This window comes from Alteromonas sp. ABH4_457, assembly GCF_056160625.1.
Map to the genome: position 1 here is coordinate 1 of NZ_JBSWXN010000005.1, position 115,343 is coordinate 115,343.

Genomic DNA, 115,343 nt, shown 5'->3' on the forward strand with positions numbered 1-115,343 from the left:
TACCTTCAGCCAGTTCTGCAGGGACATCGGCACTGAAGGTACCGTCAGGTTGCACGGTAGCGGTGACGGTTTGTGCATCGCCGTTGGCATCTGTCACGGTTAACGTCACAGATTCACCGGCTGGCAGATCGGTGGTGCCTGAAATAGTTGGTGTGGTGTCGTTACCGGTACCTTGTGCATCCAGCGTGACTGTTGGAGCAGTGGTATCCACCGTACCAGACGTTGAAGCCGTGCCGGTATTGCCGGCCGCATCCGTGGCTGCTGCATCAACGGTGAAGTTACCTTCTGCTATTTCTGCAGGCACATCGGCACTGAATGTACCGTCAGGTTGCACAGTAGCGGTGACGGTTTGCGCATCGCCGCTGGCATCAGTGACTGTTAACGTCACTGATTCACCGGCTGGCAGATCCGTGGTACCAGAAATAGTCGGGGTAGTGTCGTTACCGGTACCTTGAGCATCAAGAGTGACCGTTGGTGCAGTGGTGTCGATATTACCGCTGGTTGAAGCCGTACCGGTGTTACCGGCTGCATCGGTGGCTGCTGCATCAACGGTGAAGTTACCTTCTGCCATTTCTGCAGGCACATCGGCGCTGAAGGTACCGTCTGGCTGCACGGTTGCGGTAACAGTTTGTGCATCGCCGTTGGCATCTGTCACGGTTAATGTCACAGATTCGCCTGCCGGCAGGTCGGTAGTACCAGAAATGGTCGGCGTGGTGTCGTTACCGGTACCTTGTGCATCAAGTGTGACTGTCGGTGCGGTGGTATCCACTGTACCAGACGTTGAAGCAGTGCCGGTGTTACCGGCTGCATCCGTGGCGGCTGCATCAATGGTGAAGTTGCCTTCTGCCATTTCTGCAGGGACATCGGCGCTGAACGTACCGTCTGGTTGTACGGTTGCGGTAACAGTCTGCGCATCACCATTCGCATCGGTCACCGTCAAGGTGACGGATTCACCGGCTGGCAGGTCCGTGGTGCCTGAGATAGTCGGTGTGGTGTCGTTGCCTGTGCCTTGTGCATCCAGTGTGACTGTCGGCGCAGTGGTGTCCAGGTTGCCTGAAGTGGTTGCAGATGCTGTGTTTCCTGCTGCATCTGTTGCAGTGGCTTGAACTGTATAGCTGCTTTCAGCCAGCTCTGCGGGTACGTCCGCACTAAAAGTACCATCTGGTTGAACGGTGGCTGTAAAAGTTTGTACATCTCCGTTACTGTCAGTGACGTTAATGTTCACAGTCGCGCCGGCTGGCAGATCCGTGGTACCTGAGATGGTAGGCGTGGTGTCGTTGCCTATGCCCTGAGCATCTAACGTGACTGTTGGGGCAGTGGTATCAACTTCACCGCCAGTTGCTGTTGCAGTCGTGGAATTACCAGCTGCATCAGTGGCCGTCGCTTCAACCGTGTAGCTACCTTCTGCCAGTTCTGCTGGCACATCGGCACTGAACGTACCGTCAGGTTGTACGGTAGCCGTTACAGTTTGTGCATCGCCGTTAGCATCTGTCACGGTTAACGTTACAGATTCACCGGCTGGCAGATCCGTGGTACCAGAAATAGTTGGCGTGGTGTCATTGCCTGAACCTGGCGCATCCAGTGTGACTGTTGGTGCAGTCGTATCAACTTCACCGCCAGTCGCTGTTGCTGTCGTGGAATTACCAGCTGCATCGGTGGCTGTCGCTTCAACGGTAAAGCTACCTTCTGCCATTTCCGCAGGCACATCGGCACTAAACGTACCGTCTGGCTGTACGGTAGCCGTTACAGTTTGCGCATCACCATTCGCATCTGTCACGGTCAACGTCACAGATTCTCCCGCTGGCAAATCGGTGGTACCGGAAATAGTAGGTGTGGTGTCGTTGCCTGAACCTTGCGCATCCAGCGTGACCGTTGGGGCAGTCGTGTCAACTTCACCACCAGTCGCGGTAACCGTAGTTGTGTTACCTGCTTCGTCAGTAGCGGTGGCCTCAACAGTGAATCCGCCTTCTGCCAGCTCAGCAGGGACTTCTGCACTGAAAGTGCCGTCAGGTTCAACGGTAGCTGTAATTGTTTGTTCATTGCCGTCTGAACCAGTGACAGTCAGCGTGACGGTCTCCCCGGCTGGTAAGTCCGTTGTACCGGAAATGACAGGCGTAGTATCGGAATCTACATCAGGTGGATTGATAGTCAGTTCAGGCGCTGTTGTATCTGGCTCAACAGGATCGACGGGGTCTGATGGTTCTACTGGCTCAGAGGGATCGACATCTGTCGAGCCTTCTGAGGGAGGCGGGGTAGTGGTGCCACCTTCAGGGGAAGTTGTAGTGTCGCCACCCTCAGGAGTAGTGGTTGTTTCTCCGGTTTCACCCGGAGTAGTTGTCTCGCCGGTTTCACCCGGAGTAGTTGTCTCGCCGGCTTCACCCGGAGTTGTGGTTTCGCCGGTTTCACCCGGAGTTGTGGTTTCGCCGGTTTCGCCCGGAGTAGTTGTCTCGCCGGTTTCACCCGGAGTAGTTGTCTCGCCGGCTTCACCCGGAGTAGTAGTCTCGCCGGTTTCGCCCGGAGTAGTCGTTTCGCCGGTTTCGCCCGGAGTGGTTGTTTCGCCGGTTTCGTCCGGAGTGGTTGTCTCGCCGGTTTCGCCCGGTGTCGTTGTCTCGCCGGTTTCGCCCGGAGTGGTTGTTTCGCCGGTTTCGCGCGGAGTGGTTGTCTCGCCGGTTTCGGCCGGTGCGTCAGGTGTTGTCTCTTCTGCCGGTGCTGGCTCTGCCGCAGTTACAGAGAAGGTGTCGTTAGCCTGAGTCTGGTTGCCGGCTGCATCCGTTGCGGTTACACCTACTGTGTAATCACCCTCAGCGAAGTTGTCCGGTAAAGTCAGATTAAAACTGCCGTCCGCGAGGACATCGGCAGTAAATGTTTGAGTGCTGCCATCTGCGCCGGTCACGGTAATTTCAACGACACTGCCCTGAGCCAAATCAGTCGTACCGCTCAGTACAGGCGCTTCTCCTTCAGCAGCATTTACCTCAAAAGTAAGCTCTGGTGGAGTGAAATCTGTTTCACCGGTGGCGTTCACTGACGTCGTATTACCCGCTTCATCGCTGGCGGTAACCACTACATCAAAAGCGCCTTCCGCAAGAGGGGCTACCGGCGTTGCAGAGAAGCTGCCATCTTCAAGAACGATAGCAGTGATAGTTTGCTCGTTTCCGTCCGAATCAGTAATCGTGATGGATATTTCGCTGCCTGCAGGCAAATCTGAAGTGCCGCTGACTTCGGGAAACTCATCATTGGTAACCTCGATGGGATTTACATCGATAGTGGGAGGCGTGGTATCAACCACGAATGTTTCTGATACCGTAACTGTGCCGTTCTGAGGATCCGGCGCTTCAACTACAACATCGAAAGTACCGTCTTCCAGCGTATCCGGTAAGGTAGCATTGAAACTGCCATCATCTGCAACGATAACGTCAATAACTGTTTCAGCGCCAGTCTCATCAATAACTGTAATTGTAATCGGAGTACCGGGTTCCAGGTTAGAATCACCGGCTACTACAGGCGGAAAATCACCGGAAATGGTGATGTTGTCCAGTGTAGTGGGTTCGTCCTGAGTCGCTGTACTGGCAGGATCCTGCTCGATATTCTGTGGTTCTGCAGTCGCCGGCTCATAATCAAATGCCAGCGGATCCACATCTTCAGCAATACGGCTTAGTTGCACAAATGACGCACCGCCGCCACCTGCACCACCGCCGCCACCGGCCGCAGTTTCTTCTAACGCATCAAGAATGTCTCCATCGCCACTCAGCAGGGCATCAATATCCGGGATATCTTGTGAACCATTCGCATCGAATCCTGTATCACCGCCGTTAACCATGGCAAGCATGTCATCAAGAGAATCATCGTAGACCACGAATTCATCATCGAAAGCTGATGCTTCAAAAGATTCTACATCTGCTACCAGTTGTGATGCACCCGGCGCAAGATCAATGGCTCCCTGTTCCTGAGTGATGATCTGGCCACCATTATCTGAAACGATTTGCGCATCTGACGGAATCGTGTCGCCGGCTGAAACCGGGAATTCATCCCCGTTGGGAAGGCGGATAAAAACGTCACCGGACACATTAGTTACATTCAACATAATTCAATACCTTTTGCATTTGATGCACTAAAAACTAGTCGCCGCAAAAAGTTTGACCCTGTACCAGAGAACAGTCTGAATCTAAATGACTGTTTTTATAGCAATTAAAAATTAAATTTTTTTTCCGTAATAAAAATTCATTTCTGCCGGTTTGCGGGCTTCAAAGTTCGTGACTACTTTTACAACTACAGGGAATTAATAGTGAAAACGGAAATTTGTCGGTAAACGGAAATGGGGTATTCATGCTGATTCGAATTTTGGCCGTGGGTTTGGCAGCAGGTTTTTCGCTGTGCGGTACGCCTGTGAGCGCCGCACCAGTGAGCCTGTCAGAAGTCGTTAAACAAGCCATTGACACAAATCCTGATGTGCAGGCAGCGTGGCGGGAATTTCTGGAAGCAGAACAAAATGTGAAGATTGCCAGATCGGGCTATCTACCGAAAGTGGATGTTACTGCCAGCTCAAGTCTGGTGCGCCGGAACTATGGTCTCGACCAGAGTTACGTATCCAATGAAGCCCGTATTTCTGTTACCCAAATGCTTTACGACGGCTTCTTTACCTCTTCGGAGGTAAAGCGTCTCGAGTCGGCGAAGAAGGTCAGATTTCTTGAACTGTTAAATCAGGTAGAACAGATTTCATTAGAGGTTGCCACTGCCTACTCGGATGTGTTGCTTTACCGCGAGTTGTTACTGGTGGCAGAAGACAATCTCAAAACCCACGTCGACGTTTATAAACAAATCGAAAAAAGTGCTGCTGCCGGTGTGGCCAGGCGGGCTGATCTGGAACAAATCAGCGGACGTTTGTACCTGGCTGAATCTAACGTGATGACCGAACAGTCGAATTTGCATGATGTCTCTTCCCGCTTCCTGCGATTAACCGGGTTTCGGCCGCCGGCGGAACTTGAACCGGTAGACAATCTCATAAACGCTGAGATCCCGTTATCGATGGAAGAGAGTTTACTTGAAGCCTACAAGCGCAACCCCGGTTTTCTGGCATCATGGTACAACGTAAATTCAACCAATTACGGCATCGATTCAGCCAGGAGTCGTTATCATCCCACATTAAATCTGGTGGGGAGTTACGGTTCTCAGTCCAGAGATGATGCGGGCCTTGATAATACCCAGACCGAAGGGCAAATCGGACTCCAGTTCTCATACAATCTTTACAACGGTGGTGCAGACCGGGCGTCGATCCGAGCTGCGCTGGCGGTAACCGATCAGGCTAAAGATCTGCGGGATAAATCCTGCCGGGATGTTCGTCAGACAGTGCAGATAGCTTACAACGACATTCGCAACCTCGACAGACAGATCCCGGCACTGAATGAACACCGGCTATCTTCCAGCAGGGTGCGTACCGCTTACCTGGATCAATTCAAAATAGGTGACAGGACTTTATTAGATTTACTGGACTCAGAAAACGAAGCCTATGAATCCGGCCGCGCATACACCGAAGCTGTATTCACTCAATACAAAGCCATTTTACGTTTGATGGCCGGTGGTGGTGAACTGGCTGAATACCTTACGGTGACCCGGGATGAGTTTGATTTAACTGAAGCTATTCGTCTGTCGGAAGCCGTATACGATCCTATGTACGTTTGTCCGGCTGAAACCATCGATGTGATGTCTCAGGAAACCAATATTCTGATCCGTGATACAGACGGTGATGGCATTACCGACTTGTGGGATGAATGTCCTGATACACCTTTTGATACCGCAGTGGATGACTTTGGTTGCGCAACTCAGCAGCAAAATTCCGGTGACATCATTGGTGTGATACGTCAATCAGAAGTGGTGATTCCTTTCGGCGCTGACTCTGCTGAACTGGACCCTAAATACCTCGTTAAACTTGAGCCTATGCTGGATACGCTTGGTAAAGACCCCGCAGCCGGCGTCGTTGTGTACGGCCACGCCTCTCTGGAAGGGGAGTCTCACTACAATATGATGCTTTCTGTACGGCGTGCCAATGCCGTTGCTGAATGGCTGAAGGTTCAGTCCGGCAGTAATGAGCAACGCATCTCTGCCATCGGTTTGGGCGAAGATAAGCCCCTCATCAATGACATTTCACCTGAAGCGAACCTGGCTAACCGGCGTGCGGAAGCCGTTGTCGTGGTACTTAATTCATCTTCAGATTCGCCGGAGTACATCTATTAATGGCGCAACCTAAGTTGTCTGCCCCCGCAATCGAGAAGCTGGCAGAATCCTCTGAAATCCATGGCGGCTGCCTGATGGCCTGCCTGAAAGCAATTTGTGATTTCCACGGCATTACCCTCGTGCCCGATGCGGTTATGGCAGGATTGCCAATGGACAACGGGGAATTATCACCATCGGTGATGCCCCGTGCTGCAAGCCGGGTGGGTCTGAATTGCAAGGTAGTCAAACGTGAGCTGGCTGAAATAAATCCCGCGTTATTGCCGGCAATTCTGGTGTTGTCAGAACAGCGGTCCTGCGTGTTAGTTTCCTGTCAGATTGAATCCGGTCAGGCTGAAGTGGTATTCCCGGAAGCACCTGAAACCGTTGAAGTCATCGATATAGAGGATATTGAGAAGGACTACACTCAGTTCGTCATGTTTTTACGTCCGGACAGGCGTATCGGCAAACCTGCATCGGTATCCAATTCTCAAAAAGGTGTGCACTGGCTCTGGCATACCGTAGCTTCAGCGATTTCGCTGTATAAAGATGTATTGCTTGCCTCAATATTCATCGGGCTGCTGTCCCTTGCCATGCCACTGTTTGTGATGAATGTGTATGACAGGGTGGTGCCGAACGCGGCGACGGAAACGTTGTGGGTACTGGCTATCGGTGCTGTTATGGTGCTGTTTGCCGAGTTTTCATTACGTATGCTGCGGCATTTCTTTGTTGAACTGGCAGCCAGTCGTATTGATATCACTTTGACGGCGAATTTGATGCAAAAAGTGCTCGGCTTTTCGTTTAAGGAAAAGCCGGCTTCCACCGGTGCCTTTGTCAACAACCTGCAATCTTTTGATGCGATCCGCGGATTTACGAACTCACTGACCCTTGTGGCGCTGGTCGATCTGCCCTTCGCCGTGTTCTTTATTGTCATTATTGCGCTCATCAACGGCTTTTTATCACTGCCAATTCTGGTGGGCGGACTTTTACTGATTTGTTTCGGGCTTTACGCCCAGCGCAATATGGCCAGGCTTGCCAGCAGCGCAAGTGAAGCCGGCTCAGCCAGAAACGGGCTGGTGACTGAATCAGTCAACATGTTCGATGACGTTAAGTTTTTTAATGCCGGTCATCATGTGCAGCATGAGTGGGAACAGCATTCCATTTATCTGGCAAAACTCAATGCCAAATTACGTATCGCAGGTACATCGGTCAGCAGTGCTGCTCTCTGGATCCAGCAGACCGTGGGCGTATCTATGATTGTCGTCGGTGTATTTCTGATCGTGGACGGCGAACTTACACAAGGTGGACTTATCGCGGCGTATTTGTTGTCTTCCCGCGCAATGGGACCACTGTCACAGGCTGCCAGCCTGCTGTCACAATATCATCATGCTAAGACCGCTTACGAAACCTTGTCTGATTTAATGGCCAAAGAAGATGAGTCAAAAGCCGAACAAAAGTGGACGCAGCATACCCGCATTCATGGCCGGTTACACTTCGATAAAGTGTCCTTTGCTTATCCGGAGCAGCCATCCCATGTGATTAGCAGAATGTCCCTGACCATTGAAGCCGGTGAGCGGGTAGCAATTCTTGGCAATAACGGTTCCGGTAAAACTACGTTGCACAAATTGTTGCTGCACGCCTATTCACCAACAAGCGGCCTTATCACTCTGGATAATATTGATTTACAGCAATACGAACCGAGTACGCTGCGTAATCAGATTGGTTATGTACCTCAGGATATCAATCTGTTTACCGGCAGTCTGCGGGACAACATTACGGTATTTAAGGAAGACTACGACGAAGATTTTATCTGGGAGATACTCAATGCCTGCGGTTTAACTGACTTTGTTAACCATCATCCTGACGGTCTGAATCTCAGTGTGGGAGAAGGTGGAAAATTACTGTCCGGTGGCAAACGTCAGTCTGTTGCTCTGGCACGGGCACTCATCCGTCGTCCCTCCCTGTTCCTGATGGATGAACCGACTTCGGCCATGGATGCCACTGCTGAACAACGTATAAAGGAGCTGCTGGACAGAGAAACGAAAGGGAAAACCTTAATTCTGAATACCCACCGGCACTCTCTTCTCTCACTGGTCGACCGTATTATTGTTATCGATCAGGGGCACATCATTGTTGACGGTCCCCGTCAGGAAGTCATTAAACGTCTCGCTGCTGCGGTTAAAGGCTAAGGATTTATTATGCTTATGTCATGGGCCCGCGATTGGCTGGCACCACCTCCGGAAAATGACTGGGTTTTGGAAGCCGAGTGGGCGCGTATTCAGCAGCGGCCACTGCGGGCCAAAGCGCTGCTTTATGTGGTTGTACTCACAATCACGGCATTAATTGTGTGGGCATGTTTTGCTCCCATCGCAGAAGTGGCAAGGGGAGAGGGTAAAGTCGTGCCATCCAGCCAGCTACAGATTTTGCAGTCCTATGACGGCGGTATTGTTCAGGACATTCAGGTAAGGGAAGGGCAGAAAGTCAACGCCGGTGACATTATCCTGAAAGTGGATCCTACCCGCTACTTATCTTCGCTGCAGGAAAACAATTCTAAGAGAAACGCTGTGGCTGCGAAAGTTCACAGGCTGACGGCACAGACACGGGCGCAGCCATTGAGCTTCCCGGAAGACCTTAAACAGGCCGCGCCTGAAATTGTTGCCAATGAAACGGCGTTATATTTTTCCAGTGTGAAAGAACTGGAAGAAACCTTGTCGAGGTTTGAAAGCCGGATTGCCCAGCGCCGGCAGGATTTGCAATCTTACCGCGCCGAATTACAGCAATATCAGGACACTCTATCTATCGCGCAGCGGGAGCTTACGGTCACACGTCCGCTGATGGCTTCGGGCGCTGTTTCTGAAATCGATATTCTGCGGCTGGAAAAGCAGGTTATTGAAAATCAGGGGGCCATTCAGCGCACACGGGCTGCAATAACCCGCAGTCAGGCAACCATAGATGAAGAGCAGAACAATCTTAAAGAAGCCAGCCTGAAAATGCAGAACCGCTGGAATGAAGAACTCAATGAAGCGGTTGCGACCATGCAATCTTTGCAGGAGTCTCAAACCGGTCTGGAAGATGTGGTGAAACAATCTGAAATCCGGTCGCCGGTCGCCGGTACCGTTCAGCGACTGCTGGTAAATACTGTGGGTGGTGTGGTGACGCCCGGCAGTGCCGTTGTGGAAATTATTCCTGCCGATGACCGGTTAATCGTTGAGGCAAAAATCCCACCCAAAGATATCGCGTTTCTGAAATTAGGACAGCCCGCCATTTTAAAATTCAGTGCTTATGATTTTGCTATTTACGGCGGTATGGAAGCCAGCGTTGAGCACATCAGTGCTGATACCGTGACTGACGATCAGGACCGGACTTACTACCTCGTCAGGCTTTCCACCGAAGACAAAAACGCCCTCAATATGGATATTCTGCCGGGCATGATGGTGCAGGTAGATATCATCACCGGTAATCGTACCGTCATGCAGTACCTGCTAAACCCGCTTATCAGGGCCTCTTCATCAGCATTAGGAGAACGTTAGGAATGAAATTTTTCGTGTTAGGAGAGTCGCTTAAGGAGTATGCACCGCTATCTGATGCAATAGCGTGGCACGAAGTTTCATTTTCCCTTGCTGCTGACGGGGGGATCTGCTGGGTCGATACCCGTGAAACTGACTGGTTACGCTTTGTGCGGGAAAGCAGTGTGCTGGGCGTGCATCCTGTGGTGATCAGCCATGCACCTGATATCAAGGAAATGCAACGAAGTCTGGTGGTTGGCGGACGGGGCTACTGCAACGGAACCGAATTGATACGCCATTGCAATGAAATTGCCAGTGCTGTCATGGCGGGCGGCATGTGGATCCCCGGCGGACTCGTCACGGCGATGGTTCACCGCCTCAGTGAACATCCGGATTATGAGTTTAAAGAAGCGCAGACCGAAGTGCTCACCGAACGGGAAAAGGAAGTTTTGCGGCTTTTACTGGACGGTGATTCTAATCAGGATATGGCGGATAAGCTAAATATTACTGTCAGAACGGTAAAAGAGCATATGTCGTCTATTCTTAAGAAATACAGAGTGAAAGACAGGGTGGCCTTGCTGCTTAAAATTGGCCAATTCAGACGAACTGCCCTTTAACGGCGCTGAGAATCCGGAGAGGTAGGGGTGAATTTAATATTTCAAAAAAAAGTACTCACTTTTTTGAGTGTGCTTTTCAGCATTCTTTGCACCTTTGGCGGTTACAAGGTGTACGTGAAACTGACAGAGCAGGAGCGCGCGGCATCTTTCGATGGACCGGTTAAAGAGTTTAATGACCATTTTAATGAGAATCTGGAGGACATGGAGTACACCCTGCACTCTGTAAATCAGTTATTTGACTCCTCCTCAAATGTAGATGCAATGGAATTTAATACTTTCAGCGGTCTGATTCTGGAATACAACCTGTCCATTGCAGGTATCGGCGTTTTCAATTTTGACTCCCGTGAAATGGGAGCTAAAACCACCTTGCCGGAGCCTCAGTACTGGCTGGCATCTGATTCATATCCCCAATTTACCAAACGGGAAGTGACGATGGCGATGAAGCGTAACGTTGAGTTACGGGAAGCGACAAAGCTGGACAATTTTGCCTCCGATCTTTTCAGTGTTAACGACAGCCAGCAGCAATACGTATTACTTGTTCGGGCAATGCCTGAACACAAGTTACTTTTGGCTATGGTGGTTGATCTACACCGCGCTGCCAAGCTTTCTGTAAGTAACCGGATTGTCAGTAATTTCATTGTTTACCGTGAGGGAGAAAACAGAAAAGAACTGGCTTTTTCTGATGTGAAATATTCTGCGACACTGGCAAAGCCTTTTAACGGCGAAATCTTCCTGTTTAACCGTGTCTGGTCCATGGTGATTTATCCGCCGGCAAATTTATTCAACCAATATTATGTAGCTATCCCTGTCATAGCCTTCCTGTTCAGTTTGATGGTGCTGTATCTGGTTTATTTCGCGTTCAAATTACACAAGCTCAGCGATGACCGGCAACTGGCCCTGCAGGATTTGAAGTTCGCCCAGAGCAAGATGGTTGAGGCCGAGAAAATAGGTGCAATGGGGGGGCTGGTTGCCGGCATCGCCCATGAAGTGAATACGCCCCTGGGGATCAGTATTACCAGTTGTTCCCACGTGAACGATTTGATGCGGGATCTGAAGGAAGATTTCGATCGCGGTGAACTGGATCAGGAAAAGTTTGAAGATTTTCTCTCCTCAGGCAAGGAAATGCTGGGTATGGCGCTGGAAAATATGGGCCGGGCATCTAAGCTGATTGCATCATTTAAGAAAATTGACGTCATTAATGCAGACGATTCCACCAAAACAGAGCTGGTTGACGTGGCCGAAATCGTTGAAAACTTTGTTGAGCATTATCAGCAGAATGCCATGTCAACGAAGATTAAGTTTGATGTGGAAATTGGCAAGCGGACACAAATCCAAACCTACCCTACTGTTATTACTCAGGTGCTCGCCAGCCTCGCATCGAACTCAGAGGTTCATGCGTTTGCGAAGAAGGATGAAGACTGTGTTATTTCAATCCGGGTATCTTCCTTCGGTAACTCTGTGTTGCTGAAGTTTGCAGATAACGGTAGCGGCGTGAAAAAGAAAGATCTCGCACAAATTTTTGACCCCTTTTATACCACCAACCGTGGTGCCGGTAATGCCGGCCTCGGCTTAAGCGTGGTGTACAACCTGGTGAAAAGTAAGCTGAAAGGTGAACTGAACCATGGTGCAGTACCCGGAGGTGGTCTGTGGATATCACTACGAATTAAAGACTTAGAAGAGAAGGAGTAAACTATGGGGAATCCATTATTTGCCAAGCAGAAAGCTGCACCAGCTGAGTCTGTGGATGACGCGGCAGAGCAGAAAGATACCTCACCGTTGAAAGTGTTGATTATCGATGACGAAACCGAAGTTCACCGGGTAACCGACCTGACGTTAAAGCGCTTCCGCTTTGACGGCAAGAAAATTCAGTTTTTGCATGCGTATTCCGGAAAAGAAGCGAAAGAGATTTTCGATAAAGAGACCGACATCGCGCTGGCCCTCGTGGACGTAGTAATGGAAACGGATCATGCCGGCCTGGATGTGGTGCATTATGTGCGTAAAGAGCTGAACAACACAGCCTGCCGGTTGGTATTACGTACCGGTCAGCCCGGTCAGGCGCCTGAACATGAAGTCATTGAGCGCTATGATATTAATGACTATAAAGAAAAAACGGAATTAACCAGCCAGAAGCTGAAAACTCTGATGTACACAGGGCTGCGCTCATACCGCGATATCTCCACCATTGAAAGCCACCGGAAAGGTTTGCGTCAGGTCATAGAAAGTACGACTAAAATGTTGCAGACCCATGCGCTGAACGAGTTCGCCTCAGCGGTGCTGAAGGAAATTATGAACCTGCTGCAACTTGACTCCAGTGCTATTTATTGTTCTACCTTCCCGCAAAGCGCAGAAGCCACCAAAGGCCGCACGGTATTGGCAGCTACCGGAAGTTTGGCTGACATCAAGGAAAGCCACCAACCTGAAGTGCCTGACGAAGTGGAAAACTGCTTTAAACAGGTTTTGGCTTCTAAACAGTCTCAGCATTTCCCTTCTGGCTATGTGTTCTATAACTGTACCGACCTGGGTTATGAAAACCTGTTGTTTATCGACACCAAAGGTACGCTTTCTGATGCACAGAAAGAGTTTCTGGAAATTTACTGCATAAACGTCTCGCTGGTTTACGAAAACCTGATGATTACAGAAGAAATTTCAGAGACACAAAAAGACATTATCCACATGTTGGGGAACGCTGTTGAATTACGCACCAAGGAAGTTGGCGCGCATGTTAAACGTGTGGCAGAAATCAGCTACAAACTCGCGATTATGGCAGGTTTAAGCGATGATGAAGCTGAAAATATCCGCCGTTTTGCACCGGTTCACAATCTGGGCAAAGTCGCCATACCTGATACTATTTTACACAAACCCGGAGAGCTGACCCCTGAGGAGTGGGACATCATGAAGTCTCACCCCAAAGTCGGTGCGGATATGCTGAGCCTTTCTAACAAACCCATGATTAAGAATGCGGCGAAGATTTGCTATGCACATCACGAGCAGTGGAACGGTGGCGGTTACCCTGAGGGTCTGAAGGGCGAAGACATCCCTCTGGCAGCGAGGATCACGGCGCTGGCAGATGCCTTTGATTCCATGGGCTCAAAACGCAGCTATAAAGAGGCGTGGCCGAAAGAAAACATTATTTCAGAAATAGAAGCGCAAAAAGGTGAACAGTTTGATCCGCAACTGGCGGAAATCTTACTGGCCAATTTTGATGACTTCTGGGCTCTGCGTACCCGCTATCCGGATTAAGAGGAGAGTATCGTGTCCAAATCTGTAACCGAATCGATGGCGGCGTTACTCAGCCCTGATTTGCTGCGGGCACTCCCGGTACAGTCTCAGTTTCCGCTGCTGGATCAGGCCGTTTACATTGGTGCTGATTGTTATCATGTATCAAGCTGGCATGTGAGTGACGAGGCCAGTATTGCCGTGGACTGCATGGGGTGTATTCCCGGCCGTCAACTGGAAAACAGCATGTTAAGTTCCTTGCTGGCCGGTAAGGGGGGAAACCGCTGGGCAGAACGCAGTGTCGTTGATGACAGTTTCTCTGACTGGATGGCACAGGCAGGCATGGCGGATAAAGTTTGCTCTGTGTATGTGATTGCCGATGAAGACCATGTGGGGGGATTCATTGTTCTGGTAACGCAAACGCCGGTAGATGAAAACGATGCAGGCCTGACTAAATTGCTGGACGAATTCACACCGCTACTCATAGAAAGTGAGTATCTGAAGGAAAAGAAGGAAGCGGCCATCGAAATGGAGAAACTGTGCAACTTAGGTGGCATGGTTGCAACGGTGGCTCACGAGGTAAACAACCCTCTCGGGGTGGCGATTACATCTTTATCGCACCTTAAAGAAAGTGTTGACGATCTTGATAAAAGTTTTAAAGACGGAACACTAACAGAAGAGTACTTCTCAGACTTTATAGACGACAGTAACGAAGTGAGCGATTTGCTCTCGTTCAACTTAGGGCGTGCTGCCAAACTCATCCGTGACTTTAAAACCAATGCGGTAAACCAAAGCGCTGATGTGCTGATGGCGTTCCCGCTGAAGGGCACCATCGAAAGTGTGCTGAGCAGCGTAAAACCGCAGTTGAAAGCGAAGCAAATTGAAATTGTGCTGGATTGTCAGGTGCCCGACTCCTTTTTTATGAAGGGTTTTCCGGGAGCCCTGTCTCAGGTGCTGACAAACTTACTGTTCAATGCATCTATTCACGCATTCGATAAATCCATTACGTCCCCTAAAATTCAAATCAGGGCAGAATCAGCGGATGGCAAGGCAACGATCACCTTCAATGATAACGGTAAAGGGATCCCTGAAGAGTTTCGTGAAGTGATGTTTGAGCCCTATTTTACCACCCGCCGTGAAGAAGGTGGCAGCGGTTTGGGGTTACATATCGTGAAGAACCTGACAGAAAACAAGATGCAGGGACAGCTGACACTAAAAAGTGAAGTGGGTAAGGGGACTGAGTTTGTTATGGTCCTTCCCGTTGAGATAGACGCTGAATAGAGTAGTTGTTAATGACCCTGAATAAGCAGCTGTGGATTGCCATTCTCACCATTATTGCCATTAACAGTGTGGTGAGCTTTCTGGTGCTATTTTTCTCTACGCAGAAAAACACCGAGGAACAGCTGTATCTGAAGAACATTGATGATGCGAATTCACTGGCACTGGTGCTGACGCAGGCGGAGAAATCACCAGCCGGCATTCGCCTCATGTTGTCTGCAAAATTCGATTCAGGGCATTATTCGCTTATCCGGCTTGAAGGCACGGACGGGAATGTTATCGACGAAATCTACTTTGAGGGGGAAGCGTCAAACGCGCCGGACTGGTTTCAGTCCATGGCGGAACTGACCGTGCCGCCCGGCATTTCCCAGGTGAGTGACGGTTGGGATCAGTTTGGCACCCTTTATGTGGAAAGTCAGACTGCCTTTGCCATGGATACATTGTGGTCGAAGTTTAAAAGTTTTGTGATGAGTATCGTGATCCTCACTGTAGGGATCGGGATAATCGGCTCCCTCATTTTACGTGTCATCCTGAAACCGTTGGGGACTATTGTCGACCAGGCCAACAGTTTTTCAGAGAGGAAGTTTATAAAAATTGCGCTTCCCTGGACCGCCGACTTTGCCCGGGTGGTAAATGCCATGAACTCGCTGGCCGACCGCTTTAAAGCAAACCTCATAGAGAACAACCGCCGGCTTGAACTTGCCAGAGAACGGGAACAGCATGATCCGGTGACGAATATTCCTAATATCAATGCCTTCTTTACACTGCTGGAGTCTCAACTGAGATTTCGTGATAAAGATGGTCAGAACGTGTTGCTCATGCACAGTCTGATGAAAGACAAAGGCGATATTCAGGCGTTTGCGCCGGAGATTTTTAATCAGTTCGTAAAAGAGTTTGCTGACAGACTGGACGGCTTCTACCGTGAACACAGTGAGCTTTACACCGACTTCCGCATGGCCCGAATCAATGAAACAGATATTTGTGTATTGCTGACAGAGTGCCGTGATCTGGAAGGGATTCAGGAAGTGTTTATGGAAGACAATCCGCTGGAGCACAGTCCGGATTTTGCCGATTTGAATATTCACTGCGTCACCGCCGGCGTCTACATCCGGGCTGATGAAGCGAGTTACGAACTGCTCGACCGGGTTGACGGATTACTGGAAGAAGTGCAGGAAAGTGAAATTGTTTTCGGTTTTAATCTGCAGCCGTTGCCGGAAACGCACTATCGCTGTGACAGCAAAGAGAAATGGCAGAAGGATTTCGACATCGCCAGTCAGTCTGCCGAACTGATGACAGTGAGTGTTCATACCCACAGCGGTAAAACCATGCATTATCAGGCTTTCGTGCTGTATAAAGACGGCGATGAAATGCGAGGATTCGGACGTTTTACTGAAGCGGCCCGCCGCTTTGATACGGTTGATAAAATCGACCTTCTTGCTCTGAATAAAGCGCTGGCATGGCTGAAAGATAATCCCGAAAAATGCTGCGCGGTGCTTCTTTATCAGGAAACAATCCTGGATACGTTTAACAGATCACAACTGGAAGATTTATTAAAATCGAATCAGGATGTGATCACCCGGTTATCGCTGGAGTTGCGGGAGCATACAGCTGCAAGCCATCCTAAATCCTTCCGTCAGTTTTGTGAGCTGGCTGATTATTTCAAAGTGGATACCGGGCTCAAAAGAGTGGGAGAAAGCTTTTCGAAGGTGGCCGATGTGCATGAATTTGGCCTTAAATACCTGAAGATTGACAGTACTTACGTGTATGACGTGGTGAACAACCGCTCAAATCAGGTTTACCTGAATGGTCTTGCCGATCTTGCCCACTCCCTGGGAATGGCGGTGATTGCCGATGGCGTAGTATCTGAAAAAGACGAGGAAGTTCTGCTGTCTATCGGTTTCGACGGTGTGGCGCGGCTAAACATTGACGATCAGGTTGCAGTAAAGTGACAAACTCGCCGTACGTGGTACAGTACATGCTCAGTCTTTATCAGGGTAAGTAGTTGTGCTCCTGTTGAAACAGCCACTCTTTCAGGGTAACCCCATATCATTCAGTCAGCGCCGGCTGTGCATTATGGTGATTGCCTGTTTCCTGCTGACAAACGCATTTGTTACCCGCGCATTTGTCGATATTAATTTTGGCAAATTCTGGCAGGCCGTCGCCAGACATGGCGGTAAAGTTAATGCAGGCCGCCAGGCGGGTCTGGAAGGCATGTTCAATGAAGCGCAGAATCTGCCGGAGTCTAAACAGCTTCTTCTGGTTAATGCTTACTTTCGCGATAATGTAACCTACAAAACCGATGATATCGTCTGGAAGCAAAGCGATTACTGGGCATCACCTGCAGAGTTTCTGGCTAAAGAACTGGGCGATTGTGAAGATTACGCTATAGCTAAATACATCTTCCTGCTCAAATTGGGGGTCGCCGAAGAAAAGCTGCGTCTTATCTACGTAAAAGCTAAAGTGGGCGGGCGCCGCAGCACTGTGACTCAGGCGCACATGGTTCTGGGTTATTATGAAACTCCCACCAGTCAGCCTATGATCCTCGACAGTTTAATTTCAGAAGTGTTGCCAGCACGGCAGCGAACAGATCTCATTCCTGTGTTCAGTTTTAACAGTATGGGGATCTGGTCTCCGGGCCAGAAGCAATCATCCGGTTCTCCTTCGGCCAGATTATCACGGTGGCGTAATGTGCTGGACAAAATCAGCTCTGAAGGCATCACAGTAACATCCTGATCCCGCTTAAGCCTGCACGAATCATCGCCGGTGCCGCGGCGGATTGTTGACTCGCCGCGCCGGTGTGGTCAACATAAGGCATGATGTGTCTCTGACTTTATATTGTTGTTCTTATGAAAATCCTCCATTCCTCAGACTGGCATCTCGGTCAGAGCTTTTTTACCCAAAACCGCAAAGACGAACATCAGCAGTTTCTCGACTGGCTGTTGCAGGTTGTAGAAGCGCAACAAGTTGATGCCATCATCGTTGCCGGCGATGTGTTTGATACCGGCACGCCACCCAGTTATGCCAGAGAAATGTATAACCGTTTTGTGGTGGCTTTGCAGGCTCACCGCTGTACCCTGATTGTGCTGGGCGGAAACCATGACTCTGTGTCAGTGCTGAATGAAACACGGGGGCTGCTGTCTTGTCTGAATACCCATGTTATTGCCTCGGTGCTGGAAAACCCGGCAGATCAGGTAGTAGAACTTAAAGATAAAAACGGCGAAACCGGCGCATTTGTTTGTGCGATCCCGTTCATCCGCCCCAGAGACGTGCTGGTCAGTGCTGCGGGTCAGTCCACAGATGAGAAGAAACAGCACCTGGGTGATGCAATCAAAGCTCACTACCGGAGTGTGTACGATGTCGCGGCTGAGCGCCGTGAAATTTCAGGAAAAGCCGTTCCTGTTGTTGCTACAGGTCATCTTACTGCGCTTGGCGTATCAGCCTCGTCCAGTGTGCGGGATATCTACATCGGTACGCTGGAAGGCTTCGCCGCCGACGGCTTTCCGCCGGCAGATTATATTGCGCTGGGCCACATTCACCGGCCACAGAAAGTGGCTAAATCAGAGCATATCCGCTACAGCGGTTCTCCTGTTGCTCTCAGTTTTGATGAGCTGGGTACACAAAAGCAGGTGGTGCTGGTGAGTTTTGAGGGCAGCACAACCCCTGCTATCGAAGCCCTTCCCGTACCGGTTTTCCAGCCTATGGCAGTTATCCGTGGCGATCTGGATACCATTGAGCAGTCACTGAAAGCGTTCACTGATACGGCAGCAACCACCTGGCTGTGTATCGAAGTCACCTCGCAGGGGCATTTGTCTGATTTGCATCAGCGCATTCAGGCAATGACAGAAGATAAGCCGGTAGAGGTACTGCAACTCAGGCGGGTTCATGAAAGGGCTGCAGCGTCGTTGACGGCAGAATATGAACAGGATTTGTCAGAACTGTCGCCGGAAGAGGTCTTTGAGCGGCGCTTGCTGTTAATGGATGAGGCCACAGAGGAAGAGGTGAAAGCAGAGTTGCGTACACAGTTCCGTGAAGTGGTATCGGGCCTTGATGCAGGGGAAGCAGCACAATGAAAATATTGACCCTGCGGCTTAAAAACCTCAATGCGCTTAAAGGTGAGTGGAAGCTGGATTTCACCGGCGCACCGTTTACGGATAACGGACTCTTTGCCATCACCGGTGCTACCGGAGCAGGCAAAACTACCTTGCTGGATGCAATCTGTCTGGCGCTTTATCATCAGACGCCCAGGCTCGGCCAGCTGTCTGCGTCATCCAATGAAATCATGACCCGTGGCACAGGTGACTGTCTGGCTGAAGTTGAGTTCTCTGTTAAGGGCACGGCCTACCGTGCTTTCTGGAGTATGCGGCGGGCACGGGGTCATGCCGGCGGAAACCTGCAACCGGCGGAAGTGGAACTGGCCGAAGTAGAAAGCGGCAAGGTACTGGCTACACAAATACGCCCGAAAGCCGACGAGATAGAGCGGATCACCGGTTTAAACTTTGCCCGTTTTACTAAATCCATGATGTTGTCGCAGGGGGACTTTGCAGCCTTCCTGAATGCGCAGGAAAACGAAAGAGCGGAGCTGCTTGAAGAGCTGACCGGCACCGAAATCTACGGTGAGATTTCCCGCCACGTGCATGAAAAATATAAAGAGGCTGAACAGGAACTGGCATTGCTGCGGGGAAACCGCAATAACATTTCTGTGCTGAGTGATGAGGAAAGAGCGTCGCTGATTTCGGCACTGGCGCAGGCTGACAATACGCTGAAAGAAGCCCGCGAAGCGTGTGAACACTGGCAGAGCGGACTGAACTGGCAGGCCGGTTTTGCGCAGCGCTTGTCACAAAAGCAGCAGGCAGAAGCTGCGCTGACTAAGGCTAAAGATGATCTCACTGCATTTGCGCCGGAGGCAGAAAAACTGCGGCAGGGTGAACTGGCAGAGCAAATTAAACCTGAATATGAGCAACTGAGTGCGGCAGAATCTGAAGTGCAGACATTGCAGCAGCGCAATGAACTGCTGAAAGAGCAGCAACAGCAAAGTGCACAGCACGCAGAAAGCAGCCTTAAAGAGAAAGATCAGTGCACCGCAGCCCTGGAAATCGCGGAGCAGGAAGGAAGTGCCCGCATTGCACTTATTCATAACCGCGTGATCCCGCTGGATAACAATATTGCCAGGCTGACTCAGGAAAAGCGTGAACTTGAATCTGCGCTGGAGCAGCAAAAAGCAATCACCGGTAAACTTGCCGCTGATATAGCAGGGTATGAGCAGGCGGTGGTAAGCATGCATGAGCAACTGACTGCGCATAAAAACTACCTGAACGAGCATCAGGCCGACAGTGTTTTGCTGACGAAGCTGTCAGGCTGGCGCGGACAAATTAATCAGCTTGGCGTGCTCACCGCCAGCGTGGCGACCTCAGAAGAAGAAGCCATAAAGGCCCGTGAGCAGGTTGACAGGCAGACACATCAGGTTGCACAGGCGGAAAAAGCCCGCAATGAGGTTATCAATTTTTATAACGACAAGCAGTCTGCTGTGGTAAAACAACAGCAGACAGTAGATTCGCTGGCCGCTGAGCTAAACGGGCAGCAGATCGAAAAGGAGTTACTGGCCATAGAACAGGGCTGGGCACCGCTTAACCGGGCGATGTCGTTACAACAGCAATACCTGAAGTTATGCGGGAAACAGTCTGAGCACAAAGCTGAACAGGCGAGGCTGCAAAGTGACTACGATGAAGCGGTAAAGCTACGTGGCTTCATGCGCGAAGAATTTGTTGCTCTCAGGCAGTCTTTAAAGGATGTCACGTTATTGCTGAAACAAGAGGAGCAACTGGCAGAGTACCGGATGCAACTGACTGACGGCGAGGCTTGTCCGCTATGCGGCTCATTGTCTCATCCTGCCTCCGGGGAGGTCGCACTGGATGTGTCTGCTACTTTAACCCGCAAACACGAACTGGAAGCACAACTCAAAGAGGCGGAAAGTCGCGGCATTGCGCAAAACGAGCTTTGTGAGAGATTAAGGATCGGACTGGAACAAACCACGCAGGCGCTGGAAAAAGCTGTGCAAGATTCAGATGACATTGCCTTACAGTGGGAAAGCATATCGCAGGAAGCTGGTATTTCTGTTTCTCTGAATGATGAAACCGGACTGACTCAATATGAGCAGCAGCAAAAAAATCGAGGGGCAGCGCTGCGGGAACAGCGAAGCAGAGCAAATCTTGAGAAGGAAAAGCTTGCAGCACTCACGACAGAACTGAACGAGCTGCAACGGCAGGTAAGTCATGGTGAAAATCAGGTAGCACTCGCAGCTGAACGGTTGGCCCAATATCAGAAGCAGGCTGGTGACACACAAAGTGCACTTAAAAGCGCACAACAACAATGTGTTGCGCTGCACAATGCCATAGCGAAAGAAACCGCTGACGCCGGACATCCGTTACCGCCATCGGATTTTTCAGCCTGGCTGGGCGGGCTTGAAGAGAAAGCGCAGCAATGGGCTGATACTAAAGAGCAGGTGACTGCACTTGAGCAGCAGGCATCACAGCAGGCGGTGTATCGTGAAAATGCACAGCAAAACTGGCAGGCAGCAAAAGCGCAGGCCGGTAAGCTGAGTACTGCATTTAACGCTTTATGTGAAACCCTTACTCAGCATCAAACCGAACGCCATGCTCTGGCCGGTACAACCCCGTCGCAAACAGTCATCACGGAAGCGGAACAGCGCATCGCGCAGGCCAAGCAGTTTGCACAGCAGGCACAGGAGCGGGCAACGGCCGCAAAGGAGCATCACACCGGCGTTACATCTTCATTAAACGCTGCTGTTGAAGCGCTGGGATCCGCGCAGCAAAAGACGGAAGAGTTATCTGAACGCTGGCAGATGCAGCGTAACCGGGCCGGTTTTGACAGCGATATGGCTTTTCAAAATGCGTTACTCACACCCGGACTACGTGATCAGCTCAGCCGGGAGAAGCAAACCCTGGAAGCCGCAACTCAACGTCATTCGGCGTTATTTGAAAGCGCCAGTATGCAGTACAACAGCTGGCTCAATGATGAACAGGCCGCATTGTGGCAACAAGCTGACGGCGATGAGTTGCAGAGTAAATATCAGCAGGCGAATGAAGAACGGGATCGCATTCTCACCCGGCGGGGAGAACTGGCTGCCAGATGTCAGGCTGATGATGAGCAGCGTGAGAAATTGTACAGTTTGTCAGAAGGTATAGCGGAAAAAGAACAGGCGTTTGAGATCACATCGGCCCTGCACGGTCTCATCGGTTCCGCCACCGGTGATAAATTCCGAAAATTTGCGCAAGGCCTGACATTGGACAATCTCATTGTGCTGGCGAACCGTCAGTTACAACGTCTGCATGGCCGCTACAGGTTGCAGCGAAAGCAGGCGGACGGTATGGCTATTCTGGTAGTGGATACCTGGCAGGGCGATATCGCCAGAGACACCCGGACTTTATCCGGTGGCGAGAGCTTTCTGGTCAGTTTGTCGCTGGCACTGGCGCTGTCTGATCTTGTCAGTCATAAAACCAGCATTGATTCGCTGTTTCTGGACGAAGGATTTGGTACGCTGGATGCTCAAACACTTGATATTGCACTGGATGCGCTGGATAACTTAAACGCCTCCGGCAAAATGATTGGCGTGATCAGCCATATCGAAGCGATGAAAGAACGGATCCCGGTACAGATCAGGGTGAATAAGCGAAGTGGCCTCGGGATCAGTGAGCTGGATAAAAGTTTCCGCTTTTCCCCTGAAGCCCCTCTTGCCGGATAGTAAAATCCGGTCTGAGACTGTGCTATTCCGGATGCTGTATCAGCCCCAGCGAAGCCAGTGCCAGTTCATGAGCGCCGGCTGATGCGCCGCAAAGCGGGGCGGTATCCGGCATTGCACTGGCAATTACCCTGGTCGGCATCAGTGTTTTTTGTGGAATCGTGTCTTTCAGTGTTTTCATAAAGGCGTCGTGACGGGAAAGCGGACCACCAATCACTATGAGATCCGGATTCACCAGAATTCCCGCGTTAGAAATCACGTGGATAATTTTATCCATAGCCGGATGATCGTACAAAGAACGGTTTTCCAGTAAGGCTTTACCCAGCTGGTTCTCTACCACGTAATCCTGAAGGTTCTTCGAACCATCCACTTTAAAATAGCCCACTTCGCCGGCAATACCCGAACTTCCGCGGATAAGATGTCCGTTGATATAAATACCGGCACCGATCCCCCGGCCAAAATAAAAGAACATGAAGTTCTTCTCGCCGATAGCGTTACCCTGCGAACGTTCCGCCATGGTTGCCCAATTCACATCGTTATCAATAGTAATGGGGCAATGGAACATACTGGCAAACAGAGAGGGAAAATTAATGTCGTGGGCGAGGGGGAAAGGGGCACCGTGCAGAGGTAATACCTGGCCCGTTTCAGAATTCACCGGGTCGGCAATCGATATGCCTATGGCGAGGACTGCGCTTTTCGTTCGTGCAACCATGTCTTCAGCCATGGTGGTCAGTTTCTGGAAGAAGGCTTCGCTGCTGTCAATTCGGGTAGACGGTACGTGTGCTGCTTCTACATCGTAATCGGGTATGGCGTGGCCGTTAAGCGCGGCTAATTTGAACTGCTCTTCTGCAACAATATTTTCAGCCAGGTCGGTGAGGCGCATCTGAATGTGCTGACTGTCCAGAGCAACAGACAAGGTAACACCCCGGTTGGCATTAATTTCATAAAGTATACCTGCACGGCCCTGTTTATTCTGGGTTTTCTTTTTCGTTTCATTGACCAGAGACTGGCCCTGCAAACGTCCTGCAGCCTCTGAAATAGTGGGGCGGGAAATGCCGGTAAGCTGAGAGATGGCTGCTCTGCTCATGGGGCCATTTTCGCGAAGACAGCGAAAAAACTGTCTGTCTGTGTCCAGTGCCAGGCCTTGCTGTTGGAGACGCTGACTCGATTGCTTGTGTACGGGCATAGTATTTTTGTTATGGAACAGCTCGCGCTGTTTTATCCTGTTGTTGAATAATTGTTAACGGTAAAAGGACTTTAAAAGCCGTTTTTGTGACACACATTGTTAAAACCAGATCGCTGTTAAAGAGTCTTCTGCACTAAAAAAGTTCAGGGTTTACCGCTGTTTGTTTTTTGTTCTTTTTGCGATAATTCAGGCTTTACGGAACTTTCTGGTTTCTTTACATTTGTGTGACAGCAAAGTCAGTTTTATTATTGTTTTTTGCTTTGCACCATTCCCTTTTCAGGGGCCTCTATCATCTTCCGGTTATATTCTCTATAACTAATGCTTATATTTTTCCTTTATTTTTCATAGCAAATTTTCAGCCTTTTCAAACAGTGACTTATCATAAAAATTTAATATGACCAATCCTTGCACTCCGGAGAGTTGTCACCTTTACTTAACCTGTATTTGTAAATAAAAAGTGCCTGACAGGCCATTTATTCTAATCAGATACAGATAGTAAAATCTGCATTTACCCGCTCATTTAAGACTAAAGAATACTTCAATTTCAAGAAAAAGGTTAATTTTGTTAGGCAACCTAACAAAATACTTGCAATTGCTTCACAAGGCGGGCTATAACTACACCGTTACAATTCGTTAACGTTAAATGGCGGCTTGTAACGCGTTACATTGTGAGAATGGGATCACAACGTAGCGGTTTGCACAGCGAGTGCGTGATGGGGTTGAGTGAACTGATTGACCAGTGTTTTATGCGCGGTAGTCATCCTCCTCATAAGGGACACGCACTTTAATTCACGTGTGAAAACTCAACTGGAAACCAAACTATGTTTAATAAAACAAAGCTATCTTGCGCAGTGTCAGGGGCACTCTGCGTAATGGTCGCATCACCTGTATTTGCTCAGGACGCACCAGAACAAGTAGAACAGATTGAAGTACGCGGTGTTCGCGGAAGTTTGTCTCAATCTATGAACGTAAAACGTCAGTCTACCGGTGTTGTTGACGCCATCTCTGCTGAAGACATGGGTAAATTCCCTGACACCAACCTGGCAGAATCTCTGCAGCGTATCACTGGTGTTTCTATCAACCGTGTAAACGGTGAAGGTTCAGAAGTTACCGTTCGTGGTTTCGGTGGTAACTTCAACCTGATCACATTAAACGGCCGTCAGATGCCTGCTGCGAACGTAGCATCTATCACCGGTAACCCGCTTGACCAGGGTGCTTCCGGTACAACCCGTTCTTTTGACTTCTCTAACCTGGCATCTGAAGGTGTAAGTGGCATTGAAGTTTATAAGACTGGCCGTGCAGCCGTACCATCAGGTGGTATCGGTGCAACAATTAACATCAATACGTTAAAGCCACTGTCTCAAGGTGAAAACCGTGCCTCTATCGGCGCGAAAGCCATGAAAGACTACAGCGGTGACGGTGTGACACCAGAATTAAGTGGTGTTGCGAACTGGTCAAACGATGACAACACATTTGGTGTAGCTGTGTTCGGTTCTTACCAGGAGCGCGACTCCGGTAGCCGCCACATGAGTGTTGAGAACTACCAGCTGTACAACTGGGATTCAACGTCTCCTGGCACTTTCGGTCTGGTAGACGGCGCTAACGTGACTAACGCACCTGCGGAAGGTCAGTTGGTTGCCATGCCTTCTAACTTAGGTTTAGGTGTTAACGAAGATAACCGCGAACGTATGAACGGTATGGTTACCTTACAGTTCGCACCTTCAGAAACTCTGACACTGACCGCTGACGCAACTTACGCCAGCAACGAAATTAACTCTACCTCTGTTGTTGACGGTGTCTGGTTTGCCCGTCAGTTCACGGATATGGAATTCGATGGTAACCCGGTTGTTGCCACGCCAATCCGTTTCACTGAAGATATCGACGGTGGTAAAGACTTCTTCTTCCAGAACCTGGTGATGGCCGCTAAAGATGAACTGACATCTTTCGGTTTCAACGCTGACTGGTGGGCAAACGATTCACTGAACCTGCGTTTCGACGCTAACATGGCGAATGCAAAATCTGGCGGTAACGGTCCTTACGGTAAAAACGTAATCCGTTTCAACGTAGCAGGTGCAACTGCCGGCTGGCAAACCATGGACTTCGGTCTGGATATGCCTCAGGCAAGCATTGTTGTTGACGATTCTGTTAAAGGTAACAACAACGGTATTTTCGACCTGGCCGATGTTGGTCCTCAGGTTACCCGTGCCATTTCTTCTGATCAGGAATCTGACGTTAAACAGTTCCGTTTCGACGGTACCTGGGACGAAGGTTCTGACGTAAAAGTTGACTTCGGTATCGGCTACATGGCGACAGAAATGAATCAGCTTCGTTATGAAACTGAAGCGCAGCTTGGTGGCTGGGGTGTTGCTGATGTAGGTAATATTCCTGAAGGTCTGCTGGAAGTGACTTGTACAGCTTGTGCATTTGAAGATCACAACATGAGCGGTGTTGCCGGTGCGGATTCAATTGCCCAACCTGCAGGTTCAACCACTATCCCTCTGGGTAGCGTATCATTCCGCGGTAACGCAGTAGACCTGCTGAACGCTGTTGCGCCGGCGTATGGCTTCACCCCGGGTGATCTGCCTTCTGTTGGTGCTCAGAACAACACCGTTAAAGAAGATATCCTGTCTCTGTACGCGATGGCGACAATGGACGGCGAAATCGGTGGTTTCGAAGCTAACTTAGTGGTTGGTGCCCGTTATGAGAAGACAGACGTTGAGTCTATCTCTCTGCAATCTGTACCAGAGCAGATCATCTGGTTGTCAGATAACGACTTCACTATCAGCTACGGCGATCAGACTGAAGCGCTGTCTCAGGACCACTCATATGAAGCGTTCCTGCCAAACATCGACTTCTCGGTTAACCTGACTGACGATTTGAAAGCCCGTGCGTCTTACAGCATGACGCTGGCTCGCCCTGCGTATAACCAGATGTACACAGCTACCAGCATTGGTGCGCCTGGTCGTCCTACTTACTTAGGCGGTGTGGCATCAGGTAGCCGCGGTAACGCTGCGCTGGATCCACTGGAGTCCAACAACTTCGACCTGTCACTTGAATACTACTACGGTGATTCAAGCATGGTGTCAGTAGGTTACTACCGTAAAGACGTAGACAACTTCGTTGGTACACAACAGGTTTCTCAAACTCTGTTCGGTCTGCTTGATGCGACTTCAGGTGCTGCCGGTACTGTTTCAGGTGAAGCTATTGCAGAGCTTGAAGCACGTGGTATCGAAGTAACAGAACGTAACTTCTTCACCATGTCTGCACTGCTTGCAAACCCTGACGTGTTCCCTGGTGGCGCTGATGAGTTCGAAGAAGGTCAGGCATTTGCTGATGACGTATTCGCTAACAACAATGTTGAGCCAATGGCAGGCGACCCTGAAATGGCCTTCGAAGTTACTCAGCCTGTAAACAACCAGAGCGCACGTATCTCCGGTTACGAGTTTGCATGGCAGCACTTCTTCGGTGACAGCGGTTTCGGTTACCAGGCTAACTTCACCATCGTTGACGGTGATATCGGTTACGATGTAGGTGCTGATCCGGCAATTGACCAGTTCGCACTGGAAGGTTTAAGTGACTCAGCTAACTTAGTACTGATTTACGAAAAAGACGGCCTGTCTACCCGTGTTGCTTACAACTGGCGTGACTCCTTCCTGGCGGAAGTAAACCGTGGCGTATCTTCTGTTCGTAACCCATTGTTCATCGATGAGTACAAGCAGGTAGACGTTAACGTAAGTTACGACTTCAGCGAAGACCTGACAGTAAGCATGGACGTAATCAACCTGTTCGAAGAAGGTTCACGTCAATACGGCCGTAGCTACAACAACACGTTCTTCATCCAGGAACTGGACAGACGTATTGTACTGAGTGCCCGCTACAGCTTCTGATAGCTGTCAGCATCCGGTCACAATCCTCCCGGATTGTGACCTTTGATTCTCAGGCCGGTGTGCCCTCGCATGCCGGCCTTAATCCTTACAAACATGACATTGCGCCTGACGGGGTAGCGCGATAACATCCTGCGTATACCTTTCGCTCAACCCGCAGTAACGGGGACCAATCTATGTCTAAACCAGCTGTTCTGAATAACGTCGATCATAAAGATCTGAAAGTTAATACCCGTCCGGGAGCTTTTTCCGGCCATCAGGTAAACCGTACCCGCGTATTCGCGTCTGAAATCAGTGAGCTGCACAAAGAGTTTCCGCTGGTATTTTATAAAGATGCCGACAGTGGCGAGTTGCAGATCCACAGTATTCTGGGGCTAAGCAAGGACGAAAACCTGTTCCTGAGTGAAGACGGATGGACAACCCGTTATATTCCTGCCGTGCTGGGGCGCGGACCATTCAGTATTGCCTATCGTGAATCTGATGATGCCGCACCGGAACCGTTTATTTGTATTGATATGGACGATCCCCGAGTTGGCGAAGAAGGTGAAGCGGTCTTCCTGCCAATGGGTGGCGAATCCGGTTATCTGAATTATGTAAAAAAGGCATTGCAGACTATTGAAGCCGGTGCCCAATACAACAAAACTCTGTTTACCCTGGTGGAAGAGATGGAGCTTCTGGAGCCGGTGAACATTGAGATTAAGCTCAGCAATATAGAGCAGGTGAATTTCTCTAACTACTATTCTGTCAATCAGGAAAAGCTTTCTCAGCTCGACGGTGACAGTCTGGCAAAGTTAAGTCAGTACGGTATGCTTGGCCCGCTTTACTTTATTTTATCTTCACTGGGTAATTTTCAGCGTTTAATTGATCTGAAGAACGCAAAATCTGCGCTGATTTAGGTACAGTGCTGGTCCGGATTGTCAGTGCCGGCTGGTACTGACATTTAAGCCGCTTTTTATTAACGGACGAAAACAATGGTTACACCTTCCCGACAAACCGTAACAGTGTGGGAAGGCATCACACCAGATGCCATCCCGTTTGATGATCTCTTCGCTCTTAACCAGCCGGTTATTCTTAAGGGGCTGGTAAACGACTGGCCAATGGTTAAAGCAGGGCGGACATCCCCCCTTGATACCATGCAGATGCTGGAAGATAACTACAGCAATAAACCCATGCTGGTGTATCGCGCACCATCAGAAATTCAGTCCCGCTTCGGATACAACGATACCTGTACCGGATTTAATTTCTCTGCAGAACGGTCAACGATCCCCGATGTGTTCAACACAATCCGTAGTGAGCTCAGTGAACAGGAACATGAATACCTGTACGTTAACTCTCTGGTGCTGAAAGAAGGATTCCCTGCACTGGCAGACAGTCATTCCCTGGCGTTTACCCATCCTGAATTTGAGCAAAATCCGGTGGTCGCCAAAATCTGGCTGGGAACAGAATCTGTAGCTGCTGCACATTTTGATCAACCTAAAAATCTGGCCTGCTGCGTTGTGGGTAAACGACGGTTCATGCTATTTCCGCCGGAGCAGGTGGAGAACCTTTATCCCGGGCCGCTGCATCCTACGCCGGGTGGTCAGGTTGTTACGCTGGCGAATCTCGCTGACCCTGACTTCGATAAGTTCCCCCGCCTTAAAGAGGCGATGGACAATGCATGGATTGCTGACCTGGAACCCGGTGACGGCCTTTACTACCCCAGTATGTGGTGGCATGAAGTGACGGCATACGACCGCTTTAACGTAATGGTTAATTTCTGGTGGATGACCACAGAGCGTCACAAAGGCAACCCCATGGATGTGCTGTTACATGGCATGATGAGTTTGCGGGAAAAACCTGAACAGGAAAAACAAGCCTGGAAGGCGTTGTTTGATTATTACGTGTTTGGTGATGCGCAGCGAGTTCGTGAACATCTTCCGCCGGAGTGCCGCGGTGCGCTGGGGGAAATGGACGACATTAACGCCAGGCGTTTGCGTTCCATGTTAATCAGTAACCTGAACCGGTAAGGAGCAGGCGTGAGCGAAAATAAAAAAACAAAAGTTGTCATTGCCGGTGGTGGCACAGCCGGCTGGCTGAGTGCATTCAGTCTGGCTACCAGGCTGGGAAATTTACTCGACATTACGCTGGTTGAATCCGACCAGATCGGCACCGTGGGTGTGGGGGAAGCCACTATTCCTACCATGCGCAGTTTCCATCAGTTGATGGGTATAAACGAACAGGAATTTATGTCTGCCACCCAGGCCACATTTAAACTGGGCATTCAGTTTGAAAATTGGGGGTGTAAAGATGAAAACTATCTGCATTCCTTTGGCGAAATTGGTCAGCGTGCCTGGATGGCAGAGTTTCACGCCTTCTGGATGGCGGCAAAAGAAAGTGGCTACAGTGCCGGACTGGACGACTTCTGTCTTGAGCTGAAAGCCGCCAGAGAAGGTAAGTTTGCCCTTGCGGCGGGTAAGAAACCACTGAATTATGCCTTTCATCTGGATGCAACGGCCTATGCCGCCTGGCTGCGTAAAAAGAGTGAAGCCGCCGGTGTGAAACGCATTGAAGGCAAAATTGCTGCAGTGGATCTTCACAGTGACAGTGGCAACATTACGGCATTAAAGCTGGAGACGGGCCAGGTCATAGCCGGTGATGTGTTTATTGACTGCACTGGCTTTCGCGGACTGCTTATTGGTGAACACCTGGGTGTTGAGTACGAAGACTGGAGTCATTATCTCGCAGCCGACAGCGCTATTGCTGTGCAGACTGAGTCCGTTGAACCACCTTTACCTTACACCCGTGCTATTGCCCACGAGGCCGGCTGGCAGTGGCGTATACCGCTGCAGTCGCGCACCGGTAATGGCATTGTCTATTCCAGTCGTTTTCTCAGCGATGAAGAGGCTGAAAAGACATTGCTGGCAAACCTTGACGGCAAGCCCCTGACTCAACCGCGGAAACTGAAGTTTAAAACCGGAAGACGGGTAAAGGCATGGCATAAGAATTGTGTCGCCATCGGTTTGTCCGGCGGCTTTCTGGAGCCTCTTGAATCAACCAGTATTCACCTGGTCACCACGGCACTTATCCGTCTTATGAAGTTATTTCCGTTTTCGGATAATTTTGGAATATTAGCCGAAAGGTTTAACCAGGAAACGGCGGTTGAACTTGAAACTATCCGGGACTTTATTATCCTTCATTATCATCAGACTACACGTGATGACAGTCCGTTCTGGAACCACTACAGGACAATGGATGTGCCCGGTTCGCTGAAACACAGACTGTCGATTTTTCGTGAAAATGGTTATGTGTGGCCTGACGATGTATCGCTGTTCAGAGTGGACTCATGGGTACAGGTTATGATGGGGCAGGGACTGATGCCCGGAAGCTATCATCAGGCCGGTAAATTGCTTCCTCCTGAAGGACTGAAACAACAGTTAACAGCATTAAAGAATCAAATTGATAACCAGTTGGCGCAATTGCCGCCACACGCACAATTCATAGAGAAATATTGCCCGGCAGGGAAGGTGGGTTAATTTTCAGGAGACTGGAAAATGACGAACCGTGTTGTAATTGTAGGTGGTGGTGCCGCCGGATGGCTGACAGCAGGCATCCTGGCCGCGAAAAATGGCGAAAAATCCGGATGTACCCATCCGGTTCGCATTGAACTGGTTGAATCTCCCAACGTTAAAAACCTCATGGTAGGCGAGGGCACCTGGCCTACCATGCGGGATACTCTCCGCCAGATTGGCATATCTGAAAAAGACTTCATGCAGTTCTGCAATGCCGGGTTTAAACAGGCTTCTAAGTTTGTGGGCTGGCAATATGGCAACGGAGAGCATTACTATCATCCGTTCACTACACCGGCTGGCTATGGCGCGGTGAATCTGTCGCAATATTTTCTTAAAAATCGTCCCGGTTCTGATTTTGAAACACTGGTCTGTGCCCAGGGGGCTGTGTGTGAGCAGTCACTTGCACCGAAGACGCTGGCAACGCCGGAATTTGCTTTTGCTCTGAATTACGGTTATCACCTCAACGCCGGTAAATTTACCGAAATGCTGCGTTTGCACTGCACGCAGAAATTAGGTGTGGTGCATACCACCGGACATGTAGAACAGGTTAATGGTGCGCCGGACGGTGATATTGCTTCAGTGACATTGTCGGATGGCCGTGTCATTGAAGGTGATTTGTTCATCGATTGCAGTGGTTTTAAAGCATTATTGCTGAACGGGTTTTATAACGTTCCTATGGTGTGCAGGCGTGAACAGTTGTTCAATGATGCTGCGCTGGCACTTCAGGTGCCTTATCGGGATGAAAATGCGCCGGTAGCTTCTGCAACCGTAGCAACGGCACAAAAGCACGGTTGGATTTGGGATATTGCCTTGTCCGGCCGCCGGGGTATTGGCCATGTGTTCTCCCGCCAGTACTGCTCGGCAGATCAGGCTCAGGATGCACTGATGCAGTATGTGAAAAATGACCCGCATCTGGATGCATCAAAAGCAGAGCCCCGGTTAATCACTTTTGAGCCTGGTCACCGTTCGGTGTTCTGGCACCGCAACTGTGTAGCCATTGGCGTGTCAGCCGGGTTCGTGGAGCCTCTTGAAGCAACAGCGCTGGTGCTGGTGGAAAAATCTGTTGAATGGATAAGCCACCAGTTTCCCCGTTGCCGCAATGCCATGACGGTACTGGCTAAACGTTATAACGAAATTACCCACAGCCGGTGGGAAGAGATCATCGACTTTATCAAGCTGCATTATGTGTTGTCGTCCCGGGATGACAGTGAATACTGGCGTGCTCACCGCGATGCAGCCTCAGTGCCGCAAAGCCTTAAAGATTCCCTGGCACTGTGGCAAACCCAGCCGCCCTGGCTTTACGAGAGCGATCGCCGTCTGGAGCTGTTTTCCTCAGCCAGTAAACAATACGTGCTGATGGGCATGCAATCTACATTCGGTGAGGCATGTACAGGCCTGTCGCAACATGAAATGCGGGTGGCCGATAAGGCTTTAAATGATGTGCGACGCTCGACAGAGCAATTGCTGAATGGCTTACCTACCAACCGCGAGTTTTTGTCACGGCTGGCAGGCGCAGTTAAAAAGGACTGCAGGGCTACCGCTTAGCCCCCGCAATTTTTTCAGCCAGAGCCTCAGAAACAGGCATCGGCTTAAACGCACTGACGTTTCCGCCGCCGGTGTTACCGGCGAACAGACATGGCGATGTTTTTTGTAAAATTACCCATGTGATGACTTCCTGTTCATTTCTTAATGACAGCTGCTTTGCATATTATTGCCGGAAAACCACTTGTCCTTCGCTGCCTGCCAGCTGTTACGTAACATCAGTGCGCTGAGCACTACCGCACACAATGCGTAAAAGGCATTTACTGTCTCGCCGTGATGGTGGGCTCCCTCACCGTTGGGAATAAAGGACTGCCAGTTAAATGCCTCCACCGCTGCATTCAGCAAATAACCCAAACCGATGCTGGCTGTGAGTATGCAGAACAAATAGATGATAAGAGAGCGGCGGCCGAGTTCGCGGCCAATCATTCCCATGGTAGAAATATTGGTTGCCGGACCCGCGAGCAGGAACACCAGGATTGCACCGGGTGACAGGCCGGCAGACAGAAAGCCAACGGCAAGCGGTGTTGATGCCGTTGCACAGATATACATAGGGATCCCAATCAGCGCCATGACCAGCATAGCCAGAAAACCATCGCCCCATTGGGTCAGAAAAGATACCGGTACCCAGGTCTGAATGGCTGCAGCCAGCGTAAGGCCAATGAGTAACCACATGGTAATATCTTCCAGTAGTTTACCTGTAGCGAACTGCCAGATTTGAACGACTTTATTCTCTTTTTCTGATTCGGCCTGAGTTGAACTGCAACAGGAAGACGCTTCTGCAGGTGCCGGTGTAGTGACTTTCGTGTCACAGCAACTACTTTGCGCAGCAGGCTTTCCGGTATTTAGCGCAGCAGGCTTTTCACTGCTGCAACAGGATTTAACCGGCGCAACCACTTCAGTTTTTGAAGCACAGCAAGACGATACCGGTTCCTGCACCGGTGCTTTACTGCTGCAGCAACTGTCCTGCTCAACCTTTTCTAAAGAAGCCGGTGAAGACGATATGGCTTGGTCGTCCCTCACAAACCACTTCACCACTAAACCGGTATAAATGGCGCTGAAGATGGCAGCAACAGGACGAACCACAGCGAATACGGGGCCGAGCAGGGCGTAAGAAACCGATATTGAATCTACCCCTGTTTCCGGTGTGGAAACGAGAAAGGATGCTGTGGCCGGCTTCGAAGCTCCGCTTCTTCTTAATCCCAGTGCGGCGGGAATGACTCCGCATGAGCACAGTGGTAATGGTGCACCAATGAAGGCAGATTTTATCACCGCCCCCACACTGTTCTTACCCATATGTTTCTGCAACAAGCTCACGGGGACGAGCTCGTGCATTATGCCGGCAACCAGTAAGCCCATGAGTAACCACGGCGCTGATTCCATAAACAGACCAAAGAAATTGGTGAGCAATAGCGTTATATCGTTCATAGCGGTTTTTCTGAGTCCAGTAGTTGTAGAATCGTGCAATGCTGAGCACTTTCAGGGCCGCCATCGCACAAATTATTCATTTGAAGCAGCGACTGACGGATACGCTCCAGTTCATTAATTTTAGCTGTTACTTGCTGTAGCTTTTGTTCGGTGACTTTCTTCACTTCACCGCACGTGTGGGTATCAGGATGCAGTTTCAGCTCCATGAGTTCGCTGATTTCATTCAGCGTAAAACCCACCGTTTTAGTGCGTTGGATAAATAAGAGCTTTTCCACATCATCTTCAGAATACAGGCGATAACCTGCATCAGAGCGTTCGGAAGGCGTAAGCAAACCCTTGCTCTCATAAAAGCGGATGGTGTCGTTACTCAGGTCAGTCAGGCGGGCCAGTTCGCCTATTTTCAGCAAGTCTGATTTTTTCATAGTGCTTACTATAAACCCTGGAGTTAACTCCAGAGTCAAATGTTTTTCAAAAATATATAGAAGCAGGATTAGCGTTGCCGGGGATTTATAGATATCAGCGATGATATAAAGGGCGCTGAGTTGTTGCACCTTAACGCCCTGAATGAACCTTAGATTTATTTGAACAAGCTTGAATTCAGCTAATTCTGGAATACTGCTTCTTTAATTTATCCGGCAGGTAGGCCATTGTCGTGTTGTAGCCGGTTTCGAATAACGCTTCTTTGTCAGCGCCATTGGCATCAAAGTCCACGGCGGAGACCTCGCCGGTATCAATCAAAATAGTGCGCTGCCAGAATTCAGCGTGTACGTACTCCCTTGCCAGTGCCGACATAAAAGTACGGATTAACAGCATGACATAAGTGGGCAGGGCGAAACGGGCTTTCTTCTTGCCGAGGTTCTCTTTTTTCTGACGGCTTTGCAGGCGGAAACAGACCGAAGGTGTGCCGTCCTGCTGCCAGTCACGAAACAGTGCGTCCTCAGACAGTACCGCGCCGTCCACCAGTAATTTATCTTCGAATTGTTTGAAGGCAAAAATGAGGGGGATCGACATGGAAGCCCTTACTGCAGCGGAGACTTTCACATCCGGCGTTTCTGTTGCATTAAACAGCGCCGGACCACCGCCGTTCACATCTGTGGCCAGAATATGTAAAGGATAGTTGATGGTTGAAAAGGTAACCCCGTCGAGCTGCTCATCCAGCCATTGCTCGAAAATATCTCCCGATGCCAGACCGCCTTCACGTAACAGTCGCCACAAAGAAAAATCAGCAAACTGACGAAAGTCAGTATTCAATGCCAGATGTTTCATTTCGGTTACTGTGAAGCCCCGTGCGTACATTGCCGCAATGATAGAGCCGCCGGATACGCCCACAATAGTGTTGTGTTTTACGTTAAGGTCGTCGAGTGCCTGTAATATACCTATGTGAGCAGGCAGCCGTGTACCGCCGCCGGATAAAATGGGAACGATTTGCTTGGGGAATATTCTGGATACAGACATACACCATCACCTTTTTCACCTTATACAAAGCATAGTTCAAGGTTGAAAAAGGCGACAGTGTCCGCTGTGTGATAAGCGCTTTTCAGTTATTAAATTTAATACTAAACAGCAGCGCTGTGAGCGAGGAACTCTTCGTAGGTACCTTCGAAATGATTGATTTTCTGATCTTTAATTTCGATAACCTGGGTGGCCAGTGAAGAGACAAATTCACGGTCGTGGCTGACAAAAATTACAGTGCCGTCGTAGTTTGCCAGAGCATTATTCAGTGCCTCAATAGATTCCATATCAAGGTGGTTAGTAGGCTCGTCCATTACCAGTACATTGATATCCTGCAGCATTAACTTGCCAAACAACAGACGGTTTTTCTCACCACCGGAGCAAACACTCACTTTCTTATTGAAATCATCAGAGGTAAACAGCAAACGACCCAGCATGGCTTTAACCTGCAGATCATCATGCTTTGGTCCGCGCCACTGGCTCATCCATTCAAATAAAGTCAGATCGTTGGCAAAGTCACGGTTGCTGTCCTGAGGAACGTAGCCTACTTCGGCGTTTTCAGCCCACTTTACCACGCCCTCATTGGCGTCCAGTTCGTTGATCAGACATTTCAGCAGGGTGGTTTTGCCGGCACCGTTTTCACCAATAATGGCCAGGCGGGCTCCCGCCTCTAAAAGCAAATTACCGTTACTGAAAAGAGGCAATTCCGGGAAGCCGTGCCCCAGATCTTCAAGAGTAATCGCCAGACGATGCAGCTTCTTGTGCTGTTTAAAAATGATGTACGGCTTACGGCGGCTGGACGCTTTAATCTCGTTCAGCTCAATTTTCTCAAGGCGCTTTGCCCGTGAAGTTGCCTGCTTGGCTTTTGAGGCGTTAGCTGAGAAGCGGGCTACGAAACTTTGCAGCTCTTCAATTTCTGCCTTTTTCTTATCATTTTCATGATGGAGCTGTTCCAGCGCAGCGGCAGCGGCTTCTGAGAAATCGTCATAGTTACCGGGATAAATACGCAATTCACCGTAATCGATATCGGCCATGTGAGTGCATACGGAATTTAAGAAGTGACGATCGTGAGAAATAATGATCATCGTAGACTTGCGCTTGTTGAGCTCTTCAGCCAGCCAGTTGATGGTGTAGATATCGAGGTTGTTAGTCGGTTCGTCCAGCAGCAGAATATCCGGATCGGCAAATAACGCCTGTGCCAGCAACACACGGACTTTTTTACCCGGCGCTACCTCTTTCATCAGACCAAAGTGATAGTCTTCCTCAATGCCTGCAGCAATTAAGATATCTCCTGCACGGGCTTCGGCGGTATAACCGTCCATTTCAGCAAAACGGGTTTCCAGATCGGCTACACGCATACCGTCTTCTTCACTCATGTCTGCTTTGCTGTAAATCTCGTCACGTTCCTGCTTCACTTCCCACAGTTCGTTATCTCCCATGATCACAGCATCAACCACCGACATTTCTTCGAAGGCGAATTGATCCTGATTCAGGATCCCTAGCTTAGTGCCCGGGGCGAGTGATACATTTCCGGCGGAAGGGGTAAGCTTGCCGCTTAAAATTTTCATGAAGGTTGACTTACCACAGCCATTCGCGCCAATCAGGCCGTAGCGATTGCCGTTACCGAACTTAGCGGAGATATTTTCGAACAAAGGCGCAGAGCCAAACTGCATGGTGATATTGGCGGTGGTGATCACAACAAATTCCCGGAAAACAAAAAAGAGGTACACGTGAGTGCATTCAAGGCCGCGCAATATAAAGAATCCTGCCGGCTGTGTCGAGGTTAAACTGGCTAAAAGTCGCGCAATAGCGCACCGGTGAGTCAATCTGTCACGAAGGTGACTGAAATGTTAAAAAAATGAGAGTGGCATTGACCTTTATTTGACCGTGTCGTAATGTAATGAAAGCGCTTTCATAATCGGCGGGAATGGAATTCAATCGCGCTCAACTGAACAGTGCTTTCTTTTTGAGAAGATTTGTAAGCGCTTACAAAATTAATTCGACCACACAGACGGGACGAAAACTAAAAACAAATTTCCGGCACCGCCTGCTTGCCGGAAGTTGAAAACAGGGCTGAACACAATGACTAAAACATTTTTACAATTGTCGCGGCTGGCGGCCGCGATATCGGTCACAACCCTTGTGGGATGTGGCGGTGGCGCCACCACAAATACGGACGTGAATATTGTTGAGCCAACGGTACCGGTAACAGACTGGGAGTTGGTATGGAGTGATGATTTTGACGGGTCTTCTATTGACGGAAATAACTGGACTCATGAAGTCAATTGCGCCGGTGGTGGCAACAACGAATCCCAGTGCTACACCGACAGTCCTGAAAATGCATTTGTCTCTGACGGCACGCTAAAAATTGTCGCGTTACCCGCCGGAGAAGGGGCGGAGAAACCTTACACATCAGCCCGACTCGTTACACAGTACAAAGCAGATTTCAAATATGGTCGTTTTGAAATGCGCGCTAAGTTGCCCTCTGGTCAGGGAAGCTGGCCGGCATTCTGGATGATGCCTACCGATTCTGTTTATGGTGGCTGGCCGCGAAGTGGTGAAATCGACATCATGGAAGCGGTGAACCTGAAAGCCATGGACGCAGACGGCAACCCGGAAGCCAATATTCACGGTACCCTGCATTACGGCAGTGAGTGGCCGAACAACAAACACACCGGAAAGGCATACAAGTTACCGGATGGTTCCAACCCGGCTGACGATTTCCACACCTATGCAGTGGAATGGCAGGAAGGGGAAATTCGCTGGTATATGGATGATTACCTGTACGCCACTCAGCGAAAATCAACGGTGCGTTACAACAGCAAAGACGAAGCAACAGGCCTGGCGCATCGTGGCTGGTACACTGAATATTTCGATCAGACCAGTGGCGAATTGCAGAACTACTATACCAATGCACCCTTCGATCAGGAATTCTTCATGATCCTGAATCTGGCGGTGGGCGGCGACTGGCCATCTAACGTGAATGAGCTGGGCATCGACGCAGAAGCTTTCGCGGAAGGTCAGACTTACGAAATCGATTATGTGCATGTATATCAATGTTCAGCCAATCCGGATACCGGTAAAGGCTGTGAAACCGTGCGCCCCGGCTACGACTCTACAGATGATGCTCTGGTAGAAGGTGAAGCGCCCATTCCTTCACCACCTTCCAGCGGTGTGGCACAGAACCTGACCATCTTTGGTGGTACCGATAATCCGAACTGGCCAGCATGGGACTGCTGTGGTGGCTCAACGCCTGCCATCGTCGACGATGCCGAAAAAGGTGACGTTTACGAATTCTCTATTGGCGCAACACCAACTGTAATGGGGTTCGTCAGTCGCAGTACCTTTATTACCGATCCAAACGGTCAGGCAACCCCTTTTGACGGTGCGCCTATGGTGGAAACCGGCAGTGTAAAGTTTGATTTGAAAGTCACGTCGCTGCCTTCTGATGCCAGTGCTGCCTGGTTGTTCAAAATTGAAAGTTCAGAAGGATCAACCGCTGTAGAGTTTCCACTGGCAACCGGCTACACGGGCCCGAATGAATCTGCCGGCGATATGCCGGAAGAGGGCGTGTGGGAAACTTATAAATTTCCGCTTTCCATGCTCGATGAAGCTGGTCTGGATGTGAGCGCCATTGACGTCATTATGGTGTTCCCTGCCTGGGGCGCGGGTGACGGAGCAACTTACCGCCTGACCAACGTGGAAATTTCTGCAGAATCCAGCTACCCGGAACTGGTGATTTTTGAAGATGCTACAAACCCCAACTGGCCTATGTGGGACTGCTGCGGCGGCTCAACCCCCACAGAAGAAATGGATGACGATGCCCACGGCCTGACCGCTGAATTCCGTATCGGTGCCGAACCTACTGTAATGGGCTTTATTACCCGTCCCGCTGACGGTGGCGGTGACACCCCGTTCGACGCCACTGCACTGGCAGACGGCGGCCTGCTGCAGTTCGATATGCGTGTTGTGAGCTTGCCAAACGATGCCTCTGCAGCCTGGTTATTTAAGGTGGAATCTAACGGTGCTTCTACAGCCATTGAATTACCCATCACAGAAAGTGTGGAAGGGGAAGCACCGGTTGAAGGCGAGTGGCAAACCTATACCTTCCCCATAGCTGACCTGCAGGCCGGTGGCCTGGATATCAGCGCCATTGACGTGATCATGGTGTTCCCGGCCTGGGGGGCCGGTGAAGGTGCGGCATATCGTATCGACAACATGAAACTGTACCACCCGGATGCCGGTGCGGCTGCAGGTTTAACCCTGTTCGCTGATACCGCAGCGGATATGTGGAGCGTATGGGATTGCTGTGGCGGTTCTACTCCGACAATCGAAGCCGATGAAGATGCCCACGGTGACGTAGCCGAATTCCGTATCGGCGGTACGCCGACGGTAATGGGCTTCCTGGCAGACGAGGAAGTGTCTTTCGATGCCTCAGCGCTTCTTACTACAGGCGCGGTTCGCTTTGAAATGAAAGTGACTTCTATGCCTGCTGACAGCACAGCCCCCTGGCTGTTTAAGATTGAATCTACCGGTGCTGCTACTGCCGTTGAGTTGCCGCTGTCAGAAAGCCTTGAAGGCGTCGATCCGGTAGCCGGCGAATGGCAAACCTATACCTTCCCGCTGCAAACGCTGTCTGATCTTGGTCTGGATGTTTCAGACATCAACGTGGTGATGGTGTTCCCGGCATGGGGACAGGGTGACGGCGCGGTTTACCGCATCGATAATGCAGAAATTGCAGCGCAATAACAAAGCCTCCGGCGACGCTATACCGGCTCGCCGGAACAATTGATTATGATGAGTAGGTCAACTATGAAAAACAATACATTTAAAAAGACCCGGGTCGCCACATCAATGGCTTTGTTACTGGGTACAACAAGCATGTTCAGCGCGCAGGCACAGGAAGCTGAAGCCGCTGCTGACGAAAGCATGGAAGTCATTCAGGTTAAGGGGATCCGCGGCTCACTGATGCGCTCTCAGGACCTGAAGCGCAATTCAAGCGGTGTCGTAGATGCCATTTCTGCTGAAGAACTGGGTAAATTCCCGGATACTAACCTGGCGGAAGCGTTACAGCGTATCACCGGCGTAACTATCAGCCGGGCAAACGGTGAAGGTAGTCAGATCACTGTGCGTGGTTTTGGCCCTGAATTTAACCTTATCACCCTGAATGGCCGTCAGATGCCGGGCACCGGTTTTACCCGTTCTTATGACTTGCAGAACCTGTCTTCGGAAGGGGTAAAAACCCTGGAGCTGCAGAAAACTGCACGGGCGGAAAATCCCAGTGGTGGCTTGGGTGCTACGGTGAATATTCTGACCATGCGACCTATGGATAACCCCGGTCAGCAGTTCTCCGTATCGGCTAAAGGCATTATGGACACCTCTAACGAGGAAGGCAGTGATATTACTCCTGAAGTGGCCGGCGTGTTTACAAACACCTTTGCTGACGATATGTTCGGTATTGGCATTTCGGTTTCACACCAGGAACGGGATTTCCGTCAGCAATCAGCCAGCATCCAGGGTTGGGTGCTTGTGCCTGACGAGGATTTACCCGAACTGGACCCGTCCATGGTAGTGGATAACCGTTCTGTCATTACCGATGCGGCATTCTTTCCGAAAGATCTGAATTTTGGCTTTGCTGATGTTCAACGTGAACGTACCAACGCACAAGTCACGTTCCAGTTCCGTCCTACCGATAATTTCACCGCAACGGTGGATTACACCGCATCTGATGCCATCACCGGCACTAACAGCTTTGGGTGGGGGATCTGGAATAATTTCGGGCCTAACATAAATGCTTATGAACTGGATGAAAATGGCACCGCATTGTATGCCGATATTGCCGGTGACGACGGTTCTGCTACAGCCAGCCGTAACACCACCGAGGTGAATGCCCGCTCTCTGGGTGTAAATCTGGAGTGGCAAATCACCGGTGACTGGGAAGTGTCAGTGGATTATCACGACTCCTACAATCAGATTGATAACGGTAAGGACAAAGGGTTGGGCGGCAGTGGCCAGGTCATTCTTGGTTCCGATCAGTTGATTTCCAAGGTGTATGACTATCGGGAAGGTGATATTCCGGGTTATTACATCAACTGGAATAACGGCACCAACGAGCTGATGCCCAGTGAAATAGATTCTAACTTCAGTCAATTTACCCGTAATCAGGGCCGTTCGGATATTGAACAGCTTCAAATCGACAGTACCTGGTACAACTCGGTTTTTGACAGCATTCCGCTGGTGAAAGTCGACTTTGGTTATGCCCGTACCGAACAGTCGTTGGGTGCAACGGACGCCTGGGGTGGTTTGCGTGGCGGACCCGGCTTCAGCCCGTCCTATACCGAAATTTTCCCGGACAGCATGTTTGCCCGCCATGATACCGGTGATTTCCTCGATGCATTCAGTGGCGGCGGTGATGCGCTGAATCCGAATTACTTTTACACCTACAGCTTTGACGAAGCGATCACCCGGCAGCTGGCTTACCTTACGGCAGACGTGACCGGTGACAGCAATGTTTACTCCATCGATCCTTTCTTTAATGCGCCAACGGTGAATTTTGTTGAAGAGATCACCGATTCTGTTTACGTACAAACCGAGTGGGATTTTGATATTGGTGATTTCTATGTGCAGGTGAATGCCGGTGTGCGCTATGAAGAAACTGAAGTGCCCAGTTCCGCGCAGGTGCGTGTGCCCACGCAGGTAAACTGGGTCGCACCCTCTGAGTGGATCACTGAATATCAGTCGGAACTTATCCTGCAGGATTTCACCGGTGAATATGACATTCTGCTGCCCATGTTCGACATTAAAGTGGACGTGACAGAAGACGTGGTAGCCCGTTTCTCCTGGGGTAAATCGATAACCCGTGCGCCTATTGGCTTGCTGCAAGGTGGCCGTGCATTTAGCGGCAGCCCCAAAATTGGTGCCCGCACCGCGTCTGAAGGTAACACCAGCCTGAAACCTTACGAGTCGCAAAACCTCGATTTGTCAGTGGAATGGTATTACAGCGAAGACAGCTATGCCTCCGTCGGCTTATTCCGCAAGAAGGTGAGTGAGTATATCGAAACCACCGGGGGCGATCAGACCTTCGAAGGACTGCGTGATATTTACCAGGGACCGCGGTGGAACGAAGCCGTTGCGGCTCTTGAAGCTGATGGTGTGCAGGCCACAGACAGTGCCATCTTCCAGTATTTCCAGGATAACGGCTACGCTAACGCAGAAGGTGTTGTTGAGCCAAATGCTGATGATCCACTCATCACGTGGCGTGTGACCAAGCCGCGAAATTTGCCGGATTCCCGCACAGTGGATGGTATTGAACTGGCCGTTCAGCATACTTTCGGTGACACCGGTTTCGGTGTGGGCGTGAACGGTACGCTGGTCGACGGTGATGTGAAGTATGACCCCTATATTCTCGAAAGCGGTCAGAACCCGCTGGTGGGTATCGGTGATTCTGCCAACTTCCAGATGTTCTACGAAAAAGAAGCGTTGTCGGTAAAAGTGACTTATGCATGGCGTGCAGGCTATCTGCAGGGCATGGGGCAGGCACAGGGTTCATCTGATGTACCGCCAACACAGGCAGACTCTTTCGGTCAGTGGGACTTCAGCATCAACTACGATTTCAACGAACATTTCACCGTGTTTGTTGAAGGCGTGAATGTAAATAACGAGACTGAACGTGGCTACGGCCGCTTTGAAGATCAATTCCTTTACGCCCGTCAATATGGTCCGCGTTATACCCTCGGTGCCCGGTATACGTTCTGATAAAAATAACAGGACCACATGAGTTCAGGCCGCATTGCATTTTGCTTTGCGGCCTTTTTTATATGCAAGGCCTTATCAGAATACTGTTCCGTTAGTGTCCATTTCGGTGAGATAAACCCTTACATCAAACTCTAACTGGTGGTAGTCAGGCTGCATATGGCGGCAAAGCTGATAGAACGCCTTATTATGATCTTTTTCTTTAAGGTGAGCCAGTTCGTGCACCACTATCATGTTCAAAAAAGGTTCCGGCGTATTTTTGAATAAATCGCTGACCCGCAGTTCGTTCTTACTTTTCAGCTTCCCGCCCTGATTTCTCGATACATAGGAGTGCAACCCCAGCGCGTGATTCACGATATGAATTCTACCGTCGTAAACGACTTTGCTTAATGGCTGGGTTTTCTTCATGTAACGGTTTTTGATGTCCATGGCGTACTCACGCAAATCACGGTCATTGTTGAAGTTGTGCACGGACGGGTAACGGGAGCGGAGCCAGTCCCCCAACTGATTTTTGTCGATGAGGTGGCGGATCTGATCCTGAAGATGTTGAGGGTAATGAGATAAATAGGTCAGTGGCCGGGACATGATGAATGCATAAAATAATAGTGTTGCAGCCAGTATACAGCATGATTAACCGCTCACCATGCATCCGGCTTTGAGTTTGCGGGTCAGCGGCTGAATATTAAACCTTTGACAGGATTTCACTATGGATAGATGGAGCAGGAGTAAATGGGTGGTAGACTGTGCGCCGGGCATTACGGGAAGCGAAGCATGAATTGGTTTAGTAAGGGGAAGGCGGCATTGGTGCTGGCTGTTTTAATCGCCGGTGTGGCAATCTGGCAATGGTCTGCAGCAGAAGCGCCACTATTTGATAACCCTGATACGGTTGTGGCGACAGAACCCTTACCTGCACAATTCTTTGAGCATGAGGTCAGCCCGGTTTTGACGAAGCGTTGTGTGGTATGTCACGCTTGTTATGACGCTCCCTGCCAGCTGAAAATGACAGCGCCGGAAGGTATTGCCCGCGGAGCGAATAAAGAGAAGGTTTACGAAGGTACCCGCTTAACTGCCGCCCAGCCGAACCGGTTATTTATCGATGCGCATTCTGAAGACGCCTGGCGCAAGCGTGGTTTCTTTTCTGTTTTACCTGATGAAGACAGCGACGTTGTGCAGGAAACGCAAACCTCTGTGCTGGCGCAGATGCTGTTATTAAAGCGGGCCAATCCGCAACCTGATACCACCCACCTGGGAGACGGTTTCGATATCAGCTTAAACAGAGAGCAGCAATGTCCGACACTTGATGAAATGGGGCGTTATATTGCAGATCAGCCTCTTGGGGGCATGCCTTATGCCTTACCGAACCTGAATGCTGAAGAAGAACTGACACTGCTAAGATGGCTGCAGCACAATGCACCTTTACCTGAATCTCCTTCGTTAGACGAAAAGACTGTTGCTAAAGTATCGGAGCTGGAAACGTGGCTGAATGCAGATAACAACAAAGCGAAATTATCTGCGCGTTATATTTATGAGCATCTGTTCACCACTCATTTGTATTTTGACGGCCTGAGTCCCGAAGGCGAAACGCCGCAGTTCTTTAACCTGGTGCGGTCAGCCACGCCGCCGGGCAAACCGCTTGCGGTAATCGCAACCCGCCGGCCCTTCGATGATCCCGGCGTTGATAGGGTGTGGTACAGGCTCCAGCCTGTGTTCTCAACCATTGTCAGCAAAACCCATCAGCCCTATGTGATTAATGATGATTTACGGGCTAAATGGCAGGCCTGGTTTGTGGACGCGGACTTTGATGTGCCGGCATTACCCTCTTATAAACCGGATGTGGCGGCAAACCCTCTCACGTCCTTTACTTTGTTACCGGTGAAAAGCCGGTACCGTTTCATGCTGGAGCGGGCACAAAATACCATCATGGGATATATCAAAGGGCCGGTCTGCCGTGGCCAGGTCGCACTGAATGTCATCAATGACCGTTTCTGGGTGTTTTTTGTCGATCCGGAAGTCGCGGCTTCAGAAGAGCTTAATGAATTCTATGCCTCCCAACGGGAAAATCTGCATCTGCCGGCAGAAAAAGACAGTACTGCGTTGGCGGTAAGCTGGGTGAAATACGCCCGTCGCCAGGGCGAGTACATGCGTGCCAGAACGACATTTCTTAATGAAGCGTTTACGCAGGGTGAACACCTGAGTTTACAAAGTGTCTGGGCCGGCGACGGCAAAAATACTAACGCCAGTCTGACCGTATTTCGTCATTTCGACAACGCCACCGTGGTGAAAGGGATGGTGGGTACCCCCCCGAAAACCGCATGGGTGATTGATTACGCACTGCTTGAGCGCATCCATTATTTGCTGGTGGCCGGATTTGATGTGTATGGCAATTATGGTCATCAGTTGATGACAAGGCTCTATATGGATTTCCTGCGAATGGAAGGGGAATCGAATTTCCTGACATTACTGCCGCCTGAAACCCGCCGTACCCAGTTAGCTGACTGGTATCAGCATGCCGGGCCGGAACTGACGGATTACATCGAGGGCGATATCAACAGCTTTGAGCAGGACACCGGGATTGAATACGACTCCGGCAAACCCAAAGGGGAGTTGTACCGCCTTCTGGCTGCTTATCTCAAGCATGTTCAGCCGGAAAATACCGGATTACACAGTGATGTACTTAACGAAGAGCAGCTTGCCGCGCTGGCTACCATAGACGAATTACCTGCTCAGCAAGCCACAATCATGCCGGAGATCACCATGATTATGGTGCGAAGTGACGAGAAACCGGAAGACTTCGAGGTGTTTACTGTACTGAGAAATAGCGCACACTTTAACGTAAGCAGCTTGTTTGAAGAAGATAAGAACCGTGACCACGCCAACGATTCATTAACCCTGGTTCAGGGCTTTCTGGGCAGCTACCCGGATGTGTTCTGGCAAGTTAATGCCTCAGATATTCCACAGGTCGTAAAACAGTTGAGCGAAGTGAAAAACGAAAGTGACTATCAGCGTCTGTTAGACAGAGTAGGGGTACGCCGCACCAACCCTGAGTTCTGGTCATTCAGTGATGAGCTTATCAGATGGTCAGAAGCCCGTTATCCCATTGACGGCGGACTGCTGGATTACAACCGGTTAGAGGACCGGTGAGTGCTTGTTTTTTACTCTCGTCGCCAGATCGTGATTTTCAACGTTCACGTCATGGTCGCCATTGTAATGGCGGCCATGACTGCTACTTCATCACTCACATGCCAGCACCCTTGAGTGCTCTGGCGCTTGCTGAATAAACACATCGGCAAGGCTTAACGTTCCGCTACCTGATGTGCGCAGGGCGAAGGCAGTTGTCAGTGTGTTTATGTCAGCGGAGGCGAAACATTTAAGGGGCAACGCCAGTGACTGCCAGCTGTTAGCCTCTAAGCTCGACAGCGCCGGTGCGATATTGACGCCGGACGGGCAGGCTTCATCGCCGTCTTGCTGTTCAGAACACAAGATAACGAAAACATCATCTGAAAAAGGTTGCGAGACATTGACACTGAAAACCAGCGCACGGTTTTCTGAATGCGCATTCGACGCAACTAATTCAGCTTTTTCATTGCGCGTGAAAGCAACACCGGCCGGCGTCTTTCCATCGAAGGTGACGGTGATCGCATCTTCCTGTACCACTTTGTCGCTGGTGCGGTAAGTAATGCTGTCGAAGGATTCAGCGCTGGCGGCAACAGTTTTGCGTTCATTGTTTGAGGTAAGCTGTAACGACCATGGCGCGCGGACGCCGCCCTGTAAAATGGCAACAGACTCTGCAGATTGTTGCTTCAGGCTTTCATCTTGTTCGTTCAGGTTGTCCGGCAGAACATTCTTGTCGCTGAAGGTTAAACCAAAACCATAGGGCAGGAGAGGGGCGTAATCATCATCTCCCACATTGGCTATCTGCAGGGGTGATGCCGGCCATGAGAAGGGCAGTTTACCTTTAAAATCATCATCGCCGAATAATACCTCTGCCACAGCCGCCCCTTCGGATCCCGGAAGCCAGGCAGCAACAAACGCATCTGAAGCATTCAGTTCAGCATTCACCCACATCGGCCTGCCAGAAACAAACACCGATACCACAGGGATCCCGTCTTCTTTCAGTTTCTTCAGTAAGGCTAAATCCTTCTGGTTACCTGGCTGGTAGGCGAGTGTTTCTCTGTCGCCCACACCTTCTGCATACGGCTCTTCGCCAAATACGACAATGGCTACATCGGGTTTGCTGCTATAGCTGCCATCAACTGAAAGTGTGGCATTGCCGCCAGCTTGCTTTGCGTACTGTGAAATACCATCAAAAATAGAGCTGCCACCCGGGAAATCGTCATTGGTATTGTTCGTCCCCTGCCAGGTAATTGTCCAGCCGCCGGATTGCTTGCCAATGTTGTCAGCCGCATCACCGGCCACCAGAATGCTCGCGCTTGCAGACAGTGGTAACAGGTTTTGTTTGTTTTTCAGTAAAACCAGGGATTCCTTAACGGCCTGACGGGCGACTTTTCTGTGTTCTTCACTGCCAATCAGAGACTGCCTACCGGAAAGCGGGCGCTGAGCAGGGCTGGCTTTATCAAAAAGTCCTGCCCGCATTTTTACCCGCAGAATGCGTCTTACTGCGTCGTCTAACCGGGCGCTGCTGATGGTGCCGTTTTTCACCTGCGCTACAGTATTGTGGTAAAGCGCTTTCCAGTCGGAAGGTACCATATAAATATCGAGGCCAGCGTTAATCGCCCGGGCGCAATTGTCGTTAGTACAGCCTTTAATCTGTCCATGCCCGTTCCAGTCGCCCACCACAAAGCCGTCAAACCCCATGCGGTCTTTCAGCACGTCTGTCAGTAAGTATTCATGACCATGTAGTTTTTTGCCGTGCCAGCTGTTAAACGATGCCATCACTGATTGTGCGCCCGCAGTGAGGCCGCCCACATATCCCTGGGCGTGAATTTCAAACAGGGCTTGTTCGGTAGCGATGTTGTCACCCTGGTCGTCGCCTTTCACTGTGCCGCCATCGCCAACGAAGTGTTTTACTGTACTGATCACCCGCTCGTCACCCAGGAAATCACCGGCATCAGCATGGCCTTGCAGGCCTTTAACCACAGACGCAGCATACGCTTTTACGATTTCAGGATCTTCCGAGTAACTTTCATATGTGCGGCCCCAGCGATCGTCACGGACTACGGCAACCGTTGGTGCAAATACCCAGTCGATACCGGTGGCCATGACTTCCTGCGCCGTGATGTTAGCTATTTTTTCCATCAATGCCGGATTGTTCGCAGCGCCAAGACCAATGTTGTGGGGAAACAGCGTGGCACCAATCACATTATTATGACCGTGTACCGCATCTGTTCCCCACATGGTTGGAATCGTGGAGCCGTCTTTACTGTCGTCAACAGAAGCCTGATACATGGCTTCTGCCAAATCTATCCATTCCTGCGGCGTTGCATGTTTATTACTGCCGGGAAATGAGCCTCCGCCGTTAAGATAAGAGCCAAAGCCGTATTGACGCATATCTTCCGGGGTAATACTGCCGATTTCAGGCTGGATCACCTGTGCGACTTTTTGCTCAACAGTCATTGACGCTAACAAAGCAGACACTCTGTCTTCCGTCGCCTGGTCCGGTTTAACGGCTATATCCAGGTGAGGCCAGACTGACGAACTGTCTGCGTTATCTGTGGAAGAAACACAGGCTGCCAGCAGAACGGAGGCAACGACCGTCGAGAGCAAAGTCTTTCGCATAATGTAAGAACCTTCATAGTTAGATTTGAAAGCGCTTACATTTTGTAATAACGTTATTTGAAAGCGCTTACATTTTTTCATGATGATTACACGAAGCGTTAACAAGTTCAATCCTGAATAACGAAACTGGTTTGCCTGCCGGGAACAGATATGAAAAAAATTGAGTTACCTGATGACAGCCCGATGTGGCATCGCGATTTCCTGTTTGGCGTTGCTACGTCAAGCTATCAAATTGAAGGTGGCAGGCATCAGCGGGATGATTGCATATGGGATCTTTTTTGCAAAAAGCCCGGTGCCATCAGCGATGGATCTGACGGCGATATTGCTTGCAGGCATATCGAAAAGTGGCGGGAAGATGCTGAGCTTATTGCATCCCTTGGCGTGGATGCCTACCGGTTGTCTGTGTGCTGGCCCAGAGTTATTAATGATGAGGGAACAGTGAATGAGGAGGGGCTGGCCTTTTACGTTGAATTGGTAACCTGGCTGCACAGCAGAGGGATAAAAGTCTTTGTTACCCTTTATCACTGGGATCTTCCGCAGTGCCTTGAGGACAAGGGCGGGTGGTTAAATCGCGATACTGTCCGGGCGTTTGCCCGGTATGTTGACGTTGTTGCCAGCGCTCTGGGCGATAAGGTCTATGCCTGGGCTACCATCAATGAGCCTTTTTGTTCAGCTTATCTGGGATACGAAACCGGTGTGCATGCGCCTGGTATTACCGGTGTTAAAAATGGCAGACAGGCAGCACACCATATATTAATGGCCAATGGTCTTGGCATGAAAACCTTGCGTGCCTGCTGTCCCGACGGCATTCATGGCATTGTGCTGAATTTTTCTACCTGTATTGCTGCGTCACCGTCTGCTGATGATATAAGAGCTGCCATTCAGGCTGATGCCTATCACAACCAGTGGTATTTGCAGCCGGTGTTAACCGGTGAATACCCGGATATTCTGCTGTCACTGGCACCGGAAGAACGGCCTGAAATCCTGCCGGACGACATGGCATTAATCCGCCAACCGCTGGATTACCTGGGCGTCAATTATTATTCGCCGACAGTATACCGTGATAATGGCAATGGCAGCTTCATCGCGCAGCCACCCCGTGATGTACCGGTTACAGATATGGGATGGGAAATCCGGCCGGAAGCGTTCACTGAATTGCTGGTGTCGCTGCATCAGCGTTATCAACTGCCGCCGGTTTATATCACCGAAAACGGAGCCGCGATGCATGATATCCTGATCAACGATCAGGTGCACGACGACGACCGTGTAGCCTATTTTCACACTCACTTAAATGCGGTGGATGAAGCCATGCGTCAGGGCGTGGATATACGTGGCTATTTTGCCTGGTCACTGATGGACAATTTTGAATGGGCATTTGGCTACAGTAAGCGATTCGGACTGGTCTACACAGACTATGAATCCGGACGACGCATCATCAAGCAAAGCGGATTTGCTTATAAAGAGTTGATAACCCGCAAATAACCGGTAAATTGGTGGCATGATGAAGGCGCAGTATTTTTATTATGGCAACCATTTACGAAGTTTCTAAAGCGGCAGGAGTCTCGCTGGCTACAGTGTCCCGGGTGATGAATGGCAATGCCAAAGTCAGTGACCGGACGCGGCAAAAGGTCGTGGATGCAATGGAAGCGTTAGGTTACAAGCCTAATGCTATCGCCCAGTCTTTAGCTTCAAACCGCACAAACAGTGTGGGTTTACTGGTGTCTGAACTGCACGGCTCCTATTTTGGTGATCTGATGAGCACCATAGAGCTGATCCTTAAAAAACATGGCAAGCACGTTATTATCACCGCGGGCCACGTAGATGAAAACCGTGAAACAGACGCCATCGATTTTCTGACCAGCCGGCGTTGTGACGCATTGATTGTCCATGCTGAAGCTGTGACTGATGACTATCTGATTTCCTTAAGCAAAACATCTGTACCGGTGGCGGTGGTGAACCGTAAAGTTAACGGTCTGGAAGATAAGTGTTTTGTCGCTGATAACGTGGATGGCGGCTATCTGGCAACAAAAGCGGTACTGGACAAAGGTCACCGGAATATCGGCTACATCAGCGGACCGCTTTTCAAAGCAGATGCCTCGGACCGGTTAACCGGACATAAAAAGGCATTAGCAGAAGCGGGTATTAGTTTTGAGTCTTCACTGATGTTTGAGGGAGACTATCATGAGTCGTCAGGTCAGGAAGGGTTTGCCAGCCTGCTGGCTCAGCATCCGGATATGACTGCACTGGTATGCGCCAACGATGAGATGGCCTCAGGGGCAATGACCGCCGCCAGAGAAGCGGGTTTCGATTTACCTGAACAGTTGTCGGTAGTGGGGTTTGATAATGCCATTTTCTGTCGCTATCTGTATCCCAAACTGACTACGGTAAGCAACCCGGTACGTGCCATGGGCGAAATGGCAGCGCACTGGGTGCTGGAACATGTTTACGACATCAAATGTCCTCAACCTGTCACGCATATCTTTGAGCCTGAACTAATCTTACGGGATTCGCTGGGACCGGCACCCCATGCTTAACAGGCTTTCTCCTTCGCTGCGTTACACACTCATTGTAGCGCTTGGCGGGTTCATTTTTGGCTTCGATGCCAGCGTAATTTCCGGCGCTATCGGTTTCATTGATTTAGCCTTCGGGTTGTCAGACTGGCAGCAGGGGTTTGTTGTCAGCTCTCCCACACTGGGCGCATTAATAGCCATGTGCTGTGCCGGTGCGGTCAGTGACGCTATTGGCAGGCGAAAAACCCTTATCATCATTGCTGGGCTGTATCTGGTTTCCGCTCTGGCCTCAGCTCTGTCGGTGAATTACTGGATGCTGGTAAGCGCCAGATTTCTTGGCGGCATGGCATTTTGTTCACTGTTAATTGCGCCGGTGTATATCGCTGAAATCAGCGCTCCGGAAAATCGCGGCAAAATGGTGTCAGTAAACCAGCTCAATATTGTCACGGGTCTGGCACTTTCGTATTTCAGCAATTACGCCTTCCTTCAGCTCAGTGGCAGTGATGCGCAATGGGTAAGTGATCTTGGGATCAGTGACAACTGCTGGCGTTACATGTTGGGACTGGAAATGATACCGGCGGCCATATGGTTAGTGCTGTTGTTCAAAGTGCCCCGCAGTCCGCGCTGGCTCATGCTTAAAAATCGTCAGGCAGAAGCCGGACAGGTTGTCAGAAAACTGTTCAGTCATGAGCAGGCTGAAAGACAGCTCGCGGCTATGAGCCAGTTATCAGAAAACAAACACTGGCGATGGCGGCAGCGGCTTGGATTTCTGGTCGCACCCCGCATGCGCTTTCCTCTCATTGTCGGATTAATACTGGGAGTGTCACAACAAATCACGGGTATTAACGTAATATTTTTCTACGCCCCGACCATTTTTGAGCATAGCGGAGTCGGCACCGATGCGGCTTTTATGCAGGCGATCTGGATAGGATTAATCAATATTGTTTTTACCATTATTGCTATGGTGACCATTGACCGTTGGGGCAGAAAACCGTTGCTTGTAACCGGACTCTGCGGAGTGATGCTGAGCATGGCAATCTGTAGCTGGGGCTTTAAACAAGCTACTTATGAACTGAATTCTGTGGAAGTGGCTGAAATTTCACTTGGCGATCCGGCTCTGGCCACACAACTTGTGCCACTCACCGGCAAGGCATTTTCTTCAGACGTTTCCTTTAAGCAGTCTTTAATAAATGCACTGGGACAGGAACAATACAGTCAGCATCAGCGGGTGCTGTTAAGTAAGGGCATTAATATGAATGCACCAGTGGTTCTCTTTGGATTACTGGCATTTGTGGCATCCTATGCCATGTCTTTAGGGCCTGTCATGTGGGCCATGCTGGCAGAAATATTTCCTAACCAGAGCAGGGCCCTCGCCATCTCCGTGGTGGGCGTAGTTAACTCCCTCTCCAGCTTCCTGGTCCAGTTTTTGTTTCCCTGGGAGCTGATGAATCTCGGTGCCGCCGTCACTTTTGCCTCCTACGGTATATTCGCGCTCATCAGCCTGGTGCTGGTGGTTAAACTGTTTCCGGAAACCAAAGGACGTTCGCTGGAGCAAATCTCTGAGGGATTGTAGGGGAGTCTTATGCATTCACTGGCATGACGTCTGTAATAATTGTACTCACGTTTTTCAAACCTCATTGGTTTGTAGAGTACGAGTTATTAAGAATAGTCATCCTGATTGGGGGCGGCTTCCTGCCGGTATTGTATTGCCGTAAGTTGTCAGGGTTAAAGCGCAGTGGTTAATAAACCCCGGATGATTTTCTTGAATGGGTTTTCGAATATTTCGAAAGTTGACAGGTTTTCGAATATTTCGGATAATTTCCTGTAATAAGCTTTAGTCGGTTCCACTTAATGGTTTGAGCCTGATGGGCCTCTGTTGTTTAAATGATAAAAGACAAACAAATAAATGAGACCAAAGTAATGCTAAACATACAGTCGTTGCCAAGTGCCGAAGAAATTGCATTAGCTAAATTAAGCAGCCAGGAACTTTCAGCCGTGCTGGAAGTGAATGGCGATGCACAAAGTTTTAGTGTGGTAGGTAAAGACGGTAAAACTCACTCTGTTCAATTACCTGCCAGTGCAGTGAAATTAATGATTGAAGTGCTGACTCAACTCGGTCTGGGTAATAGTGTCAATATTACTCCAATAGAAGCTGAGTTAACCACGCAAGAGGCAGCGGATATGCTTAATATGTCGCGGCCGACGTTTATCAAAATACTTGATTCTGGTGACTTGCCTTACGCAAGAACTGGTAATCGAAGAAAGGTGGCGTTTGTTGATGTGATGCAATACAAGCGTCAACTCGATGAACAACGTCTTGCCAGCCTTGATGAGCTGTCAGCACTCGATCAGGAGTTGAATTTAGGTTATTAAATGACAACTTACACTGTAATTTTGGATGCATGTGTTATGTATCCAGCGCCACTTCGAAGTTATTTGCTGTATTTGGCGCAAACAGGTTTGTATCGTGCGAGATGGACAGAGCAAATTCACGATGAGTGGACGCGAAATTTGTTAAAAAATGCAGCCTGACATTCCTGCTGAGAAGTTACAGCGGACACGGGAACTAATGAATCGCCATGTTCCTGACTGTGTTGTTGAAGGCTATGAGCCATTTATTGAAGGAATAGAGTTACCCGATAAGGATGATCGCCATATTGTTGCAGCAGCAATTAAAGGGCAGGCCGAAGGAATTGTGACATTTAATATAAAAGACTTTCCGAATGATAAGCTAACACCATTTGGCTTGTCTGCTATACATCCGGATGTGTTTTTGTCTGACATGTTTGAATTAGAGCCCGGCCGGGCATTGTTGGCCGCAAAAGGCAAAGAAGCTCATTAAAAAATCCACCGATGTCAGTAGATGAGTATTTAAATTCACTGCAAAGGCAAAAGTTGCCCACATTCGTTTCAAAGCTACGCCAATTTGAAATGATGTTGTAATGACTGACATAGTTACCGCTAATGGCAATATGGCAACTAAAAGCAGTGCGCCAGGCGCACTGCTTCTCCATTCACTTTTTACAGTTCAAAAGACAGTCTCACATACGCCTGACGGCCTAACGGGTCGGCGGCGGTAGACAGGTACTTGGTGAAAAAGGCTGCCGGTGGTTCGCGATCGAACAGGTTCACGGCACCCACAGCAATCTGATATTGTTCGTTGCCGCCAAAGCGGAACGCGTACTGCGCATCAATCACCGTGGATGAACTGATCTGTCCCCATGGCGTGGTGTAGTTCATCGGCAGAAACACGTCATCTTCCACACCATCAACAAAGCGCATGGTGACGTTTGCGGAGTGGGCGTTGTGCAGCCAGGATACCTGCATAGTGTCACGGTATTCCGGTGCAACAGAACCGGGGTTGTTGTCGTTTCTGCGTCCTACCACGTCATACACGGGTTGGTCCGGGCCCACCTGCACGGTGTACTCGTTAATCCAGGTCAGCGAGTTGCTGATGCTGAGAATGTGACCTTCGATGATTTCTGTACGGTAATCCAGACGCCAGTCAATGCCGTTTGTTTCGGTTTTACCCGCATTGAAATATCCCACGTTTACCGCCAGTAACCGGCCATCAGCATCCCTGATCAAATCAGGCCCGTTTGGATCCCGCTCTATCACCTGAGTTGCTGTTTCTGCCGTTACCTGATTCTCAAACTCAAAGCTCCAGTAATCTATCGATGTGGTTAATTCATCTGTTACTGTCCAGGTCATGCCGATATTAACGTTTGTTGATTCTTCCGGCTCCAGGTCGGGATTGGCAATTGTATTGATTACACGGAAAGTCCCGTTGTCATTCGGGTCCAGCGGATCAATAGTCTGGCTGACGCCGGAAGATGACTGATTCCCCACTGAGTGCGCCAGAGACGGTGCTCTGAAAGCGGTACTGGCAGAGAGTCTGAAGGTGAGGTCGTCGGTAGCACGCCAGTTAAGACCTAATTTCGGATCAGTAGTGGTGAAGCGCCCGTAGTCTTCATAGCGCAACGCCAGTTGCATATCTAAATCCAGTGTCCAGGGCAGGAATAACTCTGCAAAGACAGCATCGATGGTCCGTGAGCCTTGTCCCGGAGACTGCTTGCCGGTAAAGCCCCAGCGTCCGGCCTGCGTCGCCGCATCAACAGTAACTTTACGGGTTTCCTTTCTGGTTTGCCCGCCAATAGCCACACCAATCGTTCCGCCGGGTAAATCAAACCATGAGCCATTTGCCACAAATTCAAAGATTTGATAAATCACTTCATCCGAAGAGCGGCCGGGTTGCAACAGATTGTAAAATACACGGTCGTCATGGGTAAGCTGATCTTTACCAAATGGGCTGAACCAGACACAGTTTCCTTCACCGGCGGTTTCAGCGCTGCTTGGATTGCCAAACGGATCTGTCTGGCAATCTGCGCCACCATAACCATTTAAAGCATTTTGCAACATTTGCAGATCCGTGTCCGGCTCTGTATTCAGTGTGCGCTCCTGACTCCACACTCCGCTGACTTCGTACTGCCAGTCAGAGAAGCCCAGCTCACCTTTCCCCCCTAATACTAAATGGGTACCGTCCACGTCAGATTCTGCGAGACGGTAATCCGCATTAATTCCCAGCACACGGCCATTGAACTGGACATCAACGCCGAAAGGATTATATGGGTTTTCCGCCGGGACAACAGGGGATCCCAGTGAGATGGGCATACTGGCGACACCATAGCGATTACCTTCCTGCTTATAGAAGCGGCCTTCGAAGAACATCTCATGCTCATCATTTACAAGGTAATTGGCTGATGCATAAGTTAACCAGGTCTTAGATTCTGGCATGATCGGGTTCATTTGCTGGTAGCTGAACTGGCAAGTGCCGTAGGGAAACGGATTGCTGCCAACATAAATGCCGCCGGTGCCTTCGGCGGTACAGTGCGGATCGGCCAGCGTCACTCTGTTGCTGCCTGTATCTGCTGAAATCTGGTCGTACAGGGCGGAATAGTTTACCGGTCCGTTTACGCCATTATCGATGATGACATCTGAACCGTCAGCGCTGACAGGGCGCTCTGTAAGTACGAAGTTGCCCGGCTGCGCTGTACCTGAGGTGTTGTTAGTGGCTGTGACAGCGCGATCTGAATTCTGCAAATTTGATTTGTACTCGTAGCTGCTGGCGATCATGCCGTGAAACTTGTCGTTTCCGCCACCCAGTTTAAATTGCAGCAAATTAGCCGGTGCGTTTTCAATTGCCGTATGTTGCCAGCTGGCCGTCACACCTTCGTAGCGATCATCGGTTATGATATTCATGGCGCCGGCTATGGCATCAGAACCATAAATGGCAGATGCGCCGTCCAGTACGGTTTCAATTCTTCCCACCGCGATAGTGGGAACTAAGGCGGCAAGGTTGGTGTAACTGTTACGTTTAGCATCCATTTCCTGTGAAGAAACACGGTGTCCGTTAAGCAATACCAGCGTGGAAGAGGGGCCCAGACCCCGCAAGTTAGCAGAACGGGTCTGACGGGATTCTGAGCCACCGCCGGCTAGGTTATTTACGCCGCCCACACTACCCGTGTTCGCCGTGTTGTTTACAATGATATCGTCCACACCGGAAAAGCCGGATTTGAGGATTTCTTCACTGCCGACAATCTGGATGGGTGATGACATGGAAGCCTGTGCATCGCGGGTTACATAACTACCGGTCACTCTGATGACTTCAACGTCTTTTTCTTCTTTGTCCTGAGCAAAAACAGTTGTTGATGTTGCCGGGTTAAGCAGAGCGGCGAGAACGGCGAGTTGCAGCTTGCTTCTTAAGAGCGGATGCTTTTTTGATGTGCTGAACATGATGTTTAGTCCTGAATCTGGTCGGACGGCAACCACTAATGCCGTCCTGTTTTATGTGTTTGCCAGCTCCTGGCCGGCAGTCCTTATCAGTTCTCATCACACCATGGTGATATCAATAAGTTAAATTAATTTATACTATTAATTAACAAATTTTTAATATGAATGGGTTTTAAGTTTCTGAAATATAATGGTTTGGTGTTGAGGGGATCAGCTCAATTTTTTCATAATCCAATATAGACGCTATTTAATTATGGTTTTGGCGGGAGCTACCTGAAAAGTCTCTTTTGACTTACCGTTTACCGGTGCGTCGATGACGCCGGGTTCAGTGCCGTGCTCAACCCATTGTTGCAGGGGAGGAAAAGCATCAAATTCGCTGATAAACGGGCCGCCGGCGCAGTGAGACATACCCGGCACTTCGTAATATCTGGCATTAAAAGGCGATCCGGTATCTGCCGCGGCCTCCCGGAAATCGCGTGCTGTATCGGTTGACGATACAACCGGGTCTGCCAGGCCATGATAAATAATGAGTTTTCCGCCTTGTTGCATGAAGGCAGACAAATCCGTTTCTGTGGCGTCGATACGCGGGGAGAGAGCATTTCCTGCCCGCTGATAATCTGTGTGCCAGTCAAATGTCCATGTATCCCATTCCGCCTGATTAAATGCCCACAAACGCCAGAAGTCTGCTCTGGCAGGTTGCGAAGGATTTATTGGATCGGCCATATAAGCGGCCCAGCCTGCACCTCTGGTGTATTCACTGCCGGGTGGAAAACCCGGATAGATTTGCTCATTAGTGACAGGATCGACCGGACCCTGATAAATCTTTGGCTGCCACTGTGTGAGAACTCAGAAGACAAGTGGCAACTGCAAGTTGGCTCAGCAGTAACCGGCTTAAGAACACCCGGCTCATTGTGCATTCTGCCTGTTTAGTATTGCCAGACCGGCGCGGGATGTACTTTGTCGTTGCAGTTCCCTGTTTATCCATAATCCGGTTTCACTGAGTTTGAGTAAATCGATGCCGTGGTTAAACCCTTCGCGGTCAAGCAGATAAACGAGATCCTCAGTGGCTACATTGCCAGTAGCGCCTTTTGCGTAAGGGCAACCGCCAATGCCGCCCACAGAGGCATCAAAGGTACGGATGCCTTCTTCCAGTGAAACATAAATGTTGGCAATGGCCTGCCCGTAGGTGTCGTGCATGTGCATGGCAATTTTGTGTGGCGGAATGCTCTGTAACAGGGCTTTCAGTAAGTGCCTGATACGTCCCGGCGTGCCTGTGCCGATGGTGTCACCTAAAGACACTTCAACACAGCCCATATCAAACAGCTTCTCTGTTACATTAATCACACTTGCGTGTGAAACGTCACCATCGTAAGGACAGCCCGCAACGCAGGATATGTACCCCCGCACCGGTATGCCTGCCTGTTGCGCCGCGCGGGTGACTTCTGCAAAACGGATCAGGCTGGTGGCAATATCGCAATTCAGGTTTTTATGGGAAAAACCTTCTGATGCTGAAGCGAATATCGCCACTTCATCTGCTCCGGCACTTACCGCCTGCGCAAAGCCTTTCAGGTTAGGGGTAAGGGCTGAATAAATCACCCCGGCTTTACGCGATATGCCTTCAAATACGGCAGGGGTATCCGCCATTTGCGGAACGCGGTCCGGGCGAACAAAACTGCCGGCCTCAATATGTGTTAACCCGCATCCGGCAAGCTGGTTGATGAGCATAATTTTCGTGTTCAGGGAAACCGGTAACCGCTCGCTTTGCAGGCCATCTCTGGCACCCATTTCCACTATCTTAATATCGGTGTTCGTCATGTTTTTACCCTATAACGACTTTTATAAGGGGATCACGCCAAGCAACACGGCTACCAGCGTCATAAATAACGACACGCCGGCCAGTAAGGGCAGGGCGTAGCGCTGATGATCTGCCAGACTGATTTGCGTAAGACCAATAAGCAGGAATGTCGCCGGTGTTAACGGGCTGACCGGAAATCCGGTGGTCATTTGTCCCAGCAGTGCACCGTGTGCCACGCTGACAGCAGGCAGGCCCGAATCAGCAGCAATGCCTGCCAGTACCGGCATAATGCCGAAGTAAAAAGAGTCCGGGTCAAACAACAGGCTCAGGGGCATAGATAACACTGCGACCACAAGAGGCATATTTCCGGTTAATGCCTCAGGTAACAAGGTACTGCCACTTGATGCCATGGCATCCAGCATGCCAGAGTGCTTCAGTACGCCGGTAAAACATCCGGCAGCAAACAGAATGCTGACCATCATGAATACCGGCGCAGCGTGGTTATCGATGGTTTTTTTCTGTGCTTCCTGCGAGGGGGCATTAATCAGCAAAGCGGCCAGCGCACCGCCGGTAAACGCCACAACAGGGGGGAGCAGACTGGCGACAATGGCGCTTATGACAATGACTATGAGCCCAATGTTGATGAACCATTTTACGTCTGTCCGGCGGGTTTGCTGTGCTGAAGTGATGGACGTATCTGAAATCGCATTTTGTTTCAGCCGTTCTTTATGGCCCATCCAGTAAGCAATCAGGAGCACAAAAGCAAAGCCGCAAAGATGCACCGGCAGTAAGGGCGCGTAAAGCTCCATAACCGGTACGTCGAGGGCGGCGGCTGCACGGATGGTGGGACCACCCCAGGGAAGCATATTGTTGACACCTGCCGACATCGCTACCAGTGCTGCCAGCTTTTTACGCTCAATATTCAGTGCATCAAAAACCGGTAATACCGCGGGTATCACAATTAAAAAGGTACTGGCGCCGGAGCCGTCCAGATGCACCAGTGCGGTAATCAGCACGACACCGGTGAACAGTTTTCTCGGGTCGCTGCCGCACACTTTCAGCACGCCGTAGATAAAGGGCGTAAACACATGGTTGTCGTTCATGATGCCGAAAAACAATATGGCAAACATGAACATGACCGCCACCGGAGCAATAGCGGTGATACCCTGAACCAGGTAGCCGGGTACCGCCATGCCTTCGCCGGCAATCAGCGCGCCCGCTACAGGGATAGCGACAAGTGCAACCAGCGGGGAGAGCCGTTTGCTGACGATAGCCAGCAAAACGGTCACGATGGTCAGAAAGCCGGTGAGCGCTAACATAAACTGTTAACGGGCTTCTGCGGCAGTCGTTTCAATCAGGTACTGACGAAACGGTACCTGTTTAGCAAAGGGAGGCGGCGTAATAACCTGCGTCATAAAGACTACCAGGCTTTGGGTTTCGGGGTTGACCCAGAACACCGTATTGCCGGAACCTGCCCAGCCGAAAGACCCGTCGGGCATGAAGTTTTCAGCTTCGGTGTCCGGTGATCCAATAGCAAAGCCGTATCCGAACGCCATCGGGGCGTCGTTACCAAATTCTTCAATGGTGATGCGTGGCGCAAATAAGGCATCCACAGACGCTTCGCTTAACAGCCGCTTACCGTTATAAGTACCTTTATTTGCCAGCATGGTGGCAAACGCCACGTAATCAGAGGCGGTGCCGGCCAGTGCACCGCCGCCATCGAGTAAGCGGTTTGCATCTCTGTAATCCGTATTTTGTGCCGTTTCTATGACCTTCAGACCATTCTCAGTCATCAGATAATTGGTCACAAACCGGTTGAGATCGTCACCGGTGACAAAAAAGCCGGTGTTGTTCATACCAAGAGGCGTAAACAGGTTGTTCTCAAGCCAGTTATCCAGCCGCTCGCCGGTAACGGTTTCAATAATTTTACCCAGGAGGGTAGTGGAATAGCTGTAGTCAAACGTTTCGCCCGGTTGGCTCAGCAGCGGGGCCGCGGCGAGTCGTTCAGCCAGTTCCGTGAGATTACGCGCCGGCGCGCCGTCAGTTGGCAGTGTGCCGACGGGGGTATCACGCTTCACGCCATATTTCCGGTAATACTGATGAACCGGTGTGTTGCCGGTAAAGTGATAGGTTATGCCTGATTTATGGGCCAGCAGGTCATCAATGGTCATTTGCCGCTTTACCGGCTCCGTGACCATGTTCTCAAGGTCGCCGGACACATAAACCTGTGAGTCTTTGAAGGCTGGCAGATACTTGCTGACCGGATCGGACACCTGCAACTTACCCTGCTCCTGCAGCATCATAATGCCAACACTGGTAATGGGTTTGGACATAGAATAAAGACGAAAAAGGGTATCATCCGTCATCGCCGTTTTGCTGCCAGTATCCTGATACCCGTTCACATAATGATAAACCGGCTTACCCTGCTCAATAATTGTGGTGACTGAGCCCGGCATAGTGCCGTTTTCAACCAGCGTATCTAATTTGGCAGACAATGCCGCAAACCTGTGGTCATTGTCAGCAGAGGGCGTTGCACATCCGCTCAGCGAAGCAAAAGTAAAAAGCGCAGCTGCACCGAGAATGTATGATTTTGCCTGAATGTTGAAACTCATTTTTCACTCCGTTCAGTGCTGAATATGATGTTCTTTTTCTGTAACTCATCGATAGCGTCGTGGCTGTAGCCTAATCCTTCAAGAATGCTCACCGTATGCTGGCCGGGTAGCGGTGGCGGTAAATCGTCTGTGACTTCTCCGTCAACATTGAAAGGTTTGCCGGGTTGCCGTAAGCGGCCTTCAGAGGGGTGCTCGTATTCATTGAAAAAGCGGATGGATGACAGGTGCGGGTCATGAAGTAAGCCATCAATGTTGTTCACCGGAGCAAAAGGAACGTCAATCTCAGTCAGTGCGGTGACCCACTCTTCCGTGGTCCGCGCAGGAGTGGCTTCACTGACAATTTTATACAGCGAGCCCACGTTTTCGCTCCGCTTTACCGGATCGGTCACCGTGGCGTGCTCAGTCATATCTTCGCGTCCAATCAGGCGGAAGAAGCGCTGCCAGTGACGGGTGCTGTAGGGCAAAATACTGATGTAGCCGTTTGCCGTAGGAAAGGGCTTACGGTAGGGTGAATTCAGCCGTTCATAGCCGGTGCCGCCGAGAGGCGGTACAAAAGTTTCGCCGGCCAGTTGCTCGGTCATCAGAAATGACACCATGCCTTCAAACATGGGCGCTTCAATGCAGGTGCCCTCGTTATGTTTCAGGCGGTGAACCATGCCGGCCAGCACCGACATGGCCAGATGCATACCGCCCACTTTGTCGCAAATAATTGTGGGAATAAAACGGGGCTGACCGTCAGATGTGCGGTTTAGATAGGCAATGCCGCTTTCCGCCTGAATGATGTCATCGTAAGCAGGTTTGTGGGCATACGCGCCGCTTTGACCGTAGCCGGGCGCAAAGCAGTACACAATTTTATCGTTGATCTTCTTTACCGCAGGATAGTCAATGCCAAGACGCTCTGCCGTAGCAGTACGCATGTTGTGAACAACCACATCGGCTTCTGCGATCAGCTTTTGAAGTATTTCCTGTCCGCCCTCACTTTTTAAATCCAGAGCGATGGCTTTTTTATTGCGGTTACAGTTGATGAAGCCCGCCCCCATTTCCGCTGAACGGCCGGGTCTGACGGTTCTGAATAAGTCCCCGGTGATGTTCTCTACCTTGATAACGTCTGCACCAAAATCACCAAGGAATTGCGTTGCATAGGGCCCTAAAACGATGGTGGTTAAATCAAGGACCTTGATCCCGTTGAGCAACGAAAACATAGATTCTCCTCAGATAAGCCGGCGGATGGAAAGGGTAACGTGCCGGCTACTTAATTTTTACAAGTTGTTCATACTATGCGGAATGGTTATCTATCAGGCAAATCAATTAATTCTATAATTCAATATGGAAAATCTATTAATTAGGCGGGGGCTTTGTCAGCCCCGCTGCCGGAATCTGATGTTGTTTGATACGGAGCTGACGTTCAGAAATCAAATTAACCTTTTTTGGATTAAAAGTTTACATTTTATTCATACTATGATTTTCTATTATCTATAACTCCAATAAATAAATTGTATAAATCTATAGTTTATTTTAATTAATTGGGTGTGCTCACGTGGTCAACATCAAACATCTCAAAGCCTTCATTGCTCTTGCCACAGAACTTCACTTTACCCGGGCTGCAGAACGGGTTTGTCTCACCCAGCCAGCACTAAGCTCGCTGATCCAGCAGTTAGAACAGGATTTCGGGATCCAGCTTGTAAGAAGACATACCCGCCAGGTTGAACTGACGCCTGCCGGAGAAGAGTTTCGTGACACGGCAGAAAAGCTGGTGGCTGACTTTGAGCAGGCCATATACGACGTTAAAACTTACAAATCCGTAAGGCGGGGCAGGCTGGATATAGCGGTGCTGCCCTCAGTTTGCAGCTCTTTGCTGCCACGGGTGCTGAAACGTTTCAATAGCGATTATCCGGATATCCGGTTAAACATTCAGGACTGCGCCGGACAGGAGATCATCAATGCGCTGAATGAAAAGCGGATTGATTTCGGTATTTGCTATGCCCAGTCTGATAAAGAAGTGGAAGCACTGACCCTAATCAAAGATGCCATGGTGGTGGTGTGTGCTGATAATCACCCTCTGGCAAAGGAGAAGTCTGTCAAATGGGCACAACTGGCAAATCAACCGGTCATTGCTATGAACAAGGGGACGACGATCCGGACCCTCATCGACAGCACGGCACTGGCTCAGGATATGAAGCTGGATATTATTCTTGAACCCATGCAGATGACATCTGCTTTTGCCTATGCAGAAGCCGGACTGGGCGTGGCAGTATTACCCAGTTCAGGAGTTCCGGCACGCATGTCCCCGGGATTACGGGCGATCGAACTCACCCATCCGGTAGTGGAAAGAAATATTTCTTTACTCCGGCGTAGAGGGGTTGCCTTGTCTCCCGCCGGTAATATTTTAAAGCAGTATCTGATGGAGGCGGTTAATGGTTCAAGGCCCCCAATTACAAGTCTGTAAACTCTACATTTTTTCGCGTGTATATTTCTGTAGCCGTATCACTTTTAAAACACCGTTTTCTCGTAACTTATTGATCCCAAAGGGCGGCACTGGCTTTGCATCAGTTAACTCCGAATGACTATTCATTGTTCTCAAAAGACATATCAATTCAGGAGGTCGTTATGATGAACACGAAGAAAACATTAGCTGCTGTATTTGTTACTGCCACTTTATCCAGTGTTGCCGGTGCCGCTGCAGCCAAACAGGTTGAAACACAGACCGGTGCCATGCAGCCGGTGAAAATGGAAAATCAGCAACAGACTAACGCCCGTGACCGGATGAATAAAGCTGTGATGCAGGCTCAGGACTCCAACACCACAACGCGTCTGGCAGATATGCCGGATACCTGGATCACGCTCACTGGTGAAGTCACTGATGTGGATTCAAAGTTCTTCACGCTGGATTACGGTGACGGCACTATTTTCGTAGAGCTTCATAATACTGACCTGGACGCACAGGCATATGAAGAGCTGGAAGGGAAAGATGTCATGGTAACCGCACAGCTGGATGATGGTTTATTTACTGACTCCCGAATCGTGGCACAAAGTGTTTTTGTGGACGAGCTGGAAACAACCTATCTGGCTGATGATGTGGACCAACATTCCGCAGATATGTACTTGAGTGCTGCAAATTCGCTGGACGTGGATGACGAAGAAATGGTGCTGGTGGGCACAGTTCAGTCTATCGGTAAAAAAGCACTGCAGTTAAAAGTAGGCGACTCAACGCTGACTGTAGAGCTGGACGATCTTGATGACATGCCGCTGGATCAGGATGGCAAGCTCACACTGATTAAGGGCGAGCGGGTTCGTGTCACCGGTGAGATGGAAGAGGAATTCTTCAATACCTTTACCGTTGAGGCCGAAGGCCTGATGAAAATGAAAAGCTAATTTGACGAAACGTAAAGCGCCCGCCCTCCGGCGGGCTTTGTTTTCTGTGAACGTTTGTAATCACCGCTGAGGAGAAACAATAGTGAATCCCATAGCCAATATGTCCGGACTGAAAACGGCGATAGCCAATGGTGAAGAAGACAGAGTAAAGCAACTACTGGCGGGACAAACGCTGGACGAGTTGCAGAAAAGCTATCTGATAGATCTTGCAGACCTCGCCGGTAATGAGTCAATTAAAACATTGCTTCAGGACGCACCTGAAAAGCCTTGAGCGATTACTTAACTTGTTCTCTTTATCGGGCCAGCTATCCCCGGGGATAGCTGGCTTTTTAGGCCCCGATTAAACTACACGTTTCTAATCCTTAAAATCAATTTAAGCAATCAATTTACTTCGTTTTATTCAAAAATAGTAATCGACCATAATCTTCTCAACGGACAGAAACAGTCGCTACCTGAGCACTTAAATAAAAATCTGTCCATCACAATAGTGTCAGTTCAGAAGGATAATATTATGAGTCAGTGTCCATTTTCGGGTAAGAACCCTCAATCTGTTACGTTAACCTCGGCTAACGGTGCGCCGGTTGCGAATGATAATCAAAGTCGCACTGCGGGTCGTCGCGGGCCGGTGACTTTCGACAATCACTACCTGTTTGAGAAGCTGGCTCATTTTAACCGCGAGCGTATTCCCGAGCGTGTCGTCCATGCCCGAGGCAGTGCGGCTTACGGCACCTTCACACTGACCAACAGCCTGTCGGATTATACGATAGCTGATTTCCTGCAGCAGGAAGGTCAGCAAACACCGGTATTTCTGCGCTTTTCGACAGTAGGCGGCGGCCAGGATTCAAGTGATTATGCCCGTGATCCCCGTGGCTTTGCTGTGAAGTTTTACACAGAGCAGGGAAACTGGGATATGGTGGGCAATAACACGCCGGTATTCTTCTTACGGGACGGGATTAAATTCCCCGACTTTATTCACAGTCAGAAGAAGAATCCGCGGACTAATCTGCCTGATCCGCAGGCGGTTTACGAATTCTGGGCGAATAACCCGCAATCGTTGCACCAGTCCACCATTTTGATGTCTGACCGCGGGATCCCGTTATCATACCGCCATGTGAACGGATACAGCTCTCATACTTTGAGTTTATGGAACAGTAAAGGTGAGCGTTACTGGGTGAAATGGCACTTCAAAACTAATCAGGGGATTAAAACGCTGACCACTGAAGAAGCTGCACAAATGCCGGCCTTCGGCGCACAGCAGGACCTGGTTGCCAGCATTGATAAAGGTGACTATCCATCCTGGACCGTGAAGGTACAGATCATGACGGAAGAGGAAGCCCGGAGCTACCACATAAATCCTTTTGATTTAACGAAAGTATGGCCACACAAAGACTTCCCGTTAAAGGAAATCGGGCAGCTTGAGCTGAACCGCAATGTTGATAACTACTTTGCAGAAACGGAGCAGGCGGCGTTTGCACCAAATAATTTAGTACCGGGGATTGGTGTATCGCCGGACAGAATGTTACAGGCGCGCTTGCTGGCTTATCAGGATGCACACCGTTACCGCGTGGGCGCGAATGTGAATCAGATCCCTGTGAATGCGCCAAAATGCCCGGTGCACAACTACCAGCGTGACGGTGCTTTTGCCGGTATTAACCCCGCACTGGCAAGTAGTGGTGCTAACTTCTATCCGAACAACCGTGCTATGGCCGGTGAGCCGGCAGAAGCTGTGCAATATGCAGAGCCACCCATGCCGCTGGAGCAGGATGCATGGCTGGACATTTACGATACGCAGGATGATGATAACTTTTCTCAGGCCGGTGAGCTGTACCGCATCATGAACGAATCGCAAAAGCAGCAACTGGTAAGCAATATTGCAGATGGTTTAAGTCAGGCAACTGCTGATGTACAGGAAGCCATGTTTGCACAATACGATGCCGCCGATGAAGACTACGGACGCAGAGTAAAAGAAGCCGTGATGGCAAGACTGACTGGCGGCTAAACGCCGGTAATAAAAAGAAGGGCCGGTGAGGTAAGTCACCGGCTCTTTTTTATCTCTGCAGTGAAGCTATTTTTGCAACCGGCGACTATGCCGGCACTTTAGCGCCCAGCGGTAACCTGCGAACTACTTTACCGGTTATGCTGCTGATGGCATTTAAGATAGCCGGAACGGCAGGCGGTACGCCGGGCTCTCCGATCCCCGTTGGCGGCTTCACGGAGTCAACCGTAAATACTTCCACTGCAGGTGCTTCATTGATGCGAAGAACCGGATAATTGTGGAAATTGCTCTGTGTTACCACACCGTCTTTCAAGGTGATTTCCTGTTTCAGGAATGACATAGCAAAACCGATCCCGCCCTCTACCTGTGTCGCCACATTGACCGGGTTAATTACCTGGCCGCAGTCCACAGCGCAGTACACTTTGTCTACTTTGTATGTGTTGTCTGCACGCACTGTGACTTCCGCTACCTGAGCAACGATGGTGTTAAACGACTGACGTATGGCAATACCCCGCGCACGCCTTTCGCCCTCTTTGCCCTGTGGTAGTGGCGTATTCCAGCCGGATTTCTCAGCAACGAGATCCAGCACGTTTATAAATTCAGGCGCATCAGCCAGTAATTTACGTCTGAACTGGTAAGGATCCTGTCCGGTTTTAGCGGCAATTTCATCAATCAATACTTCGCCGACAAAGGCAGAGTGTGAATGGCCTACAGAGCGTAACCACGAAACAGGTACATCACCTTTAACCAGGTGCTGTTCTACCAGCATGTTATTAATGGCGTAGGGCAGGCCGTGAGCACCTTCCATCAGCGTATGGTCAACCTGCGTGGCCGGCATGGGGAAGAAACTTTGCCCCACAACACGCCAGCGCCAGGAAGCCACACTGCCATCGGCGTTAATCATGATTTTGTTGTTGTGTATTGTCATCGGGCGATACTGCATGCCACCCATGTCTTCTTCCCGCAGCCACACCATTTTGATTGGCACGCTTAGTCCTTGTGCACGGGCAACTTTGGCAATTCGGGCTGCTTCTATCACAAAATCGCAGCCCGGGCCGGCACGGCGGCCGAAACTGCCACCTGCATACAGCTGTGTGATCTGCACTTTCTCAACCGGCAAACCGGTCTCTTTGGCGATGGCTGCCTGGTCTGCGGTATGCCATTGTTCGCCGTTCCACATATGACAGCTGTCTTCCTGAAGGTGAATCAATGCGTTCATCGGCTCCATTGCTGCGTGAGCAAGGTAAGGCAATTCAAATACCGCATCGATTTCATAACCGCCTTCAGGCACTTCAGCTAATTGCGGGCCGGTGTTTGCTACTTCAAGCCCGGGCGTCGCGGCCAGCTGCCTGTATTCTTCAAACAGGGCTGCGGTACCGGCGTGTGAACCGGTATTCCTGTCCCATTGAATATTCAGCGCATCACGGCCTTTCTTCGCAATCCATGTGTTTTTAGCAAGCACAGCAACGCCGCCCTGAATCACGTTGTCACCGGGGATTTCCAGTACTGCAACGACGCCCGGCACCGCCATGGCAGGCGCCTTATCCACGCTGGCTACTTTAGCGAACTTACGTGGCGGGTGGGCAATGACGGCTACCAGCATATCCGGTAGCTTGATGTCCTGAGTATATACCGCTTTGCCGTTTACTTTTTCCGGCACGTCGACACGGCGCATGCCATCCGCTTTTCCGATGCGCTGATACTCAGCCGGTTTTTTAAACGTAAGTGTACCCGCATCAGGCACCGGTAACTCTGCTGCGGCATCGATAAAGGCACCGTAACCGGCACGCTTATTCGTAGCTTCGTGAATAACGATACCGTCTTCCACAACCAGTTCTTTAAACGGGACTTTCCACTCAAGGGCCGCTGCCTGAAGTAACATGTGACGGGCTGATGCTGCTGCGGTTCGCATTACATTCCATGCACCGGCCATAGCAGTACTGCCGCCGGTGCCCTGCACATTAAAACCTACCGCCGCCAGCGCTGGATTGCCGTATTTTTCTAAATCGGCAGGGGAGCCCGTCACCTGCAGTTGCTCCGGTGTAATGTGTAATTCCTCAGCCGACAGTGTAGCCAGGCCGGTGAAGGTTCCCTGGCCCATTTCTATGTAGCTGGAAATAATCGTAACAAAGCCGTTTTTATCGATTTGAATAAACGCATTGGGCATAAAGACATCAGACCCGGCGTTTTCTGCGGCCAGCGCAACCTGGCCTTTAAAGTTTACCGCCAGCGTCAGTGCGCCCATCCCGGCCAGAAACTGCCTGCGGGTAATGGCAGCACCGTGTTGCGCTGCTTCAGGTTGTTGCTGTTGTTGAGGGTTAATGATCATTATTTCAGCTCCCTTGCCGCACGGTGAATAGCGCTGCGGATCCGCGGATAGGCTGCGCAACGACAAATGTTTCCGTTCATGGCGGCATCAATATCGTCATCCGTAGGCGCAGGTTTCTCTTTCAGCAACGCGACCGCAGACATGATTTGACCAGACTGGCAATAACCACATTGCGGCGCCTGCTCCTCTATCCACGCAGCCTGAACAACTGCACCAACCCTGTCGGTTTCAACGGCTTCAATGGTGGCGACAGCGGCTCCTTCCAGAGCCAGCATCGGAGTGACGCAGGATCTGACCGGCTTGCCATTAACGTGCACGGTACATGCACCGCACTGGGCCATACCGCACCCGAACTTTGTGCCGGTAAGCGCGATTTCATCTCGTAAATACCACAACAGTGGCATTTGCTGGTCTCCGTCAAAGGTTTCGGGACGACCGTTTACGGTAAGCTTAATCATGATATTTCCCTTGAAGCTGGCCTGTTCAGATTACGGGTTTCAAAATGTTTGTATGCAGGGGGAAAGCGATTCTTTGTGGTGGTAGCATATGCATTGTGCTAATGCGTAATATGAATCTTTAGATCCCTGACTGTAAAAGATAGCGCTAATTTGCTGTGAAGCGATAGTCTGATCCTGTGAAAGTATTGCCTGATCCTCCGGGGGCTTTTTAATTGTATATCACGGGGATATCTGGCCCTTTCCAAGTAACTGTAACCCATCTATTTATTAAAAAAATTCATAGGTGCTATGCACAGCTTTTGAAAAACTTTGGCGGTGGTTTGGCGTAATCTGAATAACCTTTCCAACATCAGGAACTCAGTGTTATGCATACTTTCGCAACGTCATTCAGTGTGGCCTGTTTACTCGCTATTTCTTCATTGTCTTCAGCGCAATCTCTTGAAGTCACGCAAAACGGTGAACAGCAGGCAATCACCGGCTCAGACAAGTTCTTCACCGGTACCAGTATCGTGAATCCTTATTTCAGTAATAAAGAGGCCGGTGTTTCCGGTGCCAGTGTCACTTTTGCGCCAGGTTCGCGCTCGGCCTGGCACACCCATCCCAAAGGACAACATCTCGTTGTTACCGAAGGTACGGGATACGTTCAGGAATGGGGTAAAGAAAAGCAAACCATTAAGCCCGGCGATGTGGTCTGGACCCCGCCCGGTGTTAAACACTGGCACGGTGCTGCGGAGCATTCCATGATGTCACATATCGCCATTCAGCAATTCGATGATGGCAAAAATGTGGTTTGGATGGAAAAGGTCAGTGATGAGGAGTACCTGCAAACACCGGTTTCCCCGTAAATTCAGAACACGAATGCAACAGTGACAGCGTAATGCGAATTAAAGAGGCTGTGATATAGTGTTTTATAAGGTGATGAAAAACTGTCTTTACGGGGAAAATATTAGTGACAAACCTTCATCAGCAGGCGCTGGACAAAGCCTCTCAGGGAAACTGGGACAGCGCCCACGCGATTGTCGAAAATGAAAATGATGCATTGTCATGTTTAATTCACGGCTATCTGCACCGGGTAGAGGGCGATAAATTCAATGCCCGCTACTGGTACACCCGTGCCGGCGAAACGATGCCTTCAAACAGTCTGGATGACGAGTTTGTCCGCATAAACGAAATGGTAAAAAGATGATTCACGCCGGTATCTGCTTCCGCTCCGGTACTCACAATTATGTCACTGACAACACAAGGGATTTGAATTGAGCTCATCACCATTTTTAATGCCAGCGCTGCTTCTCATGATGACTGCCTTTTACACCCTTGCGGACGACGAAACTGCCGCTGCAGGCGACTCACCTAACCGCAACCTGACCGGTTTTGAGTCGCTTGATGAAAAGCAGCCATTGTGGGAAGTGGGTATTGGCGGCGGCATTATAGAAGTGCCGAATTACCCTGCATCCAAAGAGCGTAATTTTGTCGGACTTGCTGCACCGTATGCCATCTATCGCGGTGATATTTTTCGTATTGGCGGTGACGGCGGGGCCCGTGCTGTATTTCTGGAAAATGAAAAACTTGAACTGGACATGAGTTTCAGTGGCGCGTTCTCTGCCGACAGCGACGACAATACGGCGCGGGAAGGCATGCCTGAGCTGGATTATATGTTCGAGGCCGGTCCGCAGCTTATCTACAAAATACGGGATTTTTCATTCCAACGTGGTGGAAATGGCAGGCTTACCGGCAGAGTGCAGGCAAGGGCTGTATTTTCAACAGATCTTGGTGATTTGCATACCAGAGGTTATGTTTTTGAACCGACTTTACGTTATCAGCAGCGCGGCGTCTTTTTCGACAGTACCGGACTAAGTCTGGCATTCAGAATGACCTGGGCGACAGAAAAATTGCATGACTATTTTTATCAGGTCGATGAGGCGTATGTTACATCGACTCGTCGTCAATTTAATGCCAAAGGTGGTTATCTGGGATCAGAAGTGTCGCTGGGATTGTCTTTTCCTGTTATGAATAAAGTTCGCGGGTTTCTGGGCACATCTCTGCAATTTAATCAGGGTGCAGCCAATGAAGACAGCCCGCTGTATGAAAAAGATGTGACTTACAGTATAGGAGTTGGATTTGTCTGGCGGGCCTGGGAGAGCGAGGCGAGATCCAACTGGTGAGTTTACGCATATTAACCTGTTCAGAATAATAAGCAGGACAACCCATTGATGTTAGAAAATGTGAAAGCGCTTAAACGTTATGTGTTAAGTGCGCCCGACAGGGTAAACGCATTGCGGGTGAATACCGCTGAAACTGTTGTCATTAACGGTTTCTGGCGTAGTGGTACTACATGGTTACAGGAATTGGTCGCGGAAGGTTTGAGTGCCAAACGGGTGTTTGAACCTTTGCAGGCCAGGTGCGGATATATTCAGAAAGCCGTGCAGGGCATCGCACTGCCTGACCAGGGTTATGCTTACATTAACGGTTTTATGCCTTATGCGACAGCGGCACATCCGCCGTCTCCGGATATGAAAGCGCTTTTGCATCAGGCGCAAAAAGGCATACTGACTAATCCGTTTGTGTTGCGTGATCAGGCACTACTCGACCCGGGCAGGGCTTTTAAAAACCGGGTTGTAGTGAAGTATGTGAAAGGGGCATTAAGCCTGAAATATCTGAAAGATACTTATCAGTGTCCGGTCATCCATATTTATCGTGATCCCCGTGCCGTAATCTCTTCCATTAAAGCAAGAAAAAACTGGGCTGAAGGTGCGTTTGAAAACTTTTCTCTGTCCAACCATTTGCTTAATGTGAACGATGGCAGGGCTGATTACTTCAGCCGGTACAGTGATGACATCCGTGCTATCGATAAAGCCGGAGATTTCGAAAGGCTTACCGGCTATTATTTTCTCACGGAAAAATTTATCGAAGACAGCTTCGCCGGTGACTCACTCCATTACGTGCGGTTTGAAGAGCTGGCCAGAAATCCTGATTTGGAATTCCAGAAGATTGCCGGATATCTGAATTGTGATGACATTAAAGTACCGGACTTTAAAAAGCCGTCTTCAACAGCTTACGTGCCTGATTCGACAAAGAAAATGGAGACCAGTAAAGTGACTTCCGGCTGGGCCGGTAAGCTTGGAGAGGCACACTTACAGACGATAGAAGATATTGCAGCAAGGTTAGCTATGACCCCGCGTTTAACCGGTCTGGCAGGCGAAAAAAACACGTCAGAACAATCAACCAGAGAGTATGCTGAGTCAAAATGAAGATACGAATATTACTATGGTGTTTATTTATGTGCGCAACCTTTAACGCTAACGCAGATACGGAGTCACAAACCGTCAGACATATCGTTGTATTCAAATATACCGGCGATGCGAGTGCTGCGGATATTGATAAAGTCACCCGCGCGTTTGCTGAGCTAGAGCATAAAATCCCCGGTATTGAATCATTTGAGCACGGGGTGAATAACAGTCCGGAGGCGCTTAATAAAGGCTTTACGCATATTTATCAGCTCACCTTTACTGATGAAGCGGCACGGGATACTTATCTGCCCCACCCGGAACACAAGAAGTTTGGTGAGTTACTCGCTGAACTCGGCATTCTGGATGACGTCTTTGTGGTGGATTACGCGAAGTAAATTCTGTTCAGGCCGTCGTTTAGCGGCCTGAAATAAACTGACTTCTGTTCAGTTTTACAAAGGTCCATACATCACTCTCTTCAATGAGAAAACGGCCTTCCGCCGGCAGATCCTCTTTGTCCCCGTCGTCAGTAAAGCCAAGTTTTGCGAGTATCTTTCCGGAAGGCGCATTACCCTTTTTCAGATAATGCGATACCAGTCTGTCCATTCCGAGTATTCCGAAAGCCAGTTCACACATACTTTCTGCCGCTTTTGTTCCCAGGCCTTTTCCCCAGAAATCCACTCCCAGCCAGTATGAAAGTTCTGCTTCCCGTTTACGCCAGTCTATTTTCTTCAAAATACAGCATCCTGCCGTTTCAGAGCCCATGGTAATGACGAAATGCATCTCCTGAGGAGGGATTGATTTTCCGGCAGCAATCCATTTCAGGACGTCCTGCTCACTACAATTTTCCGGTACGCCACTTGTCCTGGTTATTCGCGCATCTTTTGCGATTTCAAGTAGCGCGGGAACGTGATCTGGCTGAGCTAATGTTAATTTCACTATTAATACTTCTGAAATACCGGAGATAGCGCTATGTTATCAAAGCTTCTTCAGAACACCATTCATAAACTCAGGTCTGGTCAAATATCAACGATTTATGCGCACCGATACCTGCAAGTGTTCCGGATGCAACAGCAAGTGTTCCACTCTGCATCGGGTTAGATAAATCGCCGGCTACGAATACGCCTTTAACGGAACTCTCTTTAAAAGCATCTACACAAACAACTTTGCCTGCCGGTGAATCGGCAAGGGCCAGACTCAGCTGTTTCAGAAACGGAGCATGCACTTCTATTTGCGGAGAGACATACAAACCGCCCAGAGGAATAATTCTCCCCCCTGCGAGGGTGACAGACTCCATTTTCGCATCATTACCATTCACTGCAACGACAGGTGTATCCTCTATACGCACTTTCCGGGATTCTAAAAGTGACAAAAGATCACCTTCAGGCGTATACATGCCCTGAGTGAATAATGTTGTATTGCCCCAGTCCGGGAGCATTGCCGCCTGGTGGAGAGACATGTCTGATGTGGCCAGTACACCAAGCTCAGTATTGCGAATTTCGTATCCGTGACAATAGGGGCAATGAACAACATTTTTACCCCAGTATTTTTTGATTCCCGGCAGTTCAGGCAATTTGTCTGCTATGCCGCAAGCTAGTATCAGCCTTCTGCCGGTTGCTTCAATATCCTGACGGGTTCTGACTTTAAACACATTTTGCAGCTTTTCCGTCGTTATTACAGCGTCCTGCCATAACGTGAAGGTCGGATAAGCAAATAGTTGCTCTAATGCCGTTTTACGGATTTCATCCGGTGTTTTGCCGTCCAGACAGAATACGCCGTGAGATGCGGATGCAAACCGGTTTCTTGGTAGATTTGAATCGATTACCAGCACATTGCGTTGAGCACGGACCAGTTGCATGGCTGCCGATAAACCGGCGAAACTGCCTCCGATAATGATGACGTCATAGTTCATAATGTCGCTCCGGTAGATTTAATGTAACTTATGATGTTACAAATTTAAGTTAGCATGAATCATGTAACATTAAAAGTTTCATGTTATGCTCAACTAATTGAAATTAGAGAATGTAAAATGAGAAAAGACAGCCGCCTTTCGCGGGTGCTGCATGTTCTGGTTCATCTGGACGTGCACGAACAACCCGTAACGTCAGAAAGCATTGCTAAAATGCTTACTACAAACCCTGTGGTGGTCAGGAGAACGATGGCGCTTTTAAGAGAGTGCGGGTACGTTGCAGCAGTAAAAGGACATAAGGGGGGATGGTCGCTTTCATGTTCCCTGTCAGATATTACATTGCTTGATATTCACCGTGCTCTTGGTGAAAGAAGTGTATTTACTATAGGACTCACTGATGAGCACAACAACTGTTTAATTGAGCATGCGGTAAATCGCGCACTCGACGGTGCGATGAAAGATGCTGAAGCACTTTTGCTCCAGCGGTTTGGAGAGGTGACGCTGGCAGATCTCAGCAGAGATTTTGAGAACAACTATGGCTAATTGTCTTTTTCAATCGAATTACCCCCGGTCACTGCTATGCGCATGGCGGTTTCTACATCAATATCCAGCGGCGTAACTTTTTCCCTCGGTAAGTACAGCGTGTATCCGCCAATCTGATAGCTCATGGGCAAATACACGGCTACTTTGTCCTCATCAGGAAATAACTTATTGGCCACCTTATCGCTGGTCATAAAGCCAATTAACTTAATGCCACCTTCCATTTCTACGGAAACCGCTTTTCTGCTGTCTTCGTCAGGCTTTACTTCAAACAGTTCTACTGCATCCTGCACGGCACCGAACAATGTTTTTACTACCGGTACGCGGGCAAAAATACGTTCACCTAACAAAATAACCCAGTTGAACAGATAGGCGTTAATTAAAATGCCGACGGCAGTCAGGGCGAGAATGACTGTAACGACGCCAAGGCCAGGGAAGTAGTAATCTTCAGGAAGAAAGGGCGATAACAATGCTTCCGTTGTACTGACCAGCCAGACAAGAAAATAGATAGTAATGGCAAACGGCAGTATGGTGATCAGCCCTTTGACCGGTAATAAGATCAATTTATTCAGCATTGTAACCCTTTTGGAAAATTAGCGGTGTAGTGTAGACCAGCATGGGTGCTCAGAACAGAGCTGGCGGTGTTGAAATCAGCCCCGGATGTCGGGTTTGATGATTCATGTCTGGCACGTTTTGCTCACCGTGGCATTATGAACACATACGGGAATAACCCCAATTCTACCTTCGTCATATCACTCAGGGATCACAATGATAGATAAAGAACAGTTACACCAGCTTGCCGGTATTTGCAAAGAAGCCTCTGACGCTGAAATCATGCCCCGTTTCAGACAACTACAAAACGGGCAGATAGAAGAAAAGCTAAGTCACCACGATCTCGTGACCGTAGCAGATAAAGCGGCTGAAACCTTCATTCTTCAGCGACTTCGTGAACTGTTCCCCGATGCGTTACTGATTGGTGAGGAAAGTGTGTATGAGGACCCGGCAGCATTAGAACTGTTCGGTGATGCACCTCTCAGTTTTGTGCTCGACCCCATCGACGGGACCTGGCATTACGCCAACGGTTCGGTGAACTTCGGCGTGATGCTGGGTATCGCCAGTCACGGTGAAATGTCCGCTGCCATTATCTTTGAGCCTGTGACCGGCGACTATTTATGGGCAATCAAAGGGCAGGGGGCTTTTCAGCGCATAAACAGTTCAGACGTTCCGTTAACGGCTAATCGTCACGGTACACTGCCACTTACAGATACCATGGGATGTTACTCTTTCGGCGTCACAAAGGAAGAAGAGCGGGAACAAGCGGTGAAAGCCGTAATGAAAATGGGGCGGGTGATGGATTACCGCTGTGCGGCAGCAGAATATCGTTTGCTCAACACCGGCGCCGTCTCTTTCGTGTTATTCCAGAACAAGCTTAATTTGTGGGATCATGGCGCAGGATTACTCATTACCAAAGAAGCCGGGGCAGTAGCAAGAATGATCGACGGCAGCGAGTACACACCGCAAATCACCGGCAAATTGCTGGTGGCGGAAAGCGAAGCCCGCTGGCAGGAAGTGGCAGGGTTGTTTGTAAAATAAGTATTATTCTCTTTTCAGCTTTTGTCATGGCCTATAAAATTCAATAGGCATGTTGCGTGTAAATACCTATTTTATAAAGAAATTGGTATGCATTATCAACAGTCTTTCTTCAATCAGACTTTATAGTGCGGCCGGAGCCGGGGCTTCAGTCCATAACGAAGTGTCCTGAGAATCTTCATCACGATCTTCAGGTCGCATTATAGGGACTCACGGTTATTGCTTTTTAGTATAGGATATCAAAAGTCGTTGACCTTATAAGGTCAACGGCTACCACTATAATTGAGCTTTTGTATTGTCTTTATAACCCAATTGATTATTGGACATTAATCTGACGTTTTTAGATATCCATCAACCCCGGGACATCACTGTCGACAGATGTTGTTTGACCTAGTTTTAATCCTGAGGCTAACAATTTTCCTTGCAACGATACATTATATACAGAGGCCCCGCTGACATCATTGAGTATCAATTGTTGGTGGACTTTACTGGTACCTATATCTATATCATTAATTACCAGTTTTGCCACATCATCAAGAACCAGAGCTGGTCTGAAGTCAGAATCAAGTTCATTCAATTTGAGATTTTTAAGATTGATGCCGGTGGCATGTCTGACATATAGAGCCCAAGACGGTAGCTCACCGAACATGGAATATTCAGGGTACTCCCTGCGTTTCTCTGGTACCTGAAAAAGCTGGCTAACAGGAATATAAGCAAGCCCTTTATTGGCAACGCCGGGGTACGTTAATGAGATATTCTTGAGAGTAATACCAGTAACTTTTGCATCAGGTAACCCGGTAATGGAAGCCGGGATAGGATTAAAAAATGCATTCAACCCCGGTCCACGTAGCTGGTAGCTGCTATCCGCTCGCATAAAAGCAATTTGAGCTGTGAGTCCATCAATGGTTACATTACGAATTGAACCCGGAGGCGCACTTTGATATCGCTGCCCGAGTCTTATGACAAAACCATTACCTGTATTAGTAGCAGTGATATTTTTTATTTTAATATTGTCAATATACCCCCCATCTACGCAACCCAGACATACAGCCGAACGGTAGGTGTCAAACGCATGGATATTACGAATTGTAATGTTTTTGAAACCTTTATAAGAGGATGTTCCGAATTTGACGCCATTGGAACTTGAACGAACAATACAGTCTTCAATTATTATGGAATCGTTAATTTGAGTATCCTGTTCTGATTTTATACAAATGGCATCGTCAGCAGCGTTTATAAAACAGTTTGATATCCGGCCGTTAACTACACCATCAAAATCTATACCATCGTTGTTCCAGTAAGCGTCACTTACTACCTTGATATTATCGATGTGTACATCTGTGCAATGATAATAGGTTTGTACCCAGCTAGCTGAATTTGTAATGGTGACATCGAAGATTGAAATCTGATGACAGTCAATAAAATCAATAATCTGAGGACGGTCTGATTCATGGGGGCGCATTCTGCGAGAATTATAATTGTCTACCGGCCTCTCACCAGAGTGATGCATATAATCAATATTCAGTGCTGTTTGCCGTCCACGTCCGTCAATTTTACCTCCGCCGGAGATTGAAATGTTGCTGGCTTTGTGAGCACTTAACAGCGTGTACCAGCCCCGGGCTGAGCGCTGATAATCCGCTATATTATTACTTCCAAGTAAGGCGGCACCTTCTTCAATGTGCAGGTGCGTATTGGTTGGAATGATGAGAGTACCGGTAACAAATTGTCCTCTATCAATGACTAATTTTGCCCCTTGTGTTGCCGCGCTATTTAATGCCCGCTGTAAGATATCAGTATTCAGTGTTTTGCCATCACCCACGGCACCAAAACTACTAACATGCAAACTTGGCCCTTGGGGCAATTGAACCCGATCGGCGGCAATTTTACGGTTGGTATCAAACTGTCTTTCAAGTGATGAAAATACCTGTTTTGATGAACTGGAACAGGCTGAAAGCTGGGAGTAAAGCCCTGCAAGTACACTGGCCTTAATAAAATCACGGCGAATCATTATTTTCTCTCCTTTGAGGTAGATGGTGATGGAACCATTGTCATCTCAAGAACACGACCTGCGATTTTTATCTAACGAGTAGGGGCAGGTTCATCAGTGGAGTGCCGTTGAATTTCGCTTGTTGAAATCATCTATAACTTCGAACGACGAATAATTACTACCCTGAATCGACTTCACCCGTGAAAAAAATCATCTGGCATTTATGTTCGTACGTGCTACTAATCAATAGCAACCGGTTAGTACGCATGCCGTGCTATACCTTCAGGCTCCTCAGCAAACAAGACTTTAGATTGCTTTGGTAAGGCCAAATAACTATGCTTTTGATAGTTATGCATGTCAACAAAAAATCAACATTGTTTAGGTTTATGAATCTTAATGCGTTGATGATAAGTGATATTTGTGAAATTCAATGCGGAATGGTATTGTTTTTAATGCATGAATCCTTTCCATGCCAGATAAGTGATGTTCACTGTTTTTCTGTATTGGTAAGGCCGATAGGGTGTGCTGGAAGTTTCCAATATACCGCTTAGCCAAATGATTACTAGCAGCCCACTAGATATGCTGCCGTGAATAAAAGCTCCTGACCAAAACTAGTGTTCATGAATTATCTTTAAATAAGAATAAGGTCAGTTGGAAGGCGGGCAGGACAGCCATGGATTCGCTTTTTACAAATTCCCGGGACGTTGATTGCAGGGTAGCCATATATAAGAGTGTTTGGCGCTGGAGTCATGGTTGACGAGTCGCTTTCAGACTTTCGAGGGGCAAAACCAGGCTGTCAGTTTACACCGGAATCTTGCAGTCGCGATTATCGTTAATCGCTAATAGAGATAAGTGCGTCATTTTCGATAGTAAACTCAGGTATTAAACTAATACAGGTTAATATTCCCAATACCAGACTCATTAGTAGACTAAACCAACGAAGATCAGAACGTTACTATTTAACGCTGGTGGTAGAATCCCGAATGACTAATTCTCCATCAAATATTTCATTATTATCAGTTGAGTTACTTTGCTTACTCTTTAGTCGTTGAATCAGCCGTACAGCAGCACGATAACCTATGTTCACCAAAGGGTGACGGTATGTTGTAATATTAGGAAACACCTTCGTAGTAATAGATATGTCATCAATACCGCAAATGGAAAGTTCATCCGGAATTTTTATTCCACGGCTTTGAGCTTCATAAAGCACGCCAGCGGCCATTTCGTCGTTAGAAGCAAAAATCGCCGTCGGTCTGGGTGATTTATTTAACAGGACTGATGCTGCATCTCTGCCGGACTGATAAGTGTAGTAGCCTTGTGCTAATAATGACTCATCAGGGTTTAGCTCATGATCCTCAAATGCTTTCCTGAACCCGGCTTCTTTAATTATACTGGACTCTTCGTCCGGATGGCCCTGGATGTAACCAATTCGCCGGTGCTTCAGGCGAATCAGGTAATCTGTAACGTCATAAGCCGCTTTTTGATAATTGAGTCCAACAAATTCCCCGCGACTTTTGTAACTGGGACCGATGCGCATATAGTTAATCCCCTTGGTACTGAGCATTTCGAGCAATTCCAGTTTATCGCAGATCGGAGGCGCCAGAATAAGTCCATCAACCAGTGTGTTATCTATAAACTCCTCAATCTCTTTTAGTAGATTACTTGAGTAATAGCTACAATCGTAGAGGAAGAGCCCCATTTGTTCTTCAGTACAGCCTTGTAAAATTCCCCTCTGCAACTTCATCAGATAACCAGGACTTGGATTGTCAGTCAATAGCGCTATAAAAAATGAGCGATTTTTTGCCAAAGCCATACCAAGGGGATTTCGCTTAAATCCGGTTTCCAGAATAGCTTTCTGAACTTTCTCACGCATGGATTCACTGACATTAATTTCATTATTGATGACTCGTGATACGGTCTTTTTTGATACGCCAGCCTGCCTGGCTACATCATTGATTGTTGCAGGTTTCATGAAAACTATTTGCCTCTGTGATCGATCAGCGAAATTTCGATTTCATAACAATACTAATATTTGGTGAAATTAAATGTAAGCAGATTCCGCTTATTAAACTTAAAATTTTTATGAGTATAGTATGCGGCACTTACTATTCAGTGTGATTGAACTAACTTCCCAATAAAACCACATAGCAATTTCTTATAAAAATTATCTGTATTTATCATCATGTTCGTCAATATCAGAAATTTAACACCTAGGATTGACACCGGTGTCAAACGACGATTATAGTTAACCCAGTGTTAACAGTTGATTAACTTCCAACTTATTTGTTTTCACTTTGCCGCGATACACATAGCTTTTCAAAAGAGTGTTTTGTCATTCGTTACCACTGTAATTCGAATTGACGCTGTTAACCGACAGTTTGAATAGCCAGAAAAATTTCAAGTGTATTGTTATCAACAGCATAAATTTTGGATTCGAACGATAGGACTAATCCGTATTTAGGAGCACTCAAATGAAACTCACTTTTAAAAGAAGTTTGATGTCGGTTGCAGTATTCGCAGGAATAGCTGGCATGCAAGCTCAAGCGGCCATAGCAGAAGAAAATAACGACGTTGAAATTCAAGAAATAATCGAAGTAAAAGGTTTCAGAAGTTCATTAATCAAAGCCCGGGATCTAAAGCGCAATGCTATCGGTTCGCAGGACTCGATCGTTGCTGAAGACATTGCAGATTTTCCCGATCTGAATCTGGCAGATTCGCTGCAGAGAGTACCGGGGATTTCAATTACCCGAGAAGGGGGGGAAGGTCGAAATATATCTCTGCGCGGACTGGGGCCTGACTTTGCGCGTGTGCAGGTCAATGGCATGGAAGGATTAGCGACCAGCGCATCTGCAATGGATAGTCGTGGTGCAGTGAGTCGTTCAAGAGCATTTGATTTCAATATTTTTGCATCTGAGTTGTTTAATCAAATCGATGTTAAAAAATCCTATCAGGCAAGTCTCGATGAAGGCGGTATCGGAGGAACTGTTAATTTACGGTCAGCCAAGCCATTTGATTACGACGGCTTCACGGCGGCAGCAAGCGCACAGATTGGTACAAATAGCCAAACTGAAGGTACCGACCCGCGAATGTCAATCATCGTATCAGACACTTGGGGTAACTTCGGCGCGTTGTTCTCAGCATCATATAGTCAAAGAGATATTAATGAGCAAGGCTACAATGGCTATCGTTGGCGGAAGCGGACTGTGGATGCGGAAGGTTACAGCGATTCATTGTCGCAGGATGTGAAAACTGCGTTGGAAAACGGAGAAATATTCTTTAACCGCGGTAACCGCTACTCTGTCTGGCAAAATGAACAGACAAGAACCGGCCTGGCCACATCACTTCAATATCGTCCGTCTCCTGATTTCACCTTCGATTTTGATATTTTATACAGCGAGTTGGAAAACAATCGTGCGGAATTTCACCTGCCTACTTCTGGCTCTAGCAGCACTGCTATAGGGTATATCGATGCACTTGAAATTATACCTGCATCTGATGGCGATGGTTTTGAAGCCGTATACGGCGAATTTTCAAATACTCCATTGCGTACTGAAACACGTGAAGACCTGGATACAACTAAGTTTACGCAAATAACGCTGACAAACAAATGGAATGTCACTGATGATTTGTTATTAACTACTTTGATAGGACACTCCAGTTCTAAGTTTAGCCAACCGAAGAGAGATAAATTTTATGTAGAAAGTATGGGAAATATTACTACGGACTATCGTGGTTCGCGCAGGTTTGACCCCGTTAATACCTATAGTATTACTCCTACTGACGCGGATGTTTGGACATTTCGGGAAATCGACCTTCGTGAAGACAGAATCGATAATACCTATGATATGTTAGCGATTAACGGCAGTTATATCTTAACAAATGATGCATCATTGAAATTCGGCGTTTCGTTTAAGAAATTCGAAAACTCACGGGAGTTACGTGACAACAACGATATTGGCAGAAATCAGGAAGCGCCTCAAAATAATGAAGTAAGATCTATAGATCAGTTTGCTTACGCGTATACCAATCATGACGATATTGACTGGATTGCGATCGATTTAAACTCGGCAATGGATTTCTATGGGGTTAATCGTGATCTGGGCGCAGCGAGTATCGTTACCAGTGCTACGGGAAAGGTGGAAGAAGATACAAACGCGGCATATGTTGAATATGAGTGGGTGAATTATTTCAGCGACAGTACTCTCAGGGGGAATATTGGACTGCGCTATTACGATACTCAGATTACGTCTTATGGCATTACAAATGGAGTTGCGGTTGATATTGGGTCTGATTATAACGGTGTGCTTCCTACTCTTAACCTTGCCTGGGAACCTACGGAAGAAACTGTAGTTCGCTTTAGTGCTGCAAAAAATGTAACCCGGCCATCACTAGGCTCATTAGGCGTATCCGGAGAGGTTCAGGTGGATCCTGACGGGGCCAGGGGACTGGATGTTTCTGCCGGCAACCCGAAACTGCAGCCATATGAATCTGATAATTATGATATGTCATTCGAATGGTATTTTTCGGAAGAAGGCTCCGTTTCTGCAGGGGTTTTCTTCAAGCAAATTGATAACTTTGTCATTGGCACTACGGTTGAAGTTCCTTACAGCGATACAGGCTTTCCGCTGTCACTGCTGGATGAGACTCTTGGTCAGACTGGGGATACGTTATTCAACTACACGCGCCCTGAAAATGGCAGATCTACTGATATTAAAGGTCTGGAATTATCGTATCAAAGTCTACTGAGTTTCCTGCCTGAGCCGTTTGATAACCTTGGCTTCATTGCAAACTACACGTTTGCGGATGGTGAATTCTTGTATGAGAATGTGCAGAACTCCGGAGAAAATCAATATAAAACTTTTGAAGGGTTGTCAAAACACAACACAAATTTCACTATCTTTTATGAAACTGATGTTTGGGGAGCTCGTATCTCAGCAGCCAGCCGGAGCGATTACATAACGTGGGGAGCGGGCGTTGCTGAAGATGAAGATGAACATGGTATGCATGGCTCAACCTTCGTGGATATATCTATGTTCTATCAGATCAATGAACATATCAAGGTTACTTTAGAAGGCATTAATATGACCAATCAAGCTGATGAACAGTACAGTGACACGGCAGATCGCATTTATAATGTGACAACTAGCGGACGCACTTTCTACCTGGGTACGTCTTACAAGTTCTGATTGGCCACTTAAAACTGAATGCAGACGTGAAGATTTATTTCTTCACGCCTGCATTGGAGACAGGGCTGTTCAACTAAATTTATAAAATAAATAAAGGATTGGCTCTTAGTTTCATGATACTAAGAGCCAATGTTTTAATCTCTGAGTTTTCTGGCTTTCAGGTCAATCTGGCGAATTTCATTTTCTCCACTATATTCCAGCTCTGTAACTAAGATGGAGCGTCTGTAATAGCCGCCGCCTTCCTTAATGCTATCGTGATAAAAAATATAGTTTTTATCTCCGTCCTGCAATATGGCCTGATGATTAGTATTTATGTTCAGGTAGTCAATGATTACACCCTGGTATTCAAAAGGACCAAGTGGAGAATCGCCGGTAGCATAAACAATTTGACCAGGCCAGCCAGTTGAAAACGTGAAGTAGTATTTTCCCTCATGCATATGAAGATACGGAGCTTCTCCATATTGTTTCTTTTCGTCACCGGAGGGAAAATCAGTAATTTTAACATCACGGATTTCACTGGCTAAACTGATCATGTCGCTGCCCAGCATAACAACTTTAGGCACCCGGGTGCCGAAGTACATATAAGCCTGACCATCAATATCAATGAACAGTGCAGGATCAATGGGTTCGTCTCCTGCGTTATTATCCCGTGACTTTTCAATAAGCGCTTTATTAATAGGATCGACAAAGGGACCTTTCGGGTTATCACTAACAACAACGCCTATTTGATCGCCGCCTACTGGTGCATAAAAATAATATTTTCCATTTCGCTCAATAGCTCCGGGAGCCCATGCTTTGGCGTCTTCTGCAGCCCAACTGAACACGCTGTTATGCAAAAAAGAGCCTTCATCATTCCAGTTCACAAGATCCGTAGAGCTAAATAACCGCCAGTCAGTAGAGTCCCAGTATTTACCTGAGTTGTCTTCATCATTTGTAGCATATACGTAGTACGTATCACCAAACTTATGTGCTGAAGGATCTGCACTGAATCAGTCTGATATAATAACTTCAGCGCCTGCAGGAAAGAGCACGGTAAGCGCTAAAGTTAATTTTGAAACTATCCCCGCTTTCATCTTCATATTCCTGCAAGCGTTAATTATTGGAGTGAGTAAAGGTACAAGTGTCGCGCTACCAGCTAATCGATTTTGCAGGAATGTATTTGTCTAACAGCTTTTTGTATTTGGCTTCTAATATATGCTGTGGCGGCAAATCCGGTGTTTTGGAATACAGGTCTGCTTTTTGAAAAGCTTTCAACAGAGGTAGCATTAACCAGTCAAAGTCGGATGCTAGTTCACTATAAGCCATGCTTCCGTTTTGCGGTGTGTGCCAAGGGTAAAATGAGTGGTAGCGTAAGAGGTAAAGCGACTCTTTATTAAGGAGACTGCCTTGTCTCATTGCTTCATAGATGTATTCATCGTGTCCCCAGCTCATATCTACTGCATCAAAACCACAATTCCGGTCGTATTTCCCGAACTGTGTGTCAGATATATATTCATAAGCAGGGTAATCCTGACTAAGGTGAAAATACTTCTTGTCGTAAAACACATTGGAAGATGCAAACGGAGCACCTACCGGATAGGTATCGCCTACTACACACCATTGCTGTAGTTGGCCAAAACGTGGCAGTAACATCACTTTGCCGAGATCATGAATAAAGCCTGTAAGCGGAAACCATGACCAGTCATCTATATGACTGTACAGTGTTTTTATTGTATTTGACTCGTATAGTTCACGCCATTTCCCGGGTAATTCAGACCAGGCTTTATGTTTGAACAGAGTTTTTATGGATAGGTCATCCCGTAACTCAGTCTCATTTTTCATTGCAAATTCACAGATGGACTCTGCCGACTGATAAGCATGAATAATTTGTGGTAAGTCGCTGTCAGGATCGCTTTCATCAACAATGTCTTCAAGAAGCTTAAATACCTGATACACGTCCATCGAGCCATAAGCAAGCTTAAAATAATGTTGCTTTTTTTCTTTCACGAAATCAACCGTCTGGTTTGTTTGCATTTCGCGATATGTGCGCTCAACTCTATCCTGGAACTTGGAGTCGGTGTAGTTTCTGAAGTCGTCAGATGAAACTTCCAGGCTCTTTTCAGTTGTAATCATTTTAAATTTCCTTGTAAAACTAATTGCCCAGATGACCCAGCTTTCGGGTTGGCAATCCTGTATTAATATTTTTCTCTATTGTTTCCAGAGGAACGCCTTTGGTTTCAGGCACCTTGAGTAAAACAAACATGAAGACTATGAGTGAAATAGTGCCATACAGGGTAAAAGTGACGGCGATTCCCAGGTTGGCTAATATGGTTAAAAATGTTGCTGAAACGAGAAAGTTTGTTGCCCACTGAATGGCAACAACAAAACTCATGCAGGTACCCCTTGCGTGTAGGGGGAAAATTTCAGCGATAAGAAGCCAGAACAGAGAGCCCAAACTTATGCAGTAACCAATGATAAAAGTCATGAGAAAAAACAGGGCAAAATACGCTGATGTGCTGGTCATTGTATTGTTCAACAGTACGACCAGAGCGAACAGGCTCAGTGCTGCTAACAGTGAGCCGCAAAGTAGAAATTTGCGTCTTCCTAATTTGTCGATGAATGCCAGTGTGAGAATAGTGAAAAGGAAGTTCGTTACGCCTAACCCCAGAGTGCCAAACATTTGTGTTTCTGCACCGGAAAAGCCAATATTCTTCATGATGTACGGACCATAATACATAACAGTATTTATGCCCATCATCTGTTGGCCAATCCCCATAAACAACCCTATTACTAAGACTCCTCTCAACTTTGGATTTAATAACTCCCGAAAACTGGCTTGTTTATCATTCAGTGTGCTTTTAATAAGGGCGAGTTCTGTCTTCGCTTTGTCCTTACTCATACGAATTTTGGATAGGATGTTTAGCGCTTTTTGTTCCTGGCCTTTTTGGGCAAGCCACTTTGGAGATTCAGGCATAAACAACATACCTACGGTAAGAATGACGGCCGGGACAATGCCACTTAGAATCATCAACCGCCAGTCTCCCGAAGAGGTCAATGAAAAATTGACTAAAAATGCAATCACCTGCCCTCCTGTAAGGAACGCGCCGTTCCATAGCACGAGTTTTCCCCGTGACTGAGCGGGAGCCATTTCAGCGATGAACAGCGGCGTCGCAAATGAGCCTGTTCCAACAGCAAAGCCGAGGATAAAACGACCTGCAATCAGCGCTGCAACAGATTGTGCATAGGCTGCCAATAAGGTACCTACAACGAATATGCACCCAGTGATCACCAAGACCGTTCGTCGACCTAAAATGTCTGTTGCACGTCCGCTGGAAATCGCGCCAAACAGGGCTCCTAATGCACAAGCACTCACTATCCATTCTATTTGTCCGATTGAAGCACTGAACTCCTTTTCTATGAATGGAGATGCCCCCGCGATAATAGCGGTGTCAAAACCAAATAATAATCCGCATGTTGCAGATATACAGATTGTGATAAGTAAATATGGGTTTAATCTGGACATAACTTCCCTAAATTTTTTCAATAATTCCCAACGCACAACTGCATAATGAATACATTGCTTGACACCGGTGTCATAAGGGTTATGTTATTTTGTTGTTACTTGTGTGTCAAGTTAACGTGAAGTGTTGATTTCAGAAAGAGAACCGCATAGGGATTTCAATTTATAAGCCGTAAATTCCGTCAGCTAATTTGGCGGTATCGCTTAACACAAAGCATGAGTCGCAGGGGAAATTGTTGGGATAATAGCCCAATGGAATGCTTCTTCAGAAGCCTTAAAACCGAATGGGGTCCAACAACTGGCTACCGGAACTTTACTGAAGCAAAGCAGAAGATTGGTGATTACATTCATGGCTATTACAGCCGACTGAGACCGCATTCATACAACGGTGGTTTAACACCGAATGAATCGGAGAAACGTTACTGGAATAGCTACAACGATGTGGCCAAAATTACTTGACCACTACAATTCCCCTAGAAGACTATTGGATGATGATAGATGCAAAGAGGAGCTAGATTAACTGAATAAAAGACTGTTATGACATTTTCGCCAGCATTATTTATGAACGCTGTAGCACATGTGTAGCACAGAAAAATTTTGTTGGTGATTACTAACGATGGAAGTCTTTAAAAATGGTGGCCCCACCTGGACTCGAACCAGGGACCTAACGATTATGAGTCGTGTGCTCTAACCAACTGAGCTATAGGGCCATTCTAACTTTAAGAAGCTTGTATGGAGAGCCAGTGTTTGCTGCAGAACTGCGCACTGGTTTTTACAAGCGGGGCGAAGTATAAGCAGTTTTTTGTGGCTTGTCACCCTATACAGCCCGTGAATTCAATTACCTGGCGAAAAGTTGTTCAGCCTGCAGTTGTAACACCCGGCGGTTAAAGTTGTTAGTAAAAAGCGTACGGCTTCCGCGCACCTCATTCTTTGCCCCGTTAGTCTTTTGTCTGGTTGACGAAATGGTGGCTGCCCGCTCACTATGGTGGCGGTGTAAGTTTTAAATTAAGCGTAATTATGAACATGAAATGGATTTTCCTGATTCCGGCTTTTCTGATGCTGACAGGCTGCGGCGATCTGTTCGGGAGCAGCAGAGCCCCCGGAGATATCCCCGTGGAATTTACCGACCTCTCATTAGGTGAAGACTGTGCCTGGGAAGTCACGGTGGATAAAGATCTGTGGAAAATAAACTATCTGGCTTTTTATCTGAGCCAACCGGAAGTGAAAGTGGAGGGCAGATGGGTACCACTGAACTTCGTCAATAACGACTGGCAGTCAGATAAAGTCGCCTTTTTGCAGTTCCATCATGCCTGCGATATAAAGCTGAATAACAATCATATTCTGTTGGATGCCAATGAAGCTTTGCTAAGCAGAGCTACAGAACTGCGCCTGACGATGGGGCTTAATTTTGATGAGAACCATTCATTGCCGGTGGAACAAACACCGCCGCTGGACAAACCAACGATGTACCAGTCGGTGAATGCCGGACATAACTTCTTCCGTGTGGAATTACAAAATACCCGCGAGCCGGGCGCCATCTGGTCGTTTTTATTGGCCAGCGGAGGATGTAATGGAGTGAATGCCGAAACGAAGCCGTCAGATTGTGCGTTTCCCAATCGTGTAACGGTGAAGTTGCCTATGGCCCAGAACGTGTCGGACCTCAGCTTGCTGGCGAAGCTACAACAAATTCTGTTCCGCGTTGATTTAAAAGCGGTTACGGAATGTAATATGGCCGGTTCTCACGATAAAAGCTGTGAAAAAGTCATGAAAAATCTCACCGGCAGGGAATGGTTGCGTTGGGACGCGCCTGAAAAGGTATACCTGAAATCCTGAGGGTATGAACGTAAGTCGGTGGTTTAAGGCGAAATTTGCCTGTGGCGTAGTGCAAGGTGTCAGATTCTTTGCTATCTTTCCTTTACACTAATTTTAGCCAGCCAGCATGGAGATAAGAATGACTGAGAAGCCCTTCCTGGTAAGTGGCCGCAATACCATTATTCATAAAGTTCGTAAATTCGATTTATTGATTGTTAACGGTGATGATAATCCGCCGGTAATCGTGACTCATAAAGGTATTAAGCGGTACGAAGGAAAAATCCCTGATAACAAGCGTGAAGCCAAAATGATGGACATGGAACTGGTTGATATTACAACCGGCGATGTCTTCGGTGACGAAAAAACACTGGTGTTCATTCAGACACTGAATGGTAAAGAATACAAGGTAGATTACAGCAAAGCTGAAACGCCTATGTTCATTAAAGTGCATCAGGACAGCGCTTTCTGATCTGCCATTGAACTACGCCTTCCGGAGCCCGGCAAATATCCCGGGCCGCTTTCAAACAGAACCTGAACTGACCTGCTTAATTCTTTTCCTCCCTCGTTTTTTACTCATCTTCGTACTAAATATGAATGTGACAAAATGTGTTTTTAGCACGATGTATTCCTTCTGTTGCCGATAAGTGAACGGCAAAAAAATGTTGTTCATCGCAAGATCTCAAAACTTTGCGATTCATCGATTCTTCACAGTCCTTTTAACAACACTTCTCTACGTTATCAATATCCTGACCATCGACCTGATGGAAGGTGATTTTAACAAGGAGACGACCATGAAATCTAAACTTCCCAAACGCAACACCGCGTTAATTGTCGCTGTTATTACCAGCGCGTCATTCATTATTCCTGTGACAAGCTCAAATGCAATTGCCGCAACCTATCCCAGATGGCTTGAGAGCAGCCTTGTATCTGTATGTCATGCTATCCGTAAGGATGATACCCGTGCTTTAAAAAACGCAGTAAGAGATTCGAGGGTGTCACTGAAAGTTCTTCATGAAGGATTAGTCTGTAATGGTGAAGATATGATGTCCTTTGCAGAACGCCACCGTGCAATGGACACCAGTGAATTGATCGCGAGACGACTGAAGCTTCAGGATGAAACATTAACAGCCCGGCGTTAACCCCGGCAGGTACGAACATGGAAAGTCAAAACGGTACCGGCAGCCACACAGAAGTTGTAGCCGGTCCGCTACCCCTGCTTAATGTACTGGTGATGATTGAGAATGAGCAGTATCATTCGTCACTCAGGCTGATATTAGAAGATATCCCGCAGGTTGGATGTGTGACAATATGCCGTACCCCCGAAGAACTTTACTGGTTTAATGGTTCCCGCAACTCAATATTAATAAGTTGTCTCAACTCTTTTGCTGTTACCGGCCCTCACCTATGTCCACTTGTTATTGCCGGCAGTACAAATGAGGAAGCTTTAAAGGCCTTCGCTATCAATGCTGGAGGATTTATCTCTATGCCTCCTTCAAAGGAAAATGTCCGGTCTTGTCTGCAACATCAGCACGCACTGTTCAGTGCCCGTACGGAACGCGCCGGTTATGAATCCGCTTGTAAAACTATTTCGCTCCAGGCTGGTATTTCCGTAAGCGCACTGAAAGCGAGGTTGAACCGTCAACTTAACCACCCGGGTTTTGAACGTCGTCTGAGTTTACGTTGTGCGGGTGAGTGGACATATCTTGAATATGGCGACATCATTTGGATAGAAGCTGCAGGGGACTATCTAGTTGTGCACTGTCTGTCTGAAAATCATGTTGTCCGTTGCTCGCTCTGTGATATGCAGCGCAAATTGCCGGATCAATTTACGCGTATCAGCCGCTCAGCCATAATTAATTGTACTGCTATTGTCAGAATCGATGAATGTTGCAGGCGCCCCCGGTTTATTCACTTGTCTGGCAACATAAAACTTAAGATAAGTCAGCATTATGCGATGAGAACATCACGTATCAATACTTCGAACTAAGACCATTGTCGGTTGTGAGACCCGGTCTCTGTCAGATACACTGCCTTATCTTCATTAACACGGACGCCTATGAATAACCTGCTGCACATGCTTGCCGGTCTGGCTGCGATCTTTCTTTTTTATTTCTGCGGAGAGATGCTGGTAAGAGTATTGGCACTGCCGTTTCCCGGCACACTCGGCGGACTCTTAATGTTGCTCGCCTTTCAGTTTCTTTGCAGGAAAACTCCTGTCGTGCTGATATCGGGCGGGGCCCCGCTGTTAAGGCATATGGCGATGCTTTTTGTTCCTGCTGTGCTGGGCGTTGGCGTCTACTGGCAGCAAATCAGCGAAAACCTGACCGGCATCGGGTTAGCCATCATTGTTTCAACCACTGTCAGCCTGGGCCTCAGTGGGTGGATAGCGCAACGTTTATTGCAATCTGTTGCTGTAGATTCAGAAGAAGATGCCGGCTTATGACTGTTGTACAGGCATTTAATGACTGGTTTGCAAGTGTCTCAGCGCTCGTTGTGCCTTCTTTTTCAGCAACGGGATTTATCTGGATAAGTATAACTATTGTGGCCTATTTACTCGCATTATCCGTTGCACGCAGAACCCGCGGACATCCGCTGGCGAACCCTGTTCTGGTCACTGCGGTGATCACCGGCATGGTTATTTTAATAAGCGGACAGGGAACGGGTAATTATCAGCATGAGGCGGGCTTTATTCACTGGTTATTGGGGCCGGCCACGGTGGCGCTGGCGATCCCTATGTATGCTCAGTGGCAAAAAATTCGTGAACTGGGCTGGCGTCTGGTTCTGGCGGTATTTTTTGCCGGCGTCATCGCACCGTTAACAGCATGGCTGACAGTGTGGTTTTATGATGCACCGCTGGCTATTCAGATGACCATGCTGGCGAAGTCCATTACTACGCCGCTGGCGATGGAGGCGACTGCGCAAATCAATGGTATTCCTGCGCTGGCTGCTGTATTCGTTATTACTACAGGCATCGTGGGGGCGGTAATTGCGCCGGGAGTCTATCACTTGTTAAATGTCACTCTGCCGCAAGCCCGTGGTGTCGCGCTGGGGGCTGTGTGTCATGCAGTGGGGACCGCCAAAGCATTGCAAATGAGCGAGCGCACCGGCGCGCTGGCAACATTAGGTTTGTGTCTGAACGGCATCATGACGGCCATTATCCTGCCTTTATTGTTCGCATAACAGAGTCATAAGCAGTAAGCTGCGTTTAAAAAATAACCGCCGTGTTACACCAATGACGAATGGAAATTACTCAGAATCCTGCTATCAATGTATAAGGGTTTCAGTTGACTGAAAACTGTTGTATGCACGGTGTACAATGTTCATGGTCAGACAATTTCTGCAAAAGATTTCGCAATTCTGCGAAGGCTAAAGGAAGGTAATCTTTTTACATGATTTCGGTATTGGTTTGTGACGACTCGCTGGTAGCACGCAAACAGGTAGCAAAGTGCTTGCCGCCTGACTGGGATGTCGCTGTTCATTTCGCCAAAAATGGTCAGGAAGCGGTTGCCGCTTTAGAGCAGGGTAAAGGACAACTGTTATTACTGGATTTGAATATGCCGGTGATGGACGGATACGCCACCTTGCAGGCCATTCAGGATAAGGGGCTGAAAACCAAAGTTGTTGTGATCTCCGGGGATATACAGCCCGAGGCTCATGAACGGGTAACCCGGCTGGGAGCACTGGAGTTTATTCGCAAGCCCGTGGACCCTGCAACGCTGGAAAGCGTGCTGGTTAAACATAATTTGCTGGAAAACGAGCCGGAAGTTGAAGAGTCCGTTGAACTGGAGCCGGATATCCGCGACTGCTATCAGGAAATCACTAATATTGCCATGGGACGGGCGGGTGACCACCTTGCGCGGACGATGAATGTGTTTGTTCACCTGCCTATCCCCAATGTGAATCTTATTGAAGCATCTGAAATGCGCATGATGCTGTCGGATATAGACAGCCATGAGCAGGTAACGGCAGTGTGTCAGGGCTTTATCGGCTCAGGGATCCGCGGCGAAGTCATGTGTATTCTCAGTGATTCCAGCTTTGAAGATGTGGCAAAAATTCTCGATGTGCAGGAGGATGTGGACGATCAGTTGCAGCTTGAGTTGCTAATGGATGCGGCCAGTATTCTTATCGGCACCTGCCTTACTGGCCTGGCGCAACAAATGGACGTGACTTTTGCACAGGGGCAGCCCATTGTTCTGGGGCAGCACCGTGCGATTACCGATATTATTCAGACTAATCAGGTGAAGTGGAAACGTACTCTGGCAATTGAACTGAGTTACGGGCTGGAAGGCTACAATGTGAACTGTGACCTGTTAATTCTTTTCACCGAAGACTCTATGCAAACCATGAACGCCAAACTTGCTCATTTACTGGAGGATATGTAATGCAGGACAGTGAATTAGAGCAAATGCAGTCTTTCCACTGGATGATGGATATGCTGCAAAGTGTTGATGTTGGCATTATCGTTCTGGACAGAGCATTTCAGGTAAAGGTATGGAATGGCTTCATGGAAAGCCACAGCGGCCTCTTACCCAGCGAAGTGCGTGACAAAACCTTATTCAGCATTTTCCCTCACATCAATGAAAGCTGGTTTGCTAAAAAGTGCAAACCTGTATTCGAGTTGAAAACCCGGGCATTCATGACCTGGGAACAGCGGCCTCATTTGTTCAAGTTTCACAATTACCGGCCGATTACAGGTAATGAGCCGTACATGTATCAGAATATCACACTGGCACCTTTAACATCGGCGAACGGGAAAACCGACCATATCAGCGTAATGATTTACGATATGACGGATATCGCGTCCGGTAAAAAGCAACTTGAAGCGTTGCAGGTGAGCAGTGAAGAACGCAAGGAAAGACGTTCACCACAATAAACTGAATACACCGGCGTTTTCTTTTTCAGAGGGTAAGACGACGTGATGTTTCGAATTTCTCCACACCTTCCGTGCCGGCACGGATTCGCCGTTTTCTTGATGAGTCTCGTGCTGAGTGCATGCGGCGGAGGCGGCGGTGATGACTCCGGTGGCACGCCTACTAATCCCAATGCTATTTACGTGAATGCCGGTGCCGACATTGAAGTACTGGAGGCCACGGACGCCAGTTTGAGTGGCAGTGCTACAGGCAATACCGACGGCGCAACCTGGCGCTGGTCTGTAACGCCTTCTGCCACTATCACGCAGGATGACAATACAGTAGCAGACGCGGTTTTTACTGCACCTGTCGTTACCACAGACACGTCGTTTGTTGTTACCCTGACTGTCACCAATAGCAGCGGTAACAGCGATTCTGATACCTTAAATATTCTGGTCAGGCCGGTAAATGTGTCACCGACAGCTGTGATCACGCCGGAGCAGGAAGCCGGTCAGCCGCAGAATACATACTCTGCCGGCAGTAGCGTGGAGCTGAGCGGGTTGGCCAGTACAGACGAGGATGCTCCGGATTCAGCAAACCCCATTGCAGCCTGGGAGTGGCAACAAACTTCAGGTAACAGTGTTTTAAATGGTATCGCCACTGATCAGCCTTCGATAACCATTACTATGCCGGTGGAAACCAGTGCGCAGGCGCTGACACTGACGCTGACTGTTACTGATGCAGAAGGTGCCACAGATACCGCCACTGTTACCCTGAATACATTGTCAGAAAGCCAGACCTTACCAAAGGTCAGTGCCGGCAACGACCAGGCGGTATTCAGTGGTGAGCGGATTGTCCTCAATGGCGTTGCAAGTACGACGGTATCCGCCGGTTTACCGCTACTCAGCGAATGGGAAGCGTCAGGCAGTGCCGGTATGGTCCGCGATGCAGATGCTCTTTCAACGTATGCGATTGCGCCGCAGGTCGATGTGGAAACGCAAATGAGTTATACCCTTGCCGTGAGTGATGCCTTCGGTCATATCGTCTATGACGAAATTTTCGTTACCGTCCGTCCCATGCCCGTTCCTTTGTTAAACGACACCGGCGTTACAGTGCAGGCGAATAATACAGCCTACGCCAATACCCAGCAGAACGATTTTCCCGGTCAGGACGGACAGCGGGGGGGGGATGTGATCAGTGCTGCCGGTTTCCTTGAAAAGGCAGGCCGTGGTAAAGCGGGTTTTGATTTCACCAAACTCAATAGCAACGGTGATGAAGAAGACGATACGTCGCAGGCCTGGTCTTGTGTACGTGATAACATCACCGGTCTTATCTGGGAGAAGAAAACCGACGATGCCGGACTTCGTGATGCAGATAACACCTATTCCTGGTTTTTCTCTGCGCAAAACGGAGGTTATCAGGGCCCGCAGACTACGACTACCGCCAGCTGTACAATGACTAACTGTAACACTCAGGCTTATGTCAGTGCGGTAAACGCTCAGGGCCTGTGCGGGTTCTACGACTGGCGTATGCCGACACATCAGGAACTGATGTCGATTATTCATTTCGGTCAGCCCAGCGGCGTGATGCTTGATGATGACTATTTTCCTTTCGCCGGCACACTGGCGGCCGGTGAAGACAAGTTATGGTACTGGACCCGCATGCCAAGTGCTGACGGCGTGTCCGGTGATGCGGCACAAAATGCCTGGGCACTGGATTTTGCTTCCGGCCTGGATAACTTCTTAATCAAATCGAGCCCGGCGCGTGTGCGTCTGGTAAGGGCAGGGAGATAAGCATGAAACCTGTATTTGTATTGTTATGCTGGCTGTTTTCGGCGTCTTTAATGGCTCAGACCTGTCTGGGTGATGGTATTGAAACCGCCGGCGAGGACGATTTTGAAGATTTGGGTGACGGCGAAGTTCTGCATATTGAAACTCAGCTAATCTGGCAGCGTTGCTCACTGGGTCAGACCTGGAACGGGACAACCTGCACAGGCACCGCCACTAAATATAACTGGCAGGAAGCACTCATTGCTGCGCAGGAAGCCGATGCCGTTGATCTTGCCGGGTTGCGTTTACCTAACATCAAAGAGCTGTCGACAATTACTGAACGCTTGTGTGTACGCCCTGCGATTAACGAAGCTATTTTCCCTAATACACCGCCGGATGATTTCTGGACATCAACGCCTTCACTGGAAGATCCGGTACGTTCCTGGGTAGTCGCATTTTTTAATGCCAGCCACTCAATTAAAGAAAAGGACAGATTTGTTTACGTGCGTTTAGTGCGTACACAGCTTGATTAGCCGTTAACAGCCCTTATAATGCCGCGATTTATTCAACCTGAATTTTAGCAGGTTGGACTTGTCGCGGCTTTTTATTTAGGGGTAAGGCGTACACAATGCTACGCATGAGAATGCGAAAATTACTATCTGCTTTGCGAGTTCCGCTGGTGTTTTTCACCACGGTACCTTTTTGTGCGTCAGCAGATATATCCTGTGACATCGACTTTGCCTATGGTCTGGTGGTTAACGAACATCAGTTACGGATCCTTGATAAGAGCCGAACTGTCGTTCAAATCAACGACCAGGATCAGTTGTTCGTAAAAGGTCGCTGGCAAAACCTGAGTGTACCCGAACGCCGCTGGCTCCGGGATTATTCGCGGGGACTGCATTACGTTGTTCCCAAGATGATTATTCTGGCGACTGAAGGTGTAGACCTGGCAGCAGATACCGTGGATAACGTATATCAGGGGCTGGTGGGAACCGATCACGAAAGTTACGAGAAGTTGCAGCACGCAATGAAGCGCGTGCGTAACCGTGTTAAAGACAAGTTCCGTCATGCCAGCAACCATTACTTTATCGGCCCGGGATCACTGGAAAGTGTCGACCACTTTGTCGACAGTGAAATTGAAGCTGAACTGGAGCAGGCTATCTCAATGTCCATCGGCGGTATTCTTTCAGCCATTGGCGGCATGGATGAAAACCGGGTAGATTTAAGCAGCGAAAGGGTGGAAGAAATCACCCGTCAGCTTGAGGCCGTAGGTGAGCAACTGGATTTTGAAGCAGGGCCGGCATCACTGAACAATAAAGCCCAGTGGTTTTGTGACAAACTACACCGTCTGAATAACCTGGAAGAAAAGCTGCGCAAGCATATTCCTGCGCTGAAACCTTACGACATTATTATTTCGGAATAAATCGTTAAACAAATGCTGAGAGCAGACTGTTAAGGTATCGCCTGCCTTTTGCCGTCACCTGCCAGTGCAACTCCGATTCTTCAATCAATCCCTGCTCACGGGCTTTAGAAAGCTCTGCTAATTCCTGAGAAGATAATGTCTGTCCGGTAAAATCAGTAAAATCCTGCTTGGGGCAGGGTTCGACAAGACGGAACCGGTTCATGAAAAATTCGAAGGCTAAATCTTCCTTCTCTACCGTTGAGGAAGTATCGAGATATGGGCGGGCAATATCCATGTAGCCTCTGGGATGCTTCACTTTCACAGTTCGGACTATTTCACCGCTGTTGATATCTGTGATTTTACCGTGAGCACCACAGCCTATCCCCAGGTAATCACCGAAGCGCCAGTAATTCAGATTGTGCTGACACTGGAAGCCGGGTTGGCTGTAACCGGAAATTTCATACTGTTCGAAGCCTGCAGCTTTAAGCCTCTTATGCCCCTGTGACTGGATTTCCCATAAAATATCATCATCGGGCAGCTCAGGAGGTTTTGAGTAAAACGGTGTATTGGGCTCAATGGTGAGCTGATACCAGGAAAGATGGCGTGGAGACATGGCAATGGCACGATCTAAATCGTCCAGCGCATTTGAAATACTCTGATCCGGTAAGCCGTGCATCAAATCCACATTAAAACTGTTCAGCGGTGCAGCCTTCGCCAGAGTGATGGCCCGGCTTGCCTGGTCAGTATCGTGAATGCGGCCAAGGGCTTTAAGGTGATGGTTCTGAAAGCTCTGGATCCCCATGGAAATCCTGTTTACTCCGGCCTGAGCATAGCCGTCAAAGCGTCCCGCTTCCACAGTACCGGGATTAGCCTCAAGAGTGATTTCAGCATGCTCAGACAACGCTACCCGTTGTTTAACGCCGTCCAGCAGGGTTGCTATGGATTCTGCGGAAAACAAGCTTGGCGTACCGCCGCCGATAAAAATACTGGTGATCTCGCGTCCTTTTACACGGGCTGCGTCAATAGCCAGATCGTCCAGCAAATGGGCGACATATTCATTTTCAGGAAGTGATGACTTCAACCCGTGTGAGTTGAAGTCGCAGTAAGGGCATTTCTGAACACACCAGGGAATGTGGATATACAGGCCCAGTGAGGGATTACGCAAAAGTTTGTCTCATTTGTTCGAGCAGAAATGCCATGGCCTGACCACGATGGCTGATTTGATTTTTAACCTGACGGTCCAGTTCAGCGGCGGTACATTCATGGGAAGGTACATAAAACACCGGATCATACCCGAAACCGCCGTGACCGGCCTGAGAATCCGTAATCGTGCCATGCCAGTAACCCTGACTGATAAGCGGAACCGGATCGTCTGCATGACGCATGAACACCAGCATACAAAAGAAATGTGCACGGCGGTTTGCTTTACCATCCAGCGCTGCCAGCAACTTATCAATGTTATCACTGTCGCTGGCCTGTGCTCCGGCGTAGCGGGCGGAATAGATGCCAGGCGCACCGCCAAGTGCATTCACTACCAACCCTGAGTCGTCTGCAATCGCCGGCAAGCCGGTGACTTTAGCTGCATGACGGGCTTTGATAATGGCGTTCTCCACGAATGTGGTGCCTGTTTCCGGAACGTCTTCCACGCCGAGTTCTTTCTGCGGAACCACGGTCACGTTCAGCGCTGAAAACAGGCGGGTGAATTCCTTCACTTTGCCGGCGTTACCGGATGCCAGTACAATTTTTTCAGGAAATGACATATCAAACCGTCCTTACTGATTACTTACTTTTCTTTTTCGCTGTGGCGGCTTTTTTCTTTTTGGCCTTTTTCTTCGCGGTGTTTTTCGGAGCTTTATGCTTAGGCCGCAAATCTTTTACGAAACGGGATTTAAGCGGTTCACCGGTGTAACGCTCAACTCTACCTACCATGTCGAAGTCGTGAGCTTCAATCAGTGATATGGCGGTACCTTTTGCGCCTGCACGACCGGTGCGGCCAATACGGTGAACGTAGATATCGGCCTTGCGGGGCATATCGAAGTTGATGACATGACTGACGTTAGGTACGTCTATGCCACGGGCAGCAACATCGGTTGCCAGCAGTACGGGGACTTTTCCGGATTTAAAACGTAGCAGGGCGTCATTGCGTTTGTCCTGCGGCATTTCTCCCTGCAGCCAGCACACTTCAATTTTCTCTGACATCAGAAAATCTTTCAGTGCCTGCAGGCGCTCGCGGGTTTTTATAAACACCACCGCATTGGTAATGTCGTTTTTAAGAATATGCACCAGCATGGCCTGTTTGTGGGCCATGTCATCCGCCAGGTGATACCACTGATGAGTTTTCGCTTTTTCCTTCCGTGAAGGATTCGCTTCTACCTCAACCGGATCATTAAGAATATCGCGGGAGAAAAACTTCACCCCCGGCCCTTCCAGTGTGGCGGAGAACAGCATGTTCTGTTTACGCCAGCGGGCTTCCGAGGCAATCTGACCCACAATGGCACCAAACCCCATGTCGAGCATACGATCTGCCTCATCCAGGATAAGGCATTCAATATTGCGACAATCCGCAGACTCTTTCTCGATATGCTCAAATAAGCGCCCCGGCGTGGCCACCAGGATATCCAGATTCTGGCTCAGTGTTTCTCTGTCTGTACCATAGTTTATGCCGCCGGTAATTACGCCGCATACCAGTTCGGTATAACGGGTAATTGCCCGTGCCTGCTCATACACCTGTAAGGCTAGTTCACGGGTTGGCGTAAGAATAAGGATGCGTGTCGAACCGGGTTCCCGACGTGGGAAATCCAGTAAAAACTGGCATGCAGGCAGCAAAAAGGCCGCCGTTTTTCCGGTTCCGGTAGGGGCCGATGCGAGGATATCTTTGCCGTCCATCGCCGGCGGGATCACGAGAGACTGAATGGAAGTCGGGTTTTTAAATCCCATCTCCGTAACAGCCTGACAGAGGCTGTCATCAAGCTCTAATTCTTCAAAGGTCATTCGGTGTTTTTGCGTCGCGAAAATAAAGGCATATTGTAGCACCTCACCGCTGTGTTTTGATAACTATTATCCCGAAACTGCGCCTTCAGATTCATTCACAACAGAATTGGCACAGCAGAGGAGTGCGTGATAAGCCGTCTCTTCGTATTTTCCGAACTGCGGCTGCTGCTTTGCCTTGATTTTGGTGAAAACGGGTTGGGTAAGTCCGGCCATGAAGCGACTCAGCAAGACAGGTGTCAGCATCTGTGCCGGCAGCTTTTCAGAAAGCCAGTTGCGGGCCAGTTGGATGTCAGTGGCGATATTGCCGGACTGAGCTTCTGAGTTATCACGGCTAAGACTCAGTGATTGCCCCCTGCATACTGAGCAATGCCCGCAGTGTTCAGGTGCATGCTGATCGCCGAAGTACAATGCCAGATTGTGATTCAGGCAGCGGTCGAGATTGAAAAAGCGTAGCATGGTAGCAATACGGGCAATTTCTGATTCTTCATTCTTGCAGGCATACTGATAAAGGTTGCCGGCAAGGTCGGGGGTGAATAACTCGGGGTTCACCCGGTACACATCGGTGAGTTGTTTGGTTTCCAGTTCAGCCTGTCCGTTGTCAGCCAGTTGCTCCAGCAGACTCAGCACCATTCCCCTCAGGAATCCTTGGTGTTGAAGGGCGTCGAAATCCGGAACGCCCCAAATTTTCCTGAAGCGGGTGTGGCTGACGATGGCGTCGAACAGTCCCTGATGTTCCTGCGGTAAGTGCTGTGTAATTTGTTCAGGAGTCGTCAGCCACTTTACCTTTACGTCTTCGTAGTAGCTGTACTCAGGTTCAACTGCGCCGGCGAGTTCCAGCTGCACCAGCAGCGTCTTCAGTGGTAAAGGACGAATATTGGTGGTTTGCGACAGCGACCAGGCCCTGGTTTCCCACTGACCATTTTGTGTGTTGGCCGTGATTTCATTAAGTAGTGTATCAATGGCATGCTTTTCAGGTGTGTCGCCATAGACAAAGTTTTCCAGCACGTTAATGCCGTCCAGACTGGCCAGCAGTACGCACCGGCTTTTCTGTCCGTCACGTCCGGCACGACCGATTTCCTGACTGTAATTTTCTATGGATTTCGGGAGATCGTAATGCACCACGAAACGGATATCTGCTTTATCGATACCCATACCAAAGGCGATGGTTGCCACAATGATGCGTGTTTCACCCGCCATAAAGCGATTTTGAATAGCAGCACGGTTGTCGTTACCAAGGCCTGCATGATAAGAAACCGCAGAATAACCTGCTGCTTGTAACTCTCCGGCAAGTTCATCCGCCGTTTTTTGCTGGGTTACATACACAATGCCGGCGCCGGCAGTTTCATCAAGTACTTGCGTGAGCAACGGGAATTTACCGGTGTTCTGTGCCGGAATCAGGTCTATGTCCAGGTTAGCCCTGTAGAATCCTGTTTGTACGATGTGCTGCAGGCCGATATCGAATTTCTGCGCCATGTCTTTTTGTACCCGGCGCATCGCCGTAGCGGTGAGCAACAGCACCAGCGGAATGTTCAGTGACTGGCGGTAGCGGGGCAGTTTCAGATAGTCGGGACGAAAATTGTGCCCCCATTCGGAGATACAATGGGCTTCATCCACCACCAGCATGGATACAGGAATGCTGTCGATGAAGCGGCGGAAGCGCTCGTTTTTAAATCGCTCTACCGAAATCATCAGGATCTTAAGCTCACCGTCCCGTGCCTGCTGCATCACCTGCTGGCTGTCTTCTTTGCTCAGAGTGGAATCCAGGCTGGAAGCTGCAATACCCTTACTCCGCAGAAATGCCAGCTGATCATGCATCAGCGCAATGAGCGGCGAAATCACCAGTGTGAGATGGGGCAATTGTGTCGCGGTGAACTGATAACACAAAGACTTCCCTGAACCGGTGGGAAACACCGCCAGCGAAGAATGACCGGCCAGAAGCTGCTCAATAGTCTGTTGCTGACCTTCGCGGAAACCGTCGAAGCCAAAACGTTGTTGAAGCTGTTGTATCAGGGTGTGCATATTGTTATTCAATAAGTGATTTAGACTGATATTAATCGTTAACCAGATATCTTATGACTGGCTATGAGGACTGATTTGCCGGCAGGTACTCCGCAATAATTTCCATACGGGCCTGATCCATGGCTTCGCCAATTTGCGGTCCCCGCAGGCCCTGTTCAACAAAGGCTTTGGCGCTCAGCTTGCCAGCCTTGCTGACCGCTTCATTCAGTGCCGTTGCTAAATCATTGACCATATCTGAGGGGGCCGTTATCAGTGAGCATGCTGTAATAAAGTCAGTGAAGCGTTCCGGTTTACGCCAGGCGTCGCACTGATTACACAGGGCAAGCCAGTCTTCTGCCTGGTTTGATGCGGTAAAGTTCTTGCTGAAACGGCTGATCAGGATCGCCAGTCCGGTGTATTTGTTGGGTGCTTTTATCCGCTCACACAACTTCTCTGTTTGTTCCGGTGAAACGTCTGCAAATAGCAGTGCCCAGCGAATGTCGTCACTGCATTGCGCCGCAGCTGCCCGCTGAAGTCGTAAGTCACTGTTTGCCCGGGACGGGATGAGCTCCAAAAACCAGAAACCAAGTGCATCAGCGTTTTCAAGCACCTGAAAATAGACTTCAGGATTCATTTCTCCCAACGCACGGATAGTCTCCTTCCATACACGCTCAGCCGTAAGATGGGCAAGTTCGCCACTGTCAGCCATGGAGCGCATGAGTGACGCTGTTTCATCTGCAACGGTAAACCCGAGATAAGCATACCTTGCTGCAAAACGGGCAACACGGAATACCCGCAGGGGATCCTCACTAAAGGCTTCAGACACATGCCGCAATGTGCGGGATTCGATATCTTCAACGCCCTGGTAAGGGTCAATCAGATTGCCGTCTTTGTCTCTGGCGATAGCATTTACGGTGAGATCCCGACGGATCAAATCCTGCTCCAGCGTGACGTCAGGTGCAGCGTAACAAACAAAACCGGTGTAACCGCTGCCGGATTTTCTTTCCGTGCGGGCAAGGGCATATTCTTCTTTGGTTTTCGGATGCAGGAACACCGGAAAGTCTTTCCCGACCTGTTCATAGCCTTTACTGAGCATCTCTTGTGGTGTGGCACCTGTTACTACCCAGTCCCGCTCTGTTACCGGACGTCCAAGTAATTCATCCCGTACTGCGCCGCCCACTAAATAAACATCCATAAAACCATCACGCTGTTTGTTTTGTTTCATTATGCCTGAACTAAGAGGCTTTTTGTTTATCGAAAGGCTTTGATTTTGACTTATTCACCCGGGCCGGTTAGTTTAGTCGCGGTGAATTGCTAACTCTCTCAAACACATGTATCTGAATTATTTTGGACTGACGGACAACCCGTTTTCCATAGCGCCAAACCCCGATTATTTATATATGAGCCCGCGCCACAAAGAGGCACTGGCACATTTAACCTTTGGCCTGCGCGAAAGCGGCGGTTTTGTGATGCTGACCGGCGAGGTTGGCACCGGGAAAACCACGGTATCCCGGAGATTGTTGCAGCAATTACCTGACAATACCCAGGTAGCAATGATTTTAAATCCCACGTTGTCTGCTCTGGAACTGCTGGCTACCGTCTGCGACGAGCTGGGCATTCCCTATGATGTGGACAAGGCCAGTCTGAAATATTTTACTGATCGTATTCTGGCAAAGCTGGCTGACAATCATCAGGCCGGCATGAATACGGTACTGATGATTGATGAAGCCCAGCATCTGATGCCTGAAGTGCTGGAACAGCTGCGTTTACTGACCAATCTGGAAACCAACCGTGAGAAGCTGTTGAAGGTGGTGTTAATCGGGCAGCCTGAATTACAACAGTTACTGAAGCGAAACGAATTACGGCAGCTGGCTCAGCGTATTACCGCCCGTTATCATTTGTTACCGCTCACCGCACCGGAAGTCTCTTCTTACGTAGCACACCGCTTAAGTGTGGCAAAGGGGGACGTGAGCATTTTCAGCCCTTCGACGATAAAAGCCATTCACCAAATCACTGGCGGAATTCCCAGAGTGATTAATTTGCTTTGTGACCGCGCACTGACCCTGTCTTTCACCAAACAGCATGCAGTAGTGAAGAAACCTGTATTCCTTGCCGCAGCAGAACAAATTCTTGGCGAGGATGTGGTGAGCCAGCGTATTCAAAGTCAGCGTAAATGGCTGATGATATTGTTGTTTGTGATTGCTGTGGTGACTGGCTTTGGCCTCGGGAGGTTGTATGTCTGACCTCATTAAAATTGGAGAGCTGAAACCCGGTATGGTGATTATTCGCATCACTGAGCAGAACGGGCCGGTTAAAATTCGCAAAAGTGGTCTGGTATCCAGTGACGCCATGGTACAGGGCCTGGCGGAAATGGGAGTGCAGGAAGTTGAAGTTGACCCTGCTCAAGCCGTTGAAATTGAAAAGCCGGTGCATCACCGCACGCAAACGCAGGCGCTGCTCAGGGGAGAACACGACACCAGTGTCAGTAAGTTTGATGCCGGGTTGTCAGATCAATTTAACCGCAGCTTGTTCCTTCCCACTGTGCAGGGAATGCCGTCGTTGTGGAAAGTGTATACCAGACAGGCAGTGTCTTTTGCCGGTGTCATTCTGGCCGGACTGATTATAGGTGGTGCCATCGGCAGTTACCCTGCGTGGTGGCCTGATACGGTAAATATCGTGTCCGCCGGCGATGAGCGCGGAAACGGACAGGAGATACCGGGAACAACACCTGAAGACAGCACAAACCTGAAATCTACCGGAGAGGCTGTGGTGCCAGCCGGTAACAATATTGCCGCAGTGGATAGCAGCCCGGTAATTAATACAAATGAATTAAACCCAGTTCCTGATGCCACCGCAGGGAGTCAGCGTGAAATAAGCGCAATCCCAAACCAGAGCGCAACCGGGCAGCAAAATACTGTGTCCGCCAATCCGGTGAACAGAGATGGCGCAGGGAATGATACTGCTGCGCAGGCCTCAGATTTAGGCGGTGAAATCATCAATGCGCCGCAGGAAAGCGATGTGAATGTGTCACCGGAGCTTATGGCACGGTTTAACAAGGCCATTGAAGATTTGGACAATAAGGCTACCGAAGATGAGCCTGAAACACAGATCACCGTGCGTGACGATTTACCCCGTGTCGATCAACTTCCTGTCAGAATGCTTACCCGTTTACCGGGTATGGCGTTTAATGCGCATATGTATGCCAGTCGTCCGTCTGACCGCTGGGTCAGAGTGAACGGCAAACAACTCGGGGAAGGGGACTGGATTGATGACAAGGTGCAAATAGTGAAAATTGAAGCTCAGCGGGTTATTTTGAGTTTCGAAAACAAAGAGTTTTCTATGGCGGCGTTAACAGACTGGTGACCGGGTTTCAGCCTGGCACCTGGCTGATAAATACATCTTTGAAAAATTTCGGCAGATTAATGCCAAAATCATCAGGGCGGACACCTGACTCAATTTCATCGTCGACAGTAAGCAAATCAATGCGTTTAATTTCACTGAAGTGACCTCCGGTAATGCTGTAGAAAGTCATTACCACCGGTGAGGTGAGATCGTCGGGATTTTGTTTACTGATGATCCCCAGTCTCCCGCTTTTCAGTTTTACCAGCGAGCCCACGGGGTGAACACCGACACACTGCACGAACTGTTTAACTAACACGCTGTCAAGAGACGGATCTTTAGCCAGCCTTTTCAGCGCAAGGGCCGGTGTAATGCTGTCTTTGTGAGGGCGGTTGGAAATCATCGCATCGTAACAGTCCACAATAGCCGCCATTTTTGACAGGGGGGAGATGGTGTCACTCTTCAGTGCTTTCGGGTAGCCGGAACCGTCTTCCCGTTCGTGGTGTTGAGATATAACCGACAATGCCAAATCTGAAATTTGTCCCCCTTGCTCTACCAGTTCCACGCCAATATCAACATGGCTTTTCACCACATCCCAGTCGGCCTGACTCAGTTTTCCATTTTTATGCCTCAGTTCCTGTGGGATCTGCGACATACCCACGTCCATAAGCAATGCGCCCATACAAGCTTCATCAATCGTATCCCGATCATAACCAAGATGCTGGGCAAACATAGCCATCAGGATGGAACAGTTAATCGAATGTTCAAGCAGGTATTGATCTGAATTCTTTATCATTGTCAGGCAGGACATGGCATCCTGATTATCGAAAACTGCATCAATGATGCTGGATGACAGGTCTGATGCCTGCGAGAGATCATTAGGAGCGTCCTTGTTGAGCGAAGTGATGAAAGACTGCTGTAAGCTCACGGCTTCTTCATAAAGTACGCTGGCGGCATTCAGAGCGTCTGAATTCGACTGTGTGGCAGGTGAAGGGGCGGGCACCTGGTCACTGACCATTGCTGCTTCCGGCAACTGACTTCTGGCAAAGTCGACTTCTACCACGGTGATCCCCATTTCCTTCAGCTTACCGATGGATACCGGTGATTTCACCACGCCGCTGGAGCGCACGCGTAATTGTCCGGTTTGTTCTAAAACCTGATTGACGTACATACCCGGAATGAGTTCATCAATAGTCACGTTTTTTAGCATGCAATGTTACCTGAGCAGAAGCCGGGGCCGAAAAAAAAGGGCGATGCTGATGCATCGCCCTTTGAGTATAGTTGATATCGAAAAAATTAAAGCCAGACTGGCTGTCTACTTTCGTATGATTCGATGGTCTCTGTCAGTTCCAGCGTCTGACCAATAGCATCTAAGCCTTTGATCAGATTGTTTTTGTGGTGTGCAAGGATGTCAAAGCTGAATACTGCATCGCCTGCTTTCACTGTTTGTGCCGGCAAATCGATTTCCACAGCGGTATCCGGATTGGCTTTGACAATGGCAAACAGCTCATCCATTTGCGCTGATGTCAGCGCTACCGGCAGCAACTGGTTGTTAATGCAGTTGCCGTAGAAAATGTCAGCGAAGGATGTGGCGATAACGGCATCAAAACCAAAATCTGCCAGTGCCCAGGGCGCGTGTTCCCGGCTGGAACCACAACCAAAATTTTCCCGCGACATCAGAATACTTGCGCCGGCATGTTCCGGTTTATTTAACACGAAATCAGGATTGGGTTCTTTTTCATGTAAGTCCAGATAGCGCCAGTCGTGGAACAAATGTTTACCGTATCCGCTGCGTGTTACGCCAGTAAGGAACTGTTTCGGGATGATCTGATCCGTATCGACGTTAGCCTGATCAAGGGGGCAGGCGCGGCCGGTGTGTGTAGTAAAACCTTGACTCATGACTTACTCCTGAAATTCTCTGACATCGGCGAAACGGCCTTTTAATGCAGCGGCAGCTGCCATCGCAGGGCTCACCAGGTGAGTGCGGGCACCGCGGCCCTGACGGCCTTCGAAGTTACGGTTACTGGTTGAAGCACAACGGTCACCGGCCTGAAGAATGTCATCATTCATGCCCAGACACATCGAACAACCCGGCAAACGCCACTCGAACCCTGCATCGGTAAAGATTTTATCCAGACCTTCTGCTTCCGCCTGACGTTTAACCGCACCGGAGCCCGGCACAACAATCGCGGTGACGTTGTCAGCGACTTTGCCCTGTTTGGCGATGAATGCAGCAGCACGCATGTCTTCAATACGACCATTGGTACAAGAGCCGATAAATACATGACTGATGGCCACATCTTCCAGCTTATCGCCGGCAGATAAGCCCATGTATGACAGGGCTTTTCTCGCGCTCTCTTTCTCTACCGCATCGCTGAAGGAGTCAGCTGCAGGTACCGGTGTATCCACACCAATTACCTGACCCGGGTTAGTGCCCCAGGTGACCTGTGGTGCGATATCAGCGGCATTTAATTCAACAACGCTGTCGAATTTCGCGCCATCTTCACTGTACAGTGTTTTCCAGTATGCAACGGCGTCATCCCACGCTTCGCCGGAGGGTGCATATTCACGGCCTTTCACGTAGTTAAATGTGGTCTCATCCGGGGCAACCATACCGGCTTTCGCTCCGGCTTCGATACTCATGTTACAGATAGTCATGCGCTCTTCCATGGTCAGAGAGCGGATGGCTTCACCGGCGTACTCGATAACATAACCGGTAGCGCCGGCGTGTCCGATTTTGCCGATAATGGCCAGAATGATATCTTTTGCCGTAATGCCCACCGGTAATTTACCGTGCACATTAATCAGCATGCTTTTCGCTTTACTTTGCTTCAGAGTTTGTGTGGCGAGTACATGCTCAACCTGAGATGTACCGATACCGAATGCTAAGGCCCCGAATGCCCCGTGGGTTGCGGTGTGCGAGTCACCACATACTGCGGTAACGCCGGGCAGGATTAAACCCAGTTCAGGACCCATTACGTGAACTATCCCTTGTTTCTGGTGACCCACCGGGAATAGCTTAACGCCATGTTCTTCACAGTTCTTCGCCAGCGTTTGTAACTGTAACGCATTTTGCGGACCGCAGGCGTCAATGGCCAGCGAGCGGGTAGAGATACTGTGGTCCATGGTGCCGAATGTACGGTCAGGTCGACGCACTTTACGGCCTTTTTCATTCAAACCTGCGAAGGCCTGAGGCGAAGTCACTTCATGGATCAGGTGACGATCGATATACAATAAGCTGTCTTCGCCAATCTGGTCTACAACGTGTGCTTCCCAGACTTTGTCATATAAGGTCTTGGCCATGACGGTCTGTTACTCCTGATTTAAAATCTGTTTGACAATTTCATCGCCAACCTGAGCCGTGGTGGACGCCTGTGCGCGTTTGTCCTCAGGTAACAATTCTCCGGTTAATACACCGGCTTCTAACGTGGCTACAACCGCTTTTTCGATAGCGTCTGCAGCATCTTGCAGGTTTAAGCTGAAACGCAACATCATGGCTGCAGACAGCACCTGAGCGATAGGGTTAGCAATACCCTGGCCGGCAATATCCGGTGCTGAACCACCGGCCGGCTCGTATAAGCCAAAGCCTTCTTCGTTCATACTGGCTGATGCCAGCAGGCCCATAGAACCGGTCATCATGGCGCATTCGTCTGAAATGATGTCGCCGAACAGGTTAGAGCATAACATCACGTCGAACTGGGCCGGGTTTTTCATCACCTGCATGGTCGCGTTATCAATATAGATGTGCTCAAGTTCCACATCAGGATAGTTTTTGGCGACTTCTTCAGTGACTTCGCGCCACAAACGGCTGCATACCAGTACGTTGGCTTTATCTACCGAGGTAACTTTGCCACGGCGCTTTTGCGCAGCTTCGAAGGCTGATACCGCGATTCTGCGAATTTCCCGTTTGGAGTAGCGCATAGTATCAAAGGCGTATTCTTCTTCACCTTCGCCGTCACGGCCTTTGGGCTGACCGAAATAGATACCGCTGGTCAGCTCGCGGACAACCAGTACATCCACACCGCTGGCAGCAATGTCTGCACGCAGCGGGGATAAGTTCTCAAGACCCGGATAAATTTTGGCAGGACGCAGGTTACTGAATAAATCGAAATGACTGCGAAGGGTTAACAGTGCTGCGCGTTCAGGGCGTTGTTCCAGTGGCAGGGAATCCCATTTTGGTCCACCGATTGAGCCGAATAAAATCGCGTCGGCCTGTTCACAACCTTGCAGAGTGGCTGGCGGTAATGCTTCACCTTCAGTATCAATGGCATAGCCACCTACCGGATACGCGGTCCGGTTGAAAGTCACTTTGAATTTGCTCTCAACGGCATCCAGGACCTTGTTGGCTTCCTGCATGACTTCCGGGCCGATACCGTCTCCGGCGAGTACGGCAATATTGAATTCGCTCATTTATACTCCTGCAACGCGTTCTTGTTGAATCTTTTGCTGATCAATCTGGTCAGCAACATGTGTATTGTTCAGTACGAAGATAAGGGCTTTAACCCCGGCTTCGACAATGTCTGTGGCCAGGCCGATACCGTGGAAACGGCGGCCTTTGTACTCGGCGATAACACCGACCTGGGCAAGGGCGTCAGCACCTTCACCTTTCGAGTCCAGTTTGAAGTCCACCACTTCCAGGTCTTCATGGCCCAGAATAGAAATAATGGCATTAAAGGCGGCATCCACCGGACCGTTACCGATGGCTGTTTTGGTAACGGTTTCGCTGCCGACCTGTAAACGTACAGTGGCACTGGGAATGATTTCCCGGCCAGAGTTGGCCTGCAGATAAGACAGCTGGTAATACGCGTCTTCGTGTTTTTGCTGATCGAAAAACAGCAAGGCTTCCAAATCATAGTCGTAAACCTGACCTTTCTTATCGGCCAGCGCAAGGAATGCGGTGTAAACCGTTTCCAGGTCGTAGTCTTCCGCCTTGTAGCCCAACTCTGTCAAACGGTGCTTGATAACGTGACGACCGGAGCGTGATGTCAGGTTCAGGTTGTTTTTGTTAATACCCACACTTTCCGGTGTCATGATTTCATAGGTATTTTGCGCTTTTAATACACCGTCCTGGTGGATACCTGAGGAGTGACTGAAGGCATTCGCGCCCACAATGGCTTTGTTCGACTGAACCGGCATATTACACAACTGGCTGACCAGCTTGGAGGTACGGAAAATTTCAGTGGAATTGATGTTGGTTTGCATGCCCAGCATGGCTTCGCGGGTTTGCAGTATCATCGCGATTTCTTCCAGTGAACAGTTTCCTGCACGCTCACCGATACCGTTAATGGTACATTCTACCTGACGTGCACCTTGCTCGACAGCCGCCAGCGAGTTGGCAACCGCCAGACCTAAATCGTTGTGACAGTGCACGGAAATCGTGGCTTTATCGATATTCGGTACGCGGTTAAACAGGTTGCCGATGATGCCGCCGAACTCGGTGGGTGTTGTGTAGCCCACGGTATCCGGAATATTTACGGTAGTGGCACCGGCATTGATGGCGGCTTCAACCATGCGGCAAAGATAATCGATGTGGGTACGGCCGGCATCTTCACAGGAAAATTCCACATCGTCGGTGTAGCGGCGGGCATGCTTTACTGCAGCCACTGCCATATCAACGACTTCGTCCTGAGATTTTCTGAGTTTGGCGCCAACATGAATTTCAGATGTGGCGATAAAGGTATGGATACGGAATTGTTCAGCGACACTCAGCGCCTGGCCACATGCATCGATGTCTTTTTCAAGGGCACGGGATAAACCGCAAACCACACTGTTTTTCACTTCGCGGGCAATCATCTGCACGGATTTAAAATCACCCGGCGAAGATACCGGGAAACCCGCTTCGATGATGTCTACGCCCAGACGTTCGAGGGCCAGAGCGATCTGCAATTTTTCTTTGGCACTTAAACTGGCGGGCAGTGCCTGCTCGCCGTCGCGTAACGTGGTATCAAAGATTTTTACCTGATTCGTCATGGCTTGTACTCGTGGTGATAATTAGTAAAAAAAAACCCGTGCGATGCACGGGTTTATTGTAATTCCTCTTACTGGATGCATTCTACCCGTGCAGTCTTGCTGCCATAAGGAGTAGAAGAGAAAGTAAAAAATGTTGCATAATTATGCGAATTTCACGGGCATCCAATTGATAGCCGTCAATGTAACCATACAGGGGCCACAGGTCAACCTTTCTTTGCCATCATGAATATAATAATTGGTTATATTTATCCTAACTCTGTTTGGTTGGTCAGGTATTTAAGGTGAATTTTTTCCACTTTACCGTGGTGGAAAGCAATAATTCTCTTAATGAGAGTGTGCGTGGGGCCAGTCTGCCTTTGTGATTCCAGCGGTGTCCGCAGCATGCGGCAGACATCACAGCTTTGGTGGGTTTCAATAACATATAGTCGGTGTCGGTATTGTTGGCCTGACTTACACCATCAAAGGTAAACCAGCCATATTTATTGGTGTGCACCATTTCATTCTCAGGCTGAACACGGTCAATAGAGTCCAGCTCGATATGCTCTTCATCAAAGCGAAGTAATCTTACCGGTACGGGTAAACCATAGGCTGCATGGCCTGTATACCAGGTTTGCGTGTCCTCCGGCGTAATTTTATGGGCTGGACATTTAGGTGCCTGTTTACATTGCCAGGTACCGTTGTGACTGTCTACTGCAAGCGGTGTTTTGTGGTTTGCCAGATAGTGGGCTGCCCGTTGGATCCGGTGAGGGAGTGCGGCCAGTCTGCGTTGGAGGTAGGATATCTGCGCAGCGGACGCTTGTGAAAGCACCAGCAACTCGCGCTCGTAAAGGGCATTACAAATTTCTGTGAAGACCGGAGAATCGTCGGTTGCGCCGGTGGCAGCAAAAATATCAGTCTGACTGGACGACGTGTGAGAACCTGACGACATGGCTACAAAGGATTATGAAGAATATCAGTAAAGTAGCATTAAAAAGAACGGGTAGCCAGCGCTACCCGTTCATAGTCATTATTGACCTTTGATTGCACTGCGACCCGGATATACCGCTTTGTCGCCCAGTGCCTGCTCGATACGCAGTAACTGGTTGTACTTGGCAACACGGTCAGAACGGCACAGAGAACCGGTCTTAATTTGACCCGCTGCAGTACCAACCGCCAGGTCTGCGATAGTCGCATCTTCGGTTTCACCTGAACGGTGAGAGATAACCGCAGTAAAACCTGCATCTTTCGCCATCTTGATTGCATTCAGGGTTTCGGTCAGTGAACCGATCTGGTTGAATTTAATCAGGATGGAGTTACCGATACCATTCTCAATACCACGGGACAGGATTTTGGTGTTAGTCACAAACAGGTCGTCACCAACCAGTTGTACTTTGTCACCAATCTTCTTAGTCAGGCTTGCCCAACCGTCCCAGTCACTCTCGTCCAGACCGTCTTCGATAGAAACGATAGGGTACTGTTCAGCCAGTTCAGCCAGGTAGTCACCAAAGGTTTCTGAGTCAAAAGATTTGTCTTCACCAGACAGGACATATTTGCCGTCTTTGTAGAATTCCGACGCCGCACAGTCCAGTGCCAGCGTGATGTCTTCGTTCATTTTGTAGCCCGCTTTTTCAACGGCTTCTACAATAACAGCCAGCGCTTCAGCGTTAGAGCTCAGGTTAGGTGCAAAACCACCTTCGTCACCTACTGCTGTGTTCAGGCCTTTAGCAGACAGTACTTTTTTCAGGTTATGGAAAATTTCCGCACCCATGCGCAGGGCTTCTTTGAAGCTCTTGGCACCAACTGGCTGAACCATGAATTCCTGAATGTCTACGTTGTTGTCAGCGTGCTCACCACCGTTGATGATGTTCATCATAGGTACAGGCATAGAGTACTGACCTGACGTACCGTTTAAGTCAGCGATGTGCTCGTAAAGTGCAACGCCTTTTTCAATTGCAGCCGCTTTGGCAACAGCCAGAGAAACCGCCAGGATCGCATTTGCACCCAGCTTTTCTTTGTTCTCTGTACCGTCCAGCTCTAACATTTTGTTATCAACGTCAGTTTGTGCCAGTGGATCCATGCCAGCCAGCGCCGGAGCAATGATGTCGTTTACTGCAGCAACGGCTTTTTCTACGCCTTTGCCCAGGTAACGGCTTTTATCACCGTCACGCAGTTCCAGTGCTTCACGTGAACCAGTTGATGCACCGGATGGTGCAGCGGCACGACCCATTGCGCCTGAATCAAGGTAAACGTCTGCCTCTACAGTGGGGTTACCACGAGAGTCCAGGATTTCGCGTCCTACAATGCGAGCAATCTTCGCCATTTTATTTCCTCAACGTTTGTGCAAAAGGCAACGGGAGTAAGCCTTCTGCTTTTTAGAATCAGTGATTTTCTTTCTGGTATTTCCCGGCAGCTTCTACAAATCCTTTAAACAGCGGGTGGCCATCACGGGGCGTAGAAGTAAACTCAGGGTGGAACTGACCGGCAACAAACCATGGATGGTCAGGGATTTCGATCACTTCTACAAGGCGTTTGTCGGTGGACAAACCACTTACTTTCAAGCCTGCAGCTTCAATCTGGTCACGAAGGTTATTATTTACTTCGTAACGGTGACGGTGACGTTCGTAAATCTCTTCGCTGCCGTAGGTTTCACAGACTTTGCTGCCCGGGATCAGGTGACAAAGCTGGCTGCCTAAACGCATGGTGCCGCCTAAATCTGAAGAGGCATCACGCTGCTCGGTAGAGCCGTCTGCATCCAGCCATTCGGTGATCAGGCCAACAACCGGGAACGGTGTTTTGGGATCGAATTCGGTGCTGTTTGCGTTTTCCATACCAGCTACATTGCGGGCAAATTCAATTAAAGCAACCTGCATACCCAGACAAATACCCAGATAAGGGACTTTATTCTCGCGGGCATAGCGTGCTGCTGCAATTTTGCCTTCGATACCGCGCTCGCCGAAACCGCCGGGTACTAAGATAGCATCCAGGTGTTCTAAAATTTGTGTACCTTTTGTTTCAACGTCCTGAGAATCGACATAGTGAATATTCACTGTCAGGCGGTTTTTCAGACCGGCATGTTTTAATGCTTCATTGACAGATTTGTACGCGTCAGGCAGTTCAACATATTTGCCCACCATACCAATATTCACTTCTGCAGTAGGGTTAGACTCTGCATAAAGTACCTGTTCCCATTCGGTCAGATCGGCTTCTTTGCAATCCAGACGGAAACGGTCAACAACCAGCTGGTCCATACCCTGTGCTTTAAGCGCAGCCGGGATACGGTAGATGCTGTCTACGTCTTTCAGTGAGATAACGGCTTTATCTGCCACGTTAGTGA

The 115,343-nt window shown here is 49.1% G+C and carries 87 protein-coding genes, 1 tRNA gene and 2 pseudogenes (1 of these 90 running past the window's edge); 51 read left to right on the forward strand and 39 right to left on the reverse strand.

All coding sequences use genetic code 11. The features are described 5' to 3' along the window. Positions 1–4,081 (reverse strand): Ig-like domain-containing protein (locus ACXAGR_RS12815; protein WP_474850843.1); only part of this gene is annotated, 4,081 nt, incomplete at its 3' end. A 242-nt stretch (positions 4,082–4,323) separates the two neighbouring features. On the opposite strand from ACXAGR_RS12815, the gene ACXAGR_RS12820 reads away from it, so the two are divergent. The 11 genes from ACXAGR_RS12820 (at position 4,324) to ACXAGR_RS12870 (ending at position 22,580) form a co-directional block, all read left to right on the forward strand. Further along, complete coding sequence (locus ACXAGR_RS12820) at positions 4,324–6,228, forward strand: TolC family outer membrane protein (protein ID WP_474850845.1); 1,905 nt, start codon at positions 4,324–4,326, stop codon at positions 6,226–6,228. Continuing rightward, positions 6,228–8,393: a type I secretion system permease/ATPase gene (locus ACXAGR_RS12825; RefSeq protein ID WP_474850847.1), complete on the forward strand. Its 2,166-nt coding sequence runs from the start codon at positions 6,228–6,230 to the stop codon at positions 8,391–8,393. The genes ACXAGR_RS12820 and ACXAGR_RS12825 overlap by 1 nt, the downstream gene beginning before the upstream one ends. 9 nt (positions 8,394–8,402) lie before the next feature. Further along, entirely contained in the window at positions 8,403–9,734 is a 1,332-nt protein-coding gene (locus tag ACXAGR_RS12830) for an HlyD family type I secretion periplasmic adaptor subunit (RefSeq protein ID WP_474850848.1), read from the forward strand. Positions 9,735–9,736: 2 nt separating this feature from the next. After that, on the forward strand, positions 9,737–10,327 hold the full coding sequence (locus ACXAGR_RS12835) for a response regulator transcription factor (protein ID WP_474850850.1): 591 nt from the start codon (positions 9,737–9,739) through the stop codon (positions 10,325–10,327). Positions 10,328–10,354: 27 nt separating this feature from the next. After that, on the forward strand, positions 10,355–12,016 hold the full coding sequence (locus tag ACXAGR_RS12840) for a sensor histidine kinase (RefSeq protein ID WP_474850852.1): 1,662 nt from the start codon (positions 10,355–10,357) through the stop codon (positions 12,014–12,016). Between the two features lie 3 nt (positions 12,017–12,019). After that, on the forward strand, positions 12,020–13,567 hold the full coding sequence (locus ACXAGR_RS12845) for a DUF3369 domain-containing protein (protein WP_474850854.1): 1,548 nt from the start codon (positions 12,020–12,022) through the stop codon (positions 13,565–13,567). A gap of 12 nt (positions 13,568–13,579) precedes the next feature. Beyond that, positions 13,580–14,824 (forward strand): sensor histidine kinase, encoded by a 1,245-nt coding sequence (locus ACXAGR_RS12850; protein ID WP_474850855.1) that lies wholly within the window; start codon positions 13,580–13,582, stop codon positions 14,822–14,824. 11 nt (positions 14,825–14,835) lie between these two features. Further along, a complete protein-coding gene (locus ACXAGR_RS12855) occupies positions 14,836–16,770 on the forward strand; it encodes a bifunctional diguanylate cyclase/phosphodiesterase (protein WP_474846422.1) in 1,935 nt (644 codons plus the stop codon). Positions 16,771–16,825: 55 nt separating this feature from the next. Then, entirely contained in the window at positions 16,826–17,554 is a 729-nt protein-coding gene (locus ACXAGR_RS12860; RefSeq protein WP_474846420.1) for a transglutaminase-like cysteine peptidase, read from the forward strand. 113 nt (positions 17,555–17,667) lie between these two features. Next, a complete protein-coding gene (sbcD, locus tag ACXAGR_RS12865) occupies positions 17,668–18,891 on the forward strand; it encodes an exonuclease subunit SbcD (RefSeq protein ID WP_474850857.1) in 1,224 nt (407 codons plus the stop codon). Then, positions 18,888–22,580, forward strand: coding sequence for an AAA family ATPase (locus ACXAGR_RS12870; protein WP_474850859.1), 3,693 nt, complete (start codon positions 18,888–18,890; stop codon positions 22,578–22,580). Before sbcD ends, ACXAGR_RS12870 begins: the two co-directional genes overlap by 4 nt. 22 nt (positions 22,581–22,602) lie before the next feature. On the opposite strand, the gene ACXAGR_RS12875 is transcribed toward ACXAGR_RS12870, so the two are convergent. Beyond that, entirely contained in the window at positions 22,603–23,664 is a 1,062-nt protein-coding gene (locus tag ACXAGR_RS12875; protein ID WP_474846414.1) for an ROK family protein, read from the reverse strand. A 971-nt stretch (positions 23,665–24,635) separates the two neighbouring features. Here ACXAGR_RS12875 and ACXAGR_RS12880 point away from each other — a divergent pair. From ACXAGR_RS12880 to ACXAGR_RS12900, 5 genes are all read left to right on the forward strand, one after another. Continuing rightward, the gene (locus ACXAGR_RS12880) at positions 24,636–27,650 is read left to right on the forward strand and encodes a TonB-dependent receptor (RefSeq protein WP_474846412.1); all 3,015 of its coding nucleotides are present in this window, start codon (positions 24,636–24,638) and stop codon (positions 27,648–27,650) included. A 173-nt stretch (positions 27,651–27,823) separates the two neighbouring features. Further along, positions 27,824–28,543: a SapC family protein gene (locus ACXAGR_RS12885; protein ID WP_474850861.1), complete on the forward strand. Its 720-nt coding sequence runs from the start codon at positions 27,824–27,826 to the stop codon at positions 28,541–28,543. Between the two features lie 75 nt (positions 28,544–28,618). Then, positions 28,619–29,653 (forward strand): cupin-like domain-containing protein, encoded by a 1,035-nt coding sequence (locus ACXAGR_RS12890; RefSeq protein ID WP_474850863.1) that lies wholly within the window; start codon positions 28,619–28,621, stop codon positions 29,651–29,653. A 9-nt stretch (positions 29,654–29,662) separates the two neighbouring features. Then, entirely contained in the window at positions 29,663–31,159 is a 1,497-nt protein-coding gene (locus ACXAGR_RS12895) for a tryptophan halogenase family protein (protein WP_474850865.1), read from the forward strand. Positions 31,160–31,177: 18 nt separating this feature from the next. After that, positions 31,178–32,740, forward strand: a complete 1,563-nt coding sequence (locus ACXAGR_RS12900) for a tryptophan halogenase family protein (protein WP_474846404.1) — start codon at positions 31,178–31,180, stop codon at positions 32,738–32,740. On the opposite strand, the gene ACXAGR_RS12905 is transcribed toward ACXAGR_RS12900, so the two are convergent. The 5 genes from ACXAGR_RS12905 to ACXAGR_RS12925 form a co-directional block, all read right to left on the reverse strand. Beyond that, entirely contained in the window at positions 32,730–32,891 is a 162-nt protein-coding gene (locus tag ACXAGR_RS12905; RefSeq protein WP_474851164.1) for a DUF3703 domain-containing protein, read from the reverse strand. The two genes, ACXAGR_RS12900 and ACXAGR_RS12905, sit on opposite strands and share 11 nt — an antisense overlap. Then, complete coding sequence (locus ACXAGR_RS12910) at positions 32,882–34,162, reverse strand: SO_0444 family Cu/Zn efflux transporter (RefSeq protein ID WP_474850866.1); 1,281 nt, start codon at positions 34,160–34,162, stop codon at positions 32,882–32,884. Before ACXAGR_RS12910 ends, ACXAGR_RS12905 begins: the two co-directional genes overlap by 10 nt. Continuing rightward, on the reverse strand, positions 34,159–34,584 hold the full coding sequence (zntR, locus tag ACXAGR_RS12915) for a Zn(2+)-responsive transcriptional regulator (protein WP_349584671.1): 426 nt from the start codon (positions 34,582–34,584) through the stop codon (positions 34,159–34,161). Before zntR ends, ACXAGR_RS12910 begins: the two co-directional genes overlap by 4 nt. 175 nt (positions 34,585–34,759) lie before the next feature. Next, the gene (locus ACXAGR_RS12920; protein ID WP_474846399.1) at positions 34,760–35,617 is read right to left on the reverse strand and encodes a patatin-like phospholipase family protein; all 858 of its coding nucleotides are present in this window, start codon (positions 35,615–35,617) and stop codon (positions 34,760–34,762) included. A gap of 101 nt (positions 35,618–35,718) precedes the next feature. Beyond that, positions 35,719–37,311 carry an ABC-F family ATPase gene (locus tag ACXAGR_RS12925; protein ID WP_474850868.1) on the reverse strand — a complete coding sequence of 531 codons (1,593 nt, stop codon included), beginning with the start codon at positions 37,309–37,311 and terminating at the stop codon, positions 35,719–35,721. 385 nt (positions 37,312–37,696) lie between these two features. On the opposite strand from ACXAGR_RS12925, the gene ACXAGR_RS12930 reads away from it, so the two are divergent. Then, positions 37,697–40,363, forward strand: a complete 2,667-nt coding sequence (locus ACXAGR_RS12930; protein ID WP_474850870.1) for a family 16 glycosylhydrolase — start codon at positions 37,697–37,699, stop codon at positions 40,361–40,363. A gap of 63 nt (positions 40,364–40,426) precedes the next feature. Continuing rightward, complete coding sequence (locus tag ACXAGR_RS12935; RefSeq protein WP_474850872.1) at positions 40,427–43,369, forward strand: TonB-dependent receptor; 2,943 nt, start codon at positions 40,427–40,429, stop codon at positions 43,367–43,369. A 75-nt stretch (positions 43,370–43,444) separates the two neighbouring features. Here the strand turns inward: ACXAGR_RS12935 and ACXAGR_RS12940 are convergent, their stop codons facing one another. Continuing rightward, positions 43,445–43,951: a M48 metallopeptidase family protein gene (locus ACXAGR_RS12940; RefSeq protein WP_474850874.1), complete on the reverse strand. Its 507-nt coding sequence runs from the start codon at positions 43,949–43,951 to the stop codon at positions 43,445–43,447. Positions 43,952–44,137: 186 nt separating this feature from the next. Between ACXAGR_RS12940 and ACXAGR_RS12945 the strand changes: the two genes are divergently transcribed. Next, the gene (locus ACXAGR_RS12945) at positions 44,138–46,507 is read left to right on the forward strand and encodes a fatty acid cis/trans isomerase (protein WP_474850876.1); all 2,370 of its coding nucleotides are present in this window, start codon (positions 44,138–44,140) and stop codon (positions 46,505–46,507) included. 90 nt (positions 46,508–46,597) lie between these two features. Here ACXAGR_RS12945 and ACXAGR_RS12950 read toward each other — a convergent pair whose 3' ends face one another. After that, positions 46,598–49,102, reverse strand: coding sequence for a glycoside hydrolase family 3 protein (locus tag ACXAGR_RS12950; RefSeq protein ID WP_474850877.1), 2,505 nt, complete (start codon positions 49,100–49,102; stop codon positions 46,598–46,600). A 150-nt stretch (positions 49,103–49,252) separates the two neighbouring features. Between ACXAGR_RS12950 and ACXAGR_RS12955 the strand changes: the two genes are divergently transcribed. The 6 genes from ACXAGR_RS12955 (at position 49,253) to ACXAGR_RS12980 (ending at position 54,555) form a co-directional block, all read left to right on the forward strand. Further along, positions 49,253–50,584, forward strand: coding sequence for a GH1 family beta-glucosidase (locus tag ACXAGR_RS12955; protein WP_474850879.1), 1,332 nt, complete (start codon positions 49,253–49,255; stop codon positions 50,582–50,584). 41 nt (positions 50,585–50,625) lie between these two features. Next, positions 50,626–51,636: a LacI family DNA-binding transcriptional regulator gene (locus ACXAGR_RS12960; protein WP_474846381.1), complete on the forward strand. Its 1,011-nt coding sequence runs from the start codon at positions 50,626–50,628 to the stop codon at positions 51,634–51,636. After that, on the forward strand, positions 51,629–53,185 hold the full coding sequence (locus ACXAGR_RS12965; RefSeq protein WP_474846379.1) for an MFS transporter: 1,557 nt from the start codon (positions 51,629–51,631) through the stop codon (positions 53,183–53,185). Before ACXAGR_RS12960 ends, ACXAGR_RS12965 begins: the two co-directional genes overlap by 8 nt. Before the next feature lie 311 nt (positions 53,186–53,496). Further along, on the forward strand, positions 53,497–53,985 hold the full coding sequence (locus tag ACXAGR_RS12970; RefSeq protein ID WP_474850881.1) for an excisionase family DNA-binding protein: 489 nt from the start codon (positions 53,497–53,499) through the stop codon (positions 53,983–53,985). Positions 53,986–54,181: 196 nt separating this feature from the next. Next, the gene (locus ACXAGR_RS12975) at positions 54,182–54,454 is read left to right on the forward strand and encodes a hypothetical protein (protein ID WP_474850883.1); all 273 of its coding nucleotides are present in this window, start codon (positions 54,182–54,184) and stop codon (positions 54,452–54,454) included. 11 nt (positions 54,455–54,465) lie between these two features. Next, positions 54,466–54,555: a VapC50 family PIN domain-containing toxin gene (locus tag ACXAGR_RS12980; RefSeq protein WP_474850885.1), complete on the forward strand. Its 90-nt coding sequence runs from the start codon at positions 54,466–54,468 to the stop codon at positions 54,553–54,555. A 78-nt stretch (positions 54,556–54,633) separates the two neighbouring features. Here ACXAGR_RS12980 and ACXAGR_RS12985 read toward each other — a convergent pair whose 3' ends face one another. The 6 genes from ACXAGR_RS12985 to ACXAGR_RS13010 all read right to left on the reverse strand — a co-directional run bounded on the left by ACXAGR_RS12985 (position 54,634) and on the right by ACXAGR_RS13010 (position 63,011). Next, entirely contained in the window at positions 54,634–57,405 is a 2,772-nt protein-coding gene (locus ACXAGR_RS12985) for a TonB-dependent receptor domain-containing protein (RefSeq protein ID WP_474850887.1), read from the reverse strand. 240 nt (positions 57,406–57,645) lie between these two features. Next, on the reverse strand, positions 57,646–58,224 hold the full coding sequence (locus ACXAGR_RS12990; RefSeq protein WP_474846442.1) for a tannase/feruloyl esterase family alpha/beta hydrolase: 579 nt from the start codon (positions 58,222–58,224) through the stop codon (positions 57,646–57,648). Positions 58,225–58,308: 84 nt separating this feature from the next. Next, a complete protein-coding gene (locus tag ACXAGR_RS12995; RefSeq protein ID WP_474850889.1) occupies positions 58,309–59,217 on the reverse strand; it encodes a hydroxymethylglutaryl-CoA lyase in 909 nt (302 codons plus the stop codon). Between the two features lie 21 nt (positions 59,218–59,238). Next, a complete protein-coding gene (locus ACXAGR_RS13000) occupies positions 59,239–60,516 on the reverse strand; it encodes a CitMHS family transporter (protein ID WP_474850891.1) in 1,278 nt (425 codons plus the stop codon). Between the two features lie 6 nt (positions 60,517–60,522). Next, on the reverse strand, positions 60,523–61,809 hold the full coding sequence (locus ACXAGR_RS13005) for a serine hydrolase domain-containing protein (RefSeq protein WP_474850893.1): 1,287 nt from the start codon (positions 61,807–61,809) through the stop codon (positions 60,523–60,525). Next, on the reverse strand, positions 61,806–63,011 hold the full coding sequence (locus ACXAGR_RS13010) for a CaiB/BaiF CoA transferase family protein (protein ID WP_474850895.1): 1,206 nt from the start codon (positions 63,009–63,011) through the stop codon (positions 61,806–61,808). Before ACXAGR_RS13010 ends, ACXAGR_RS13005 begins: the two co-directional genes overlap by 4 nt. Before the next feature lie 335 nt (positions 63,012–63,346). Here ACXAGR_RS13010 and ACXAGR_RS13015 point away from each other — a divergent pair, with 335 nt between their 5' ends. The 4 genes from ACXAGR_RS13015 to ACXAGR_RS13030 all read left to right on the forward strand — a co-directional run bounded on the left by ACXAGR_RS13015 (position 63,347) and on the right by ACXAGR_RS13030 (position 67,180). Beyond that, positions 63,347–64,255, forward strand: coding sequence for a LysR family transcriptional regulator (locus ACXAGR_RS13015; RefSeq protein WP_474850897.1), 909 nt, complete (start codon positions 63,347–63,349; stop codon positions 64,253–64,255). 161 nt (positions 64,256–64,416) lie between these two features. Next, positions 64,417–65,181: a hypothetical protein gene (locus ACXAGR_RS13020; protein ID WP_474846363.1), complete on the forward strand. Its 765-nt coding sequence runs from the start codon at positions 64,417–64,419 to the stop codon at positions 65,179–65,181. A gap of 82 nt (positions 65,182–65,263) precedes the next feature. Next, complete coding sequence (locus ACXAGR_RS13025) at positions 65,264–65,452, forward strand: hypothetical protein (RefSeq protein ID WP_150154239.1); 189 nt, start codon at positions 65,264–65,266, stop codon at positions 65,450–65,452. A gap of 240 nt (positions 65,453–65,692) precedes the next feature. Then, positions 65,693–67,180, forward strand: coding sequence for a catalase (locus ACXAGR_RS13030; RefSeq protein ID WP_474850899.1), 1,488 nt, complete (start codon positions 65,693–65,695; stop codon positions 67,178–67,180). 85 nt (positions 67,181–67,265) lie between these two features. Here the strand turns inward: ACXAGR_RS13030 and ACXAGR_RS13035 are convergent, their stop codons facing one another. Further along, the gene (locus tag ACXAGR_RS13035; protein ID WP_474850901.1) at positions 67,266–69,506 is read right to left on the reverse strand and encodes a xanthine dehydrogenase family protein molybdopterin-binding subunit; all 2,241 of its coding nucleotides are present in this window, start codon (positions 69,504–69,506) and stop codon (positions 67,266–67,268) included. Continuing rightward, positions 69,506–69,964 carry a (2Fe-2S)-binding protein gene (locus tag ACXAGR_RS13040; RefSeq protein WP_474850902.1) on the reverse strand — a complete coding sequence of 153 codons (459 nt, stop codon included), beginning with the start codon at positions 69,962–69,964 and terminating at the stop codon, positions 69,506–69,508. Before ACXAGR_RS13040 ends, ACXAGR_RS13035 begins: the two co-directional genes overlap by 1 nt. 365 nt (positions 69,965–70,329) lie before the next feature. Here ACXAGR_RS13040 and ACXAGR_RS13045 point away from each other — a divergent pair, with 365 nt between their 5' ends. The 5 genes from ACXAGR_RS13045 to ACXAGR_RS13065 all read left to right on the forward strand — a co-directional run bounded on the left by ACXAGR_RS13045 (position 70,330) and on the right by ACXAGR_RS13065 (position 73,586). Beyond that, positions 70,330–70,809, forward strand: coding sequence for a (R)-mandelonitrile lyase (locus tag ACXAGR_RS13045; RefSeq protein ID WP_474850904.1), 480 nt, complete (start codon positions 70,330–70,332; stop codon positions 70,807–70,809). 104 nt (positions 70,810–70,913) lie between these two features. After that, positions 70,914–71,150, forward strand: a complete 237-nt coding sequence (locus ACXAGR_RS13050) for a hypothetical protein (protein WP_474850906.1) — start codon at positions 70,914–70,916, stop codon at positions 71,148–71,150. Positions 71,151–71,256: 106 nt separating this feature from the next. Then, positions 71,257–72,126 (forward strand): MipA/OmpV family protein, encoded by an 870-nt coding sequence (locus tag ACXAGR_RS13055; protein WP_474850908.1) that lies wholly within the window; start codon positions 71,257–71,259, stop codon positions 72,124–72,126. 48 nt (positions 72,127–72,174) lie between these two features. Beyond that, entirely contained in the window at positions 72,175–73,212 is a 1,038-nt protein-coding gene (locus tag ACXAGR_RS13060) for a sulfotransferase domain-containing protein (protein WP_474851165.1), read from the forward strand. Between the two features lie 29 nt (positions 73,213–73,241). Next, entirely contained in the window at positions 73,242–73,586 is a 345-nt protein-coding gene (locus ACXAGR_RS13065; protein ID WP_474846349.1) for a Dabb family protein, read from the forward strand. Between the two features lie 19 nt (positions 73,587–73,605). Here ACXAGR_RS13065 and ACXAGR_RS13070 read toward each other — a convergent pair whose 3' ends face one another. Further along, positions 73,606–74,127, reverse strand: a complete 522-nt coding sequence (locus ACXAGR_RS13070; RefSeq protein ID WP_474850910.1) for a GNAT family N-acetyltransferase — start codon at positions 74,125–74,127, stop codon at positions 73,606–73,608. A 70-nt stretch (positions 74,128–74,197) separates the two neighbouring features. After that, a complete protein-coding gene (locus ACXAGR_RS13075; protein ID WP_474846345.1) occupies positions 74,198–75,100 on the reverse strand; it encodes an NAD(P)/FAD-dependent oxidoreductase in 903 nt (300 codons plus the stop codon). A gap of 117 nt (positions 75,101–75,217) precedes the next feature. On the opposite strand from ACXAGR_RS13075, the gene ACXAGR_RS13080 reads away from it, so the two are divergent. Continuing rightward, complete coding sequence (locus ACXAGR_RS13080; RefSeq protein WP_474846343.1) at positions 75,218–75,640, forward strand: RrF2 family transcriptional regulator; 423 nt, start codon at positions 75,218–75,220, stop codon at positions 75,638–75,640. On the opposite strand, the gene ACXAGR_RS13085 is transcribed toward ACXAGR_RS13080, so the two are convergent. Then, positions 75,637–76,212, reverse strand: coding sequence for a DUF502 domain-containing protein (locus tag ACXAGR_RS13085; protein WP_349584786.1), 576 nt, complete (start codon positions 76,210–76,212; stop codon positions 75,637–75,639). The genes ACXAGR_RS13080 and ACXAGR_RS13085 overlap by 4 nt on opposite strands. A 193-nt stretch (positions 76,213–76,405) precedes the next feature. Here ACXAGR_RS13085 and ACXAGR_RS13090 point away from each other — a divergent pair, with 193 nt between their 5' ends. Continuing rightward, positions 76,406–77,230, forward strand: a complete 825-nt coding sequence (locus ACXAGR_RS13090; protein WP_474850912.1) for an inositol monophosphatase family protein — start codon at positions 76,406–76,408, stop codon at positions 77,228–77,230. Positions 77,231–77,567: 337 nt separating this feature from the next. Here ACXAGR_RS13090 and ACXAGR_RS13095 read toward each other — a convergent pair whose 3' ends face one another. Both ACXAGR_RS13095 and ACXAGR_RS13100 read right to left on the reverse strand, forming a co-directional pair. Further along, positions 77,568–79,235 (reverse strand): glycoside hydrolase family 28 protein, encoded by a 1,668-nt coding sequence (locus ACXAGR_RS13095; protein ID WP_474850914.1) that lies wholly within the window; start codon positions 79,233–79,235, stop codon positions 77,568–77,570. Positions 79,236–80,169: 934 nt separating this feature from the next. After that, positions 80,170–81,186, reverse strand: a complete 1,017-nt coding sequence (locus ACXAGR_RS13100) for a LacI family DNA-binding transcriptional regulator (protein ID WP_474846337.1) — start codon at positions 81,184–81,186, stop codon at positions 80,170–80,172. A 499-nt stretch (positions 81,187–81,685) separates the two neighbouring features. Between ACXAGR_RS13100 and ACXAGR_RS13105 the strand changes: the two genes are divergently transcribed. Further along, on the forward strand, positions 81,686–84,400 hold the full coding sequence (locus ACXAGR_RS13105) for a TonB-dependent receptor (RefSeq protein ID WP_474850916.1): 2,715 nt from the start codon (positions 81,686–81,688) through the stop codon (positions 84,398–84,400). A 134-nt stretch (positions 84,401–84,534) separates the two neighbouring features. Here ACXAGR_RS13105 and ACXAGR_RS13110 read toward each other — a convergent pair. The 3 genes and pseudogenes from ACXAGR_RS13110 to ACXAGR_RS13120 all read right to left on the reverse strand — a co-directional run. Beyond that, a pseudogene (locus ACXAGR_RS13110) lies at positions 84,535–85,374 on the reverse strand (family 43 glycosylhydrolase); the annotation flags it as partial. Positions 85,375–85,528: 154 nt separating this feature from the next. Beyond that, entirely contained in the window at positions 85,529–86,512 is a 984-nt protein-coding gene (locus ACXAGR_RS13115) for an inositol oxygenase family protein (RefSeq protein WP_474850918.1), read from the reverse strand. Positions 86,513–86,531: 19 nt separating this feature from the next. Next, positions 86,532–87,902 carry a sugar porter family MFS transporter gene (locus ACXAGR_RS13120; RefSeq protein WP_474850920.1) on the reverse strand — a complete coding sequence of 457 codons (1,371 nt, stop codon included), beginning with the start codon at positions 87,900–87,902 and terminating at the stop codon, positions 86,532–86,534. Positions 87,903–88,052: 150 nt separating this feature from the next. On the opposite strand from ACXAGR_RS13120, the pseudogene ACXAGR_RS13125 reads away from it, so the two are divergent. Then, positions 88,053–88,358, forward strand: a pseudogene (locus ACXAGR_RS13125) (integrase core domain-containing protein); the annotation flags it as partial. A 174-nt stretch (positions 88,359–88,532) separates the two neighbouring features. Here the strand turns inward: ACXAGR_RS13125 and ACXAGR_RS13130 are convergent. After that, positions 88,533–88,609: transfer RNA gene (locus ACXAGR_RS13130), tRNA-Ile, on the reverse strand. Between the two features lie 313 nt (positions 88,610–88,922). Here ACXAGR_RS13130 and ACXAGR_RS13135 point away from each other — a divergent pair. The 11 genes from ACXAGR_RS13135 (at position 88,923) to ACXAGR_RS13185 (ending at position 97,753) form a co-directional block, all read left to right on the forward strand. Then, complete coding sequence (locus tag ACXAGR_RS13135; protein WP_474850922.1) at positions 88,923–89,732, forward strand: MbnP family protein; 810 nt, start codon at positions 88,923–88,925, stop codon at positions 89,730–89,732. Between the two features lie 118 nt (positions 89,733–89,850). Beyond that, positions 89,851–90,180: a hypothetical protein gene (locus ACXAGR_RS13140; protein ID WP_474844556.1), complete on the forward strand. Its 330-nt coding sequence runs from the start codon at positions 89,851–89,853 to the stop codon at positions 90,178–90,180. A 322-nt stretch (positions 90,181–90,502) separates the two neighbouring features. Continuing rightward, a complete protein-coding gene (locus ACXAGR_RS13145; protein ID WP_474850924.1) occupies positions 90,503–90,850 on the forward strand; it encodes a DUF3718 domain-containing protein in 348 nt (115 codons plus the stop codon). Between the two features lie 17 nt (positions 90,851–90,867). After that, positions 90,868–91,698 carry a LytR/AlgR family response regulator transcription factor gene (locus ACXAGR_RS13150; protein ID WP_474850926.1) on the forward strand — a complete coding sequence of 277 codons (831 nt, stop codon included), beginning with the start codon at positions 90,868–90,870 and terminating at the stop codon, positions 91,696–91,698. 69 nt (positions 91,699–91,767) lie between these two features. Then, positions 91,768–92,154, forward strand: a complete 387-nt coding sequence (locus ACXAGR_RS13155) for a CidA/LrgA family protein (protein ID WP_474850928.1) — start codon at positions 91,768–91,770, stop codon at positions 92,152–92,154. Beyond that, the gene (locus tag ACXAGR_RS13160; RefSeq protein WP_474850930.1) at positions 92,151–92,891 is read left to right on the forward strand and encodes an LrgB family protein; all 741 of its coding nucleotides are present in this window, start codon (positions 92,151–92,153) and stop codon (positions 92,889–92,891) included. The genes ACXAGR_RS13155 and ACXAGR_RS13160 overlap by 4 nt, the downstream gene beginning before the upstream one ends. Positions 92,892–93,100: 209 nt before the next feature. After that, positions 93,101–94,093 carry a response regulator gene (locus tag ACXAGR_RS13165; RefSeq protein WP_474850932.1) on the forward strand — a complete coding sequence of 331 codons (993 nt, stop codon included), beginning with the start codon at positions 93,101–93,103 and terminating at the stop codon, positions 94,091–94,093. Continuing rightward, complete coding sequence (locus ACXAGR_RS13170; RefSeq protein ID WP_474850934.1) at positions 94,093–94,584, forward strand: PAS domain-containing protein; 492 nt, start codon at positions 94,093–94,095, stop codon at positions 94,582–94,584. The genes ACXAGR_RS13165 and ACXAGR_RS13170 overlap by 1 nt, the downstream gene beginning before the upstream one ends. 99 nt (positions 94,585–94,683) lie before the next feature. Next, positions 94,684–96,354 (forward strand): Lcl C-terminal domain-containing protein, encoded by a 1,671-nt coding sequence (locus ACXAGR_RS13175; RefSeq protein WP_474850936.1) that lies wholly within the window; start codon positions 94,684–94,686, stop codon positions 96,352–96,354. A 2-nt stretch (positions 96,355–96,356) separates the two neighbouring features. Beyond that, positions 96,357–96,863 carry an Lcl C-terminal domain-containing protein gene (locus tag ACXAGR_RS13180; protein WP_303574488.1) on the forward strand — a complete coding sequence of 169 codons (507 nt, stop codon included), beginning with the start codon at positions 96,357–96,359 and terminating at the stop codon, positions 96,861–96,863. Positions 96,864–96,958: 95 nt separating this feature from the next. After that, positions 96,959–97,753 (forward strand): DUF2884 family protein, encoded by a 795-nt coding sequence (locus ACXAGR_RS13185; RefSeq protein WP_232373491.1) that lies wholly within the window; start codon positions 96,959–96,961, stop codon positions 97,751–97,753. Between the two features lie 4 nt (positions 97,754–97,757). On the opposite strand, the gene hemW is transcribed toward ACXAGR_RS13185, so the two are convergent. The 5 genes from hemW to ACXAGR_RS13210 form a co-directional block, all read right to left on the reverse strand. Beyond that, the gene (gene hemW / locus ACXAGR_RS13190) at positions 97,758–98,897 is read right to left on the reverse strand and encodes a radical SAM family heme chaperone HemW (protein ID WP_474850938.1); all 1,140 of its coding nucleotides are present in this window, start codon (positions 98,895–98,897) and stop codon (positions 97,758–97,760) included. Next, complete coding sequence (gene rdgB / locus ACXAGR_RS13195; protein ID WP_349584811.1) at positions 98,890–99,492, reverse strand: RdgB/HAM1 family non-canonical purine NTP pyrophosphatase; 603 nt, start codon at positions 99,490–99,492, stop codon at positions 98,890–98,892. The genes hemW and rdgB overlap by 8 nt, the downstream gene beginning before the upstream one ends. A 19-nt stretch (positions 99,493–99,511) precedes the next feature. Then, on the reverse strand, positions 99,512–100,723 hold the full coding sequence (gene srmB / locus ACXAGR_RS13200) for an ATP-dependent RNA helicase SrmB (protein ID WP_474844564.1): 1,212 nt from the start codon (positions 100,721–100,723) through the stop codon (positions 99,512–99,514). Between the two features lie 66 nt (positions 100,724–100,789). Beyond that, entirely contained in the window at positions 100,790–102,742 is a 1,953-nt protein-coding gene (locus ACXAGR_RS13205; RefSeq protein ID WP_474850940.1) for a RecQ family ATP-dependent DNA helicase, read from the reverse strand. Positions 102,743–102,803: 61 nt separating this feature from the next. Next, positions 102,804–103,916 carry a tRNA nucleotidyltransferase/poly(A) polymerase-related protein gene (locus ACXAGR_RS13210; RefSeq protein ID WP_474844839.1) on the reverse strand — a complete coding sequence of 371 codons (1,113 nt, stop codon included), beginning with the start codon at positions 103,914–103,916 and terminating at the stop codon, positions 102,804–102,806. Positions 103,917–104,052: 136 nt separating this feature from the next. Between ACXAGR_RS13210 and ACXAGR_RS13215 the strand changes: the two genes are divergently transcribed. Together ACXAGR_RS13215 and ACXAGR_RS13220 are read left to right on the forward strand one after the other, a co-directional pair. Next, positions 104,053–104,964 carry an ExeA family protein gene (locus ACXAGR_RS13215; protein ID WP_474844566.1) on the forward strand — a complete coding sequence of 304 codons (912 nt, stop codon included), beginning with the start codon at positions 104,053–104,055 and terminating at the stop codon, positions 104,962–104,964. After that, a complete protein-coding gene (locus tag ACXAGR_RS13220) occupies positions 104,957–106,084 on the forward strand; it encodes a general secretion pathway protein GspB (protein WP_474850942.1) in 1,128 nt (375 codons plus the stop codon). Before ACXAGR_RS13215 ends, ACXAGR_RS13220 begins: the two co-directional genes overlap by 8 nt. Before the next feature lie 7 nt (positions 106,085–106,091). Here ACXAGR_RS13220 and ACXAGR_RS13225 read toward each other — a convergent pair whose 3' ends face one another. From ACXAGR_RS13225 to ACXAGR_RS13260, 8 genes are all read right to left on the reverse strand, one after another. Next, entirely contained in the window at positions 106,092–107,270 is a 1,179-nt protein-coding gene (locus ACXAGR_RS13225; RefSeq protein ID WP_474850944.1) for an HD-GYP domain-containing protein, read from the reverse strand. 86 nt (positions 107,271–107,356) lie between these two features. Beyond that, the gene (gene leuD, locus ACXAGR_RS13230; RefSeq protein ID WP_474850945.1) at positions 107,357–107,959 is read right to left on the reverse strand and encodes a 3-isopropylmalate dehydratase small subunit; all 603 of its coding nucleotides are present in this window, start codon (positions 107,957–107,959) and stop codon (positions 107,357–107,359) included. A 3-nt stretch (positions 107,960–107,962) separates the two neighbouring features. Further along, complete coding sequence (gene leuC, locus ACXAGR_RS13235; RefSeq protein ID WP_349584831.1) at positions 107,963–109,363, reverse strand: 3-isopropylmalate dehydratase large subunit; 1,401 nt, start codon at positions 109,361–109,363, stop codon at positions 107,963–107,965. Positions 109,364–109,372: 9 nt separating this feature from the next. Further along, entirely contained in the window at positions 109,373–110,470 is a 1,098-nt protein-coding gene (gene leuB / locus ACXAGR_RS13240; protein ID WP_474850947.1) for a 3-isopropylmalate dehydrogenase, read from the reverse strand. Next, the gene (gene leuA, locus ACXAGR_RS13245) at positions 110,471–112,030 is read right to left on the reverse strand and encodes a 2-isopropylmalate synthase (protein WP_119500442.1); all 1,560 of its coding nucleotides are present in this window, start codon (positions 112,028–112,030) and stop codon (positions 110,471–110,473) included. A gap of 268 nt (positions 112,031–112,298) precedes the next feature. Further along, positions 112,299–112,958 (reverse strand): hypothetical protein, encoded by a 660-nt coding sequence (locus ACXAGR_RS13250; protein ID WP_474850949.1) that lies wholly within the window; start codon positions 112,956–112,958, stop codon positions 112,299–112,301. Between the two features lie 78 nt (positions 112,959–113,036). Further along, positions 113,037–114,329, reverse strand: a complete 1,293-nt coding sequence (gene eno, locus ACXAGR_RS13255) for a phosphopyruvate hydratase (RefSeq protein WP_119500443.1) — start codon at positions 114,327–114,329, stop codon at positions 113,037–113,039. Positions 114,330–114,387: 58 nt separating this feature from the next. Beyond that, positions 114,388–115,343, reverse strand: the 3' portion of a protein-coding gene (locus ACXAGR_RS13260; RefSeq protein ID WP_303574471.1) for a CTP synthase. The gene runs 676 nt beyond the window's last position; the window shows 956 of its 1,632 coding nt (coding positions 677–1,632); its start codon lies beyond the right edge, outside the window; its stop codon occupies positions 114,388–114,390.

Excerpts from the sequence above, each read along its gene's own strand:
- ACXAGR_RS12855 (WP_474846422.1), top strand. The coding sequence starts at position 14,836 with ATGACCCTGAATAAGCAGCTGTGGATTGCCATTCTCACCATTATTGCC.
- ACXAGR_RS13020 (WP_474846363.1), top strand. The coding sequence starts at position 64,417 with ATGATGAACACGAAGAAAACATTAGCTGCTGTATTTGTTACTGCCACT.
- ACXAGR_RS13140 (WP_474844556.1), top strand. The coding sequence starts at position 89,851 with ATGACTGAGAAGCCCTTCCTGGTAAGTGGCCGCAATACCATTATTCAT.
- ACXAGR_RS13185 (WP_232373491.1), top strand. The coding sequence starts at position 96,959 with ATGCTACGCATGAGAATGCGAAAATTACTATCTGCTTTGCGAGTTCCG.
- ACXAGR_RS13220 (WP_474850942.1), top strand. The coding sequence starts at position 104,957 with ATGTCTGACCTCATTAAAATTGGAGAGCTGAAACCCGGTATGGTGATT.
- ACXAGR_RS13000 (WP_474850891.1), bottom strand. The coding sequence starts at position 60,516 with ATGTTAGCGCTCACCGGCTTTCTGACCATCGTGACCGTTTTGCTGGCT.
- ACXAGR_RS13100 (WP_474846337.1), bottom strand. The coding sequence starts at position 81,186 with ATGAAACCTGCAACAATCAATGATGTAGCCAGGCAGGCTGGCGTATCA.
- ACXAGR_RS12845 (WP_474850854.1), top strand. The coding sequence starts at position 12,020 with ATGGGGAATCCATTATTTGCCAAGCAGAAAGCTGCACCAGCTGAGTCT.
- ACXAGR_RS13170 (WP_474850934.1), top strand. The coding sequence starts at position 94,093 with ATGCAGGACAGTGAATTAGAGCAAATGCAGTCTTTCCACTGGATGATG.
- ACXAGR_RS13155 (WP_474850928.1), top strand. The coding sequence starts at position 91,768 with ATGAATAACCTGCTGCACATGCTTGCCGGTCTGGCTGCGATCTTTCTT.
- ACXAGR_RS13105 (WP_474850916.1), top strand. The coding sequence starts at position 81,686 with ATGAAACTCACTTTTAAAAGAAGTTTGATGTCGGTTGCAGTATTCGCA.
- ACXAGR_RS12985 (WP_474850887.1), bottom strand. The coding sequence starts at position 57,405 with ATGTTCAGCACATCAAAAAAGCATCCGCTCTTAAGAAGCAAGCTGCAA.
- ACXAGR_RS12940 (WP_474850874.1), bottom strand. The coding sequence starts at position 43,951 with ATGTCCCGGCCACTGACCTATTTATCTCATTACCCTCAACATCTTCAG.
- rdgB (WP_349584811.1), bottom strand. The coding sequence starts at position 99,492 with ATGTCATTTCCTGAAAAAATTGTACTGGCATCCGGTAACGCCGGCAAA.
- ACXAGR_RS13115 (WP_474850918.1), bottom strand. The coding sequence starts at position 86,512 with ATGATTACAACTGAAAAGAGCCTGGAAGTTTCATCTGACGACTTCAGA.
- ACXAGR_RS12965 (WP_474846379.1), top strand. The coding sequence starts at position 51,629 with ATGCTTAACAGGCTTTCTCCTTCGCTGCGTTACACACTCATTGTAGCG.
- leuB (WP_474850947.1), bottom strand. The coding sequence starts at position 110,470 with ATGAGCGAATTCAATATTGCCGTACTCGCCGGAGACGGTATCGGCCCG.
- ACXAGR_RS13150 (WP_474850926.1), top strand. The coding sequence starts at position 90,868 with ATGGAAAGTCAAAACGGTACCGGCAGCCACACAGAAGTTGTAGCCGGT.
- leuC (WP_349584831.1), bottom strand. The coding sequence starts at position 109,363 with ATGGCCAAGACCTTATATGACAAAGTCTGGGAAGCACACGTTGTAGAC.
- ACXAGR_RS12835 (WP_474850850.1), top strand. The coding sequence starts at position 9,737 with ATGAAATTTTTCGTGTTAGGAGAGTCGCTTAAGGAGTATGCACCGCTA.
- ACXAGR_RS13165 (WP_474850932.1), top strand. The coding sequence starts at position 93,101 with ATGATTTCGGTATTGGTTTGTGACGACTCGCTGGTAGCACGCAAACAG.
- ACXAGR_RS13160 (WP_474850930.1), top strand. The coding sequence starts at position 92,151 with ATGACTGTTGTACAGGCATTTAATGACTGGTTTGCAAGTGTCTCAGCG.
- ACXAGR_RS12870 (WP_474850859.1), top strand. The coding sequence starts at position 18,888 with ATGAAAATATTGACCCTGCGGCTTAAAAACCTCAATGCGCTTAAAGGT.
- ACXAGR_RS13095 (WP_474850914.1), bottom strand. The coding sequence starts at position 79,235 with ATGATTCGCCGTGATTTTATTAAGGCCAGTGTACTTGCAGGGCTTTAC.
- ACXAGR_RS12910 (WP_474850866.1), bottom strand. The coding sequence starts at position 34,162 with ATGAACGATATAACGCTATTGCTCACCAATTTCTTTGGTCTGTTTATG.
- ACXAGR_RS13035 (WP_474850901.1), bottom strand. The coding sequence starts at position 69,506 with ATGATCATTAACCCTCAACAACAGCAACAACCTGAAGCAGCGCAACAC.
- ACXAGR_RS12885 (WP_474850861.1), top strand. The coding sequence starts at position 27,824 with ATGTCTAAACCAGCTGTTCTGAATAACGTCGATCATAAAGATCTGAAA.
- ACXAGR_RS12880 (WP_474846412.1), top strand. The coding sequence starts at position 24,636 with ATGGTCGCATCACCTGTATTTGCTCAGGACGCACCAGAACAAGTAGAA.
- ACXAGR_RS13205 (WP_474850940.1), bottom strand. The coding sequence starts at position 102,742 with ATGCACACCCTGATACAACAGCTTCAACAACGTTTTGGCTTCGACGGT.
- ACXAGR_RS12945 (WP_474850876.1), top strand. The coding sequence starts at position 44,138 with ATGAATTGGTTTAGTAAGGGGAAGGCGGCATTGGTGCTGGCTGTTTTA.
- ACXAGR_RS13055 (WP_474850908.1), top strand. The coding sequence starts at position 71,257 with ATGATGACTGCCTTTTACACCCTTGCGGACGACGAAACTGCCGCTGCA.
- ACXAGR_RS12935 (WP_474850872.1), top strand. The coding sequence starts at position 40,427 with ATGAAAAACAATACATTTAAAAAGACCCGGGTCGCCACATCAATGGCT.
- ACXAGR_RS13085 (WP_349584786.1), bottom strand. The coding sequence starts at position 76,212 with ATGCTGAATAAATTGATCTTATTACCGGTCAAAGGGCTGATCACCATA.
- ACXAGR_RS12995 (WP_474850889.1), bottom strand. The coding sequence starts at position 59,217 with ATGACGAACACCGATATTAAGATAGTGGAAATGGGTGCCAGAGATGGC.
- ACXAGR_RS12875 (WP_474846414.1), bottom strand. The coding sequence starts at position 23,664 with ATGAGCAGAGCAGCCATCTCTCAGCTTACCGGCATTTCCCGCCCCACT.
- ACXAGR_RS12960 (WP_474846381.1), top strand. The coding sequence starts at position 50,626 with ATGGCAACCATTTACGAAGTTTCTAAAGCGGCAGGAGTCTCGCTGGCT.
- zntR (WP_349584671.1), bottom strand. The coding sequence starts at position 34,584 with ATGAAAAAATCAGACTTGCTGAAAATAGGCGAACTGGCCCGCCTGACT.
- ACXAGR_RS13075 (WP_474846345.1), bottom strand. The coding sequence starts at position 75,100 with ATGAACTATGACGTCATCATTATCGGAGGCAGTTTCGCCGGTTTATCG.
- ACXAGR_RS12820 (WP_474850845.1), top strand. The coding sequence starts at position 4,324 with ATGCTGATTCGAATTTTGGCCGTGGGTTTGGCAGCAGGTTTTTCGCTG.
- srmB (WP_474844564.1), bottom strand. The coding sequence starts at position 100,723 with ATGACCTTTGAAGAATTAGAGCTTGATGACAGCCTCTGTCAGGCTGTT.
- ACXAGR_RS13090 (WP_474850912.1), top strand. The coding sequence starts at position 76,406 with ATGATAGATAAAGAACAGTTACACCAGCTTGCCGGTATTTGCAAAGAA.
- ACXAGR_RS12900 (WP_474846404.1), top strand. The coding sequence starts at position 31,178 with ATGACGAACCGTGTTGTAATTGTAGGTGGTGGTGCCGCCGGATGGCTG.
- ACXAGR_RS12825 (WP_474850847.1), top strand. The coding sequence starts at position 6,228 with ATGGCGCAACCTAAGTTGTCTGCCCCCGCAATCGAGAAGCTGGCAGAA.
- ACXAGR_RS12920 (WP_474846399.1), bottom strand. The coding sequence starts at position 35,617 with ATGTCTGTATCCAGAATATTCCCCAAGCAAATCGTTCCCATTTTATCC.
- ACXAGR_RS13135 (WP_474850922.1), top strand. The coding sequence starts at position 88,923 with ATGAAATGGATTTTCCTGATTCCGGCTTTTCTGATGCTGACAGGCTGC.
- ACXAGR_RS13010 (WP_474850895.1), bottom strand. The coding sequence starts at position 63,011 with ATGTTTTCGTTGCTCAACGGGATCAAGGTCCTTGATTTAACCACCATC.
- ACXAGR_RS12930 (WP_474850870.1), top strand. The coding sequence starts at position 37,697 with ATGACTAAAACATTTTTACAATTGTCGCGGCTGGCGGCCGCGATATCG.
- ACXAGR_RS13045 (WP_474850904.1), top strand. The coding sequence starts at position 70,330 with ATGCATACTTTCGCAACGTCATTCAGTGTGGCCTGTTTACTCGCTATT.
- ACXAGR_RS13180 (WP_303574488.1), top strand. The coding sequence starts at position 96,357 with ATGAAACCTGTATTTGTATTGTTATGCTGGCTGTTTTCGGCGTCTTTA.
- ACXAGR_RS12890 (WP_474850863.1), top strand. The coding sequence starts at position 28,619 with ATGGTTACACCTTCCCGACAAACCGTAACAGTGTGGGAAGGCATCACA.
- ACXAGR_RS12975 (WP_474850883.1), top strand. The coding sequence starts at position 54,182 with ATGAATCGCCATGTTCCTGACTGTGTTGTTGAAGGCTATGAGCCATTT.
- ACXAGR_RS13215 (WP_474844566.1), top strand. The coding sequence starts at position 104,053 with ATGTATCTGAATTATTTTGGACTGACGGACAACCCGTTTTCCATAGCG.
- ACXAGR_RS12955 (WP_474850879.1), top strand. The coding sequence starts at position 49,253 with ATGAAAAAAATTGAGTTACCTGATGACAGCCCGATGTGGCATCGCGAT.
- ACXAGR_RS13120 (WP_474850920.1), bottom strand. The coding sequence starts at position 87,902 with ATGTCCAGATTAAACCCATATTTACTTATCACAATCTGTATATCTGCA.
- ACXAGR_RS13005 (WP_474850893.1), bottom strand. The coding sequence starts at position 61,809 with ATGAGTTTCAACATTCAGGCAAAATCATACATTCTCGGTGCAGCTGCG.
- ACXAGR_RS13080 (WP_474846343.1), top strand. The coding sequence starts at position 75,218 with ATGAGAAAAGACAGCCGCCTTTCGCGGGTGCTGCATGTTCTGGTTCAT.
- ACXAGR_RS12980 (WP_474850885.1), top strand. The coding sequence starts at position 54,466 with ATGTCAGTAGATGAGTATTTAAATTCACTGCAAAGGCAAAAGTTGCCC.
- eno (WP_119500443.1), bottom strand. The coding sequence starts at position 114,329 with ATGGCGAAGATTGCTCGCATTGTAGGACGCGAAATCCTGGACTCTCGT.
- sbcD (WP_474850857.1), top strand. The coding sequence starts at position 17,668 with ATGAAAATCCTCCATTCCTCAGACTGGCATCTCGGTCAGAGCTTTTTT.
- leuD (WP_474850945.1), bottom strand. The coding sequence starts at position 107,959 with ATGAGTCAAGGTTTTACTACACACACCGGCCGCGCCTGCCCCCTTGAT.
- ACXAGR_RS13030 (WP_474850899.1), top strand. The coding sequence starts at position 65,693 with ATGAGTCAGTGTCCATTTTCGGGTAAGAACCCTCAATCTGTTACGTTA.
- ACXAGR_RS13250 (WP_474850949.1), bottom strand. The coding sequence starts at position 112,958 with ATGTCGTCAGGTTCTCACACGTCGTCCAGTCAGACTGATATTTTTGCT.
- ACXAGR_RS12830 (WP_474850848.1), top strand. The coding sequence starts at position 8,403 with ATGCTTATGTCATGGGCCCGCGATTGGCTGGCACCACCTCCGGAAAAT.
- ACXAGR_RS12950 (WP_474850877.1), bottom strand. The coding sequence starts at position 49,102 with ATGCGAAAGACTTTGCTCTCGACGGTCGTTGCCTCCGTTCTGCTGGCA.
- ACXAGR_RS13040 (WP_474850902.1), bottom strand. The coding sequence starts at position 69,964 with ATGATTAAGCTTACCGTAAACGGTCGTCCCGAAACCTTTGACGGAGAC.
- ACXAGR_RS13065 (WP_474846349.1), top strand. The coding sequence starts at position 73,242 with ATGTGCGCAACCTTTAACGCTAACGCAGATACGGAGTCACAAACCGTC.
- leuA (WP_119500442.1), bottom strand. The coding sequence starts at position 112,030 with ATGACGAATCAGGTAAAAATCTTTGATACCACGTTACGCGACGGCGAG.
- ACXAGR_RS12970 (WP_474850881.1), top strand. The coding sequence starts at position 53,497 with ATGATAAAAGACAAACAAATAAATGAGACCAAAGTAATGCTAAACATA.
- ACXAGR_RS13145 (WP_474850924.1), top strand. The coding sequence starts at position 90,503 with ATGAAATCTAAACTTCCCAAACGCAACACCGCGTTAATTGTCGCTGTT.
- ACXAGR_RS13225 (WP_474850944.1), bottom strand. The coding sequence starts at position 107,270 with ATGCTAAAAAACGTGACTATTGATGAACTCATTCCGGGTATGTACGTC.
- ACXAGR_RS13175 (WP_474850936.1), top strand. The coding sequence starts at position 94,684 with ATGAGTCTCGTGCTGAGTGCATGCGGCGGAGGCGGCGGTGATGACTCC.
- ACXAGR_RS13210 (WP_474844839.1), bottom strand. The coding sequence starts at position 103,916 with ATGGATGTTTATTTAGTGGGCGGCGCAGTACGGGATGAATTACTTGGA.
- ACXAGR_RS13060 (WP_474851165.1), top strand. The coding sequence starts at position 72,175 with ATGTTAGAAAATGTGAAAGCGCTTAAACGTTATGTGTTAAGTGCGCCC.